At 60.6% G+C, this 115,343-nt stretch carries 88 protein-coding genes, 2 tRNA genes, 1 pseudogene and 1 riboswitch (2 of these 92 cut by a window edge); of the genes and pseudogenes, 66 read left to right on the top strand and 25 right to left on the bottom strand.

Translation table 11 applies throughout. The annotated features are described in order from the left end of the window. On the top strand, positions 1–17 hold the 3' end of the coding sequence (locus tag CAG25_RS03970; RefSeq protein ID WP_064592982.1) for a 23S rRNA (adenine(2030)-N(6))-methyltransferase RlmJ. Its footprint begins 823 nt before the window's first position; 17 of the gene's 840 nt are visible here — the last part of the coding sequence; the start codon falls outside the window, past its left edge; it ends in the stop codon at positions 15–17. A gap of 49 nt (positions 18–66) precedes the next feature. Here CAG25_RS03970 and msrA read toward each other — a convergent pair whose 3' ends face one another. The 5 genes from msrA to aceE form a co-directional block, all read right to left on the bottom strand. Further along, entirely contained in the window at positions 67–732 is a 666-nt protein-coding gene (msrA, locus tag CAG25_RS03965; protein WP_074689601.1) for a peptide-methionine (S)-S-oxide reductase MsrA, read from the bottom strand. Between the two features lie 105 nt (positions 733–837). Next, on the bottom strand, positions 838–3,534 hold the full coding sequence (locus CAG25_RS03960) for a bifunctional diguanylate cyclase/phosphodiesterase (RefSeq protein WP_085611103.1): 2,697 nt from the start codon (positions 3,532–3,534) through the stop codon (positions 838–840). A 238-nt stretch (positions 3,535–3,772) separates the two neighbouring features. Continuing rightward, positions 3,773–5,170: an alkaline phosphatase D family protein gene (locus CAG25_RS03955; RefSeq protein WP_085611102.1), complete on the bottom strand. Its 1,398-nt coding sequence runs from the start codon at positions 5,168–5,170 to the stop codon at positions 3,773–3,775. Positions 5,171–5,448: 278 nt separating this feature from the next. Then, positions 5,449–7,413: a dihydrolipoyllysine-residue acetyltransferase gene (gene aceF / locus CAG25_RS03950; RefSeq protein ID WP_085611101.1), complete on the bottom strand. Its 1,965-nt coding sequence runs from the start codon at positions 7,411–7,413 to the stop codon at positions 5,449–5,451. An 11-nt stretch (positions 7,414–7,424) separates the two neighbouring features. After that, positions 7,425–10,070 (bottom strand): pyruvate dehydrogenase (acetyl-transferring), homodimeric type, encoded by a 2,646-nt coding sequence (gene aceE / locus CAG25_RS03945; RefSeq protein ID WP_064592997.1) that lies wholly within the window; start codon positions 10,068–10,070, stop codon positions 7,425–7,427. A 262-nt stretch (positions 10,071–10,332) separates the two neighbouring features. On the opposite strand from aceE, the gene CAG25_RS28760 reads away from it, so the two are divergent. The 16 genes from CAG25_RS28760 to CAG25_RS03870 all read left to right on the top strand — a co-directional run bounded on the left by CAG25_RS28760 (position 10,333) and on the right by CAG25_RS03870 (position 28,461). Continuing rightward, positions 10,333–10,458, top strand: a complete 126-nt coding sequence (locus CAG25_RS28760; protein WP_256574488.1) for a hypothetical protein — start codon at positions 10,333–10,335, stop codon at positions 10,456–10,458. Continuing rightward, positions 10,455–13,394 carry a bifunctional [glutamate--ammonia ligase]-adenylyl-L-tyrosine phosphorylase/[glutamate--ammonia-ligase] adenylyltransferase gene (glnE, locus tag CAG25_RS03940; RefSeq protein WP_085611100.1) on the top strand — a complete coding sequence of 980 codons (2,940 nt, stop codon included), beginning with the start codon at positions 10,455–10,457 and terminating at the stop codon, positions 13,392–13,394. Before CAG25_RS28760 ends, glnE begins: the two co-directional genes overlap by 4 nt. 51 nt (positions 13,395–13,445) lie before the next feature. Beyond that, positions 13,446–14,480 (top strand): lipopolysaccharide heptosyltransferase II, encoded by a 1,035-nt coding sequence (waaF, locus tag CAG25_RS03935; RefSeq protein WP_085611099.1) that lies wholly within the window; start codon positions 13,446–13,448, stop codon positions 14,478–14,480. Between the two features lies 1 nt (position 14,481). Continuing rightward, the gene (waaC, locus tag CAG25_RS03930) at positions 14,482–15,543 is read left to right on the top strand and encodes a lipopolysaccharide heptosyltransferase I (RefSeq protein WP_074689605.1); all 1,062 of its coding nucleotides are present in this window, start codon (positions 14,482–14,484) and stop codon (positions 15,541–15,543) included. After that, positions 15,543–16,664 carry a glycosyltransferase family 4 protein gene (locus tag CAG25_RS03925; RefSeq protein WP_064593003.1) on the top strand — a complete coding sequence of 374 codons (1,122 nt, stop codon included), beginning with the start codon at positions 15,543–15,545 and terminating at the stop codon, positions 16,662–16,664. The genes waaC and CAG25_RS03925 overlap by 1 nt, the downstream gene beginning before the upstream one ends. Then, a complete protein-coding gene (gene rfaP / locus CAG25_RS03920) occupies positions 16,665–17,471 on the top strand; it encodes a lipopolysaccharide core heptose(I) kinase RfaP (RefSeq protein WP_064593004.1) in 807 nt (268 codons plus the stop codon). Beyond that, positions 17,471–18,205, top strand: a complete 735-nt coding sequence (locus CAG25_RS03915; RefSeq protein ID WP_039766546.1) for a lipopolysaccharide kinase InaA family protein — start codon at positions 17,471–17,473, stop codon at positions 18,203–18,205. The genes rfaP and CAG25_RS03915 overlap by 1 nt, the downstream gene beginning before the upstream one ends. Next, entirely contained in the window at positions 18,202–18,954 is a 753-nt protein-coding gene (locus tag CAG25_RS03910; protein WP_064593014.1) for a lipopolysaccharide kinase InaA family protein, read from the top strand. The genes CAG25_RS03915 and CAG25_RS03910 overlap by 4 nt, the downstream gene beginning before the upstream one ends. Next, a complete protein-coding gene (locus CAG25_RS03905) occupies positions 18,954–20,405 on the top strand; it encodes a lipopolysaccharide kinase InaA family protein (protein ID WP_085611098.1) in 1,452 nt (483 codons plus the stop codon). The genes CAG25_RS03910 and CAG25_RS03905 overlap by 1 nt, the downstream gene beginning before the upstream one ends. 159 nt (positions 20,406–20,564) lie before the next feature. Beyond that, on the top strand, positions 20,565–20,900 hold the full coding sequence (locus CAG25_RS03900; RefSeq protein ID WP_085611097.1) for a YceK/YidQ family lipoprotein: 336 nt from the start codon (positions 20,565–20,567) through the stop codon (positions 20,898–20,900). Positions 20,901–21,171: 271 nt separating this feature from the next. Then, on the top strand, positions 21,172–22,929 hold the full coding sequence (locus CAG25_RS03895; RefSeq protein WP_085611096.1) for a carbamoyltransferase: 1,758 nt from the start codon (positions 21,172–21,174) through the stop codon (positions 22,927–22,929). Then, complete coding sequence (locus CAG25_RS03890) at positions 22,913–24,043, top strand: glycosyltransferase (RefSeq protein WP_064593022.1); 1,131 nt, start codon at positions 22,913–22,915, stop codon at positions 24,041–24,043. The genes CAG25_RS03895 and CAG25_RS03890 overlap by 17 nt, the downstream gene beginning before the upstream one ends. Beyond that, the gene (locus CAG25_RS03885; protein ID WP_085611095.1) at positions 24,043–24,939 is read left to right on the top strand and encodes an antimicrobial resistance protein Mig-14; all 897 of its coding nucleotides are present in this window, start codon (positions 24,043–24,045) and stop codon (positions 24,937–24,939) included. Before CAG25_RS03890 ends, CAG25_RS03885 begins: the two co-directional genes overlap by 1 nt. Positions 24,940–24,947: 8 nt before the next feature. Further along, complete coding sequence (locus tag CAG25_RS03880) at positions 24,948–26,393, top strand: PIG-L family deacetylase (protein WP_085611094.1); 1,446 nt, start codon at positions 24,948–24,950, stop codon at positions 26,391–26,393. Then, positions 26,390–27,544 carry a glycosyltransferase family 4 protein gene (locus CAG25_RS03875; RefSeq protein WP_085611093.1) on the top strand — a complete coding sequence of 385 codons (1,155 nt, stop codon included), beginning with the start codon at positions 26,390–26,392 and terminating at the stop codon, positions 27,542–27,544. Before CAG25_RS03880 ends, CAG25_RS03875 begins: the two co-directional genes overlap by 4 nt. A gap of 32 nt (positions 27,545–27,576) precedes the next feature. Continuing rightward, entirely contained in the window at positions 27,577–28,461 is an 885-nt protein-coding gene (locus CAG25_RS03870) for a glycosyltransferase (protein WP_085611240.1), read from the top strand. Between the two features lie 49 nt (positions 28,462–28,510). Here the strand turns inward: CAG25_RS03870 and CAG25_RS28755 are convergent. Both CAG25_RS28755 and CAG25_RS03860 read right to left on the bottom strand, forming a co-directional pair. Beyond that, positions 28,511–28,639 (bottom strand): annotated as a pseudogene (locus tag CAG25_RS28755) (acyltransferase); the annotation flags it as partial. Positions 28,640–28,697: 58 nt separating this feature from the next. Then, on the bottom strand, positions 28,698–30,560 hold the full coding sequence (locus CAG25_RS03860) for a bifunctional O-antigen ligase/aminoglycoside phosphotransferase family protein (protein ID WP_085611091.1): 1,863 nt from the start codon (positions 30,558–30,560) through the stop codon (positions 28,698–28,700). 154 nt (positions 30,561–30,714) lie between these two features. On the opposite strand from CAG25_RS03860, the gene msbA reads away from it, so the two are divergent. The 5 genes from msbA to CAG25_RS03835 all read left to right on the top strand — a co-directional run bounded on the left by msbA (position 30,715) and on the right by CAG25_RS03835 (position 36,744). Next, positions 30,715–32,517 (top strand): lipid A export permease/ATP-binding protein MsbA, encoded by a 1,803-nt coding sequence (msbA, locus tag CAG25_RS03855; protein ID WP_064593039.1) that lies wholly within the window; start codon positions 30,715–30,717, stop codon positions 32,515–32,517. Between the two features lie 200 nt (positions 32,518–32,717). Then, positions 32,718–34,139, top strand: a complete 1,422-nt coding sequence (gene hldE / locus CAG25_RS03850; RefSeq protein ID WP_064593041.1) for a bifunctional D-glycero-beta-D-manno-heptose-7-phosphate kinase/D-glycero-beta-D-manno-heptose 1-phosphate adenylyltransferase HldE — start codon at positions 32,718–32,720, stop codon at positions 34,137–34,139. A 129-nt stretch (positions 34,140–34,268) separates the two neighbouring features. After that, a complete protein-coding gene (locus tag CAG25_RS03845; protein ID WP_085611090.1) occupies positions 34,269–35,243 on the top strand; it encodes a glycosyltransferase in 975 nt (324 codons plus the stop codon). 15 nt (positions 35,244–35,258) lie between these two features. Then, positions 35,259–35,930: a hypothetical protein gene (locus CAG25_RS03840; RefSeq protein WP_256575317.1), complete on the top strand. Its 672-nt coding sequence runs from the start codon at positions 35,259–35,261 to the stop codon at positions 35,928–35,930. 13 nt (positions 35,931–35,943) lie between these two features. Further along, positions 35,944–36,744: a hypothetical protein gene (locus CAG25_RS03835; protein ID WP_085611088.1), complete on the top strand. Its 801-nt coding sequence runs from the start codon at positions 35,944–35,946 to the stop codon at positions 36,742–36,744. A 4-nt stretch (positions 36,745–36,748) separates the two neighbouring features. Here CAG25_RS03835 and CAG25_RS03830 read toward each other — a convergent pair whose 3' ends face one another. The 4 genes from CAG25_RS03830 to CAG25_RS03815 form a co-directional block, all read right to left on the bottom strand. Then, positions 36,749–37,714, bottom strand: a complete 966-nt coding sequence (locus CAG25_RS03830; protein WP_085611087.1) for a metal ABC transporter ATPase — start codon at positions 37,712–37,714, stop codon at positions 36,749–36,751. A 31-nt stretch (positions 37,715–37,745) separates the two neighbouring features. Further along, on the bottom strand, positions 37,746–38,558 hold the full coding sequence (locus CAG25_RS03825; RefSeq protein WP_085611086.1) for an aldo/keto reductase: 813 nt from the start codon (positions 38,556–38,558) through the stop codon (positions 37,746–37,748). Next, positions 38,555–39,730: an FAD-binding oxidoreductase gene (locus tag CAG25_RS03820; RefSeq protein ID WP_085611085.1), complete on the bottom strand. Its 1,176-nt coding sequence runs from the start codon at positions 39,728–39,730 to the stop codon at positions 38,555–38,557. Before CAG25_RS03820 ends, CAG25_RS03825 begins: the two co-directional genes overlap by 4 nt. Positions 39,731–39,934: 204 nt before the next feature. Beyond that, entirely contained in the window at positions 39,935–40,267 is a 333-nt protein-coding gene (locus CAG25_RS03815) for a multidrug efflux SMR transporter (protein ID WP_085611084.1), read from the bottom strand. A gap of 103 nt (positions 40,268–40,370) precedes the next feature. Between CAG25_RS03815 and CAG25_RS03810 the strand changes: the two genes are divergently transcribed. Next, positions 40,371–41,273, top strand: a complete 903-nt coding sequence (locus CAG25_RS03810; RefSeq protein ID WP_085611083.1) for a LysR family transcriptional regulator — start codon at positions 40,371–40,373, stop codon at positions 41,271–41,273. An 11-nt stretch (positions 41,274–41,284) separates the two neighbouring features. After that, the gene (gene waaA / locus CAG25_RS03805) at positions 41,285–42,565 is read left to right on the top strand and encodes a lipid IV(A) 3-deoxy-D-manno-octulosonic acid transferase (RefSeq protein WP_085611082.1); all 1,281 of its coding nucleotides are present in this window, start codon (positions 41,285–41,287) and stop codon (positions 42,563–42,565) included. A 30-nt stretch (positions 42,566–42,595) separates the two neighbouring features. Here waaA and CAG25_RS03800 read toward each other — a convergent pair whose 3' ends face one another. Beyond that, the gene (locus CAG25_RS03800; RefSeq protein ID WP_039766588.1) at positions 42,596–44,029 is read right to left on the bottom strand and encodes a TolC family outer membrane protein; all 1,434 of its coding nucleotides are present in this window, start codon (positions 44,027–44,029) and stop codon (positions 42,596–42,598) included. A gap of 196 nt (positions 44,030–44,225) precedes the next feature. Next, positions 44,226–44,331: riboswitch (TPP riboswitch) on the top strand. Positions 44,332–44,477: 146 nt separating this feature from the next. Between CAG25_RS03800 and thiC the strand changes: the two genes are divergently transcribed. Both thiC and cytX read left to right on the top strand, forming a co-directional pair. Then, the gene (thiC, locus tag CAG25_RS03795; protein WP_085611081.1) at positions 44,478–46,367 is read left to right on the top strand and encodes a phosphomethylpyrimidine synthase ThiC; all 1,890 of its coding nucleotides are present in this window, start codon (positions 44,478–44,480) and stop codon (positions 46,365–46,367) included. 170 nt (positions 46,368–46,537) lie between these two features. Continuing rightward, complete coding sequence (gene cytX / locus CAG25_RS03790; RefSeq protein WP_085611080.1) at positions 46,538–47,830, top strand: putative hydroxymethylpyrimidine transporter CytX; 1,293 nt, start codon at positions 46,538–46,540, stop codon at positions 47,828–47,830. Here the strand turns inward: cytX and CAG25_RS03785 are convergent. Continuing rightward, positions 47,799–48,545 carry an RsiV family protein gene (locus CAG25_RS03785; RefSeq protein WP_085611079.1) on the bottom strand — a complete coding sequence of 249 codons (747 nt, stop codon included), beginning with the start codon at positions 48,543–48,545 and terminating at the stop codon, positions 47,799–47,801. The genes cytX and CAG25_RS03785 overlap by 32 nt on opposite strands. Before the next feature lie 220 nt (positions 48,546–48,765). Here CAG25_RS03785 and CAG25_RS03780 point away from each other — a divergent pair, with 220 nt between their 5' ends. The 9 genes from CAG25_RS03780 (at position 48,766) to CAG25_RS03740 (ending at position 58,124) form a co-directional block, all read left to right on the top strand. Further along, positions 48,766–49,383, top strand: a complete 618-nt coding sequence (locus tag CAG25_RS03780) for an NUDIX domain-containing protein (protein ID WP_064593070.1) — start codon at positions 48,766–48,768, stop codon at positions 49,381–49,383. Further along, positions 49,374–49,826: a DUF1249 domain-containing protein gene (locus tag CAG25_RS03775; RefSeq protein WP_085611078.1), complete on the top strand. Its 453-nt coding sequence runs from the start codon at positions 49,374–49,376 to the stop codon at positions 49,824–49,826. The genes CAG25_RS03780 and CAG25_RS03775 overlap by 10 nt, the downstream gene beginning before the upstream one ends. Before the next feature lie 104 nt (positions 49,827–49,930). Then, entirely contained in the window at positions 49,931–50,746 is an 816-nt protein-coding gene (cpdA, locus tag CAG25_RS03770) for a 3',5'-cyclic-AMP phosphodiesterase (protein ID WP_085611077.1), read from the top strand. A 95-nt stretch (positions 50,747–50,841) separates the two neighbouring features. Then, the gene (locus CAG25_RS03765; RefSeq protein ID WP_064382909.1) at positions 50,842–51,450 is read left to right on the top strand and encodes a YqiA/YcfP family alpha/beta fold hydrolase; all 609 of its coding nucleotides are present in this window, start codon (positions 50,842–50,844) and stop codon (positions 51,448–51,450) included. Between the two features lie 42 nt (positions 51,451–51,492). Further along, positions 51,493–53,400, top strand: coding sequence for a DNA topoisomerase IV subunit B (parE, locus tag CAG25_RS03760; RefSeq protein WP_039766602.1), 1,908 nt, complete (start codon positions 51,493–51,495; stop codon positions 53,398–53,400). Then, complete coding sequence (locus tag CAG25_RS03755) at positions 53,400–54,389, top strand: esterase-like activity of phytase family protein (RefSeq protein WP_085611076.1); 990 nt, start codon at positions 53,400–53,402, stop codon at positions 54,387–54,389. The genes parE and CAG25_RS03755 overlap by 1 nt, the downstream gene beginning before the upstream one ends. Continuing rightward, entirely contained in the window at positions 54,386–54,910 is a 525-nt protein-coding gene (locus CAG25_RS03750) for a TIGR02281 family clan AA aspartic protease (RefSeq protein ID WP_085611075.1), read from the top strand. The genes CAG25_RS03755 and CAG25_RS03750 overlap by 4 nt, the downstream gene beginning before the upstream one ends. Positions 54,911–54,917: 7 nt before the next feature. Beyond that, positions 54,918–57,182 carry a DNA topoisomerase IV subunit A gene (parC, locus tag CAG25_RS03745; RefSeq protein WP_085611074.1) on the top strand — a complete coding sequence of 755 codons (2,265 nt, stop codon included), beginning with the start codon at positions 54,918–54,920 and terminating at the stop codon, positions 57,180–57,182. 231 nt (positions 57,183–57,413) lie between these two features. Further along, positions 57,414–58,124: a membrane integrity-associated transporter subunit PqiC gene (locus CAG25_RS03740; RefSeq protein WP_039766610.1), complete on the top strand. Its 711-nt coding sequence runs from the start codon at positions 57,414–57,416 to the stop codon at positions 58,122–58,124. Positions 58,125–58,355: 231 nt separating this feature from the next. On the opposite strand, the gene CAG25_RS03735 is transcribed toward CAG25_RS03740, so the two are convergent. Next, the gene (locus CAG25_RS03735; protein ID WP_074689624.1) at positions 58,356–59,864 is read right to left on the bottom strand and encodes an AhpA/YtjB family protein; all 1,509 of its coding nucleotides are present in this window, start codon (positions 59,862–59,864) and stop codon (positions 58,356–58,358) included. 134 nt (positions 59,865–59,998) lie between these two features. Between CAG25_RS03735 and serB the strand changes: the two genes are divergently transcribed. Next, on the top strand, positions 59,999–61,213 hold the full coding sequence (gene serB / locus CAG25_RS03730; RefSeq protein WP_039766615.1) for a phosphoserine phosphatase SerB: 1,215 nt from the start codon (positions 59,999–60,001) through the stop codon (positions 61,211–61,213). 107 nt (positions 61,214–61,320) lie between these two features. Here the strand turns inward: serB and CAG25_RS03725 are convergent, their stop codons facing one another. After that, positions 61,321–63,075 (bottom strand): molecular chaperone, encoded by a 1,755-nt coding sequence (locus CAG25_RS03725; protein ID WP_085611073.1) that lies wholly within the window; start codon positions 63,073–63,075, stop codon positions 61,321–61,323. Positions 63,076–63,297: 222 nt separating this feature from the next. On the opposite strand from CAG25_RS03725, the gene CAG25_RS03720 reads away from it, so the two are divergent. After that, complete coding sequence (locus tag CAG25_RS03720; RefSeq protein WP_039766619.1) at positions 63,298–63,699, top strand: hypothetical protein; 402 nt, start codon at positions 63,298–63,300, stop codon at positions 63,697–63,699. A 60-nt stretch (positions 63,700–63,759) separates the two neighbouring features. Here CAG25_RS03720 and asd read toward each other — a convergent pair whose 3' ends face one another. Genes asd through CAG25_RS03705 form a run of 3 tightly spaced genes read right to left on the bottom strand, consistent with a single transcriptional unit; the run spans position 63,760 to position 67,032 of the window. Next, positions 63,760–64,620: an archaetidylserine decarboxylase gene (asd, locus tag CAG25_RS03715; RefSeq protein WP_085611072.1), complete on the bottom strand. Its 861-nt coding sequence runs from the start codon at positions 64,618–64,620 to the stop codon at positions 63,760–63,762. An 18-nt stretch (positions 64,621–64,638) separates the two neighbouring features. Next, positions 64,639–65,454 carry a rhodanese-like domain-containing protein gene (locus CAG25_RS03710; protein ID WP_039766622.1) on the bottom strand — a complete coding sequence of 272 codons (816 nt, stop codon included), beginning with the start codon at positions 65,452–65,454 and terminating at the stop codon, positions 64,639–64,641. Between the two features lie 39 nt (positions 65,455–65,493). Beyond that, positions 65,494–67,032 (bottom strand): HDOD domain-containing protein, encoded by a 1,539-nt coding sequence (locus CAG25_RS03705; RefSeq protein ID WP_085611071.1) that lies wholly within the window; start codon positions 67,030–67,032, stop codon positions 65,494–65,496. A 167-nt stretch (positions 67,033–67,199) separates the two neighbouring features. On the opposite strand from CAG25_RS03705, the gene motA reads away from it, so the two are divergent. Together motA and motB are read left to right on the top strand one after the other, a co-directional pair. Then, positions 67,200–68,051, top strand: a complete 852-nt coding sequence (gene motA, locus CAG25_RS03700; protein WP_007952169.1) for a flagellar motor stator protein MotA — start codon at positions 67,200–67,202, stop codon at positions 68,049–68,051. A gap of 3 nt (positions 68,052–68,054) precedes the next feature. Continuing rightward, positions 68,055–69,122, top strand: a complete 1,068-nt coding sequence (gene motB / locus CAG25_RS03695) for a flagellar motor protein MotB (RefSeq protein WP_085611070.1) — start codon at positions 68,055–68,057, stop codon at positions 69,120–69,122. Positions 69,123–69,178: 56 nt separating this feature from the next. Here motB and rsgA read toward each other — a convergent pair whose 3' ends face one another. Next, positions 69,179–70,210 (bottom strand): small ribosomal subunit biogenesis GTPase RsgA, encoded by a 1,032-nt coding sequence (gene rsgA / locus CAG25_RS03690; protein WP_085611069.1) that lies wholly within the window; start codon positions 70,208–70,210, stop codon positions 69,179–69,181. Positions 70,211–70,317: 107 nt separating this feature from the next. Between rsgA and orn the strand changes: the two genes are divergently transcribed. The 6 genes from orn to CAG25_RS03660 all read left to right on the top strand — a co-directional run bounded on the left by orn (position 70,318) and on the right by CAG25_RS03660 (position 81,637). Beyond that, positions 70,318–70,860 carry an oligoribonuclease gene (gene orn, locus CAG25_RS03685; protein ID WP_085611068.1) on the top strand — a complete coding sequence of 181 codons (543 nt, stop codon included), beginning with the start codon at positions 70,318–70,320 and terminating at the stop codon, positions 70,858–70,860. Positions 70,861–70,943: 83 nt separating this feature from the next. Next, complete coding sequence (locus tag CAG25_RS03680; protein ID WP_085611067.1) at positions 70,944–71,555, top strand: trimeric intracellular cation channel family protein; 612 nt, start codon at positions 70,944–70,946, stop codon at positions 71,553–71,555. 169 nt (positions 71,556–71,724) lie between these two features. Continuing rightward, positions 71,725–72,759, top strand: a complete 1,035-nt coding sequence (locus tag CAG25_RS03675) for a hypothetical protein (protein WP_085611066.1) — start codon at positions 71,725–71,727, stop codon at positions 72,757–72,759. Positions 72,760–73,148: 389 nt separating this feature from the next. Next, positions 73,149–75,464: a leucine-rich repeat domain-containing protein gene (locus CAG25_RS03670; RefSeq protein WP_143492879.1), complete on the top strand. Its 2,316-nt coding sequence runs from the start codon at positions 73,149–73,151 to the stop codon at positions 75,462–75,464. A 342-nt stretch (positions 75,465–75,806) separates the two neighbouring features. Continuing rightward, on the top strand, positions 75,807–76,793 hold the full coding sequence (locus CAG25_RS03665; RefSeq protein ID WP_085611064.1) for a hypothetical protein: 987 nt from the start codon (positions 75,807–75,809) through the stop codon (positions 76,791–76,793). A gap of 80 nt (positions 76,794–76,873) precedes the next feature. Further along, entirely contained in the window at positions 76,874–81,637 is a 4,764-nt protein-coding gene (locus CAG25_RS03660; protein WP_085611063.1) for an RHS repeat domain-containing protein, read from the top strand. Between the two features lie 14 nt (positions 81,638–81,651). Here the strand turns inward: CAG25_RS03660 and queG are convergent, their stop codons facing one another. Continuing rightward, a complete protein-coding gene (gene queG / locus CAG25_RS03655; protein WP_085611062.1) occupies positions 81,652–82,725 on the bottom strand; it encodes a tRNA epoxyqueuosine(34) reductase QueG in 1,074 nt (357 codons plus the stop codon). A gap of 63 nt (positions 82,726–82,788) precedes the next feature. On the opposite strand from queG, the gene CAG25_RS03650 reads away from it, so the two are divergent. The 12 genes from CAG25_RS03650 to CAG25_RS03595 all read left to right on the top strand — a co-directional run bounded on the left by CAG25_RS03650 (position 82,789) and on the right by CAG25_RS03595 (position 97,775). After that, a complete protein-coding gene (locus CAG25_RS03650; RefSeq protein WP_085611061.1) occupies positions 82,789–84,288 on the top strand; it encodes an NAD(P)H-hydrate dehydratase in 1,500 nt (499 codons plus the stop codon). Beyond that, positions 84,276–84,746 (top strand): tRNA (adenosine(37)-N6)-threonylcarbamoyltransferase complex ATPase subunit type 1 TsaE, encoded by a 471-nt coding sequence (gene tsaE / locus CAG25_RS03645; RefSeq protein WP_007950729.1) that lies wholly within the window; start codon positions 84,276–84,278, stop codon positions 84,744–84,746. Before CAG25_RS03650 ends, tsaE begins: the two co-directional genes overlap by 13 nt. A gap of 51 nt (positions 84,747–84,797) precedes the next feature. Continuing rightward, positions 84,798–86,177, top strand: a complete 1,380-nt coding sequence (locus CAG25_RS03640) for an N-acetylmuramoyl-L-alanine amidase (protein ID WP_371857703.1) — start codon at positions 84,798–84,800, stop codon at positions 86,175–86,177. Next, positions 86,174–88,081, top strand: a complete 1,908-nt coding sequence (gene mutL, locus CAG25_RS03635; RefSeq protein WP_085611060.1) for a DNA mismatch repair endonuclease MutL — start codon at positions 86,174–86,176, stop codon at positions 88,079–88,081. The genes CAG25_RS03640 and mutL overlap by 4 nt, the downstream gene beginning before the upstream one ends. Beyond that, positions 88,081–89,052, top strand: coding sequence for a tRNA (adenosine(37)-N6)-dimethylallyltransferase MiaA (miaA, locus tag CAG25_RS03630; RefSeq protein ID WP_085611059.1), 972 nt, complete (start codon positions 88,081–88,083; stop codon positions 89,050–89,052). Before mutL ends, miaA begins: the two co-directional genes overlap by 1 nt. A gap of 93 nt (positions 89,053–89,145) precedes the next feature. After that, the gene (hfq, locus tag CAG25_RS03625) at positions 89,146–89,406 is read left to right on the top strand and encodes an RNA chaperone Hfq (RefSeq protein ID WP_007902656.1); all 261 of its coding nucleotides are present in this window, start codon (positions 89,146–89,148) and stop codon (positions 89,404–89,406) included. Positions 89,407–89,418: 12 nt separating this feature from the next. Further along, positions 89,419–90,720, top strand: coding sequence for a ribosome rescue GTPase HflX (hflX, locus tag CAG25_RS03620; protein ID WP_064593103.1), 1,302 nt, complete (start codon positions 89,419–89,421; stop codon positions 90,718–90,720). Between the two features lie 96 nt (positions 90,721–90,816). Further along, positions 90,817–91,986 carry an FtsH protease activity modulator HflK gene (hflK, locus tag CAG25_RS03615; protein WP_039766653.1) on the top strand — a complete coding sequence of 390 codons (1,170 nt, stop codon included), beginning with the start codon at positions 90,817–90,819 and terminating at the stop codon, positions 91,984–91,986. Then, positions 91,986–92,855 carry a protease modulator HflC gene (gene hflC / locus CAG25_RS03610; protein WP_007950723.1) on the top strand — a complete coding sequence of 290 codons (870 nt, stop codon included), beginning with the start codon at positions 91,986–91,988 and terminating at the stop codon, positions 92,853–92,855. Before hflK ends, hflC begins: the two co-directional genes overlap by 1 nt. Before the next feature lie 313 nt (positions 92,856–93,168). Next, positions 93,169–94,356 (top strand): ATP phosphoribosyltransferase regulatory subunit, encoded by a 1,188-nt coding sequence (locus tag CAG25_RS03605; protein ID WP_011332186.1) that lies wholly within the window; start codon positions 93,169–93,171, stop codon positions 94,354–94,356. Between the two features lie 54 nt (positions 94,357–94,410). Next, positions 94,411–95,700 (top strand): adenylosuccinate synthase, encoded by a 1,290-nt coding sequence (locus CAG25_RS03600; protein WP_064379102.1) that lies wholly within the window; start codon positions 94,411–94,413, stop codon positions 95,698–95,700. A gap of 140 nt (positions 95,701–95,840) precedes the next feature. Next, positions 95,841–97,775, top strand: a complete 1,935-nt coding sequence (locus tag CAG25_RS03595) for a methyl-accepting chemotaxis protein (RefSeq protein ID WP_085611239.1) — start codon at positions 95,841–95,843, stop codon at positions 97,773–97,775. A gap of 41 nt (positions 97,776–97,816) precedes the next feature. Here CAG25_RS03595 and CAG25_RS03590 read toward each other — a convergent pair whose 3' ends face one another. The 4 genes from CAG25_RS03590 to CAG25_RS03575 all read right to left on the bottom strand — a co-directional run bounded on the left by CAG25_RS03590 (position 97,817) and on the right by CAG25_RS03575 (position 100,937). Beyond that, positions 97,817–99,382 (bottom strand): iron ABC transporter permease, encoded by a 1,566-nt coding sequence (locus CAG25_RS03590; protein ID WP_064593105.1) that lies wholly within the window; start codon positions 99,380–99,382, stop codon positions 97,817–97,819. Then, entirely contained in the window at positions 99,382–100,392 is a 1,011-nt protein-coding gene (locus CAG25_RS03585; protein WP_085611058.1) for an extracellular solute-binding protein, read from the bottom strand. The genes CAG25_RS03590 and CAG25_RS03585 overlap by 1 nt, the downstream gene beginning before the upstream one ends. Before the next feature lie 191 nt (positions 100,393–100,583). Then, positions 100,584–100,670 (bottom strand) — tRNA-Leu (locus tag CAG25_RS03580). 180 nt (positions 100,671–100,850) lie between these two features. Then, positions 100,851–100,937 (bottom strand) — tRNA-Leu (locus CAG25_RS03575). Between the two features lie 224 nt (positions 100,938–101,161). Here CAG25_RS03575 and rnr point away from each other — a divergent pair. The 7 genes from rnr (at position 101,162) to dnaB (ending at position 108,474) form a co-directional block, all read left to right on the top strand. Then, on the top strand, positions 101,162–103,792 hold the full coding sequence (rnr, locus tag CAG25_RS03570) for a ribonuclease R (protein WP_064593109.1): 2,631 nt from the start codon (positions 101,162–101,164) through the stop codon (positions 103,790–103,792). Further along, positions 103,789–104,556, top strand: coding sequence for a 23S rRNA (guanosine(2251)-2'-O)-methyltransferase RlmB (rlmB, locus tag CAG25_RS03565; protein ID WP_085611057.1), 768 nt, complete (start codon positions 103,789–103,791; stop codon positions 104,554–104,556). Before rnr ends, rlmB begins: the two co-directional genes overlap by 4 nt. Before the next feature lie 319 nt (positions 104,557–104,875). Continuing rightward, positions 104,876–105,304: a 30S ribosomal protein S6 gene (rpsF, locus tag CAG25_RS03560; RefSeq protein ID WP_007950702.1), complete on the top strand. Its 429-nt coding sequence runs from the start codon at positions 104,876–104,878 to the stop codon at positions 105,302–105,304. Positions 105,305–105,332: 28 nt separating this feature from the next. Continuing rightward, a complete protein-coding gene (gene rpsR, locus CAG25_RS03555; RefSeq protein WP_002551829.1) occupies positions 105,333–105,563 on the top strand; it encodes a 30S ribosomal protein S18 in 231 nt (76 codons plus the stop codon). A gap of 36 nt (positions 105,564–105,599) precedes the next feature. Then, a complete protein-coding gene (locus tag CAG25_RS03550; RefSeq protein WP_085611056.1) occupies positions 105,600–106,490 on the top strand; it encodes a hypothetical protein in 891 nt (296 codons plus the stop codon). Positions 106,491–106,509: 19 nt separating this feature from the next. Further along, on the top strand, positions 106,510–106,956 hold the full coding sequence (rplI, locus tag CAG25_RS03545; protein ID WP_003186385.1) for a 50S ribosomal protein L9: 447 nt from the start codon (positions 106,510–106,512) through the stop codon (positions 106,954–106,956). A gap of 120 nt (positions 106,957–107,076) precedes the next feature. Then, positions 107,077–108,474 (top strand): replicative DNA helicase, encoded by a 1,398-nt coding sequence (gene dnaB / locus CAG25_RS03540; RefSeq protein ID WP_011332193.1) that lies wholly within the window; start codon positions 107,077–107,079, stop codon positions 108,472–108,474. Positions 108,475–108,483: 9 nt separating this feature from the next. On the opposite strand, the gene CAG25_RS03535 is transcribed toward dnaB, so the two are convergent. Then, positions 108,484–111,063 carry a hypothetical protein gene (locus CAG25_RS03535; protein ID WP_143492877.1) on the bottom strand — a complete coding sequence of 860 codons (2,580 nt, stop codon included), beginning with the start codon at positions 111,061–111,063 and terminating at the stop codon, positions 108,484–108,486. Positions 111,064–111,222: 159 nt separating this feature from the next. Here CAG25_RS03535 and CAG25_RS03530 point away from each other — a divergent pair, with 159 nt between their 5' ends. Next, positions 111,223–113,526, top strand: a complete 2,304-nt coding sequence (locus CAG25_RS03530; protein WP_007950699.1) for a YgiQ family radical SAM protein — start codon at positions 111,223–111,225, stop codon at positions 113,524–113,526. A gap of 211 nt (positions 113,527–113,737) precedes the next feature. Next, a protein-coding gene (locus tag CAG25_RS03525) for a DUF2126 domain-containing protein (protein WP_085611054.1) crosses the window boundary here: on the top strand, positions 113,738–115,343 show its 5' portion. 1,670 nt of this gene lie beyond the right edge of the window; only the first 1,606 of its 3,276 coding nucleotides appear in the window; it begins with the start codon at positions 113,738–113,740; its stop codon lies off the right edge, out of view.

Raw genomic sequence — 115,343 nt, 5'->3', positions numbered from 1 at the left:
TGATCGCCGAGAGCTGATCAACCGTCAATCGCTCCCGCACATAGCGCGGGAGCGATCAGGGCGGGCTTAGTTCCCCGCCAGACTCGGTGGCATGCAAACACCCGTGCCGCCAATCCCGCAGTAGCCTTCCGGATTTTTCGCCAGATACTGCTGGTGATAGGCCTCGGCGAAGTAAACGGTCGGCGCCTGTTCAATCTCGGTGCTGATTTCACCCAGACCCGCCTTCGACAGCTCAGCTTGATAAACGGCCTTGCTCTTCAGCGCCGCCTCCAGTTGCTCCGGATGGGTCGCGTAGATCACCGAACGGTACTGGGTGCCGATGTCATTGCCCTGGCGCATGCCCTGCGTCGGGTTGTGCAATTCCCAGAACATCGCCAGCAGCTCTTCGTAGCTGACCTTGGCCTTGTCGAACACCACCAGCACCACTTCAGCGTGGCCGGTCAGGCCCGAGCAGACTTCTTCGTAGGTCGGGTTCGGCGTGTAACCGCCGGCGTAACCGACCACGGTGCTGACCACGCCTTCGCGCTGCCAGAAGCGGCGCTCGGCACCCCAGAAGCAGCCCAGCCCGAAGATTGCGAAGTCGACGTCCTGAAAGAACGGGCCCAGCAACGGCGTCTCGGTGAAAACAAAGTGTTTTTCAGGCAGGGCCATCGGGGTTTCGCGGCCAGGCAGAGCTTGTTCTTTAGTCGGTAGCACGTTTTTGTTCACCAGAATTTCCGAGCGCAGAACCATGATCGTTCCTCTCAGTCAGGATGGGATGTCTATAAGCTGACCCACAGTGTGCCCAATGATGCCCGGTTAATCACCAGGCAAAATGTGCGGATAGTGTCCTGTGGGTTACAGAGAGAGCGGACCGCGCGGGTAGCGCTTGAGCGCCTGGATCAGCTCGCCGCCCGGAATCGGCCGGTCGAACAGGTAGCCCTGGCCGACGTCGCAGCGGTGCCGACGCAGAAACGCCAGCTGCTCGGCGGTCTCGATGCCTTCGGCCACGACCTTGAGTTTCAGGTTGTGGGCCATGGCGATCACGGCGGAGGTGATCTCCATGTCGTCCTGATTGTCCGGGATTTCATGGATGAAGCTGCGATCGATCTTGATGATGTCGATCGGGAATTTCTTCAGGTAGCTGAGCGACGAGTAACCGGTGCCGAAGTCGTCCATGGCCAGGGTCAGGCCCAGACGCTTGAGCTGGTCGAGCTGCAAGTGGGTATCTTCAGTGGCTTCCAGCAGCAGGCCTTCGGTCAGTTCCAGCTCCAGGAGATTGGCCGGCAGCGCTTCTTCCTTGAGGATGTTGGCGATGGAGGCCACCAGATCCGGGTCGGAGAACTGCTTGGGCGACAGGTTGATCGCCACCTGCAGATTGCCCATGCCCGCAGCGGTCAGCGCTTTGCTCATGCGGCAGGCCTGGCGGGCGATCCACTTGCCGATCGGAATGATCAGACCGGTTTCTTCGGCGACGCTGATGAACTGGTCCGGGCGGATCATGCCGCGCTCCGGGTGATTCCAGCGCAGCAGCGCTTCCATGCCCAGCAGACGACCGCTGCGCAGGCACAGCTTGGGCTGGTAGAACACGTCCAATTCATTCTGGGTCAGAGCGCGGCGCAGGTTGTTCTCAACGAACAGTTTGTAACTGGCCTCGGCGTTCAGCGCTTCGGTGAACACCTGCACCTGATGTTTGCCGTTGGCCTTGGCCTTGTGCAGAGCGAGGCCGGCGTTGCGCATCAGGGTCTGCGGGTCGCGGCCGTGCAGCGGCGCGCAGGCCAGGCCCACGGAGCCGGTGACGCTGATGAGCTGGTTGTCGACGAACATCGGTTTATCCAGCGTCGCCAGCAATTGGTTGGCGATCTGCTGCCCGGTGGCAAGGTCAGTGTCGTCGAGCAACACCGCGAATTCGTTACTGGCGAACCGCGCCAGACTGCCGCTCGGGCTCAGGCTGTTACGCAGGCGCCGGGCCAGGCTGATCAACAGCTTGTCGCCGGTCTGGTGGCCGAGGCTGTCGTTGATCCGCTTGAAGTTGTCGATGTCCACCAGCAGCAGGCTGATCGGGGTATCGCTATCCCGGGCGAAGCGTTCATCCAGATTGCGGATAAATGCAGGCCGGTTGCCGAGGTTGGTCAGGTTGTCGGTGTACGCCAGGCGCTCGATGCGCTGCTGCGCCAGCTTGGTCTGGGTGATGTCTTCGTAGATGCCGATGTAATGCGTCAGCTCACGGTTGTCGCCGTAGACCTTGGAGATCGACAGTTGGCCCCAGTAGGGTTCGAGGTTCTTGCGGCGGCTTTTGAATTCGCCCTGCCAGCTGTTGCTCTTGGCCAGAGCCGACGGCGCGTCGAACAGCAGCTCGCTTAAGTTTTCCAGGGCTGGCAACTCCGACAGGCGCTGGCCGTGGACTTCCTCGGTGGTGTACTGGGTGATCGCGGTGAAGCTCGGGTTGACGTACTCGACCACGCCGTCGCAGTTGACCAGCAAGAAGGCGTTGGCGCTTTGTTCGACCGCACGCTGGAACAGGTGCAGGGCGCTGGTGGCGGTGCGGCGGTTGTGATTATTGATGACCTGCGCGAACTGGTCGGCCAGTTCACCGGCAAAGGCGATTTCGTCGGATTGCCAGGCGCGGGTGACGCCGGTCTGCTCCAGGCACAACACGCCGACCACCTGGCCGTCGACGCGGATGCTGGCGTCGAGCATGGCGTTGACGTCGCGCGGGCGCAGGGCTTCGGCCATTTCCCGGGTACGCGGGTCGCGAATCGCGTTGTGCGCGTCGATGGCGCGGCTGCCGTGCAGGGCTTCCATGTAATCGGGGAAGCCGCTGACGTCGATCACCTCCGGCAGGATGTATTCCTGGGTGGCGCGGTGGTACGCCGAAATCGGCACCAGCTTCTGACCTTCGAGGTTCCACAGGCTGGCACAGTCGATTTCGTAGATATCGCAGGCGCAGCGGGTGATCAGCTCGGCAGCTTCCTGGAGGGAGTTCTGGCTGCTGTAGCGCTGGCGGGCCAGCAGCAGGATCAGGTCCTGCTGGGCGCGCACCCGCTCCAGATGCTGCAGTTGTTCCTGCTGGGCACGCTGGTTGAGCTCCAGGGCGATTTGCAGGCGTGAATTCTGGGTTTCAAGGTCGACGGACGGCAGCGAAGGTGCCTCGTCAAACACGTTGTCGACCGCCAGCAGGTAACCGCGCAGCAAGTGGCGGTTGTGCTGTCTGTAGGCTTCACCGAGTTCGAGAATGCTCAGCGCACCGGCGGCGGTGTGCAGGGTGTAGCGCACCAGATAATGCGGGCTGTGGCCGAGTTGTTGCTGGATCGCGTCGTGCAGTTGATAACGCGCTTCGGGCTCCATCAGGCTGGCATAGGGCGAGCCGACCAGAGCGCAGAGTTCGACGGCGGGCTGGCCGAACTGGCGTTCACAGTTGGGATCTAGAAACAACATGGCCCAACTGGCTTCATTCAAGCGCTCGAAACGCAGCATGCCGAGCCGCGAGGGCACAGGCAACTGCGTCACTACCTCGGCCACCATACGGCTGGCGGCATCGGGTTGGCTCTTCATGAAGGGAACTCGCTTGGAAATTTGCTGAACGCGCCGGGCTCGCGCCCTCTTTACTGTTGCCTGCGGCAAGGTTGCATCATTGCGGCACTGACTGACAAGAGACATGAAGGCCAAGTGCTATAAGAATATGTCGGCTGCAGTGAACATTTCTCCAGCACCCGCCGGAAACTAATGCTACCAAGCGTGAAAATGGCCGTTCCAGAGCCCTCCGGCATCCGGAACGGTCGTACCGCTGGATTCATCGCAACGGAATATCGATGGATTGCAGGTGCCTGCCATCCCGATCGTGATAGTTGACCTGCATTCGCCCGGCTTCAACCACCATGTGCGCAAAGTTGTCCTGGCTGACGACCTCGCTGGTCAGTTCGTGCCGGTATTCGCCTGCCTCGGTCTGCGCCAGCGGCTGGTCGAGCGTGAAGGTCGCGGCGGTGGCGTAGGGCAGCAGTTTGCTGTTGCTCAGCGGTGAGGAAACGACGGTGTGCACTTCAAAGTCCGGGTCTTCGCTGTGGGTCAGGCGACTGGTCAGCGAGCCATGCACATCACCGGAAATGAACACGACGTTCCTGATCCGATGCTGGCGGATGATTTCCAGCAGGCGCAGACGCTGTTCGGGGAAGCCCATCCAGGCATCATCGCCGTTCATTTTGCGGTCGGGATAGAACATGACGCTGGTGACTACAAACTTGACCCGCGCCGGGCTATTGATCAACCACTTGCACAGCGCCTGTTCCTGTTCTTCATCGAGGATGCGCCGGTTGTCATTCGACAAGTTGCGGCAAGTTCGACTGTCCGTCACAAACCATTCGATATCGCCATCGCTGAATTGATACCAATAGTGCTTCAGTGTCGTGCGATCAATTGTTCCGCTAGTTGTTGTTGAACAGATCGGGCTATGACTCGCTTGATAAATATCGTAAGTCGCCATTGCGTTGCGATAGAGCGTTTTATCGGACTCATGGGCGTTCATTGGCCAGTTATCTTCTATTTCGTGATCGTCCAGGATCATGTAGGTCGAAGTGCCGGACATCAATCGTCGAATATTAGGCAGGGAAAACGCCGCGCGATACTTTGCAATGAACTCGTCATAGTCGCGATCCGGGGCGAACAGGTTCAAGTCGTCGGCGTAGATCTGATCGCCACACATCATGATTGCGCTGATTGCCGGTTGTGCACCCTCGATCAACTGGCTGATGGACGCGAAGATCCGGTCGCCCAGATGCGGGAGCACCGGGACGCCGGCGGTCATGCGCAGGTAACGGCAGGAGCCGAGGATGTAAGCGCGCGGCTGCAAAGGCTGGCTGCTGCGGGTGCGCAGGCGGTAAATCTCCCGTGGCCATTGCAGCGGCAACTCCGCCACGCTGTGGATGGTGTGGACGGGACTCATCGGGCTGAACCAGCCGGTCTGGTATTCGTATTCGGTGTCTGCCTTCAGATGATCGATTACGAATACTTCCGTCATGTCGCGGGTTGAATCAAGTTTGACAAACTGGGCGGGTTGCCATTGTTTCGAATCCAGTAGCCGGTAACGAATGCCGGCAAATACGGACGCATTATGTTGCAGTCCGCCACGAATGAAAATTCGCGCCTGGTTAGTTGTGGTGTGGCCAATGATCGGGCCGACAGTAGGTTTAAGCATGTTCGAATCCATTCGAATAAGTGTTGGTGATTAATGAAGTTTCCCGGTTTAGTGGTGTAACTTCAGTGCGCCAAGGTTAGTTGCCTGGTGCTGAAAAATATCGATAGGAAGTGGACTTGAGTCGTGGCCTATATCAGCGCAAGTTGTGGGAAAAGTTCGGGCGGCCGTTATTTCAGGCAAAAAAAAGCCCCGCCAAAGTGACGGGGTTGAGGTACGAGCGTGTGGCGCTCGAAAACGTGGAACACGGTCGGCCCTCCGTCGCCGGAGGGCCGAGCGCTTTACAGCAGGATGGTGCGGATGTCCGCCAGCAGATCGCTCAGGCGCTTGGTGAAACGTGCAGCAGCGGCGCCGTTGATCACACGGTGATCGTAGGACAGCGACAGTGGCAGCATCAGTTTCGGCTGGAAGGCTTTGCCGTCCCAGACTGGCTGGATGGTTGCCTTGGAAACACCGAGGATCGCCACTTCCGGCGCGTTGACGATCGGCGTGAAGCCGGTGCCGCCAATGTGGCCGAGGCTGGAAATGGTGAAGCAGGCGCCTTGCATCTCGTCCGACGAAAGCTTCTTGGTCCGGGCTTTTTCAGCCAGGGAAGCGGCCTCGGCGGCCAGTTGCAGCAGGCTCTTCTGGTCGACGTTCTTGATGACCGGTACCAGCAGGCCATCCGGGGTGTCGACGGCGAAGCCGATGTTCACGTATTTCTTGCGGATGATTGCCTTGCCGCTTGGTGCCAGCGAGCTGTTGAAGTCCGGCAGTTCCTTGAGCAGGTGTGCGCAGGACTTGAGCAGCAGCGGCAGGATGGTCAGCTTGACGCCGGCCTTCTCTGCGACAGCTTTCTGTGCGGTGCGGAACGCTTCCAGCTCGGTGATATCCGCCGAGTCGAATTGCGTTACGTGCGGTACGTTCAGCCAGCTGCGGTGCAGGTTGGCAGCACCTACCTGCATCAGGCGGGTCATCGGCACTTCTTCGATTTCGCCGAAACGGCTGAAGTCGACGACCGGAATCGGCGGGATGCCCGCGCCACCGGTTGCGCCAGCAGCAGCGGCCGGTGCTTCCTTGGCCTTCTGCATCATGGCTTTGACGTAAACCTGCACGTCTTCTTTCAGGATGCGACCGTGCGGACCGCTGGCGCCGACAGCGCTCAGCTCGACGCCGAACTCGCGAGCCAGTTGACGCACGGCAGGGCCGGCGTGAACTTTCGCACCAGGCTTGGCTGGAGCAGCGGCCGGAGCGGCAGCAGCAGGTGCAGCGGCAGCCGGAGCAGCAGCGGCTGGCGCCGGAGCGCTCGGAGCAGCAGCGGCAGCTGGAGCCGCGGCAGCAGCCGGAGCGGCGCCTTTGACTTTCAGCTTGAGGATCAGGTCGCCGGTGCCGACTTCGTCGTCCAGCTTGATGGAAACGCTTTCCACCACGCCAGCGGCAGGCGACGGGATTTCCATGCTCGCCTTGTCGGATTCCAGAGTGATCAGCGACTGATCGGCTTCAACGCTGTCGCCAGCCTTGACCAGCACTTCGATGATCTTGGCTTTGCCGGCCGAGCCGATGTCCGGAACGTGGATGTCCTGAACGCTGTCGGCAATCGGTGCGGCTGGCGCGGCGGCCGGAGCCGGCGCAGCGGCAGCGGCTGGAGCAGCAGCCTGGGCCGGAGCGGCAGCAGCAGGGGCCGCAGCACCCGCCACTTCCAGATCCAGGATCAGGTCGCCGGTGCCGACTTCGTCGTTCAACTTGACGCTGATGGCCTTGACCACGCCAGCGGCAGGCGACGGGATTTCCATGCTCGCCTTGTCGGATTCCAGGGTGATCAGCGACTGATCAGCCTCGACAGTGTCGCCGACCTTGACCTGGATCTCGATGATCTGGGCCTTGCCCGACGAACCGATGTCCGGCACGTGCACTTGCTGAACCGAAGCGGCAGCCGGAGCGGCGGCAGGCGCAGCCGGTGCAGGAGCGGCAGCCGGTGCAGCTTCGGCCTTGGCGGCAGGCGCAGCAGCCGCAGCAGGGGCCGCTTGCGCGGCGCCCTCGACTTCCAGCTCCAGCAGTTCGTCGCCTTCTTTCAGGCGGTCGCCCAGCTTCACTTTCAGGCTCTTGATGACGCCGGCTTTCGGGGCCGGCACTTCCATGCTGGCCTTGTCCGATTCCAGAGTCAGGATGCTCTGGTCGGCTTCGATACGGTCGCCGACCTTCACAAACAGTTCGATTACTTCACCTTCACCGCTGCCGATGTCAGGTACGCGAATGAGTTCGCTCACAGAGTTTCTCCTCAGCAGTCCAGTGGGTTGCGTTTTTCCGGGTCGATGCCGAACTTGGTAATGGCCTCGGCCACGACTTTAGGTTCGATATCACCACGGTCAGCCAGTGCTTCCAGGGCTGCCAACACCACGAAATGACGGTCGACTTCGAAGAAATGACGCAGTTTCTTGCGGCTGTCGCTGCGGCCGAAACCGTCGGTGCCCAGGACTTTGAATTCCTTGGACGGTACCCACTGACGGATCTGTTCGGCGAACAGCTTCATGTAGTCGGTCGATGCGATGACCGGACCCTTACGGCCGCTCAGGCATTCTTCGACGTAGCTCTGTTTAGGCTTCTGGCCAGGTTTCAGACGGTTGCTGCGCTCTACGGCCAGGCCGTCGCGACGCAGTTCGTTGAAGCTGGTGACGCTCCACACATCGGCGCCGATGTTGAACTCTTCACGCAGGATCTTCGCCGCTTCACGGACTTCACGCAGGATGGTGCCGGAGCCCATCAGCTGTACGTGGTGCGCCGCATCGCGGGTGTCTTCTTCCAGCAGGTACATGCCTTTCTTGATGCCTTCTTCGGCACCGGCCGGCATGGCTGGCTGCTGGTAGGACTCGTTCATCACGGTGATGTAATAGAAGATGTCCTGTTGCTCTTCGGTCATCTTCTTCATGCCGTCCTGAATGATCACCGCCAGCTCGTAGCCGTAGGTCGGATCGTAGGTGCGGCAGTTCGGGATGGTGGCAGCCAGCAGGTGGCTGTGACCGTCTTCGTGCTGCAGGCCTTCACCGTTCAGGGTGGTACGGCCGGCGGTGCCGCCGATCAGGAAGCCACGGGTACGGCTGTCGCCAGCGGCCCATGCCAGATCGCCGATACGCTGGAAGCCGAACATCGAGTAGAAGATGTAGAACGGCAGCATTGGCTGGTTGTGGCTGGAGTACGAAGTACCGGCGGCGATGAAGGAGCTCATGGCGCCTGCTTCGTTGATGCCTTCTTCAAGGATCTGACCTTTCTGGTCTTCCTTGTAGAACATCACCTGGTCTTTATCGACTGGCTCGTAGAGCTGGCCGACGGACGAGTAGATGCCCAGCTGACGGAACATGCCTTCCATACCGAAGGTACGGGCTTCGTCCGGGATGATCGGAACGATGCGCGGGCCGATTTCCTTGTCCTTGACCAGTTGCGCGAGGATCCGCACGAAGGCCATGGTGGTGGAAATTTCACGGTCGCCGGAACCGTCGAGGATCGCCTTGAGGGTGTCCAGATCCGGAGTCGGCACGCTGAAGCTCTGGGCGCGACGCTGAGGCACGAAACCGCCCAGTGCGGCGCGACGCTCGGCCAGGTAACGGGCTTCGGCGCTGTTTGGCTCCGGCTTGAAGAACGGCAGGTTTTCCAGCTCTTCGTCTTTCACCGGGATGTCGAAGCGGTCGCGGAACAGCTTCAGGCTGTCGACGTCGACTTTCTTGGTGTTGTGCGCGGTGTTCTTCGCTTCGCCCGCACCGGTGCCGTAACCCTTGATGGTCTTGGCCAGGATGACGGTCGGTTGTTCTTTGTGGTTGACCGCTTCGTGGTACGCCGCGTAGACCTTGTACGGGTCGTGGCCGCCACGGTTGAGTTTCCAGATCTCGTCGTCGGACAGGTCTGCAACCATCGCCTTGAGTTCAGGCGTGTTGAAGAAGTGTTCGCGAACGAACGCGCCGTCTTTGGCTTTGTAGTTCTGGTACTCGCCGTCGATGACTTCGTCCATGCGACGTTGCAGGATGCCGTCGACGTCTTTGGCCAGCAGCGGGTCCCAGAAACGGCCCCAGATGACTTTGGTCACGTTCCACTGAGCACCGCGGAACACGCCTTCGAGTTCCTGGATGATCTTGCCGTTGCCGCGAACTGGGCCGTCGAGGCGCTGCAGGTTGCAGTTGATGACGAAGATCAGGTTGTCCAGCTTCTCGCGGCCGGCCAGGGAGATCGCGCCCAGGGATTCCGGCTCGTCGCACTCGCCGTCGCCCAGGAAGCACCAGACTTTCTGTTTGCCCGGCTGGATGAAACCTCGGTGTTCCAGGTACTTCATGAAGCGTGCCTGGTAGATCGCCTGGATCGGGCCCAGACCCATGGATACGGTCGGGAACTGCCAGAAGTCAGGCATCAGCCAAGGGTGCGGGTAGGACGACAGGCCCTGACCGTCGACTTCCTGGCGGAAGTTGTTCATCTGGTCTTCGGTAATGCGGCCTTCCATGAATGCGCGGGCGTAGACGCCTGGCGAGGTGTGGCCCTGGAAGTAGATCAGGTCGCCGCCGTGTTCGTCGGTCGGGGCCTGGAAGAAGTAGTTGAAGCCGATGTCGTACAGGGTCGCACTGGAAGCGAAGCTGGAGATGTGACCACCCAGGTCAGAATCTTTCAGGTTCGTACGCATTACCATGGCCATCGCGTTCCAGCGTACCAGCGAGCGAATGCGGCGTTCCATGAACAGGTCGCCAGGCATGCGTGCTTCGTGGGTAACGGGGATCGTGTTGCGGTAAGGCGTGGTGATGGCGTAAGGGAGCTGCGAACCGCTGCGGGTCGCCAGTTCACCCATACGGGTCATCAGATAGTGAGCACGGTCTTCGCCTTCTTTGTCGAGAACCGATTCCAGGGCGTCCAGCCATTCCTGGGTTTCGACGGGATCGAGGTCTTGCATGGCTTGCTCCAGGGCGGAAAGGCTTCCAGAATCGGTTGCCTGAGTTTGCGACTGGCCTTGTGGGCAGACGATTTAAAATTCTTGGATTGCCGACAGGTTGTTCCGGCGGCGTGTAGTTTTACTACAAATCATCCGGCATTTCAGCCTCTCGAATGTATAGACGAGTAGTAAAACTACAGATGAAAGGCTTGTGGCCTCCAGCTGCGTTGTGAGAATAATCGTTAAGGTTGGTCTTTAGCCATCCGAAAAAGGTGAAAGTTTGATGCTGGCTGCCAAAGAAAAAGAAATTTCAGCTATTTCTCACTTTTGTTCGACAGTCCTTCGCGTAGCGGTTTTTCATTCATCACTACAAGCGGCCATTTACACGCCGATCAAGGATAGACCATGACCCTGCCCGCGCTTGCCGAACTGCCCGCCATTCTCCTGCCGTTGGTCAGCCGATCGGAGCAGTCGTTCCGTGCGGCCGTCGCGCAACTGGAAGACGATCACGGCTTCTCGTCCTGGACGCCGGAACGCTGGGCGCAGTTCGCCCGCGTCAGCGCCGCCAGCGATTTCGTCATTGAACAGAGCGTTCGTGACCCTTTGATGTTGTTGTCGCTGGTGCAGTCCGGCGAACTCGACCGGGCATTCGCTCCCGGCGAGTTGTGCGGGCAATTGGCGGCTGCGGTCGGCACCGCGCAGACCGAAGACGAATTGGGCCGCGTCCTGCGCCGTCAGCGCACCCGGCATCAGGTGCGGATCATCTGGCGCGACCTCAACCGTCAGGCCGATCTGGTGCAGACCTGCCGCGATCTTTCGGACATGGCCGACGCCAGCATCGATCAGGCCTATCAATGGTTGTACCGCCGCCATTGCGACCAGTTCGGCACGCCGACCGGCCGACGCAGCGGCGAACCGCAGCAAATGGTCATCCTCGGCATGGGCAAGCTCGGCGCGGTCGAGCTGAACCTGTCTTCGGACATCGACCTGATCTTCGCCTACCCCGAGGGCGGCGAAACCGTCGGCGTGAAACGCCCGCTGGACAACCAGGAATTCTTCATTCGTCTCGGCCAGCGCCTGATCAAGGCCCTCGACCCGATTACCGTTGACGGTTTCGTGTTTCGCGTTGACATGCGCCTGCGCCCGTACGGCTCGTCCGGTGCGCTGGTGCTGAGCTTCAATGCGCTGGAGCAGTATTACCAGGATCAGGGCCGCGACTGGGAACGCTACGCGATGATCAAGTCGCGGGTGGTGGCCGGCGATCAGGTGGCGGGCGAGCAGTTGCAGGAAATGCTGCGGCCGTTCGTTTACCGGCGTTATCTGGACTTCTCGGCGATCGAAGCGCTGCGCACCATGAAGCAGCTGATTCAGCAGGAAGTGCGGCGCAAGGGCATGGCCGACAACATCAAGCTGGGCTCCGGCGGTATCCGTGAAGTCGAGTTCATCGCCCAGGCCTTTCAACTGATTCACGGTGGTCGCGACCTGAGTCTGCAACAGCGCCCTCTATTAAAGGTGTTGAGTACGCTCGAAGGGCAGGGCTATCTGCCGCCGGCGGTGATCAGCGAGCTGCGCGAAGGTTACGAATTCCTGCGTTACACCGAACACGCGATCCAGGCGATTGCCGACCGCCAGACCCAGATGCTCCCGGACAGCGCTCAGGATCAGGCGCGAATCGCGTTCATGCTCGGTTTTGCCGACTGGGAGGCGTTCCACGAGAAGCTGATGTTCTGGCGCGGCCGCGTGGCCTGGCACTTCGCGCAAGTGATCGCCGATCCGGATGAGGACGAAGGCGTCGAGAGTAAAGTGGTGGTCGGCGGTGAATGGCTGCCGCTGTGGGAAGAGGCTCAGGACGAAGAGGCGGCCTGTCGTCAGCTGGAAGAGGGCGGTTTCGCCGACGCGACCAAGGCCTTGAAGGCATTGGCGAGTTTGCGCGCCAGCCCGCAGTTGCGAGCGATGCAGCGTCTGGGGCGCGAACGTCTCGATGCCTTTATTCCGCGCCTGCTGGCTCAGGCGGTGGAGCACGAAAATCCCGATCTGGTGCTGGAGCGGGTTCTGCCGTTGGTCGAAGCGGTGGCCCGGCGTTCGGCTTATCTGGTGCTGCTGACCGAAAACCCCGGCGCGCTGCGGCGTTTGCTGACGTTGTGCGCCGCCAGCCCGTGGATCGCCGAGCAGATCACCCGTTTCCCGCTGCTGCTTGATGAATTGCTCAACGAAGGCCGGCTGTTCAAGCCGCCGCTGGCGCCGGAGCTGGCCGCCGAGTTGCGCGAGCGCCTGACCCGGATCCCGGAAGACGACCTCGAACAACAGATGGAAGCCCTGCGCCATTTCAAACTGGCGCACCGCTTGCGCGTCGCTGCCTCGGAAATCGCCGGCAGCCTGCCGTTGATGAAAGTCAGCGATTACCTGACCTGGCTGGCCGAAGCGATTCTGGAACAAGTGCTGGCCCTGGCCTGGCGTCAGACCGTGGCCAAGTACGGCACGCCGCTGCGCACCGATGGCACGCTGTGCGATCCCGGCTTCATCATTGTCGGTTATGGAAAAGTCGGCGGGATCGAGTTGGGGCATGGTTCGGATCTGGATCTGGTGTTCATCCACGATGGCGATCAGCAGGCCGAAACCGATGGCCCGAAACCGATCGATGGCACGCAGTTTTTCACCCGGCTCGGCCAGCGGATCATTCACTTGCTGACGGCGCAGACCAACTCCGGCCAGTTGTACGAAGTGGACATGCGCCTGCGTCCGTCCGGGGCGTCCGGGCTGCTGGTCAGTTCGCTCGGCGCGTTTGCGCGCTATCAGGAAAATGAAGCCTGGACCTGGGAACATCAGGCCCTGGTGCGGGCGCGGGTGCTGGTGGGCAGCCAGGATGTCGGCCAGGCTTTCGAGAGCGTGCGGGCCCAGGTGCTGGGCAAGGCTCGGGATCTGGCGAAACTGCAACAGGAAGTGAGCGAGATGCGCGCCAAGATGCGCGACAACCTCGGCAGCAAGAGCACCGCCGCCGGCACCGGGGCGAATGCCTTCGAGGCCACGGCGCCGTTCGACCTCAAGCAGGACGCCGGAGGTATCGTCGATATTGAATTTATGGTGCAATACGCGGCCCTGGCGTGGTCGCAGACCCACCCGCCGTTGCTGCGCTGGACGGACAATATCCGCATTCTGGAAGAGCTGGAGCACGAAGGGCTGATGCCGGCCGAAGACGCCAGCCTGTTGCGCGAGGCCTACAAGGCCTATCGTTCCGCCGCCCACCGGCAGGCCTTGCAGAAGGACGCCGGGGTGATACCGGGCGATCAGTTCGCGGACGAACGGCGGCAGGTGATGCGGATCTGGCGTGAGCTGGGGCTAAGCTGATTCTCGAGACGGGGAGGCGTGAAGCCTCCCCGGTTCGTTTATGGAAACCACATGAATATTCTGATCGTTGGGCCCAGTTGGGTCGGTGACATGGTGATGGCGCAGACACTGTTTCAGTGTCTCAAGCAGCGCCACCCGCAGTGCGAAATCGACGTGCTGGCCCCGGAGTGGAGCCGGCCGATCCTCGAACGCATGCCCGAAGTGCGCAAGGCCTTGAGCTTCCCGCTCGGCCACGGCGCGCTGGAGCTGGCGACCCGTCGGCGGATCGGCAAATCCCTGGCCGGCCAGTACGACCAGGCGATCCTGCTGCCGAACTCGTTGAAGTCGGCGCTGGTGCCGTTCTTCGCCGGCATCCCGAAACGCACCGGCTGGCGCGGCGAATTCCGCTACGGCCTGCTCAATGACGTGCGCACGCTGGATAAAGAGCGTTATCCGCTGATGATCGAGCGTTTCATGGCGCTGGCTTACGAGCCGAACGCCGAGCTGCCAAAACCTTATCCGCGCCCGAGCCTGCAGATCGATCCGGTGACCCGCGAGGCTGCATTGGCGAAGTTCGGCTTGACCCTCGATCGTCCGGTATTGGTGCTGTGCCCCGGCGCCGAATTCGGTGAAGCCAAACGCTGGCCGTCCGAGCATTACGCCAAGGTCGCCGAGGCGCGCATCCGTGAAGGCTGGCAGGTCTGGCTGTTCGGTTCGAAGAACGATCACGCGGTGGGCGAAGACATTCGCGCGCGGCTGATTCCGGGCCTGCGCGAAGAGTCCGTGAACCTCAGTGGCGGCACTTCGCTGGCCGAGGCCATCGACCTGATGTCCTGCGCCGACTCGGTGGTCTCCAACGATTCCGGTCTGATGCACGTGGCCGCCGCGCTCAATCGCCCGTTGGTGGCGGTCTACGGTTCGACCTCGCCGGGTTTCACCCCGCCGCTGGCCGAGCATGTGGAAATCGTCCGCCTGGGTATCGATTGCAGCCCTTGCTTCGATCGCACCTGCCGTTTCGGCCATTACAACTGCCTGCGCCAGCTGATGCCGGACGCGGTCAACGATGCCTTGCAGCGTTTGCAGGGCTCAGTGGTCGAGGTCCATTAACTTGCGGGTATTGCTGATCAAGACTTCATCGCTGGGCGACGTGATTCACGCGTTGCCGGCGCTGACCGACGCCGCCCGGGCGATTCCCGGGATCAAGTTCGACTGGGTGGTGGAAGAAGGCTTCGCCGAGATTCCGACCTGGCACCCGGCTGTAGGCAAAGTGATTCCGGTGGCGATCCGCCGCTGGCGCAAAAACATCTGGAAAACCATCACCAGCGGCGAATGGAAGCGCTTCAAGCAGTCCGTTCGGGCGAACAAATATGACCTGGTGATCGACGCTCAGGGCCTGCTGAAAAGCGCCTGGCTGACCCGCTATGTCAAAGCCCCGGTGGCCGGTCTCGACAAGGGCTCGGCCCGCGAGCCGATCGCCGCGCGCTTTTATGACCGCAAACTGGCAGTGGCCCGTGGGCAGCACGCCGTCGAACGTGTGCGCCAGTTGTTCGCCATTGCTTTGGGTTACGACTTGCCCAAAGGTCTGGGCGATTACGGCCTCAACGTCGAGCGTCTGGTCGAGCTGCCGCGCAAGAATGCCTACGTGGTGTTCCTGCATGGCACCACCTGGGACACCAAACACTGGCCGGAAGCCTACTGGCGCGAGCTCACCGAAAGGGTCGGCTACCTCGGCGTCGGGATCAAGTTGCCGTGGGGCAACCCGCTGGAGAAGGCCCGGGCCGAGCGCATCGCCGCCGGCTTCAAACACGCCGAAGTGTTGCCGAAGCTGAACCTGGCCGGGGTCGGCAAGGTATTGGCCGGCGCCCAGGCCTGCGTCGCGGTGGACACCGGCCTCGGTCACCTTGCCGCCGCTTTGGATGTGCCGACGATTTCCCTGTTCGGCCCGACCAATCCGGGCCTTACCGGCGCCTACGGCAAGCTGCAGATTCACCTCGGCAGCGATTTCCCGTGCGCGCCGTGCCTGCAAAAGAAATGTACGTATCAACCGACCGCGCAGGATGCCCGTCAGTTTGACCTGAAACGCGAGTGGCCCCTGTGCTTCACGCGTCTGAATCCCGAGCGTGTTGCCAGCCGACTGAGCACGTTGTTGATGGCTGAGGAGCTGCGCTGATGCAATTGGCTTTTGTCCTGTACAAATATTTCCCGTTCGGCGGTTTGCAGCGCGATTTCATGCGCATCGCCCTCGAATGCCAGAAGCGCGGGCACCAGATCCGCGTCTACACCCTGATCTGGGAAGGCGACGTGCCGCCCGGTTTCGAAGTGCTGGTGGCGCCGGTCAAGGCGTTCTTCAATCATCGGCGCAACGAAAAGCTCAGCGCGTGGATGGAGGCGGACCTGGCCAAGCGTCCGGTGGATCGCCTGATCGGCTTCAACAAGATGCCGGGGCTGGATGTCTACTACGCCGCCGACGGCTGCTTCGAAGACAAGGCGCAGAACCTGCGCCATTCGCTGTATCGCCGCTGGGGCCGCTACCGCCACTTCGCCGAATACGAGCGCGCGGTGTTCGCCAAGGATGCGAAGACCGAAGTGCTGATGATTTCCGAAGTGCAGCAGCCGCTGTTCATCAAGTATTACGACACACCGCTGGAGCGCTTCCACCTGCTGCCGCCGGGCATCGCCCAGGATCGTCGCCGTCCGGCGGATGCCGACCGGATTCGCGCCGGTTTCCGCGCCGAATTCAATCTGAAGGACGACGAACTGCTGCTGGTGCAGATCGGCTCCGGATTCAAGACCAAGGGCGTCGATCGCAGCCTCAAAGCACTGGCCGCATTGCCCGCCGAGCTGAAGAAACGCACCCGGCTGTTTGTAATCGGCCAGGATGACCCCAAATTGTTCCAGATGCAGAGTGCGACGCTGGGCCTGGGCGACAACGTGACTTTCCTCAAGGGGCGCAGCGATATCCCGCGTTTCCTGCTCGGTGCCGATCTGTTAATCCACCCGGCGTACAACGAAAACACCGGTACGGTGCTGCTTGAAGCGCTGGTCGCCGGGTTGCCGGTACTGGTCAGCGCGGTCTGCGGTTATGCCCATTACATCGCCGAGGCCGACGCCGGGCGCGTGCTGGACGAACCGTTCGATCAGGCGCAACTGACGCAATACCTGACCGACATGTTGAACGACGACGCTGCGCGGGCGGCCTGGAGCCGCAACGGTCTGGCCTTCGCCGAGACGGCCGACCTCTACAGCATGCCGCAGCACGCGGCCGATGTGATTCTGGCGGAGCACGCTTAAATGAAGTTGATGCTGGCTGAACCGTTCAAGAGCCTGTGGGCCGGACGCGACCCGTTCGCCGAGGTCGAGGGCTTGCAGGGCGAGGTGTACCGCGAGCTGGAAGCCCGCCGGACGTTGCGCACGGAAGTCGACGGCAATGGCTTTTTCGTCAAGATTCACCGCGGTATCGGTTGGGGCGAGATCTTCAAGAACCTGCTGACTGCCAAGCTGCCGGTGCTCGGCGCGGGCCAGGAATGGAAAGCCATCCAGCGCTTGCAGGAAGTCGGCGTGCCGACCATGACCGCCGTCGCGTACGGCGAGAAGGGCAGCAACCCGGCGGATCAGCATTCGTTCATCGTCACCGAAGAGCTGGCGCCGACCATCAGCCTCGAAGACTTCAGCATCGACTGGGTCAAGCAACCGCCGCAGCCAAGACTCAAGCGAGCGCTGATCGCCGAGGTCGCGCGCATGACCGGCATGATGCACCGCGCCGGGGTCAACCACCGCGACTGCTACATCTGCCACTTTCTGCTGCACACCGACAAACCGGTCACCCCGGAAGATTTCAAACTCTCGGTGATCGACCTGCACCGTGCCCAGACCCGTGCGGCGATCACCCAGCGCTGGCGTAACAAGGATCTGGCGGCGCTGTACTTCTCAGCGCTGGACATCGGCCTGACCCGCCGCGACAAATTGCGCTTCCTCAAAGGCTACTTCCAGCAACCGCTGCGCCAGATCCTGGCTGAAGAAGCGCCGTTGCTGAGCTGGCTCGAAGGCAAGGCCAACAAGCTCTACGCGCGCAAGCAACGTTACGGGGATGCGCTCTGATGGCGGGTTGGAATCTGGAGCCTGAGTACAGTGAACTTGCGCAGTATTTCGGTAGCCTCGAAGCGGTATTCGCCCTGCAGGGCGAGCGCCTGACCCGCGATCCCTTGTCCGAAGTCATTCGCGTGCAGCTCAACGGCGTCAACTATTACGTCAAGCGCTACAGCGGTGCCGGCAAGGGCCTGCGGCGTTATCTGGGCAAGCCCCGGGTGAAGATGGAATGGCAGAACCTCAAGCGCTTCGCCAAGTGGGGCATTCCCACCGCCGAAGTGGTGGCGTGGGGTCTGGAGCGCAACGGCATGGCCTACGATCGCGGGGCGATGATCACTCGTGAACTGCCGCGCACCGAAGACCTGTCGGCACTGGCCGAACGCAACGATCCCAAGCTCAGGGATCGCGCCTGGGTCGATGGGGTCAGCCGGCAACTGGCCGGTTATACGCGTGTGATGCACGACCACCGCTTTACCCATAACGATCTGAAGTGGCGCAACCTGCTGATCGACGATCAGGCGCAGTTGTATCTGATCGACTGCCCGAACGGCGATTTCTGGCGCGGTTTCTGGCTCAAGTACCGGATCACCAAGGATCTGGCCTGCCTCGACAAGGTGGCCAAGTATCACCTGTCGAACACCCAGCGCCTGCGCTTCTACCTGCAATACCGCCAGCGTGACCGGCTGAATGCCGCCGACAAGCAACGGATTCGCCACGTGGTGAGATTTTTCGAGGGACGTGAATGACTGATTTTCTCGCCGAAGAAGACCGTGCACTGCTTGAGCGCCACGGTCTAGGTACTTTTGACGCCCTGTGGGCCAAGCAGCTTGAGGCTGTAGATGAACCCAACACCGCCCGTGGCGGCTGGAGCAGCGTGTTTCGTCTGGAGCTGGAAGGCCAGGGTTACTACCTCAAGCGCCAGAGCAATTACCTGACCCGCACCTTGCATGCGCCGTTCGGCGAACCCAGTTTCGCCCGCGAATTTCGCAATATCAGCCGATATCGCAAACTCGGCATTCCTGCGCTGCAAGCGGCTTTTTTCGGTGAGCGCAAAGTCGACGGCGAAATCCGCGCGATCCTGCTGACGCGCGCGCTGGATGGCTGGAGCGACCTTGAGTCGCTGCTGGCGCGCTGGTCGCAACTCGGTGCAACGCAACAAACGGCGATCCTCAAGGCCTGCGGGCTGCTGGCTCGGCATCTGCACGGCGTACGCCAGGTGCACGGCTGTTTCTATCCCAAGCACATTTTTCTGCGGGCCAACGGTGACGAGTACCAGGCGCAACTGATCGACCTGGAAAAAACCCGACCGTTATTGTTCGGCATGCGTGACCGGATCAAGGACCTGGAGCCGCTGCAACGCCGCGCACCGGAGTGGAGCGACGCGCAATTGCGTGAGTTGCTGGCGGCTTACCTCGATCAGCCCGCCGACAGCTCGCTGCTCGACAGCTGGCTCGCCCGGCTGACCGCACGACGTAGTCACAAGGAGACCCGCTGATGCAGCTGTCCGAGCTGACCGGTGTCGGGCGAACCCCGCCACTGCCACTGTCGGTAGCTCTCGCCGATGCGGCCGGTCCTGCGGACTTGCAATTGTTGAGTCTGTTGCGCGTGTTGCCGGGGCAGCGTTATGTCGGTGCCGGTGTGTGGCGCGGGCGTCCGGTGCTGGCCAAGTTACTGGTCGGCAACAAGGCAGCGCGACATTTTCAGCGTGAACTGGAGGGCGTGAAACTGCTCGCCGCCCAGGGCATGACCACGCCGTTGCTGCTGGCTGATGGTCTGAAGGATGGCGAAGGCGGCTGGTTGCTGTTCGAGTTCCTTGAAGGCGCCGAGAGTCTGGGCGATGCCTGGAGCAAGGTCGAATCCCTGCCGGTGCTGGCCGACGAACAATCGGCGGTGCTGGCCGAAGCGCTCGGCGCCATCGGTCAATTGCACGGCAAAGGCCTGTGGCAGGAAGACCTGCACCTGGACAACCTGCTGCGCCACGGCGGCCAACTTTATCTGATCGACGGCGCCGGTATCCGTGTGGAAACTGCCGGCCAGCCATTGTCCCGGCAAAAAGTGCTGGAAAACCTCGGGGTGTTCTTCGCCCAGTTGCCCAAATCGCTCGAGCCGTTCACCGAAGAATTGCTGGTGTATTACCTGCTGAGCAACAGCGAACACGCGCTGCCGCTGGAAGCCCTGCAAAAACAGATCGACAAGGTGCGCGCCTGGCGCTTGAAGGATTACCTGATCAAGGTCGGTCGTGAATGCACGCTGTTCAGCGTCAAGCGTGGTGCATTTGCTCTGCGGTCGATTCGCCGCGAGGAAGAGTCCGCGATGCTGCCGGTGCTGGAGCAGGCGGATGCCCTGCTCGATCAAGGACATCTGTACAAGACCGGCGGCGCGGCCAGTGTCGGCAAGGTCGAGGTCGCCGGGCGTGCGCTGGTGATCAAACGCTACAACATCAAGAATTTTGCCCATTGGCTCAAGCGCTTCTGGCGTCCGAGCCGTGCCTGGCACTCCTGGCGCGAAGGCAATCGTCTGGCGTTCCTCGGCATCGCCACGCCAAAACCGCTGGCGGTGCTGGAAACCCGGTTTTTCTGGTTGCGCAGCAAGGCTTATCTGATCACCGAGTACCTGGCCGGGCCGGACATCATCGAGCGCTTTGCGCCTTATGTCGAAAGCGGCGCGGCGCCGGAAAACGAGTTGCAGGCACTGGACCGGCTGTTTGCACGGCTGATCGCCGAACGCATCAGCCATGGCGACTTCAAGGGGCACAACCTGTTCTGGCAGGAAGACCGCTGGGCGCTGATCGATCTGGACTCGATGTGTCAGCACGGCTCGGTGGGCAGCTTCGCCCCGGCTTATGCCCGGGACCGTGCGCGGTTCATGCGCAACTGGCCTGAAAGCAGTGCGCTGTATCAGGTGATTGATCAGCGTTTACCCAGGGATGTAGCGGGCACTGCGTGATTGTTTTCGTCAGCGTGTAAGACATTTCTGCTGTTGAAATCGGGTGAGGTTTGTAGCGACAAATCCTTGTGATTTGTCCTACGGCCTTTCCGGAAGCCATGAACTGCCCCTCGCAAAACCCCGATGTTAGTTTGCCCCGACGTTCCCGGAGGGCAAATCTTGACCATCAAAAACGCTATCACGATCGGCGCATTTTCCCTGGCACTGTCCGGCTGCGGCACCGCCGTCACGGTGTTGCAGGACGACGACGGCGCTACGCGCGGCCTGCGCAAACAGAAGACCTACTGCCAGTCGATTCCGCGCATCTACAGCGGACTCGCCCATGATTTCTGCCTGCTGCACGCGCCGCCCGACCCTACTGGCATTCTGGTGCCGGTCGTCCTGCTCGACCTGACCCTGTCCGGCGTCTTCGACACGGCTTTCCTGCCGTACACGATCTATCGCCAGGCGGTGGACGGGAATATCAGTGTTTATTGGCGATCAAGTCGTGGTTGAGGCTTTTAAATTTTTGCGGCTTCCAGAAAGCGAAAAGCCCCGGTGATCTCACCGAGGCATTAACGACGACCGGGATCTCCCAGTCCATTTGCAGGAGAGTCTAAGTTGAAGCTTCTGTTGCGTCAACGCACCGGCCGGCCAGTTCCGCTAGAGGTTTGTCGGCGCTTTTAAGCTATAATCCCGCCCTTTAGCTGTCTCTCGCCCGGTGCGAGGGCACATCATTTTTCAAGGCGCATCGCGCCTGAATGCAGACTAAAGAGGCTAGACCCCTGTGGCATTGACGATTCTTGGCCTGTCCGGCGCCCTTAGCCATGATCCTTCAGCAGCCTTGTACATCGACGGCAAGCTGGTCGCGGCGGCCGAGGAAGAGCGCTTCGTGCGCGATAAACATGCAAAGAACCGCATGCCCTACGAATCGGCGAAGTTCTGCCTGGAGCAGGCAGGCATCAAGCCGTCCGACGTTGACGTGGTCGCGATTCCGTTCGCTCCGATCAGCATTCTCGGCAAGGCCCGCTGGCAGTACGCCAAGCGTTACTGGTACGCCCCGGACCGTGCACTCGACGCGATCCTGATGGGCAACCGTCGCTACAAGCGCTATCGCAACAAGATCGTCTGGTGCCTGGAGCAACTTGGCTTCGATCCGAAGAAAATCAAGATCGAGCCGGTGGAACACCACCTGGCCCACGCTTCCAGCGCCTATCACTGCTCGGGTTTCAAAGAGAAAACCGCGATCCTCGGCATCGACGGCAAGGGCGAGTACGCCACGACCTTCTTCGGTTATGGCGAGAATGGCAAGATCCACAAGATCAAGGAATTCTTCGATCCGGACTCCCTCGGCGGCCTGTACGGCGCGATCACCGAGTTCCTCGGTTTCGACATGCTCGACGGCGAGTTCAAGGTCATGGGCATGGCGCCGTACGGCGACGCCAGCAAATACGATTTCTCGCGCCTGGCTTCATTCGAAAACGGCGAACTGGTGATCAACACCGACTACGCCAACGTGATCGGCCTGCGTCGCTATAAAGAGAAGGGCAAGGGTTACTACTTCTCGCCGAAGCTGATCGAGTGGCTGGGTCCGAAGCGCGAAGGCGACATCGCCGACGAGCCGTACATCCACTACGCCGCCAGCATTCAGGCGCTGTTCGAAAAAATCGCGCTGCAGATGATCGACTACTATCTGGGCGACGTGCTTAAGGAAACCGGCAAACTGGCCTATGCCGGTGGCTGTGCGTTGAACGTCAAGCTCAACCAGAAAATCATCGCCCGCGACGACGTCAAGGAACTGTTCGTGCAGCCTGCCTCCGGCGATGCCGGCACCGCAGTCGGCGCAGCGGCCTATGTGTCCAACGCCCGTGGCGTGCCGGTCGAGAAGATGGAACACGTCTACCTCGGCCCGTCGTACAGCAACGAAGACGTGATCGCCGCGTGCGCCCGTCACGAGAACAAGCCGACCTGGCGCAAACTCGACAACATGCCGGAGCAGATCGCCAAAATCATGGTCGATGGCAACCCGGTGGCCTGGTTCCAGGGCCGCATGGAGTTCGGTCCGCGTGCACTGGGTGGTCGTTCGATCATCGGCTGCCCGAGCGTGGCTGGCGTGGCTGACCGCATCAACCACCAGATCAAGTTCCGCGAGCGCTGGAGGCCTTTCTGCCCGTCGATGCTCGACACCGTTGCGCCACAGATGATCAAGATCGATCACCCAGCGCCGTTCATGACCTTCACCTTCGAAGTGGCGGAAGAGTGGAAAACCCGCGTGCCGGAAGTCGTCCACGAAGACGGCACGTCCCGGGCCCAGGTGCTCAAGCGCGAATACAACCCGCGCTACTACGACATGATGAAGGCGCTGGAAGTGCTGACCGGCAACGGCGTGTCCCTGAACACCTCGCTCAACCGCCGTGGTGAACCGATGATCTGCTCGCCGACCGACGCCTTGAACATGTTCTTCGGCTCGGATCTGCAGTACCTGATCATGGAAGACATCCTGGTGGTCAAAGAAGGCGCAAACGCTTATGACACGCTCGGCTGAACGCCATGTGCTGCAGTTCTCCCACGGCTATGATGGCCCGTTCCTGGACTGCGCGCGGCAGTACGCCAGCCTGTTCGCAGGCACCGGTTATCGGGTCACCACGGTCTTTCTGACCGGGGCGGCCGATAGCGAGGTGGCCGCAGCCTGCGCCTCCGATGAAGTGTTGTTCATGGAATACAGCTCCAAGGCCATTCGTGGCCTGAAGCTGGGCGCCATCGGCGATCTGCGCAAGATCGCCGCTTCCCGCAATTTCAGTTTCTGCATCGCCCATCGCTTCAAGCCGATCTACATCGCCTTGCTCGGTACTTCGCTGCCGGTGATTGGCGTGCATCACGCGTTTGGCGATTACCAACGCGGCACGCGCAAACTCTTTGCGCACATTTTCCGCAAGCGTCTGAGCCTGCTCGGCGTGTCCGATGCGGTGCGCGACGACATGCGCCGTTGCCTGCCGAAATGGCCGGCAGCGCGCATCCAGACCCTCTACAACCGCATCGATATCTCCGCGTTGCAGATGAGTCAGGTGTCCGCCCGTGAAGCCCGCGAAACCCTTGGTCTGTCGGCGGATGCCTTCATTGTCGGCAATGTCGGTCGTCTGCACCCGGACAAGGATCAGGCCACGCTGCTGCACGGTTTTGCCGCGGCGCTGCCCGGTCTGCCGGCCAACAGCCAACTGGTGATTCTCGGCGAGGGGCGGCTTGAGGATGAACTCAAGACACTTGCCCGTGAGCTGGGCGTCGGGGATCGGGTGCTGTTTCTCGGCCAGGTGCCGGACGCGCGCAATTACTTCCGGGCGTTCGATGTGTTTGCCCTGAGTTCCGACAATGAGCCGTTCGGCATGGTGCTGCTGGAGGCCATGGCCGCCGGCGTGCCGTTGCTGGCCACGGCGTGCGGCGGGGCGAAGGAAGTGGTCGAAGGCGTCGGGATCCTGTTTCCGCTGGGTGACGCCGAGCATCTGGCCCAAGGCCTGAAACATCTGGCCGGCATGGACGAGCAGCAGCGTCGTCAGTGCGCCGAGATGATGTTCGACCGCCTGCGCGAGCGCTTCTCCGACCGCGCCGTACGCGACACCTTCTGGCATTTGCCGCAAGTTATCGATCTGGCACCGAGGGGCTGATGCTCAACCGATTTCAAGGCTGGCGCGAACGTGGCTGGTCGCCCGTTGACGCCTCAACTTATGCACAGGCCTGGCAACGTTTCGGCGGCAGCGTCGCGACTCATCCCATGGTGGTCGAGCGTCTGGCGAATCTGGCGGGCATCCCCGTGCGTTATCTGGCCTGGGAGCAACAGGGCGAAGTCAAAGCCGCGATCCCGACCTGGGGCCGCGACCTGGCCTTGTCCAAGGACGTGCTCAAGCGCAACGGCAAGAAAGGCCTCTTCGACCTGGGCAACGCCGAGCTGATCCTGCCGGCCGCCGCCGATGCCCAGGCCCCGCTGCGCCATCGTGGGCGCTACCTGTCGGCGCTCAACGAAAACCGCTTCAGCGGCCTCAAGTTGCAGACCGAGCAACTGGCCATGGCCCGTACGCCCGAAGAACTGTCGAAGAAGTTTCGCTACAACCAGCGCCGTGAACTGCGCCTGCTGGAAGAGGCGGGCGGCGTGGTGCGGCCGGTCAGCGACTTCTCCAGTGCCGAACTGGCGGCGATCTACTGCGACCTGTTCCAGCGCCGCTGGGGTTTCCCGGCCACAGGTGCGGCGTGCATGGCCGAAGTCATCGAACTGCTGCGCGAGTTGTTGATCGGCTCGGTGATCTTCCTCAACGACGCGCCGATCGCCATCCAACTGGTGTACCGCGTCGAAGCCCCGGAGTGGATCAGCGTCGAGTACATCAACGGCGGCGTCGACCCTGAAACCCGCGAGTTCAGCCCTGGCAGCGTTCTGAGTTTCCTCAATACGCAATCTGCCTGGGAACATGCCCGGGCCCTGAACAAGCCGCTGCGCTTTTCCTTCGGTCGCGCCGACCGTGAATACAAGGATCGCTGGTGCAATCCTGTGCCGGTCTTCACTGTATGAGTCAACCCATGAGCCGCAAACAGCAACTGCTCAAGCGTCACCGGCGCAATAAACGAATCGGCCTGCTGATCGCACTGGTCGTGTTGATCGCCCTTGGCTTGCTGGTGGCCTGGTGGCTGCCGCTGGTGCTGGCGGTCATTGGCTGGATTGCCCATGAGGCGTGGTTCGCCGATCACCTGTTCTATTCGCCGAAAGACGATTACCAATACAGTTTTCCGCCGTTCACCCCGCAGCCAAAAGTGCATTTGAGCGGTGAGCAATTGCGCCTTGACGAGGGCGTGATGCTGGTGGACGACGCCACGCTGATCCTCGCCGTGAAGGTTAAAAGCAGCTTCCTGGGACGCTTCTTTGATCCTCGGGTCGAGTTGGCCGGTGGCCCCCATCCCGACGTGCAGACGTTCGAGCGCGGCGTCAACGGTCTGCGTTATCTGAACCTCAGTGGACAGGCGCAGGCGCTGTCGCAAGGCCAGTTGCGTCTGCGCGGGCGCTTTTGCCGGGTGTCCGGCGAGCCGCTGCTGTGGGCGCTGGAGCAACCGGACTACCGCCAGCAGCGGGTGATGGTGATCGCCCCGCACGCCGACGATGCCGAGCTGGCCGCCTACGGTCTCTACCGCCAGGCCAAAGAAGCCTGGATCGTGACCCTGACCGCTGGCGAGATCGAAGCCGAACACTATCAACAGATGGGCCTGAACAAGGTCGAGGCGGCGCGGCTCAAGGGCCGCTTGCGTGCCTGGGACAGCCTGGCCGTACCGCGCTGGGCCGGTGTGCCGCAGGAACATTGCGTGCAGCTCGGGTATTTCTGCCTGCAACTGGCGGCGATGCAGGCTGCGCCGAATCAGCCCATTGGTTCGCGGGAAGCGGATCTGAGCGACACGCGAATGTTCCGTCAGTTGAATCCGTTTGCCTTGCCCGGCGATGCCGACGGCGCACCGACCTGGAACAATCTGCTGGCCGACCTGCGTGACGTGCTGTCGCGCGCGCGCCCGGATGTGATTGTGCTGCCGCACCCGACACTGGATCCGCATCCCGATCACATCTGCGCCCAAGAGGCGGTGCTGGAAGCCTTGCGCGGTCTCGATTACCAACCGACGCTGCTCGGTTACGCCAACCACTTGCATGACAACGACCGATGGCCGATGGGCGACAGTGGGCAGGGCATCGCCCTGCCGCCGACGTTCGATGCGACCCTCGCGATGCAGCCGCTGTGCCTGCCGCTGTCGCTCGAACTGCAACGGGACAAGGCCATGGCGCTGGGCATGATGCATGACCTGCAGCCACCGGCCCCGTTCAAGCGTCGCCTGCGCCGGTTGTTTCAGCGACTGCTGGCCGGTCGGCGTCCGTCGGTTTATGGCGAGAACGAATTTTTCCGCAAAGCAATCAGACGCCAGGAGTTGTTCTGGGTACTGAAGCAGAGCGAAACAGGGGCGACGGCATCGCACCGGGGAGAGGTATGAGTCAACGCGCAAAGGTGCTGCAGCTGCAGCCCGATTACAACGTCAAATCCCATGATTTCGCCGACCTCGCCGAACAGATCGTCAAGGCGCTGCCGACCGACCGTTACGAAGTGACCGCCGCCTTCCTGCGCGGCAAACCCGGAGCGGGCGAGGCGGTCAGCCGTGCCGACCGTTCGGTGTATTTCGAGTTTTCCGACAAGTCCCTCAAGGGCATGCGCCTGCGGGCGATGTGGCAGCTGTACAAGTTCTGCCGCCTGGAAAAATTCGACGTGGTGATCTGCAACCGCTTCAAACCGGTGAACATGATGCTGACGCTCAACCGCTGGTTGAAGGTGCCGTTGTGCATCGGTATTTCCCACGGCTTCGGCGAGTACGACCGCTTCTACCGTCGTCGCCAGACTCAGCGCCTGATTGATCGGCACTGGCGTTTCGTCGGCGTGTCGCCGGCGGTCAAACAGTACCTGCTGGACTGCGATTGCGGTTTCACTGACCAGAACACGTACGCGATCACCAACGCCATCGACATCGAGCAGGCCGAGGGTTTGCAGCACAGCCGCGAACGCGCGCGCGAAATGCTGGGGATCGACCCGGCGGTGCGCCTGATCGGGGCACTGGGGCGGCTGGTGTCGGTCAAGGGCCACACTTACCTGTTGCAGGCTTTCGCCCAACTCAAAGACAAATACCCGAATACCCAACTGGCAATCATCGGTGCCGGACGCCTGCAGGCGCCGCTGGCGGCCGAGATCGAACAGTTGGGCCTGACTGGCCGGGCGCATCTGCTGGGCTTCAAGGAAAACGCCCTGCAATACGTGCGCGCGTTCGATATCTGGACCATGCCGTCGCTGGCCGAAGGCCTCGGTCTGGCCTTGCTGGAAGGCATGAGCGGGCACCTGCCGGTGATCGCCTCGAACGTGCCGGCCATGCTGCCGCTGATCGAAGGTGCCGGTGGCCTGTCGATCACGCCCAAGGACGTGCCGAGCCTGGTGGCGGCACTGGACACCTACCTCGCGCTGTCGGATGTCGAGCTCAAGGCCAAGGGCGAGCAGGCTTACCGCTACTTGCAGGAACAGCACGACATCGAGGTCTTCCGCCAGGAATACCTGAACCTGATCGACTCCGGCCTGGAGCAGGCCCGCAAGGAGCAGCCATGAGCGAAGAAAGAGCCATGAGCGAGTCAGCAGCGATGAGCGATGCGCAACCCCTCGTCACCGTTATCATCGCGTCCTATAACCATGGGCCGTACATCGAGGAAAGCATCCTCAGCGTCATCAACCAGAGCTACCGGAACATCGAGCTGCTGGTGATCGACGACGGTTCGAGGGACGACAGCGTCGAGCGCATCAAGGCCTTGCAGGAAAAGCACGGCTTCGATTTCCGGGTGCAGCAGAACCAGGGCCTGACCAATACGCTCAATGGCGCGATCGCGCGGGCCAAGGGCAGCCTGATCGTGCCGTTCGGTTCCGACGACATCATGTACCCGGACCGGATCGCGACACAGGTCGCCTACATGGACGGCAAGCCGGAAGTGGGCATCTGCGCCGGCAACATCGAGTTGATGGATGCCGACGGCAATCTCTATCCGGAGAAGCGTCAGCGCCGGGACGTGCCGTTCCGGCGCCTGGATTTCGATGACATGTTTCTGGAGCGCAAGCCGTACCCGCCGGCGCCGACCCTGATGATCCGCCGCGAAGCACTGGACAAGGTGGGCGGGTTCGATCCGACGATTCGTCTGGAGGATCTGTACATCGAACTGAAAGTGACCCGCGCCGGGTACTTCATCGATGGGTTGAACGTGGTGATGGCGCGCTATCGCAAGCACGCCACCAACTCCTACAAGAACCACCGTTTCATGATCGAAAACATCCTGCGCACCTACGCGCGGTTCAGCGATCATCCGCTGTACGACGAAGTGCGCTACAAGTCGCTCAATTCGATGTTTCTGAAGACCGCCAACCGCGACCGCAAACTGGCGCGGGAGCTGCTGGCGCAGATTCCTTTCAAGGCCTGGAACAAGAAGACCTGGCGCGGGCTGGGCCGGTTACTGTTTTTGCCGCTGGAAAAAGACTGAGGTCGTTGTCGCTCGCACTCGGCGAGCGACTTTTTCCGCCAGTTGCTTGCACGCAGCCATGGAGCAGATAGGTGCTGTAGCTGATTTCCCTCAGCCAGCGGATGCTGCGTGGTTTCAAGGCACCGAACAAAGTGTTGTCAGAAGCCACGATCACGAAAAACAGCGACAGCAGAAACAGCGGCGGTGACGATGGCCGGCAGAGGCGGCCAGCGTAATGAACGGACTGGTCTGAATCATCAATGAACCCGAGCCGGCGCGTTGCCGGCCAGCACTTGCCTGTGCAGATTCTCTACGGCGGATTTCGACGCTGTTACGGCGTACCCCTGGAGCAGCGCCTCGAGGTGATCCTCGAACAGCCAGCGCTTGTCGACGGTGTAGCGTTGCATGTGGCGCAGATTACGCTGACGCAGTGACAGGCTGAGGGGCGAAGGGTAGATCCGCAGGTCGGCCAGATCGATCAGCCCGAACTCGCCATCCTCCAGCACCAGCACATTGCCCAGGTGCAGTGAGCGGAAATACACGCCTTGCTCATGCAGGCCGGCCATGAATTTGCCGAAACGTTCCACCAGCGCCTGTCGCACGGCTGGCGCGGTGATTCCCTGCAAGACCTGGCGCAGGGTGTGGCCCGGCAGCGGCGTGTAATGCACGGCGCTGCTGCCGTCGTCGAGGCGATACAGGTTCAGCACCTGGGGCGTGGGAATGCCCATTCGGCGCAATTGCTCGCTGTTGACGGCAAACCGCTCGGAATACGGATTGAAACTGCCCGAGGTGTACCAGCGGCGGCGGCGAAACAGCTTGAGAAAGCTGCCATCGGCCAGGCGCAGGACCTTCGGCCCGAGTCCGTCTTCCTCGATGACCTGGGCGCCGTTGCCGAGCTGTTGCAGAGCGGATGCCGAAAGCTTCTGTACCGGCATTGTCAAAAGGCGTCGGGCCCGTTGATTGATGCTCAGGGCTGCAATCAGCGCCAAAGGAATCCACAGCAGGAACCAGTGCTCCTTGGGGCGCGAAATGATCCCGCCACCCTCGGTCAGCCCGGCACCGATGCCGAACACCAGCCAGGTCGAGGCGATGATCAGCAGCGGCTGCACGCGCTGGCGCCAACTGCTCAGCAAGCCCCAGGCCTGAAAAAACAGCCACGGCAGCATGCCGAGGATGCCGACGTAATAAAGCACGCCCAGCGCAAAGCTGTGGGGTTCCTGGAAGTTGTAACCGACACCCGGGTCAATCGCCAGTGTGGCGTTGTAGCCGTGGCCGATCCATGGGTGTTCGGCGATTTTTTCCAGGGCTTGCTGCCAGATTTCGAAACGGTAGGAGTCACCACGTTCGATGATCATCTTCGAGAACAGCACCGACATGGTTGCGCCGCCGACCGCCAATGTCCCCAGCAGCACCAGCGAGCGACGGTTCCAGCAAATCAGGCTCAGCCACAATGCCGCCATGGTCAGCGCCACCAGCGGGGTGCGCGAGCCGGTTCCGATCACGGCCATGAACATGATCAGCATCGCGGGAATGCTGAGCCAGTACAGCCGGCGATTCTTGCAGGTCATGCTCAGACTGAGCCAATAGGCGCAGAAAAATCCGAACAGATGGGAGCTGAGCAAAGGGTTGTCGAACGCGCCACCACCGATCAGGCGCTCGCCGGGTTCAGAGTGGAGCACGAATGGAATCAGGAAACTGATCGTTGCGACCAGGGCCACCAGCGCGGCGCCGAACAGCAATGGCGAAAGAATGTCGCTGCGGTAACGCACCAGCAGGAAACACCCGGCGAACAGCATCAGGGTATGCAGCGGAGGTTTGAACATGCCGCCTATCGGCTCGCCCTGCGGCCCCCAGCAAAGGCTCAGCAGTGCCCAGGCGGCAAACAGCAGCAACGCAATGAACACCGGCTCACGCAGCATTTCCTTGAGTTCCCGCGGGCGCAGGCACAGTGCAATCAGCGTCGGAATGCTGAACAAGCCGTAAAACAGCTTGTGATGAACACTGCGACCCGGCAGGAAAAACAGCGCGCACAAGAGCAGGAAGTAGCCGACGGGAAGTATCCACAGGCTGATGAAGTCGAAAATTCGATTGGACGTACTGCTGAAGCCGCGAAGTTGCATGCTGAGAGATTCAATCCTGAAGTTGATCGGCCATTTCGATGATGGCTATTTGACGCAGAAAAAGACGCCTAACAATAACAGCCTTTGGCCGATTGCCAGAACCCTGAAGAAGCTGTGCTAAAGTCAGCGTCCTTTTTATCGACTTTCGCGTGATATGACCGACTCCAGTCCCGCCGCAAGCCCTTCGAGCTTGAAAATCTACTTCCGCCTGCTCGGCTACGTCCGGCCGTACATCAGTCTGTTCCTGATCAGCATCGTCGGTTTTCTGATTTTCGCCTCGACCCAGCCGATGCTCGGCTACATCCTCAAGTACTTTGTCGACGGTCTGTCCAATCCCGAGGCGGTGCTGTTCCCCACCGTGCCTTACCTGCGGGATCTGCAACTGTTGCAGGCCGTACCGCTGCTGATCATCCTGATCGCCGCGTGGCAGGGGCTGGGATCCTATCTGGGCAACTATTTCCTGGCCAAGGTTTCGCTGGGCCTGGTGCACGATCTGCGGGTGCAGTTGTTCAACAACTTGCTGGTGCTGCCGAACCGGTATTTCGACAAGCATAACTCCGGTCATCTGATTTCGCGTATCACCTTCAACGTGACGATGGTCACGGGGGCGGCAACAGATGCGATCAAGGTCGTAATCCGTGAAGGCATGACGGTGATCTTCCTGTTCGCCTCCCTGCTGTTCATGAACTGGAAGCTGACGCTGGTGATGGTTGCGATCCTGCCGCTGATCGCCGTGATGGTGCGCACCGCCAGCAAGAAATTCCGCAAGCAGAGCAAGAAAATCCAGCTGGCCATGGGCGACGTGACGCACGTGGCGTCGGAAACCATCCAGGGCTATCGCGTGGTACGCAGCTTTGGCGGCGAAGCCTACGAGGAAAAGCGCTTCCTTGATGCCAGCCAGGGCAATACCGACAAGCAGCTGCGCATGACCCGCACCGGGGCCATCTACACGCCGCTGCTGCAACTGGTGATCTACAGCGCCATGGCGATCCTGATGTTCCTCGTGCTGTACCTTCGCGGCGATGCATCGGCCGGTGACATGGTCGCCTACATCACGCTTGCGGGCCTGCTGCCCAAACCGATCCGTCAGTTGTCCGAAGTCAGTTCGACCATCCAGAAAGGCGTGGCCGGGGCCGAAAGCATTTTCGAGCAACTGGACGTCGAGCCGGAAGTCGATACCGGCACTGTGGAGCGCGACTCGGTCAGCGGTCGCCTCGATGTACGCAACCTGAGCTTCACCTACCCGGGCACCGAGCGGCAGGTGCTCGATGACATCAGTTTCTCGGTCGAGCCGGGGCAAATGGTGGCGCTGGTGGGGCGTTCGGGCAGCGGCAAGTCGACCCTGGCCAACCTGATTCCGCGCTTCTATCACCACGACAAGGGCGAAATCCTGATCGACGGCGTGGAAGTCGAACAGTACAAGCTGCTGAACCTGCGCCGCCATATTGCCCAGGTCACCCAGCATGTCACGCTGTTCAGCGACACCGTAGCCAACAACATCGCCTATGGCGATCTGGCCGGGGCGCCGCGCGAAGACATCGAGAAAGCCGCGCGTGATGCCTACGCGATGGACTTCATTTCTCAGCTGCCTGAAGGCCTGGATACTCAGGTCGGCGAAAACGGCGTGCTGCTTTCCGGCGGCCAGCGCCAGCGTCTGGCGATTGCCCGTGCCTTGCTCAAGAACGCGCCGTTGCTGATTCTCGACGAGGCCACCTCGGCCCTCGACACCGAGTCCGAGCGACACATTCAAGCCGCCCTGGATCAAGTGATGAAGGGCCGTACCACGCTGGTGATCGCTCATCGCCTGTCGACCATCGAGAAGGCCGACCTGATTCTGGTCATGGACCAGGGCCGGATCGTCGAGCGCGGCACCCACGACAACCTGCTGGCACAGAACGGCTACTACGCGCGTCTCAACGCCATGGGTCTCGACGCTCCGGCCGAAGACATCGCCTGATCCGGCCTCGATAACGCCGGGCGCGCAATATGCGTCCGGCATTTTTTCTCGCTGCACCGGTCTGTCGTCGGTTGAGAGCCTCCTTGCTTGAAAAATGCACAAAAAGGCCAGTGGTTTAATCCTGTTGCAGCCGCCGCACAAGCCTTCGCCAACCCTGTGTTAATATCGCGCCCCTGTTCATTTTGTATGTGGGTTGCTCCATGAAGTTGTCCATGCCGCGATTCGATCAAGCCCCTGTCTTGGTGGTCGGCGATGTCATGCTCGACCGTTACTGGCATGGTGGTACCTCACGGATTTCCCCTGAGGCGCCGGTTCCTGTCGTTAAAGTCGAGCAAATCGAAGACCGCCCGGGCGGTGCCGCCAACGTTGCCTTGAACATTGCCGCGCTGGGTGCGCCGGCGTCGCTGGTCGGTGTGACCGGTGACGACGAAGCCGCCGACAGCCTGAGCAACAGCCTCAAGGGTGCGGGCGTGCGAGCCTTGTTCCAGCGCATCGCGCACCAGCCGACCATCGTCAAGCTGCGGGTCATGAGCCGGCACCAGCAATTGCTGCGTATCGACTTCGAAGAACCGTTCGCCACCGACGCCCTGGCCCTTGGCGCGCAGGTCGACGACCTGCTCGAAGGCATCAAGGTGCTGGTGCTGTCCGACTACGGCAAAGGTGCCCTGAAAAACCATCAGGCGCTGATCCAGGCTGCGCGTGCCAAAGGCATTCCGGTGCTGGCCGACCCGAAGGGCAAGGATTTCTCGATCTACCGTGGCGCGAGCCTGATCACCCCGAACCTCAGCGAATTCGAAGCCATCGTCGGCGGTTGCGCCGATGAGCACGAGCTGGTGGCCAAGGGCGCGACGCTGATGCATGACCTGGATCTCGGCGCGCTGCTGGTCACCCGTGGCGAACACGGCATGACCCTGTTGCGTCCGGATCATCCGGCGCTGCATTTGCCTGCGCGGGCCCGTGAAGTGTTCGACGTGACCGGTGCCGGCGACACGGTGATTTCCACCCTGGCGGCCGCGATTGCCGCTGGCGAAGAACTGCCGCACGCGGTAGCGCTGGCCAACCTGGCGGCGGGCATCGTGGTCGGCAAGTTGGGTACGGCGGCGATCAGCGCCCCGGAACTGCGTCGCGCCATTCAGCGTGAAGAAGGTTCCGAGCGCGGTGTGTTGGGCCTGGAGCAGTTGCTGCTCGCGGTGGCCGATGCCCGTGCACACAACGAAAAAATCGTTTTCACCAATGGCTGCTTCGACATCCTGCATGCCGGTCATGTGACCTACCTGGAGCAGGCGCGGGCTCAAGGGGATCGTTTGATTGTCGCGGTCAACGACGATGCTTCGGTCAGCCGTCTCAAGGGGCCTGGCCGTCCGATCAACAGCGTCGACCGGCGCATGGCTGTGCTGGCGGGGCTTGGGGCGGTGGACTGGGTCATCAGTTTCCCTGAAGGCACGCCAGAAAACCTGCTGCGCGAGGTCAAGCCGGACGTGCTGGTCAAGGGCGGGGATTATGGGATTGACCAGGTGGTCGGCGCCGACATCGTGACGGCTTATGGCGGCACCGTGAAAGTGCTGGGACTGGTGGAAAACAGTTCGACGACCGCGATTGTCGAAAAAATCCGCAGTCGTTGATAGATGGATCTTTATCGTTTTCTACTGCGTGTGAACGGATTTTGCCTTGGGGATCTAACCGTTTCCGTTGATGTTGGCAGGTTTGAATCCGCTGCGCTTGCCTGCTTACGTCGTGTGGTCATTTAACCTATGAAAGTCATGCTCCTGGTGATGAACGAACAGCGGGTCATTCTCGACCGGCTCTACGACATCGTGCAGCAGAACTGTGATGAATGCGTCATCTATCGACTCAGCAAACAGCAACAGATGAACCTGGGGCCTTTTTTGGCCTCGGTTGATTACCAGACCTTTGATCGTGTCGTGATCTTCTCCAGAGTCAAGCGCCTGGTCCCGCAGTTGCGGGTGCTCAAGTGCATTCCCGGGCTGGTCTTTCTCGAACACGACGCCTACCAGAACTACATGCCCGCCAGTAAATATCGTGGCGTTTATTCGCGTCTCTACAGGCGCCTGCCGAGTTGCCGGGCGCTGGTATCCGGGGCGGTGGTCGCACGCAAGATGCTTGCTGAAGGCATCGACACGGTGTTCGTCTCCAAGGGTTATGACGAGCAGATGCTGCGCAACACCGGGTCCGAGCGCGACATTCCCATCGGTTTTCTCGGCAGCCTGAAGAGCACCGAGTACGCCCAGCGCAAGGCTCTGCTCGAATCGCTGGCGCAGCGTACCGGTATGCTGGTGACCCGCACCCGCTCCGGCACCGAATACCTGGAAACGCTCAATCGCATCAAGATTTTCGTCAGCGCCGACATCGGCATGAACGAGTTCATGATCAAGAACTACGAGGCCATGGCCTGCGGTTGTGTGCTGCTGGCCTGGAGTCAGGGCGAAGAAGACAAGTTGCTCGGTTTCGAAGACATGCACAACACCGTGTTCTATCGCAGCGAAGACGAGGCGGTGGAAAAGATCAAACTGTTGCAGGGCGATCCGGAGCTGTCGCAGCGTATCGCCAGCAATGGTCAGGCCTTTGCAGAAAGTCGCTATTCCTTCGCCCGTGTCGGCCAGGCCCTCGCCACTGAAATACAGCGCGAGATGCGCCCATGGCAGCCGCCGTCAGCATTCACGCGGTTCTGGGTGAAACTGCGTTTCGGCATGAAGGTGCCGGTCTGAATGAAGGATGAACACATGGCGCTGGATGCGCTCCCCGGCGGTAACCAGTCGGTGCTGGGCGCGTTGCCCGAGCCATTGCGCGAATGCCTGAGCCGCGCGCACCGGGTCGTCCTGATCGCGAATAACCCGGCCATCACGGCGGCGGATTTTCAGGCACTGAATATCAGCGCCAATGACGTCGTCGTCAGTTTCAACACCTGCATCAAGGCGCCGCTGCTCAACGAGCAAAGCTTGAACGTCTTCGTGCATGGCTATAACGCGCCGGACGCCTATTTTTTTGGTCTGCCTTACGGCCCGGACGTGCAACGGTTGTTCGAGCATGCGGGCGAACGTTGTTTCACCATGCTGGTCGGCTGCGCCGCACCGATGTGTCCGTTGCCACGGGTGACCATGTATTGGGATCGCATCCCGCTGCCGCCCCTGTGGAACTATCCGGTCGACCGTCCGGGCGGCAAGCGCTACGTTGGGCCTTCGACCGGTTTCAATACGCTGGTGGTATTAGACTGGTTGCGCGGTCACGCCGGTTATTCCTATCAGCTCATGACCCTGGGGTTTTCCAACGAATCGGGGAAACTGTGGGGTGGGCATGCCTGGGATTACGAGCGCGACTGGCTGCAGCAGTCGGACGTCATTGTGGTGCCTTTGCAACCCCGTCGCTGGTGGCAAAAGCTCTTTCGCCAAAAATAAAAGGTGCTGTTGAGTGTTGAAAATTGCCGTCGCTTTTTTCGGGATCCCGAGAAATTCGCAGATTTGCTTCCCTTCCATTGAACAGAACGTTCTGGCGCAGTTTCCGGCGGGCAGCGACGTACAGTGCTTCTATCATTTGTACAAAATCGATGAAGTACAGAACTTGCGCTCAGGCGAAAAAGGCGAGTTGGCGGCTGACAACTATCAGCCGTTCGAATCGATGATCGGGGCCCTGACTTCGACTGACGGGGTGCTGGAGCGTTGGGATTTCGAGCAGGTCAAAGCGCAGGGCGATACCTGGGCCGATGACTATGCGTCGCTGCGCAACCTGATCTATCAGCTCAATTCACTGCACACCGTGACCAGCATGATCGAAACCTTCAATCCGGATTTCGTCGTGTTCGTGCGCCCGGACATTTTCTTCCACAACCCGCTGCCCGCCTATGTCTTCAATCATCCAGAGGCTCGGAGGTACTCTGCCTACATTCCGGACTGGCAGTGGTGGGGCGGGTTGAACGACCGCTTTGCCATTTGCGGGCGCGATACCTATGTCGCCTATGGCAAGCGGATCGAGCGCATTTTCCAATTCTGCAAAGCGACGGGAAGAAAGCTGCACTCCGAGCGCTTGCTCAAGTACGCGCTACAGCAGACCGGTGCCAAAGTCTGCACGCTACCGACCCAAGCCTCTCGGGTGCGAATCACCGGCGCTTTTGCCGAAGAGTCGTTTTCGCCCAAACGCGGCATGGGCAAGCGTGAAAACCGTTATTTCCATTTCTTCGCGACCTTGCGCACCTGGATCGATCGTCGGCGCTAATCGGCTATTTGCTCGCGCGTTTCTTGCCAATACCAACCAGACGCAGCGCCTTCAGACTCAATTGCTTGAGTCCCGCGCGAGGAGGCTTCGCCGGTTGCAGGCCCTGTTGCACGACCCAATCTTTCCAGCGAATCCGCTCTTCACGCACGACCCAGCCCGTCTGGGTCGCAAAGCTTTCGGCCAGATATAGTCCGCGGGTGCTGGCCGGCAGGAGCTTGTCGCGCTTGAGGGTATACAGCTCGGCCAAGGGCGCGCCGTCCTTGAGCGGCATCAGGTAGAGATCGGGGCGCTTGCGGTCCAGCCGAGCCACCAGTTGATCTCCCTCCAGACGCTCGTCGACGTGGAACAGGCTCAGGGATTTTGCCTCCTTGGGCACGTCCAGCCGCAGGTCGTAGATCAACTGCAGTGACGCGGTCGGCAAGTGCACGTAGGCCCGTGGCCGTTCGAGCAATTGCAGATTGGCGCAGCGCACCGGCCGCGCCGAGCCGGACAACGGCGTCAGGCGAAAGGGCAGGGCCTCGCGATAATGCAGCGCCGATGCGTACGGCGCCGGCAGCCAGGTGTCGTTGAAACGCCCGCCGAGCCAGCCTTCCGGGGTTTCCAGCAGGCACTCCTCGGCGATTTCCTGAATCGCCGTGTGCAGCGGGATATTCAGCTCATGGGCTGGCACGTAGCCGGAAATCAGTTTGAGCACCACGTCGCCGCGATCCTGCCGGCGCTGGCGTACCAGCACCCAGTAATCACGATTCTGCCAGTGCAGGGTCAGGCGCACCGAGACGCCGAGGTTGGCCAGCTCCAGCGCAAAGCGCTCGGCATCGGCCACGCTGACCGGCTTGCGCCGCTGCAGGGTCTGGGTGAAATTCAACGGCATGCCCACGCTCTGGTAGGTCAGGCCTTCCGGCGTGGCTTCGACGAACAGCGGCAGCGTCTTGAAGTTGCTCGGGTTCTTTCTGATGAGCGTACGCGGCATGTCGGCTCCTGCTTAAGGCCGCGAGGCGGCGTCATTGTCCACGTAGGACCTGGGCAACGGTCGCAACGTTATGGGCGAGGTGCAGCGGATTGATGGTCCCGACAATGGCACTGGCCACGCCGGGCTGGGCGAACAGCAATTCGAAGCTGGCGCGCACCGGATCCACGCCGGGACTCAGGCACACATGACCGCTGGCCAGGGCCTTCTTCACCAGAATGGCTTTGCCGTGGGCAGCAGCATAGTCAATGACCGCCTTCTCGTTTTGTTCGTTCAGATTGTAGGTGACCATCGCGCAGTCGCCTTGCTCCAGTGCTTTGAGGCCACCGTCGACGGTTTTGCCGGAAAAGCCGAAGCCGCGAATCTTGCCCTCGGCCTTCAGCGCCGCGAGGGTTGCGTAGACTTCGCTGTCGTTGAGGATCGCCAGATCGTTGCCATCGGAGTGCACCAGCACCAGGTCGATAAAATCGGTTTCAAGACGTTGCAGACTGCGCTCCACCGACATCCGGGTGTGAGCGGCGCTGAAGTCGTGGCTCGATTGGCCGTCGACAAATTCTTCGCCGACCTTGCTGACGATCACCCAGTCCTGACGCTCGCCGCGCAGCAGCGGGCCGAGGCGTTCTTCGCTGCGGCCATAGGCCGGGGCAGTATCGATCAGGTTGATACCCAGCTGGCGCGCCTGCTTGAGCAACATGCGCGCGGCGTCGTCGTCGGGGATCTGGAAGCCGTTGGGATATTTCACACCCTGGTCGCGGCCAAGTTTGACGGTGCCCAGGCCCAGCGGCGAGACCAGCAGCCCGGTGCTGCCCAGCGGGCGATGCAAATCGTGCAGGGTCGGCAGGCTCATGGCAGCAGTTGCTCCCAGGCGGGAACGCCCATCGGTGGTTTTGGCAGCTCGGGCAACGGAGCTGCGTGGCTTGGCTGGATGCCGTCGCGTTCCAGGGAGGCAATCACCCGGTCAGCGAAGTCCGGGGCCAATGCGAGCTTGGTTGGCCAGCCGACCAGCAGGCGACCTTCTTCGGCGAGGAACGCGTTGTCCGGACGGGTCAGGCCGGTTTGCAACGGTTCGGCACGATCGACGCGCAGGGTCGCCCATTGCACGGTGCTCAGGTCGATCCAGGGCAGCAGCTGTGCGATTTCCTTTTGTGCAGTGGCGATCTGCTCGGCGGGCTCACGGGCCACGCCTTCGGATTCGGCAATGTCGCCGCCCAGATACCAGACCCACTGACCGTCAGCGGCAGGGTGGGTGGTCACGGTGATGCGCGGTTTGGTGCCGCCACCGAGGCAGTGCGCGTACAGCGGCTTCAGGCCCGGGCCCTTGGCGATGATCATATGCAGCGGCCGACGTTGCATCGCCGGATGAGTCAGGCCCAAGGCAGTCAGCAGGTCGGCAGTACCGGCGCCGGCGCTGAGGACGATGCGCTGGGCGCGGATCTCGCGGCCATCGACTTTCAGACCGACCAGCACACCGCTTTCCAGTAACGGCTCGATGCCGTGGCCGGCGAGCAGACCGTCACCCGACAAATCCGCCAGACGCTGGATCAGGCTTGGCACGTCGATCACCAGCTCGGCGAGACGGTAGACCTTGCCCTTGAAACGCTTGTCCTGCAGGGCCGGTGGCAGTTGATCGCCCTTGACCTGATCGACCCGGCCACGCACCGCTTTGCTGGCGAAGAAACTGGTGAGGTTGCCGGCCAGGGTGCCCGGCGACCACAGGTAGTGGGCCTCGGACAGCAGGCGCACGCCGGTCAGGTCCAGTTCGCCGTTGCCGGCCAGGGCTTCACGCCAGCGGCGCGGCATATCGGCGATGGCTTCCGAGGCGCCGGTCAGCGCACCGTGCAGCGCGTACTTGGCGCCGCCGTGGATGATGCCCTGGGACTTCACACTCTGCCCGCCGCCGAGGCTGGCACTTTCCACCAACACGGTCGAGAAACCCTGGCGACGCAGGCGCGCGTTCAGCCAGAGACCGGCGACACCCGCGCCGACAATCAGCACGTCGGTGGAAATTGGAGATGGCATGCAACGACCTCAGTGTTCAAGACAAGGGCGCAGTATACAGACTCGGGGATAAGGGGATTTGTCGATGATCAACAGAGGGGAAGGTGTCGGGCAATGTGGGAGCGGGCTTGCTCGCGAAATCGGTCTATCAGTTAACAACAATGTTGCCTGACACACCGTCTTCGCGAGCAAGCCCGCTCCCACAGGGGGTTATGCATTAATCAGTTAATGGCCGGCGGTTTTCGAAAACAGCTGAATCACCACCACGCCGAGCACGATCAGCGCCATCCCAAGCATTGCCGGGACATCCAGCTTCTGCCCATAGATGAACAGCGCCGCGACACTGACCATCACGATGCCCATGCCGGCCCACACCGCGTAGGCCACGCCCACCGGTACGCTGCGCACCACCAGGGTCAGCATCCAGAACGCAATGGCGTAGCCGACGATGACCAGCAGCAGTGGCAATGGTGTGCTGAAGCCTTTGACGGCTTTCATCGAAACGGTCGCGATCACTTCGGCGCAGATGGCGATGGCCAGGTAGACGTAAGCGTTCATGTTCAAGTCCTCGTGTGTAGCGTTGCTTTCTGAGGCGACATTCTAGTGACTCCCCAGATGGGGTAAAGTCATCACCTATCTGTTTACAAGATGGGTTGGCCTGATGAGCATGCAATGGAATCTGGAGCAGTTGCGGGTGTTTGTCGGCGTTGCCGAGCAGCGCTCGTTTTCCGCCGTGGCACGTCAGCAGCGCAAGGCGCAGTCGGCGATCAGCAGCGCGATTGCCATGCTCGAGGACGACCTCGGTGTCAGCCTGTTCGAGCGTAGCAGCGGCCGCCAGCCGAGTCTTACCGAAGCAGGGGAGGCGTTGCTGGAGGAGGCGCGTGAAGTGTTGCGCCAGTGCGAGCGCCTGAATGGCCGGGCCGTGGCCATGATGCGCGGGCAGGAAGCGCAGCTGCGGGTGGCCCAGGACGAAGCGATGCCCTATCAGGCGCTGGTGGAAAGCTTCGCCGCGCTGGCCGAGCAATTCCCGAGCCTGGAAGTCCAACTGACCAGCGCCGCCCAAGGTGAGGTTTCACGCAAACTGGTGGAGCGCCGGGCCGATCTCGGGCTGTTGTTCTATCACGATGAAATCCCTGAAGCGCTGGAGCGTCGGGTGCTGGGCAGCGTGGAAATGGTCACCGTCTGCGGCGTCAAGCATCCCTTGGCAGCGCAGGCTTACGTCACCTGCCAGCAACTGGCGCAACATCGGCAGTTGTTGATGTCGACCCAGACCAGCATTTATCCCGGCAACGAACCGGCCAGTCCGCAGGTGTGGCGCGCTGACAGTTTCTACGTGATGGCCGAATGGCTGGTGCGCGATCTCGGCTGGGCCTGGCTGCCGCGCCACGTGGTGCAATACTCGGCGTATCAGGGATTGATGGTGGAACTGGACAGCGAATGGACGCCGCCGGCATTGGTAGTGGAACTGGTCTGGCGCCGTGATGAACCGCTCGGGCCGGCGGCGCGCTGGCTGGCGGAGCGATTTGCCATACACCTGCGGGCGATCGGCGGCAAAAGCCGATAAACTCCGCCGCCATGAATAGAACTCTCTACACCGCGCTGTTTTACTTGGGGCTGCCATTGGTGGCGATTCGGCTGTGGCTGCGTTCGCGCAAGGCGCCGGCGTATGCCAAGCGGATTGGCGAACGTTTCTCCTATGGCCTGCCGACCTTGCAGCCCGGAGGTATCTGGGTTCACGCCGTCTCGGTGGGCGAGAGCATCGCGGCTGCGCCGATGATCCGCGCGCTGCTGCAACGTTATCCACAGCTGCCGATCACCGTGACCTGCATGACGCCGACCGGGTCGGAACGCATTCACGCAATGTTCGCCAACGAGCCACGCATCCAGCACTGCTACTTGCCCTACGACTTGCCCTGCGCGGCGGCGCGTTTTCTGGATCGCGTACAGCCGAAACTGGCAGTGATCATGGAAACCGAACTGTGGCCCAACCACATTCACCAATGCGCCAAACGCGGGATTCCGGTGGCATTGGCCAACGGACGCCTGTCCGAGCGTTCGGCCAAAGGCTATGGCCGGTTCAGCAAGCTGACCGCGCCGATGCTCGCCGAAATGAGTCTGTTCGCCGTGCAGACCGAAGCCGAAGCCCAGCGCTTCCGCGATCTCGGTGCGCGCCCGGAGACAGTCGAAGTCACCGGCTCGATCAAGTTCGACCTGACCATCGACCCGCAACTGCTGAAGCGTGCCCATGAATTGCGCGGTCAGTGGCAGGCGCTGGAGCGTCCGGTGTGGATCGCTGCCAGCACCCATGAAGGCGAAGACGAGGTGGTGCTGAATGCTCACCGTCGTTTGCTGGCCAACCATCCCGATGCGCTGCTGATTCTGGTACCGCGTCATCCGGAGCGCTTCAACTCGGTGTTCGAATTGTGCCAGCGTGAAGGTTTTGCCACGGTGCGCCGTTCCACTGGCGCGAGTGTCGATGCGCAGACTTCGGTGCTGCTCGGCGACACCATGGGCGAGCTGCTGTTTCTCTATGCCCTGGCCGACAGCGCGTTCGTCGGCGGAAGCCTGGTGCCCAACGGCGGGCACAATCTGCTGGAGCCGGCAGCGTTGGCGAAACCGGTGATCAGCGGCCCGCACCTGTTCAACTTCCTCGATATCGCCGCGCAACTGCGCAGCGCCGGGGCCTTGGCCGAGGTCGATGACGCCGAAGGTCTGGCGACAGAGGTGCAGCGTCTGTTCGAACTGCCGCGCGACGCACAGCGCATGGCCGACGCCGGGCTGAGCGTGATGCGCCGCAATCAGGGTGCGTTGCAGCGCTTGCTCGATGGACTGGGAAGGTTGATCGACCGCGCATAAAAAACGCAGCCTCAGGGCTGCGTTTCTTGTTTAAGGTCGGGCCTTGAGCTGCGCTTCCGCTGCCTTGGCCAGATCCGGCGGCAGGAAATCCTTGTCCGGGTTGTAGTCGGCTTTCAGATAACGCGTCAGATCCTGCAAATCACCCGGGTTCAATGTCCCCGCCGCCTGCTTCAAACGCAGGTTGTCGAGGATGTAGTCGTAGCGGGTGTTGTTGTAGTTGCGCACCGAGGTGTAGAGCTGACGCTGGGCGTCGAGTACGTCGACGATGTTGCGCGTCCCCACCTGATAACCGATTTCCGTGGCTTCCACCGCGCTCTGGTTGGAGATGATCGACTGGCGGCGCGCCTGCACCTGCTCGACGTCGGTGTTCACCGCGCGGTGCAGGTTGCGGGTGTTCTCCACCACTTGCCGGCGCAGGCCTTCACGCTGTTGTTCGGTCTGGTCCAGCCGCGAGTACGACTCGCGCACTTGCGAGCTGGTCAGCCCGCCGCTGTAGATCGGGATGTTCAGTTGCAGGCCCACAGTGCTCTGCTCGACGTTGCCACTGTACGGCGTACCGAACGCGTTCGGGTTGGAGAAGCCGAGGGCGTCGTTGTCGCCTTTTTCGTATTTGGCCACGGCGTCGAGGGTCGGCAGGTGCCCGGCCTTGCGCTGTTTCAGGGTCTGTTCGGCGGAGCTGACCGCGTAGTTGCTGGCCAGCAGATTGAGGTTCTGTTTCGCGGCGGTATCGACCCAGGCCTTGGCGTCGTTCGGCGCCGGCGGCAGGATCGGCAACGTGTGGACGATGCCCTGGATCGAGTTGTACTGGCGGTTGGTCAGGGTGATCAGCGCTTGGAACGCATCATCAACCTGACGCTGGGCGACGATCCGGTTGGCCCGTGCGGTGTCGTAACTGGCTTGCGATTGCAGCACGTCGGTCTTGTCCGACAGGCCCACGTCGAAGCGCTCGTTGGACTGGTCGAGCTGGCGCTTGAACGCGGCTTCCTCGGCCTTGGTCGAGGCCAGGTTGTCCTGGCTGCGCAGCACGTTGAAGTAGCTTTCGGCGGTTTGCAGGATCAGGTTCTGCTCGGTGGCCGAAAGTTGCAGCGCGGCCTGCTCGTTGACGTCCTTGGCGGCCTGGTACTGGAACCAGCGATCGGCGCGGAACAGCGGTTGCGCCAGCGTCGCCTGATAGGAGTGCGCGCTGCGATTGGCGATGGCCGAGGGCTGGTCGATCGAAGTGCGCACGTTGGCGACTTCAGCGCCGCCGGACAGGTTCGGCAGCAGCCCGGCCCGGGCCTGGGGCACCACTTCTTTCTGCGCACCGTACTGGGCGCGGGCGGCGGCCAGGTCGGCGTTGTTGTCGACCGCTTCCTGGTAGACGCTGACCAGATCGGTCCTGGTCGATAAAGGCGCTTCTGCTGCCCAGGCCGTTGCGGTGGACGCACAAGACACGGCGACAGCCAGTGAGAGTTTGCGCAGCATGAGGCGATCCCTAGCATGAATATTATGGAAATAATCCGGGCGCCAAAGGTAAGGCGCGGCCCATGCAGCGTCAAGGCGCGGCATGGCGTAGCGAGTGTAGTAGCGCCGACGGCAGGCAACAATCTGCCAATTGCGCCATTCATCATGGTGTTTGCCACGGTGTTGGCGTTCTTTGCCGGTTGTGTCTAGACTGGCCGGGTTCTTGTCGGGGTGCCTTGCTATGAGGCTGAGATCGAATAATTTCGGATCCCGTTGAACCTGATCAGGTTAGCGCCTGCGTAGGGAACAAGATTTCTCGTCACCCGGCGAGTCCTCTTGTGCTTCGTCCGGGAAATTGTTCGACAATCGAACGCACGACGACGATGCACAGCACCAGTCCTGGTGCGTCCGTGCCTTTCAGGTTCTGCTCCGACAATCCACTGCCTGGATGCTGTCTGGAGAGCCCGTGATGACTACAAAATCTAAAAACGCGATCAACCTGAGTGACTCGGCCAAGGTCGACGAGCAGTCGGTTCAACCGTTCACCCGTTCGCAAAAAGTCTACGTTCAGGGCTCCCGCCCGGACATCCGCGTGCCGATGCGCGAAATTACCCTTGATGTGACCCCGACCGACTTCGGCGGCGAAATCAACGCGCCGGTCACCGTCTACGACACCTCGGGCCCGTACACCGATCCGAACGTGGTGATCGACGTGCGCAAAGGTCTGGGCGACGTGCGTTCGGCATGGATCGACGACCGTGGCGACACCGAGCGTCTGCCAGGCCTGAGTTCGAATTTCGGTCAGGAACGCCTGGCCGATCCAGAGCTGACCAAGCTGCGTTTCGCCCACGTCAACAACCCGCGCCGCGCCAAGGCCGGGGCCAACGTCAGCCAGATGCACTACGCGCGCAAAGGCATCATCACCGCCGAGATGGAATACGTCGCCATCCGCGAAAACATGAAGCTGCAAGAGGCCCTCGCTGCCGGTCTGTTGAAGCAGCAGCACGCCGGCCACAGCTTCGGCGCGAGCATTCCGAAAGAAATCACCCCTGAGTTCGTCCGCGAAGAAATCGCCCGTGGTCGCGCAATCATTCCGGCCAACATCAACCACGTCGAACTCGAGCCGATGATCATCGGCCGCAACTTCCTGGTGAAGATCAACGGCAACATTGGCAACAGCGCGTTGGGTTCGTCCATCGAAGAAGAAGTGGCGAAACTGACCTGGGGCATTCGCTGGGGTTCGGACACGGTGATGGACTTGTCCACCGGCAAACACATCCACGAAACCCGCGAGTGGATCATCCGTAACTCGCCAGTGCCGATCGGCACCGTGCCGATCTATCAGGCACTGGAAAAAGTGAATGGCGTCGCCGAAGACCTGACCTGGGAGCTGTTCCGCGACACGCTGATCGAGCAGGCCGAGCAGGGCGTCGACTACTTCACCATCCACGCCGGCGTGCTGCTGCGCTACGTGCCGCTGACCGCCAAGCGTGTGACCGGCATCGTGTCCCGTGGCGGTTCGATCATGGCCAAGTGGTGTCTGGCGCACCACAAAGAGAACTTCCTCTACACCCACTTCGACGAAATCTGCGAAATCATGAAGGCCTACGACGTCAGCTTCTCGCTGGGCGACGGTCTGCGTCCGGGCTCGATTGCCGACGCCAACGACGAAGCGCAATTCGGCGAACTGGAGACCCTCGGCGAGCTGACCAAGATCGCCTGGAAGCACGACGTGCAATGCATGATCGAAGGCCCCGGCCATGTGCCGATGCAGTTGATCAAGGAGAACATGGACAAGCAGCTGGAGTGCTGCGACGAGGCGCCGTTCTACACCCTCGGCCCGCTGACCACCGACATCGCACCGGGTTACGACCACATCACCTCGGGTATCGGTGCGGCGATGATCGGCTGGTTCGGTTGCGCGATGCTCTGCTACGTGACGCCGAAGGAACACCTGGGTCTGCCGAACAAGGATGACGTGAAGACCGGGATCATCACCTACAAAATCGCGGCCCATGCGGCGGATTTGGCCAAGGGGCACCCGGGCGCGCAGATCCGCGACAACGCCTTGAGCAAGGCGCGTTTCGAATTCCGCTGGGAAGACCAGTTCAACCTCGGTCTGGACCCGGACACCGCCCGTTCGTATCACGATGAAACCCTGCCGAAGGATTCGGCGAAGGTCGCGCATTTCTGTTCGATGTGCGGGCCGAAATTCTGCTCGATGAAGATCACTCAGGAAGTCCGCGAATACGCGGCCAACCAGCGGATCGATGCGGTCGACGTGGACGTCGCCCAGGGCCTGGCGGAACAGGCCGAGCGGTTCAGGAAGGAAGGCAGTCAGCTGTACAAAAAAGTTTGATCCCGCACTGATCGTTCCCACGCTCTGCGTGGGAATGCCTCTAGGGACGCTCCGCGTCCAGTGACGCGGAGCGTCACGGGCTGCATTCCCACGCGGACGGTTCGACGCCTCGACGTGGGAACGATCACACGGGTCAGCACAACAACAAATGTCCCTCTGAGATAACACCCTTGAGCATTCAACCCGGTACTTATTCCCCCGACCTCGCCGTGCCCGCCGACAAGCGTGTATTCGGCGGTCGGGATCTGTTCTCCCTTTGGTTTTCCCTCGGCATCGGCCTGATGGTATTGCAGACCGGCGCGTTGCTGGCGCCGGGGCTGGGCCTTTCGGGATCGCTGCTGGCGATTTTTCTCGGCACCCTGGTTGGCGTCCTGTTGCTGGCCGCCGTTGGCGTGATCGGCAGTGACACCGGCCTGTCGTCGATGGCCGCGCTGAAACTCAGCCTCGGCAGCAAAGGTGCGAGCCTGCCGGCGCTGCTTAATCTGCTGCAACTGATCGGTTGGGGTTCGTTCGAAATCATCGTCATGCGCGATGCGGCCAGCCTGCTTGGCACCCGTGCGTTCAGCGAAGGTTCGCTGTGGGCCAGTCCGATGCTGTGGACGCTGTGTTTCGGTGCGCTGGCGACCTTGCTCGCGGTCAGCGGGCCGTTGACGTTCGTGCGCAAGATCCTGCGCAAGTGGGGCATCTGGCTGATTCTGGCCGCGTGCATCTGGCTGACGTGGAACCTGTTCGCCAAGGCCGATCTCGCCGCCTTGTGGGCTCAGGCCGGGGATGGCTCGATGCCGCTCGCCGTGGGTTTCGACATCGCCATCGCGATGCCGCTGTCGTGGCTGCCGCTGATTGCCGACTACTCGCGTTTCGGCAAACGGGCGAAGAATGTGTTCGGTGGCACCGCCATCGGTTTCTTCATCGGCAATTTCTGGCTGATGAGCCTCGGCGTCGCCTACACCCTGGCCTTTGCGCCAAGCGGTGAAGTCAACGCGCTGCTGCTGGCACTGGCCGGCGCCGGTCTGGGGATTCCGCTGTTGCTGATTCTGCTGGACGAGTCGGAAAACGCTTTCGCCGACATTCACTCGGCAGCGGTTTCCAGCGGGATTCTGTTGCGTCTGAAAGTCGAGCATCTGGCGCTGGCCATCGGTGTGATCTGCACTCTGATCGCCTTGCTCGCGCCGTTGGCGCAGTACCAGAACTTCCTGCTGCTGATCGGCTCGGTGTTCGCGCCGCTGTTCGGCGTGGTGCTGGTGGATCACTTCATCCTGCGCAAGCGCAGTGCTCAGGTGGCGTCGGCCGCCTTGCGCTGGCCGGCACTATTGGCCTGGCTGGGTGGCATCAGCACCTATCACCTGCTGGCCAATCTGTATCCGGATGTCGGCGCGACCCTGCCGGCGCTGGTGCTGGCAGGGCTGCTGCAACTGGTGCTCGGCCGGGCTTTCAGTTACGGCCGGGAAACAGCTCGGGCTTGAGAATGCCGTTCAGGCGCGGGTAAGGGATCTTCAGTTCGACGTGGCCCAGCGCATAAGGCGCGATGGTGGTCACGTCGTACTTGAGGATCACACCGCCGTAGGTCAGCGCCACATTCGGGGTTTTGACGAACGGCCAGCTCTTCACGAATTCCGGTTCCTGATCGAGCTTGGTGCTGATCAGCCAGGTGTTGTGCGCCACTTGCGCCGCTTTCCAGAACGCCTCTTCCTGACCCGGCAGCAGCATGTCCACCAGGGTCAGCACCTTGTGCTGCTGACGCGAATAGTTGATGAAACCGCGTCCCGGCGTACCGTGGGCACCGCCGGTGTCCAGGTAGCTCGAGGTTTCGATGATCACCAGACCGTCATGCTGCTCGCGTACTTTCGCCTGCAAATAGCTGCTGTTGCGCGGGCCGGCGTTGGCCAGGAACTGCTCGCGATACGCTGCCAGCGTCGGCGCCACCCGGGCGTTCGGTGCGGTGCGGGTCATTTGCAGCAGGCGTTTTTCGATGATGCCGTCCAGCGCCGGTTCTGCCGGGAAGCGCAACGTATCGATGTTCACCAGCGGACAGTCCTGGTTGGAACAACCCGGTTTCAGCGTTTCCGAGGCGTCGCGGGTGGTTTCCAGCGGCGTGCGATAGTTGGGCTGGAACAGGCTGGCGCAGGCGCCCAGGGTCAGGGCGATGGCGGCCACGGAGGCAATTTTGAAAAGCGACATGGGCGTCCTTTCTGAAGCAGGGGAAGGCAAAAAGTTACCGCTTCGACTCTCAACGAAGCGGTCAGTTCGCCACTAAGCTAATTAGAGTGGGTTTCGCCTCCACCGTCCATCCCGCTGACAGTAAAGGGGCTGCATCAAACGTCACGGGCGCGTTAGGATGGCGCGAAGTCGAGGTCGCAAGAAGGCGCCTCGTGTTGGATTTGCAGTAAAGAGGATGCTCATGACCGATTTTGCCAAAGCCATTCCGAGCGCCGTCGATATCGTGCGACGCGAGCAGTGCTACAAGGGCTTCTACAAGCTCGACCGTCTGCACTTGCGCCACGAACTGTTCGCCGGTGGCATGAGCCGCGAAATCAATCGTGAAGTGTTCGTGCGCCACGATGCCGTGTGCATGCTGCCTTACGATCCGCAGCGCGATGAAGTGGTGCTGATCGAGCAGTTTCGCGTCGGGGCTCTGGGCAAGGCGGACAACCCGTGGCTGGTGGAACTGGTCGCCGGTCTGATCGACAAGGACGAACAGCCGGAAGAAGTTGCTCACCGCGAGGCACAGGAGGAAGCTGGGCTGGACATCAAGGCCCTGTGGCCGATGACCAAATACTTTCCGTCACCGGGCGGCAGCAACGAATTCGTGCATCTGTACCTGGGGCGTTGCAGCACCGAAGGCGCGGGCGGCCTGCATGGGCTGGAGGAAGAAGCCGAAGATATTCGCGTCACGGTCTGGGCTTTTGAAGATGCCCTGCAGGCCGTACGTGACGGACGGATTGCCAATGCGGCGAGCATCATCGCCTTGCAGTGGCTGGCGCTCAATCGCGCCGAAGTGAGGGGGCTATGGTCGTAAACAAGTTGCGCGATCGCTACCGCGTCGACCTTGCGGGGCTGCAAGCCGCCTGCGAGGCGAACTATGCGCGCCTGATGCGACTGTTGCCGGACATGCGCAGCGACCCCGAAGCGCGGCGCATCGCGGTGACCCAGGGCGACCAGATGCTTGGCGTGCTGGCGCTGGAAGTGCTGCAGACCTGTCCCTACACCACGACCTTGCAGGTGCGCCAGGAACACAGCCTGCCGTGGCTGCCGGTGCCGCAACTGGAAGTGCAGGTCTATCACGACGCACGCATGGCCGAGGTGATCAGCGCCGAGCATGCGCGACGTTTTCGCGGCGTCTATCCTTACCCGAATGCGGCCATGCACCAGCCGGACGAAAAAGCCCAGCTCAATCTGTTCCTGGGTGAATGGCTGAGTCATTGTCTGGCGTGCGGACACGAATACGCGGCAGTCCGATAACCAGCGCAAGTTGTGAACTGCGTCCGGTTCGCCGGTTTCTCTTTGTGGTGTCCCCCCGCATAATTGCCGCTCCTATCCAGCCCGTGATCCCCGGGGAGAACGCCTTGCCGAGCGTATCGACTTTGACCACCGCCGACACGGCGTTGCTGGTGCAACTCTCTGACAGCCATCTGTTCGCCGAGGCGGACGGAGCGCTGCTGGGCATGAACACCCGCGAGAGTCTGCAAAAAGTCATCGAGCTGGTGCTCGAACAGCAACCGCGGATCGACCTGATCGTTGCCAGCGGCGACCTGTCCCAGGACGGTACGCTGGAGTCCTACCAGCAATTTCGGCAGATGACGGCGCAGATCAACGCACCGGCCCGCTGGATCCCCGGCAATCACGACGAACCGCAGATCATGGCTCAAGCGACTGTGAAGAGCGCGTTGCTGGAGTCCGTGGTGGATGTCGGCAACTGGCGAGTGACCCTGCTCGATTCGGCGGTGCCCGGATCGGTGCCGGGGTATTTGCAGGATGACCAACTGCAATTGCTCGCCCGCTCCCTGAGTGAAGCGCCGGATCGCCATCATCTGGTGTGCTTTCACCATCATCCGGTGTCGATCGGTTGCGCCTGGATGGAGCCGATCGGCTTGCGCAATCCGGAAGCATTTTTTGAGGTGCTCGACCGTTTCCCGCAGGCCCGCGCAGTTTTGTGGGGGCATGTGCATCAGGAAATCGACCGCGAACGTAACGGCGTAAGGCTGATTGCCTCGCCGTCGACCTGCATTCAGTTCGAGCCAGGCAGTGAAGATTTCAAGGTCGGCGAGCAGGCACCGGGGTATCGCTGGTTGCGCTTGTTGCCGGATGGGCGGCTGGAGACCGGCGTGGAGCGTGTCACCGGTTTTGATTTTCAGGTGGATTACGGCTCCAACGGTTACTGATGACGGGTGCAGCGCTGATTTCCTCGGGTGCTGGCCCAACACCCCCTGACTCCCTGTAAACTCCGCTTTCTTAAGCCGACGCCCAGGGAGCTCAAATGTCCGGTTCGATTCTCTATATCCATGGTTTCAACAGCGCGCCGGCCTCGAAGAAGGCCTGTCAGCTGGTCGAGGTGATGGAACGGCTGGGTCTGAGCGATCAACTGCGTGTGCCGGCGCTGCATCACCACCCGCGTGAAGCCATCGGTCAGCTGGAACAGGCAATCGCCGAACTCGGCCGGCCATTGCTGGTGGGAAGCTCGCTCGGCGGCTACTATGCGACTCACCTGGCCGAGCGCCATGGCCTGAAAGCCTTGCTGGTCAACCCGGCCGTCAGTCCGCACCGGATGTTCGACGGATACCTGGGCACCCAGAAAAACCTGTACACCGACGAAACCTGGGAGCTGACCCACGACCACGTGACGGCCCTGGCCGAGCTGGAAGTGCCGGCGCCGCAGGATCCGCAGCGTTATCAGGTATGGTTGCAGACCGGGGATGAAACGCTGGATTATCGCCTTGCCCAGCAGTATTACCGGGCCTGTGCCTTGCGCATTCAGGCCGGCGGCGACCACAGCTTCCAAGGATTTGTTACACAATTGCCGGCATTGCTCAGCTTTGCCGGGATTGGCGCCGATACCTATCAGGCAATCGATTTCACCGCACTGTGAAGTCTTGCCCCATTTTCATTGAATCACTGACGACGAGACCCTATGGCCACTCCCAGCGCTAGCTCCTATAACGCCGACGCCATCGAAGTCCTCTCGGGCCTCGACCCGGTGCGCAAGCGCCCCGGCATGTACACCGACACCAGTCGGCCGAACCACCTCGCCCAGGAAGTCATCGATAACAGTGTCGACGAAGCCCTGGCCGGCCACGCCAAATCGATCCAGGTCATCCTCCACGCCGACCATTCGCTGGAAGTCTGCGACGACGGCCGTGGCATGCCGGTTGACATCCACCCGGAAGAGGGGGTGTCGGGCGTTGAACTGATCCTCACCAAGCTCCATGCGGGCGGCAAGTTTTCCAACAAGAACTACCAGTTCTCCGGCGGTCTGCACGGGGTGGGTATTTCCGTGGTCAACGCCTTGTCGACCCAGGTACGGGTGCGGGTCAAGCGTGACGGCAACGAATACGAAATGACCTTCGCCGACGGCTTCAAGGCCACCGATCTGCAAGTGATCGGCACCGTCGGCAAGCGCAATACCGGGACCAGCGTGTACTTCGCGCCGGACCCGAAATACTTCGACTCACCAAAATTCTCCATCAGCCGCCTCAAGCACGTGCTCAAGGCCAAGGCCGTTCTGTGCCCGGGGCTGTTGATCAGTTTCGAAGACAAAGGCACCGGCGAAAAGGTCGAGTGGCATTACGAAGACGGCCTGCGCTCCTATCTGGTGGATGCGGTCAGCGAATTCGAGCGCCTGCCGGATGCGCCGTTCTGCGGCAACCTGGCCGGCACCAAGGAAGCGGTCGAGTGGGCGCTGCTGTGGCTGCCGGAAGGCGGCACCTCGGTCACTGAAAGCTACGTCAACCTGATCCCGACGGAGCAGGGCGGCACCCACGTCAACGGCCTGCGTCAGGGCTTGCTCGACGCGATGCGCGAGTTCTGCGAATTCCGCAGCCTGCTGCCGCGCGGCGTGAAGCTGGCACCGGAAGACGTCTGGGAACGCATTGCTTTCGTCCTGTCGATGAAGATGCAGGAACCGCAATTCTCCGGTCAGACCAAGGAACGTCTGTCTTCCCGTGAAGCGGCGGCGTTTGTCTCCGGTGTGGTCAAGGACGCGTTCAGCCTGTGGCTCAACGCCAACCCGGAAACCGGTCTGGCCCTGGCAGAGCTGGCAATCAGCAACGCCGGCCGTCGCCTGAAAGCCAGCAAGAAAGTCGAGCGCAAACGCATCACCCAGGGCCCGGCATTGCCGGGCAAACTGGCCGATTGCGCCGGGCAGGACCCGATGCGTTCCGAGCTGTTCCTGGTGGAAGGTGATTCCGCCGGCGGTTCGGCCAAGCAGGCGCGAGACAAGGAATTCCAGGCGATCCTGCCGTTGCGCGGCAAGATCCTCAACACCTGGGAAGTCGACGGCAGCGAAGTGTTGGCCAGCCAGGAAGTGCACAACATCGCCGTGGCCATCGGTGTCGATCCGGGCGCCGAGGACATGAGCCAGCTGCGCTACGGCAAGATCTGCATCCTCGCCGACGCCGACTCCGACGGTCTGCACATCGCGACCTTGCTCTGCGCCTTGTTCGTCCAGCATTTCCGCCCGCTGGTGGATGCCGGTCATGTCTATGTGGCAATGCCGCCGCTGTACCGCATCGATCTGGGCAAAGAAATCTACTACGCCCTCGACGAAGCCGAGCGCGACGGGATCCTCGACCGTCTGGTGGCCGAGAAGAAGCGCGGCAAGCCGCAGGTCACCCGATTCAAAGGTCTGGGTGAAATGAACCCGCCGCAACTGCGCGAAACCACCATGGACCCGAACACCCGGCGCCTGGTGCAGTTGACCCTCGGGGACGACTTCGCACAGACCTCGGAAATGATGGACATGTTGCTGGCGAAAAAGCGCGCCGGCGACCGCAAGACCTGGCTCGAATCCAAGGGTAACCTCGCCGAGGTTCTGGCCTGATGCGGTTTGGCTGGGCCTTGGCGGGTGCATTGCTGCTGGGTTCGATGACGGTGACGGCAGAGCCTGTGCAAGAGCTGCGCGTGCTCGCCGAACACCCGGTCGAAGGCATGCGCGGCGGCAACCTGTCGGGGCTGGCCTTGTGCGGCAATGACCTGTGGACCGTTTCGGACCGCGACGATGATCAGATCTACCGTCTCGATATCCGCGACCGGGTCTGGCAGGCTACGGCCGTACGCATCGATCCGCCGAAAGTGCCGGACAGCGGCTTGCCGTGGGGCATCAGTTCGCGCACCTGGGCGGCGTCGTTCATTCGGGGCGGGGATCTGGATTTCGAAGGCATCAGCTGTGACAGCGCAGGCAACCGCTACATCGTCAGCGAGGCCCACGCGGCCGTGCTGCAAGTACCGCCGCAGGGGCCGTCGTCGTGGCTGAAAATCTCGCCGATGATGGTGCGCGAGGCGCGGGCCAGCGGCATGTTGCTGCAGTTCAACGCGATATTTGAAGGTCTGGCGATCAGTCCGGCGGGCGATCAGATGTGGCTGGCTGCCGAGCGGCAAAGTCGCGGTTTGTTGCTGATCAAACGCCAGCAGACGGTATGGGATTGTGACGGTCGCTGCGTGCTGCTCAGTGAAGGCGGCATGGAAATGCAACCGCCGCAGTTCCCGAAAGCCCGTCCGGTCAATCGGGATTTTTCCGATATCTCCCTGTTCAACGGCAAGCTGTTTACCCTTGAGCGCAACGCGTACCAGATCTGTCGTCGCGATGCGCAGACGGCCAGGGTCGAGCTCTGCTGGTCGTATGCGGCCGAGCTGTTGCAGGCCAATCGGCGTTATTCGCAGAACTTCGGCCTGGAAGAGGCGCTGGTGGTCGATGCTCAGGGGGCCTGGATCGGCGTCGACAACAATTTCGGCCCGCGCGCCGATGGCGAGGTTCGCCCGATCATCTGGCGTTTCGCCGCGCCGGACGGTGGCTGGAGCGCCAAGCCGTGAGCCAGCAACCGCCGGGCAAGCGTGCCGGTCGGGTGCTGATGATTCTGGCCTGGTGCGCGGCGCTGTTTCTGGCCACGCGGTTTTTCGGCCAGTGGGAAGAACGCCAGCGTAATCCCAATGTGGAAGTGGCTTCGCAGCAGGGCAATGGCTTTATAGAAGTGAAACTGATCGGCAACGCCCAGGGACATTTTGTCGCCAGCGGCCTGATCAACGGTCGGCCGGTGGAGTTCATGCTCGACACCGGCGCGACCGATGTGGCAATCCCGGCCGAGGTGGCGAAAGACCTCAGGCTGGAAGAAGGTTTCGGTGTGACCTTGAGCACGGCCAATGGCCTGAGCCAGGGCTATCGCACCCGTATCGACCGCCTGCAACTGGGCGACATCGTGTTGCGGGATGTCCGCGCACTGGTGGTGCCCGGCCTGCATGGCGATCAGGTGCTGCTCGGCATGAGCGCCCTGAACAAACTTGAATTTACCCAGCGCGGTGGCACCATGCTGCTGCGCCAGACAACGAACCGATGAGGCCCGCATGAGCGACTCCCTTGATCTCAGCCTGGACGGTGTAGAACGCCGCTCGCTGGCTGACTTCACCGAAAATGCCTACCTCAACTACTCCATGTACGTGATCATGGACCGTGCCCTGCCGCATATCGGCGACGGCCTGAAACCGGTACAGCGGCGTATCGTCTACGCCATGAGCGAGCTGGGGCTGGATGCCGATTCAAAGCACAAGAAGTCGGCGCGTACCGTCGGCGACGTGCTCGGCAAGTTCCACCCCCACGGTGACTCGGCGTGCTACGAAGCGATGGTGCTGATGGCCCAGCCGTTCAGCTATCGCTACACGCTGGTGGACGGCCAGGGCAACTGGGGTGCGCCGGACGATCCGAAATCCTTCGCCGCCATGCGTTACACCGAAGCGCGGCTGTCGCGTTATTCCGAAGTACTGCTCAGCGAACTGGGCCAGGGCACCGCAGACTGGGGCCCGAACTTCGACGGCACCCTGCAGGAACCTCTGGTGTTGCCGGCACGTTTGCCGAACATCCTGCTCAACGGCACCACCGGCATCGCCGTGGGTATGGCCACCGACGTACCGCCGCACAACCTGCGCGAAGTCGCCACCGCGTGCGTGCGCCTGCTTGACGAGCCGAAAGCCACGGTCGAACAGCTCTGCGAGCACATTCAGGGCCCGGACTATCCGACCGAAGCAGAAATCATCACCCCGCGCGCCGACCTGTTGAAAATGTACGAAACCGGCAAGGGCTCGGTGCGCATGCGCGCCGTGTACCACGTCGAGGACGGCGACATCATCGTCACCGCGCTGCCGCACCAGGTCTCCGGGGCCAAGGTGCTGGAACAGATCGCTGCGCTGATGCAGGCCAAACCGTCGAAAGCGCCGCAGATCGCCGATCTTCGCGACGAATCCGACCACGAAAACCCGTGCCGCATCGTGATCATCCCGGTCAACAGCCGTGTCGATCACGAAGCACTGATGCAGCACCTGTTCGCCAGCACCGAGCTGGAGTCGACCTACCGGGTCAACGTCAACATCATCGGTCTGGACGGCAAGCCGCAGCTGAAAAACCTCCGTACGCTGCTGGTGGAGTGGCTGGAATTCCGCGTGCTGACCGTGCGTCGCCGCTTGCAATTTCGCCTCGACAAGGTCGAGCGCCGCCTGCACCTGTTGGACGGTTTGCTGATTGCCTACCTCAACCTGGATGAAGTGATCCATATCATTCGCACCGAGGAGCATCCGAAAGCCAAGCTGATCGAGCGTTTTGCCCTCAGCGAAATCCAGGCCGACTACATCCTCGACACCCGTCTGCGTCAGTTGGCGCGACTGGAAGAGATGAAGCTGCGTGACGAGCAGGACGAACTGCTCAAGGAACAGGCCAAGCTGCAAGCCCTGCTGGGCAGCGAAGCCAAGTTGAAGAAACTTGTGCGCAGCGAACTGTTGAAAGATGCCGAAACTTACGGCGATGACCGTCGGTCGCCAATCGTTGAACGTGCGGAAGCCAAGGCGCTGACCGAGCACGATCTGCTGCCGAACGAGAAAGTCACCGTCGTGCTGTCGGAAAAAGGCTGGATCCGTTCGGCCAAGGGCCACGATATCGATGCGACCGGCCTGTCGTACAAGGCCGGCGACGGCTTCAAGACCTCGGCGGCGGGGCGTTCGAACCAGTCGGCCGTGGTCATCGACTCCACGGGCCGCAGTTACTCGCTGGCCACCCACACCCTGCCATCGGCGCGGGGCCAGGGCGAGCCGTTGACCGGCCGTCTGACGCCGCCGCCGGGTGCAACGTTCGAATGCGTGCTGATGCCTGAAGAGGACTCGCTGTACGTGATCGCCTCCGACGCCGGCTACGGTTTTGTGGTGAAAGGCGAAGACCTGCAAGCCAAGAACAAGGCCGGCAAGGCGCTGTTGAGCCTGCCGAACAACGCCAAGGTGATTGCGCCGCGTCCGGTCGCTGACCGCGAGCACAACTGGCTGGCCTCGGTGACGACCGAGGGTCGCCTGCTGATCTTCAAGATCAGCGATCTGCCACAATTAGGGAAGGGCAAGGGCAACAAGATCATCGGTATTTCCGGTGAGCGTGTGGCCAGTCGCGAAGAATATGTCACGGACATCGCCGTTCTTCCGGAAGGCGCCACCTTGGTGCTGCAGGCCGGAAAACGCACCTTGTCGCTGAAGGCCGATGACCTCGAACACTACAAAGGTGAGCGTGGTCGCCGTGGTAACAAACTGCCACGTGGCTTCCAGCGGGTGGATGCGCTGCTCGTCGAAAACCTCAATTAAGCGGCCAGGAAGCGGTCGCACTCATTTCTCCTTCGGAGAAAATGACTGAGAACGCCTCTCTAGAGCGTCCGATCTACGATTTAACCCGTAGATCGGCGCTTTGGCGCTGGAGTCGGAACGCATATTCACGGATGATATGGCCTTTCCAAGCGCCGGCGTGGCCGAGCGTTATTCATATTTATTGAGTATTTTCACTGTGGTCAGCCTTGTGGCGGCCACCTGGACGGGATGATGACTTCTCTGCGCCCCCTTATTTTCCTGCTCGCCGGCGTTCTTGGCCTGGCGGGTTGCAGCGTTCACCAGCCGGTGTCGCTGTATCAGCTGGACAGCGGAAGTCCGGCCCAGCCTGCGCAAAGCGCGGGCATGGCAGTTTTGCTGGGCCCTGTGATCGTTGCCGATTACCTGCAACGGGAAACCCTGTTGCAGCGTCAGCCGGACGGCAGCCTTCAGGCCTCGACCGATGGTCGCTGGGCCGGTAGCCTTTCATCGGACATCGATCAGTTGCTGTTGCGTCAGGTTGCCGGGCATCTGGACAGTCAGCGCGTGGTGCTGGCGCCAGCGACCCTGGGCTTCACCCCGGATGTGCAGGTGCTGTTGACCATCACTCGTCTGGATTCCGGTGCCAAGCAACCGGCGATTCTGGACGCGCAATGGCGCCTGATCGACCGCCGTGGCCAGGTGCGCGACAACCGCATCGTCCATCTGCAGGAGCAACATGCCGGTACCACCGCCGCACAGGTGCAGGCGCAGGGCGTGTTGTTGCAGCGTCTGGCCGAGCAACTGTCGGTAGCGCTCAAACCGTTGGCCAATCAGCCACCGGTCGCCGAGGCGCCACGCAAGTCGGCACCGAAACCGGCAGCGCCGGCGGCGGAAGCCGAAAAGCAGCCGAAGATACCGATGGCTTCGCCGATTCGTACCGATATGGAAGTGTTCCGCTTCTAAGGCTGGAATGAGTCAGGACAGAGCCCGCCTTGTGCGGGCTTTGTTGTGTCTGTTGGCGGGATATCTACGGTATGGCAGCCGGCCTCTTCGCGAGCAGGCTCGCTCCCACAGGAAGTGTGGGCGCCGCTGATCAAGTGTGTGCGAGCCTGCTCGCGAAGGGGCTGGCACAGGCAACAAAAAAGCCCGCAGACAATCGCGTGTCTGCGGGCTTCATCGTTTCTGGGCTAAGGCTTAGGCCCGGCGCTCATGCATCCGCGCCAGTTGCCGCTCAAGCATTGACGGATAAGGCTCCATCAACCGCTCCACACAGCAAGCCCCCTCAGGGCTGGCAATCGGCCGGATTCGTGCGCGCTGGCGAATCAGCGCGTCGTCACCGATCTTGCGCTCCACCAGCAGCAGGTTGCGGCTGTGTTGCGACAGGGCCAGGGCGTCCTGGGCGGAATCGGTCAGCAACAGGTCGATCTGGCTCAGGCCGAACAGTTCGTCGCCGAGTGTCAGGCCCAGCTGCAATTGCAAGGTGATGCCGCTGTCGGCGACTTCGATCTGCAACTGGTGGCCCAGCGCCCGCAGCAGCTCGCCGCAGCAGATGGCGTTGGTCAGGTAATCGTCGCCGCTGTCTTCAGTGTGGAACAGCATCAGGGTGCTGCCGTCGTTCAGGGTTTCGATTTCGCCCTGATACAGCGAAGCGGCCTGCTCCAGACAGTCGCGGTAGCGATCCTGCAACTCTTCCAGACGTGCACGCGGCAAACGGCGCAGTTGTTCCTGCGAGCCCAATTGCACCGCCAGCACCGCCGTGTGTTGCGGCACGCTCGGGGTCGGTCGGCGCACGGCCGGTTGCGCGGTATCGCTCAGCGATTCGTCACGCAGATCGGCGAACGGGTCTTCGTCATCGTCGTCTTCAACGGTGCTGACCACATGGCGAGGCGCAGGCTTCTGCGCAGCCATCGGGCGGCTTTCGTCGAAACTCGGATCACGCAGGTTGCGCACTTCGAATTCCGGCTCGTCGTCCTCGAACTCGGGCTCCGGCTCGGGCTCCGGTTCGGCCGGCTCCGGGGCGTAGTTGGCGTGCAACTGGCGGGCAAGATCGCCGATCTCGTCCTGACGCTCGATACCCGGCGTGTATTCGTCGATACGGCGCAGCCACACGCGCAATTGCAGCAGCGGTGTAGAGATGTGCCGGCCCAGACGCAGGCTCAGGGCCAGGGACAGTGCCAGCAGGATCGCACTCAGGATGCCCATGCTTTGCAGGCTGATGGTCATCGGCTGCTGGAACTGATCCATGTCCAGGCTGATGCGCAGTTGTCCGGCGGTCACGTCCTGAAAGGTGATCTTGCTCTCGTACATGCCCTCGGCTTCGCCGAGCAGGCCGTGCTTGGGCCGCTGACCGGACTCGGCGAGGATGCGGTTGTCCACACTGTAGATGGCGGCGTGGGCCACCAGTTTGTTCTTGGTCAGGTTGTTGAGCAGCACGTTGAGGCTGAGGATGTCGTTGGACACCAGCAGTTCGGTGGCGGAGGTGGCGGTCTGCGTGGTCAGGCTTTCGCCCAGCGCATCGGCCTGCTCGTGCATGGCCTGCTTGAACTGCAGGCCCATCACGCAGGCATAGATCACCAGGGCCAGGGCGACCAGGATCACGTTATGGCTGGCGATGCGCAATGCAATCGGTACACGGCGGTGGCGCAGTGCACGGAAGATCAGCAGAAAGAAGTTATCGGTTTTAACTGGCGTGGGCCGGTTCACTGAGCTCGGCTCTTTTGTCCGTGAAGTTGACGCGCAGTATAGCGACAGGCCCTAGACCGGCAAAGCGCTGGCGGTGCCCGATGGTCACTGAAAGTGGGTAGAATGCGGTTTTTTTCCAGTTGCGGGGGTGCGCGTTGCGCGAAATCGTCCTGATTAACATCACGGGAGTCGACCGTCCGGGTCTGACAGCGGCCATTACCGGTGTTCTGGCCCAGGGTGGTGTGAATATCCTCGACATCGGTCAGGCGGTGATCCACGACATGCTGTCGTTCGGCATCCTTGTGGAAATCCCCGACTCCGAGCAGGGCAAGTCGGTGCTCAAGGACATCCTGTTCAAGGGCTATGAGCTCGACCAGCAGGTGCGCTTCACCCCGGTGTCCGAAGAGGATTACCAGCAATGGGTGGGCAATCAGGGCAAGAAACGCCACATCGTTACCCTGCTGACTCGCAAGGTCACCGCCGGCCAGTTGCAGGCCGTGAGCTCGATCACCGCCAAATACGGCCTGAACATCGACCATATCGACCGTCTGTCGGGTCGCATGCCGCTGGACACTCCGGCGGACAAGGGCAAGGGCTGCATCGAGTTCTCCGTGCGTGGCGAAGCCGCCGATCCGCAGGCCCTGCGCGCCGAGTTCCTCAGCGTGGCTCAGGAGCTGAACGTCGACATCGCCTTCCAGGAAGATTCGCTGTTCCGTCGCAACCGTCGTCTGGCGGTGTTCGACATGGACTCGACCCTGATCGAAGCCGAGGTCATCGACGAACTGGCCAAGGCCGCCGGCGTTGGCGACCAGGTTTCGCAAATCACCGAGCGGGCGATGGCCGGCGAGCTGGACTTTCGCGCCAGCTTCAAGGAGCGTCTGGCGCTGCTCAAGGGCCTGGATGTCAGCGTGCTCGATTCGATCGGCGCCTCGCTGCGCCTGACCGAGGGCGCCGAAACCCTGTTCGCCGAACTCAAGCGCCTGGGCTACAAGACCGCGATCCTGTCGGGCGGCTTCACCTATTTCGCCAAGCAATTGCAGGCCAAACTCGGCATCGATTACGTGTTCGCCAACGAACTGGAAGTGGTCGACGGCAAGTGCACCGGCGTGGCGATCGAGCCGATCGTCGATGCCCAGCGCAAGGCCGATCTGCTGAAGCAGCTGGCTGAAAAAGAAGGCTTGCGCCTGGAACAGACCATCGCCGTGGGCGACGGCGCCAACGACCTGCCGATGCTGGCGATTGCCGGTCTGGGCGTGGCGTTCCGCGCCAAACCGCTGGTCAAACAGTCGGCGAAGCAGGCGATTTCGACCCTGGGGCTGGATGGCGTGTTGTACCTGCTGGGCTTCCGCGATCGCGACGGACAGCTCTGAAAGCTCTTGGCCCCTTCACGAGCAAGCCCGCTCCCACATTGGAATGCCTTTCAAATGTGGGAGCGGGCTTGCTCGCGAAAGGGGCGCCCAGGATTATCCGACTCCACTCAAAGGGATTTCCACAACGAGTCGAAATCCTCTTCGCTGCCGCCATTCTGCGCGGCCTCCAGCGAGCGATAGGCAAACTGATTGAAGCTGTGGGTGCTGGCCACCCGCCGATCCAGCCCGGCGCGGTGCTCTTCGCCCAGGGTGTTGATCAGCACTTTGTTGCCTTCCTGAAACGGCAGCCGTGGCGCCAGTAACGTCGCCGGCAAGTCGATCGCACTGATTTCCGGCAATAACAACCCTCGCAGGTAATGACTGTGATCATCCCGGGTGCGCACCAACTGCAAGCCGCAGGGCTGAGCGTGGGGCGCCACCAGTTCGATGCCCATTTGCGTACCGGCGCCGCGCACCTGGCGGATCCAGCGCACCACGGCAATGCTCCAGCCCTGATTGAGGCTGTCCTGAATCCCGACCATTTCCCCGGCCTGCAATTCGGCAGGTACTTCTTTTGGCCAGGCCAGGCAATAACCGCCGGGGCTGTGGTTGATGACGGGCAAGGCATAGGTCGGGTAGTGCGGCGGGCTGTCGGTGTCGCTTTCGTCGTCGGCCAGCGGTTCGTAACGGATTTCCTCGTAGGGCAACAATTCGTCGGACGTACCCTGTGGCGCGGCATCGAACGCCTGGCTCCAGCTGTCCTTTTCGCCCTGAACCACCGCGCGGCTGAAATTCGCCGCACGGGCGCCGGGGTGCTTGAGCAATTCGCTGAAAGTGCGTTCGCCGCCGAGGTAGAAGTGCAGGGCGCTCATGCCGACGCACACGGTCAGGTTGCCCTGGCCGACGGTGCGCTGAAAGCTGCGCTCGGCGGCTTCGCCCCAGGTCGCGTGCAGGTGTTGCAGGGTATCGAGGGTCAGACCCGACGGCACGGGCAGCGGCGTCGTTGTGTCCTGATGCTGAAGGTGGGCCTCGATGGCATTCACCAACGGTTGCGGATCGAAACCGAGCAACCCTGCCTGTTGCTCGCTGCGAAACTGCGAGCGGTAACGCGGGCCGGCGTCGATGTCTGCCGAGACCGCGAACAAGCCCGCGCCCGGATTGGCGGGCTGCAGCTTCAGCCACGCGCTCCAGGGCTCGACCACTTGGGCCAGGCGCGCGATCTGATTCTGGCGCAACTGATTGCAGCGAGCGCTGCCCAGCAACAGGGCCGCGAGGTAGGTCTGTTCGACACTCAACTCGCCGGTCAGACTGGCGAGGTCGTCGCGTACCCGGCGATGCTGCAGTTGCAGCTCGCAGGCGCAGCGAAACAATTGATGCAGTTCGAACCACAGCTGTTCCGGCGCCGGGCTGTACAGCTGCGTGGCGCGAACCAGTTGCCCTTTCAGCGCGTGGGCCGCCCGCTGCAGCGCTTCGCTCACCAGGGCTGCGCGATCCCGGGAGTACTTGGGCGCGATCCGCAGAATGATGTGTTTGTAACCGATGGCCAGCTGACTTTGCAGGGCCTGGCACAGATTGCTGATCTTGCGTGAGCGCTCATCGAGCATGATCGCCTGATGCAGAAAATGCCGTTCCAGATGCTGGCAGACGAAATACACCTCGGGCCGCAACAGCTCAAGTAAATGCAGACGGTTGTCGCTGGGGGTCAGCAGTTGATTGAGTTCGTTGAGGCCTTGGTACAGCAGGCGCGCGGTTTCGCCGATGTTGGCCTTGGGCAGGTCGGCGATCCAGCGCTTGAGGTCGCGCGGGGTGGCTTCACAGAAGGACAGGCGCAACTGCGTGGGCGTCGGGGCGCTCAGTGGTGGTCGGGATCGTGGCTCACTCATGCCGTGACAAGCTCCGGCGGCGAATAGGGCAATGCCAAAAACTCTAGCAGTTGTGGTCTGTTTCGCAGGTGTTTGTCAGGGTTTTTTACCGTTGGTCTGCTGGCCTGGTGCCATTCCCGCAGGCGCTACTAGTCTCTCAGGCGTGCGATCGGAAACGCACGGTTGCACGGCCTGCCGTCAACGTCGGGGCAGGTCTCCCGAAACTTCAAGGAGATGAGGTTCATGTCTAAATACGCAGTGGCAAATCAATGGGGCGGTAGTTCGGCACCTTGGCATCCGGGTGGAACCTGGGTGCTGGGCGCGCGGGACAACCAGAACGTCGTCGCGATCGAGATCAAGTCCGGCGACGGTGGCAAAACCTTTACCGGCACCATGACGTACGCTGGTGAAGGCCCTATTGGCTTCAAGGCTCAGCGCACTGGCCAGAACCAGTACAACGTCGAAAACCAGTGGGGTGGCAACGATGCCCCCTGGCATCCAGGTGGCAAGTGGGTGATCGGCGGGCGGGATAACCAGAACGTTATCGCGTTGAGCGTCACGTCGAGTGACGGCGGGAAAAACCTCAGCGGCACCAATACCTACGCCAACGAAGGGCCGATCGGCTTCCGTGGGCAGATAGAGTAACGGCGCCACCCAGGTCGTGTCCGCCCCTTCGCAGACGTGCGAAAGGGCGGATCAACCGGTTCAGGCGTTCGACATTGCCAAGGCCTGACCCATCTGTACCGGCGAGCCGGCTTTCAATTCTTCAACCCATCTAACCTGATCCGGCCCGAACAGCACGATTGCGGTCGAACCTAGCTTGAAGCGCCCCAGTTCCGCACCTTTTTCCAGATGAATCGGCGCACGGGCGGCTTCGTCGTAACGGAAGGTTTTCAGTTCGCGCTTCGGTGGCGTGACCAGACCGGCCCACACGGTTTCAATCGACGCCACGATCATCGCGCCCACCAGCACCACGGCCATCGGCCCGCGCTCGGTGTCGAAGATGCACGCTACGCGCTCGTTGCGGGCGAACAGTTCCGGAACGTTTTCAGCGGTGGTCTGGTTGACCGAGAAGATCCGGCCCGGAATGTAGACCATTTCGCGCAGGGTGCCGGCCAGCGGCATGTGCACGCGGTGGTAGTCCTTCGGCGACAGGTAAACAGTCGCGAATTCACCGCCCATGAACGGCGCTGCATTGGCCGCATCGCCGCCCAGCAGTTCCAGCACGCTGAAGCTGTGGCCCTTGGCCTGGAAGATGCGGCCGTGTTCGATCGGGCCGAGCTGGCTGATCGCGCCGTCGGCCGGGCTGAGGATCGCGCCCGGGGTCTGGTCCAGTGGACGTGCGCCGTCTTTCAGCGCGCGGGTGAAGAAGGCGTTGAAATGCTCGTAAGCGGTCACGTCTTCAACCAGTGCCTGCGACATGTCCACTTGATAACGCTTGGCGAACCAGGTGGTGAAGGCATTCTTGAACCAGCGCACGCGGCACTCGGCGACGCAGCCGGCCAGGCGCGACAGCAAGTGATGGGGCAGCAGGTACTGGCTGATGATAAACAAACGCTCTTTCATGACTGTCCTTAAAAATCCTTAAAGCTCGACGGGGGTGTCGGGGTGGTTGCCCCATTCGCCCCAGGAACCGGCGTAGCCCTTGACCCGCGGATAACCGAGGGCCTTGGCCACCAGATAAGTGAAACCGGACCGGTGATGGGTCTGGCAGTGGGTAATGATTTCTTTGTCTTTGGTGATCCCGAGGCTTTCCAGGATCTGCGGCATGTCGGTACGGATGCGCAGCTGGCGCGCCTGATCCATGCCCGCCGTCCATTCGAAATTGACCGCGCCGGGGATGTGTCCACCCTTGGCCGCCAGGACCTTTTCGCCGGAATACTCCAGCGGCCCGCGAGCGTCCCAGATTGCCAGGTCAGCGGCGCCGAGACGACTTTGCAGGTATTCGCGGGTGGCGGTCGGTTCCTCGTGCAGGGTCAGGGCAACCGGGCCGCCCGCCGCCGGAGGAATCTGGATCGACATCGGCGAACCTTCCGCCAGCCACGCCGGCAGACCGCCGTCGAGGTAGTGGTACTTGTCGTGACCGATCACGTCGAGCAGCCAGATGAAGCGCCCGGCCCAGCCGCCGCCTTCGTCGTCATAGACCACGTAGACCGCGTCCTTGCGATGACCCAGCTCACCGAACAGTTCTTCGAGTTTTTCTTTGCTCGGCAACAGGCCCGGAGCCGGCGCCTGACCCAGCTGGGTGCGTTTCGGATCGACGAAGCGTGCGCCGGGAATGTGTCCCTCGGCGTAGCGGGCGGCACTGGTCAGATCCACCAGAATCAGATCGCGGGATTCGAGGCGCGGCAGCAGGTCGCTCGGCTCGATCACCAGGGCCAGGCCAGAGAAATCAGACATGTGAGGTCTCCAGAGCACAAAGGGGAAGGATTGTAGCTGTCATTGGCCGCGCTGGCTAAAACTGTGCAGGGCTTTCTCGATGCACTGCGCGGTTTTGCCGAAGGCTTGCACAGTGATGTCGGCGAACGGCCCTCCACCCTGGTCGGCGACCACGATCATGATCACCCGGCCGTTGTTTACCAGCGAGCGCAGGAACAGGTGTTCGCCGCGAAACAGCGTGCGCAGCGAGGGCGGCAACAGGGCGGAAAACTGGGCGTTGTTGTCCGGGGTGATCCGCACTTGCGCCTGCTGCGCGAGCAAGCGTTGCAGCACCGAACTCTGGCTGACGACGAAATTCAGCGCAGCGGCTTCCTTCGGCAACCCCGAGGTTTGATGGACGCGCAGATTGGCGTGGCTGCGGTCAGCCATCAGGATCATTACCCGACGCATGCCGCTGGCGACCAGCGCATCGCGGGCGGCGACGGTCAGGCTCATGGCGTTGGTGAAGCGGCTTGGCACGGCCAGCAGCTCGGCGCATTGCCGGCGCCACTGGCTCAGGTCGTCAGCGGACGGCGCCGCAGCCGGCAGCATTCCGGCGGGCAGGCGACGGGTGCCCCACGGCCACAGCAGCGAAACCGCCGGGTGCCAGAGGTCGGGCATGAAATGATGACGAGCGCTGACGGCGGCCTGCTGGTGCAACTGTTGTTGTACCTCGTCCATCGAGATTTGCAGGTAGAGGCTGGTCAGGTACTGCCAGCGCTCACTGTGCGGACTGTCCCAGGCCTGTTGCGCCGAGAGTGCCAGGCCGTTGGCCAGCAACACGGTGTTGGCCGGCTGATTGAGCCAGCGGCGCAGGGTCGGGTCGTCGTCGAGGCGATTTTGCTGACGCAGCGGATGATCGACGTCGCGGGCGATACGCAGGACCTTGACCAGTTCGCGCTGTTCGGTCAGCAGCAGCCGATAGCCTTGCTGGACCCAGATCGGCAAACGCCAGGCTTCCACCAGCGCTTCGCCGATTTTCAGCAAGCGCACGCCGAACAATTGTTTCTCGACATCGCAGGCTGATTCGCCCTTGTGGATAACCCGTACTTCCCACTCTTCAAGCAGTTTGGGAAAGGTCAGCGCCAATGGCCACAGCGGCGACAGAAACAACAGGCTGCCCCAATGAATGTCCTGCCAGAGTCGCGCCAAGCGACCGGCGAAAAAACCGTTGGCCTGTTGCGTGGCGTGCTGGCTGATCATCTGCAACTGGCGCAGGGCCTGGGGGATCTGTGCGGCAGGTTCGGCGGGCAGGCGAGCCAGCAGTTCTTCGGTGCGGGCAAGGCCGAGACGATTGATCGCTACTTCGAGGTTTTCCGCCGGCGCGCTCATGTTGCCGTGGGTGTGGCGGTTGGCTTCGCGGATGATGCTCAGGGCCAGCGCCGGGCTGTCCTGCATCAGGTCGGCGATGTCGCGCAGCGAGCTGCGGTCATCGCGAATCGCCCGGCAGACCCGGTCATGGGCGTCTTGCGGCACCGGCAGGCGAACGCTGTCGAGCAGCTTCACCCAGCCATCGAGTGTGGTCGGTTTTACGTGTGGGACGTTCGTTTCATTAGCCATGTCTGGACGAGATCTTCACTGACTGTAGACGCGCCCGGCATGGGCTAAATTGGCTTTTCGCCTGAACTGGCTATAGTCTGGCGCAGTTTTGCCGATAAGTAGAAGAAGAGATTTTTTAACTTCCGAATATGACCTTGAACCCGACTTAAACAAGTACCTTTCTACCTATGGCTAAAATTATCGGCATCATCGTCGTATTCGCGAGCGTGCTCGGCGGATACGTGCTCTCCCACGGCAAGATTGCCGCCCTGATCCAGCCTTTCGAGGTAATGATCATCGGCGGTGCAGCACTCGGAGCATTCCTCCAGGCCAACCCCGGCTACATGACGATGCACGTGCTCAAGAAATCCCTGAGCATGTTCAGTTCGCGTTTCAGCCACACGTTCTATCTGGAAGTGCTGGGCCTGATCTACGAGATCCTCAACAAGAGCCGCCGCGAAGGCATGATGGCCATCGAAGGCGACATCGAAGACGCCGCCGCGAGCCCGATCTTCGCCAAGTACCCGGCGGTACTGAAAGACGAACGCATGACCGCGTTCATCTGCGATTACCTGCGCATCATGTCGTCCGGCAACATGGCTCCCCACGAGCTGGAAGGCCTGTTCGACATGGAACTGTACAGCCTGAAGGAAGACCTCGAGCATCCGTCCCACGCGGTGAACGGCATCGCCGACGCCATGCCGGGTTTCGGTATCGTCGCGGCGGTACTGGGTATCGTGGTGACCATGGCCTCCCTGGGTGAAGGCGATCAGAAATCCATCGGTCTGCACGTAGGTGCGGCACTGGTAGGTACCTTCTTCGGTATTCTCGCGGCGTACGGTTTCTTCGGTCCTTTGGCGCACTCTCTGGCGCACGATGCCAAGGAAGAACTGAACGTCTACGAAGCCATCAAGGCCTCGCTGGTGGCTTCGGCTTCCGGCATGCCGCCGTCGCTGGCTGTCGAGTTCGGTCGCAAGGTGCTGTACCCGGCTCACCGTCCAAGCTTTGCCGAGCTGGAACAAGCCGTTCGCGGTCGCTAAGTCATGGAAAATAACCAGCCGATAATCATCAAGCGCGTCAAGCGCATCGCCGGCGGGCATCACGGCGGGGCGTGGAAGATCGCCTTCGCCGACTTCGCGACGGCGATGATGGCGTTCTTCCTGGTGTTGTGGCTGCTGTCCACCGCGACCCCGGAACAGAAGATCGCCATCGCCGGTTACTTCAAGGACCCGGTCGGTTTCTCCGAGAGCGGCACGCCGTACATCATCGACCTGGGCGGCACGCCCACCCTGGCGCCGGAAAACACTCTCAACCCTGAAGTGAAGTCGCAGCCGCAACCGGACAAGGTCACGGTCGACACCGAACAGGTTGAAGGCATGGCCGAGCAGGTCGAGAAGGAACGTCTGGAACTGTTGCTGCAAGAACTGCAAAACAAGGTCGACGAGAACCCGCAACTGCAGAAGTTCAAGGACCAGATCCTCTTCGAAATCACGCCGAACGGCTTGCGCATCCAGATCATGGACGCCGAGAACCGGCCGATGTTCGACTCCGGTTCTGCACGCCTGAAGCCGTACTTCGAAGACATCCTGCTGGCCATGGCCGACACCATCAAGGCGGTGCCGAACAAGATCAGCATCAGCGGTCACACCGACGCCAAGCCTTACGTGGGCAACGGCGATTTCGGCAACTGGGAGCTTTCGGCCAACCGTGCCAACGCCGCCCGGCGTGCGCTGGTGGCGGGCAGTTATCCGGACTCGCAAGTGGCGCGTGTGGTGGGTTACGCCTCGTCGGCGCTGTTCGACAAGGAGAACCCGTTCAACCCGGTCAACCGCCGCATCGACATCGTGGTGCTGACGAAGAAAGCCCAGGCGGCCATCGAAGGTGCGCAAGGCGCCGACCCGTCGAAACCGGCGGATCAAGGTCAGAACGGCGCGGCCCCGGCCACCCCGGTCGACCCGAACGCCTTGCCGGCGGATCAGCAACCGGTACCAGCACACGAGTTGCGCGAACGGCTGAACCTGTTCGACGACCCGCTGCCGAAACCGACCGAGCCGGGCGCAGCGGCACCAGCCCCAGCGCCTGCTGCTCCGGCGCCCGCGCCGAAACAGTGACCCACAAAAAAGCCGCGAGATGATCGCGGCTTTTTTGTGTCTGGTTACTTGAAAGTCTAGTAACCGTTTTCCGGCAAACTGGCGATGATCGAGCGGTAGCTGTTCATTCGCTGCTGCTGCACGCGGCCGTCTTCCAAGGCCTTGAGCAGTGCGCAACCGGGTTCGCGATCGTGCTTGCAGTCGCGGAAGCGGCAGGTGCCGAGCAGGTCGTTGAACTCGATGAAACCGGCTTCGACGTCGGCGCGGCTTACGTGGCCGAGGCCGAATTCACGGATGCCCGGGGAGTCGATCAGTTCGCCGCCGCCGGGGAAGTGGAACAGACGTGCGGTGGTCGTGGTATGCGTACCTTGACCGGACAGCTCGGACAGCGGGCCGACGCGGGTCTCGACTTCCGGCAGCAGGCTGTTGACCAGCGACGACTTGCCGACACCGGACTGGCCGACGAACACGCTGATGCGTCCGTCGAGCTGCTTTTGCAATTGCTCCATGCCGTTGCCGTGGTGCGCCGAGACTTCCAGCACCGGATAACCCAGCGTGCGGTAGACCGCCAGCAGCGCATTCAGCGCCGGGGCGTTCTGCTCGTCGATCAGGTCAAATTTGTTCAGCAGCAGCAACGGACGGATGCCGGCGTGTTCGGCGGCGACCAGATAACGGTCGATCAGGTTGGCATGGGGTTCGGGCAGCGGGGCGAAGACGATGACGATCATGTCGACGTTGGCGGCCACCGGCTTGAGCTGGCCACGACTGTCCGGACGGCACAGCTCGGTGGTGCGCGGCAGTTGCGCGACGATCACGCCGATGCCCTGGTTGCCGGCGCGCCATACTACCCGGTCGCCGGTGACCAGCGCCGGCAGGTTGGCCCGCAGGTGGCAGCGGAAGACCTGGCCGGCCAGCTCACCCTCAACGGCCTCGACCTCGACCTGCACACCGAAGTGGGCGATCACCAGGCCGTGCTGTTCCGGGCCGAGGTCGCCGCCTTCGAGCGCCTCGACGGCCGAGGACTCGCGTTTGGCGGCGCGGGCGGCGCGCTCGCCCTGAATCTTTTCGATGCGCCAGTTTTGACGACGATTGAGTTGGCGTTTGGCCATGGGTGTTCCGTCTGAAGAATACAGCGATTAGGTAAAACGGCCGCGAGTTTAGCACGCCCGGCAGGCTGCCTAGGCTAAACTGCGCAGCATTGCTCAGGAGCCGAAAAATGCAAAACCCGCAGAATCTGATCTGGATCGACCTCGAAATGACCGGTCTGGATCCGGAAAACGACGTCATCATCGAAATGGCCACCATCGTCACCGACAGTGACCTGAACACCCTGGCCGAGGGCCCGGTGATCGCCATCCACCACAGCGACGAAGTCCTCGCCCGCATGGATGAGTGGAATACCCGCACCCACGGCAACTCCGGCCTGACCCAGCGCGTACGCGACAGCCACATCAGCATGGCCGAGGCCGAGGCTGAAACCATCGCCTTCCTCGAAAAGTGGGTGCCGAAGGGCAAGTCGCCGATCTGTGGCAACAGCATCTGCCAGGATCGCCGCTTCCTTTATACCCACATGAAGTCGCTGGAAAGCTACTTCCACTACCGCAACCTGGACGTGTCCACGCTCAAGGAACTGGCCGCGCGCTGGGCGCCGGACGTGCGTGACAGCTTCAAGAAGGGCAGCACTCACCTGGCGCTGGACGACATCCGCGAATCCATCGCCGAGCTGCAGCACTACCGCAAGCATTTCATCAAGTTCTGAGATAGGCACCCACGCCGGGGCGCCCTCTTTTGGTGCCTCGGCGAAGTGAGTAGACTGCGCGCCTTCCTGCCAGGATCGCCACCATGTTGCTGATGCTCTATCTCGTCGCCATTACTGCCGAAGCCATGACCGGCGCCCTGTCTGCGGGCCGTCGCGGCATGGACTGGTTCGGCGTGGTGCTGATTGCCTGCGTCACGGCGTTGGGCGGCGGTTCGGTGCGCGATGTGCTGCTCGGGCACTACCCGCTGACTTGGGTCAAACACCCGGAGTACCTGGTGCTGACCACGATCGCGGCGATGATCACCGTGTTCACCGCACGGTGGATGCGTCACCTGCGTTCGCTGTTTCTGGTGCTCGACGCGGTGGGTCTTGTGGCGTTCACCCTGATCGGCTGCATGACCGCCCTGGAAATGGGCCACGGCATGTTGGTGGCCTCGGTCAGCGGCGTTATCACCGGGGTATTCGGCGGTATCCTGCGCGACATTTTCTGCAACGATATTCCGCTGATTTTTCGGCGCGAACTTTATGCGAGTGTCTCGTTCGCTGCAGCGTGGTGCTACATGCTGTGTCTTTATTTAAGTGTGCCAGGCGAACAAGCCATTCTGATCACTCTGTTTGGTGGTTTTTTGTTACGCCTCCTTGCGATCCGTTTTCATTGGGAAATGCCGAAGTTCGTTTATAACGATGAGCATTGATACTTGATGCTGAAAGTCAGTGCATTGCCGGATAAGTCTGTCAGCGGCTTAAGGCGTTGCAAGTGTATATTTCTTACATCTTTCGCTTTGCTGTTTGTTTGAAAGGTCTGTAATTTTTTCTTGGCATATTCGATGCCAATATTAAATTAACTCTTCAACGGAATAGACTATGAGCGAAAGCATGGACGCTACACCCGATCAGCAAACCAATCTGCCCAATCTTGCAGGCCTTGCACTTGTGAATGTCAAGTTCGATGCCAGCGACAGTACTCGAAGCAAGTCGTTGTTCGCTAACGGCCGAATGCAGCTGAAAGTGCAAGTGCTGGTGTCCGGGGTAGACGCGGACGGAAACGCCATGCACGTGCCTGCAGACGTCATGGAAAGCATAGAACTGATCCATTACAGCACTGGCAAGACGTTGTCTGATGGCTGGGTCGCGAGCACTGTGCAAGGGCAATTTACCCTTGAGCAGCGACCTTCATACATGGCAGAAGAGGTTCGCGACGAGGTTCTTGAGTATGACAGCGTCCATCCTCAGGTACGCACCTTCTGGGTATCCTCATCGAGCGCCGGAACCACCCGGATCGGTGCACGTCTGTCGCTGAACGGTGTGAGGATTCTCACTAACGGATCCACCCTTTTCAGCGTTCATGACAGCAGCGTAACTATCGAAGCACAAACGCCTGTGGGGTACTCCATAGACGAGTTTCGTTGGTATCAAACCCGGCAGGGCGACGAGATGCCCGGCAATCGCATCTGGAATTATCGTTTGGGGCTGTATCCGCGGGGGCAGCAGGTCAAATTGGTGGATTGGGTTGTGGACGGAGTAGAAAAGGGCGTTAACCATAACTTTGCGGGCGGCAACAGACTTAATGAATCACAAACCAATTATATGGAAGCCATTCTTGTTCGCCCTGAAGAAAAAAGTGTGAGCGTGACCTTGCCGGATAGAGGAGATCCTTTTGTATTCACTGTTTTTCCGGACGCCCATACATGGAATCATGCACATTACAAGGTAGATACTCGGAGCGACGGAGAACTGACCGTCGTGCAAGGCCTGTCCGAATACTCGGATGCGCAGAGAGGTAAACTAAAGTACGGAAATAAACTTTACTTACTCGCCATTGATGAATACGGCACAGAGCACAGGCTGGCGCTGCGCATGAACTTTCATGAGCGCAACATCTATCTGGAACGAGGCTGATGACTGGCTTCTTTTCTGCAGGTTTGCCGGGTGTAGTAGATATCTATGCTGTTTTGCCTGCACTTGCCAATAAGCTGTGATTTTCAATCTCGGGTAATAGCACGTACTGTGCTTTTACCTCTTTCTGGCGTTGCTCCTTCAGTGATGGGGGGCAACGCGACGACAACTGAGGATGAGCATTCATGGCTGGCAAACCGCCAAAGGTCAAACCTGTACCCACTCCAAACAGAACACCCGAATCCAGTGGAGATGGTACTTATCGGCCACCGTCCCCCCCTCCATCAATACCGCATTTGACCCAGTCGTATCTTCTGGATCCGTCGCAATCTTCCAGCCGTGTGACTGAACAGGTCGCAATGTCGCAGACGGTCGGTGTGAAGGTGAGCTCGATGTTATCCGCGATCGACGAGTTTGCGGCGCTTGCTGCTACGCCTTCGCTGGCAGATTACTGGATACCCACACCCCGAAGCCTCGGCGAGCCCGATGCGCAGGGCATCCGCCTGTTCAAGCAACGCCAGTACGTCGCTGTAGACGATGTCCATTTCGTGCAAGTGGCACGGGATGCCGAGAGTGGGCTTTTTCGCGCCACACTAGCCCGTGAACTCAACCCCTCCGGCCCGTTACTGAAACCTGACGGCGAAGGACGGTTATGGCTGGCGCGGGACAACAGCGACTCGCCTGATCACGTGGCAAGGCTCAATTCGTTGCGGGAGCGAACGGCTGAACTGCTGCGCTCCATGGGGCATCCAGTCGACGATTTTTTCGATGTCACGATTGCACGCATCGTTGCAGCAAGTGGTATGGGTGAAGCGCTGGTGCGCGATCCCCGTTTTTACCCCTGGTCACTGGACTTGTTGCATGACACCGTCAGGCGCTTCCGCCTCGATCAGAAAATCCGGGAACTCTTCACCTACATGCACCAACCCGATCCGTTGTTGCGGGCCCGGATCGATCCGCATCTTCTGGCTCTTGTGCGGTTGCGCGAGGGCGATCTTGTCGGGCGAAGCGCGCGACGGGATCGTAACGCCCTCTTTCAGGATAGTGAGCACGCGTTCGAACTCGACTGTGATGAAAATACGTTGCAGATGCGGCGGATTTTTCCTGACATGCCCAAGGCATTGGCCCAGGCATTGTGGCGCGATGCAAGTGCTGCCGATCGGCTGCACATGCATGACAAACCGGGAATGACGCGGTCAATGGCAGAAGAAGCGCTGGTAGCGCTGCGCGATTTTCGTCTGGCCAGAGCCTGTGAAGGTTTATATCTGGATTCGGTATCCAGCCTGGACAGTGACCGACTGGCGATGCATATGATCGAGCATCTTGCCGGTTGGCCGCAAAACGTTCGTATCGAGATCCGCCAGGGTTTGGTGGAGGACGGTATCGGCGGTGTCCGTACGCCATTCCATCACGTTCTGATTCGGCAGGACGCAGGCTATGTTATCCACAGCACCGAGGGCCTGTCGTCAACGGTTGAAGGCGATCTTTATTCGACAGTCTGGGGACTGTTGCACCCCGAGCAACGCCAGGCGTTCGGTGTGACGGAGGGAGGAGGGCAAGCGCTGCAGCATCTGATTCGTGCACAACCGCTGCCGCCGCGCCAGGTTGTGAGCGAAGCTCTGGGGCTTGCGCCGCTTCCGGGGGCTGTCGCTCCCGCCGCCGTGCAATACAGACAAACGGGAGGGTTGCGAGGCGGAGCCGATAACAACCCGCTTCCGGCAAAATCTGTTACAGACCGCGTACGTGATCTTTATCCGCAGCTAAAGGATGAGGAAGTGACGACGTTTATCAACGAGCGTTTGAAAAGTGATCCATCAGGCGTTTTGTTTCGCCTGGAGACAGAGCTTGCGACGTTGCGTGACGAATTGGCGACTTGGACTGCTGACGGGGTTCCACCCCATGGGCAGACGTCGGAAACACAAGTCGCGCCGACACCCGCCGACAGACGCCAGGCTCGTGAGCAGTTCAGCGCAAAATTGCAAGATATCTGGCAACGCAAGTCGGTCTCGACATGGGAGGAGGGAGCGCATCATTTTTCTCACTATGTCGATTTTTCGGGTGAGTTGCCAGGATTGTCCACCCGTTTTGAGCATATAACTGAGTTGATATTGACCGCAAATGAACCAGGCGCACGGATAGGTGCATTTCTTGACAGCTTTCCCAATCTTGAGTGTTTGGGAGTCGTTCGCATAAAAATGGAGGAATTCCCGTCAGGAATATTTCAACTGCGCCAGTTAAGGGAGCTTACGCTGGACGGATGCTCGCTAAAATTATCCGAGGTCACAGTTGAAGGGCTGTCCAGAATCGAAACGCTGACCCGATTGAATCTGGCAAACAACCCTCTGACAATTGCTCCGCATGTAGGCTTCATGTCGGGTTTAACCGGATTGATGCTGAGCAATGCAAATCTTTCCAACATTCCTTCAGGTATGGGTTCGCTCAGGAAACTTGGGGTCGTGGCATTGCATGATAATAATATTTCCGACGTGGGATATGAATTGTTCGAGATCCCAGATACACAGGATCTGTTCGTTGGTTTATCGAATAATCCGCTGAGTGACGCAACGAGACAACGGATCAATGAGTATCTTGAAAACTCCAGTATGGATCGAAAGGTGGAAATTCAGATGGATGAGTTGGCCTCAGACTCTGACTCCGATAGTGAATCTATAGAAAGCGGGTTCTCGACAGGTTCAGACAGTGATTGAATGTTGGTGGAAGTAACGGTTTCTTCGTTTACCTAACATAATCTGAAAAGAATCAACGGCTTTGTGGCTCCCCTTCTGACTCTGTGCGGTTGAGGTCAGGAGGGGGCAGGACTCGTTGAGTGCTGGAATCAAAGGAGCAGGAGCAGTGTCATAAAATTCGCTTCATGTGAGTTGCGTGTTTTTTTTGAGTGTATTAGCACCTGTGTGAATTGTTAGTGGTGATGTTGAAATATTGCTTGCTAATAATTTGTCGAATGTCGTGGCTGTTTTTATTTAAATAGCACCTCAATACTTTGCTAAGTCCTTTAAGGGCGAAACTATTAATCAGCAAGGTATTGTTAAATGTTTGATGAGCAAATTGGTATTTCCCGTATTGAGGTAAAACTCGACGCCACACGGTCTGGCCAGCATAAAGTGCTTTACGCCAACGGTCGCATGCAGGTGCGAGTGTTGGTGCTACTGCACGGGATCGATAACAATGGCGATGGCGCATCCCTGTATGGGCATCCCGCGTTACAGTCATTGAGGTTGATCGCCTATAACGGTGCGCGGCCTCTTGAGGGGGGCTGGAGTGTATCGCTGCAGGAAAATCGTTACGCCCATGAAATGTCAGGCGGTGCACCGCGGATTGCCGAAGTTCCACGTGCCACGCACAACCGGATAAGTGACGACTCTGATCCGGTGCAGATTTTCCAGTTTTGGGTTTCGGCAAGCAAGCCCGGAATCATGGAAGTGGCCGCCGAAATTGTCATGGATGGGGTGTTATTGCGAAGTAACGGAGTTGGCTTTGACAGCAGTGTTACGCTGGAGGCAGTTCCGCCTAAGAACTATTCGTTGAAGAGCTTTACGTTCAGCGAATATGGTGCAAAACAGCAGAAGGTGCGTTATGACTGGCTTCAAAGTTTTCATATAGGACTGAATGCGGAGGGCAGGCAAATTCACCTGCTTGACTGGTACAGCAGCGAGGTGAAACTTGATCCTTATGATTCCGAAGATGCGGTACAGGTCTATGCGTCCGGAAATATTCCCGGAACTCGGGATGGACGCAGAAATTTTTACGGCTATATGGCACCCATCTACGGGTTGAAAGCAACGTTTCGCAGTCCCGTTGGCACTATGCACGCGCCGATTAACAACGTGCCCGGACAGTTGACGTTGATTCAATATACTTCCGCGGACCTGCAAGTAGGACGAGAAAGCGAAGATGCATTTGAGTTTGCCGTGATTAATGAATTTGGTACGGAACACAGACTGTGTATCGACGGTGATAAAGAGCAGCGCGCTTTTATTCTGAGTGCTTCCAGGCGGCCAATGAAAAACGTCAACTGATTTTGCGATGCGGCCAGCGATTTTTAGCTGGTCAACCTGGCTTGTCCCTATCTTCATCTGGAATAAAGGAGATTTTTTCTATGGAAAGTAATTTATCTTCCGCTGTTCATTCAAACGCTTTTAACTTCGGTGAATTTGTTTCCGGGGGCGTTGATCCGCGCACGGGCATGTACACGTGTTCCTTTTCGTTGGGAAAGTTGCACTCGGCGGACCTCAATGGCCCTGAGCTTGCACTTTCAATGGGCTTCAATCCGCTCAATCAGGCGGACTCCGGTTTTGGCATTGGCTGGTCGTTGACCGTGACAAATTATGACGTGCGCAGCAAAATCATGACATTGTCCAACGGCGAGCGTTACAAGGCTGTCGAGACGTCTACCGGTCTGAAGTTCAAGGAAATGAAACTGCAAACGGCAAAGGTGTCAGTCACTGGAGCAGGGCGCTATGAAGTTCGATACAAGGATGGTCGGCGTGAGCTGCTAAAAGTCCTGGCTGGCACTCAAGTCGCTGTAGCGGAAAAAATAATCGCCGCGAACGGTGTAAGCATTTCGTTGAAGCACGAGTTGTTCAACCAGTACCCCAGGTTGAGCGAGGTCCGTGACGACAAACGATGCCTGTTGAGAATCACACGCAATGCTGGACAAGTCACATTGACCCGGCATCCTGATACCTCATCCAGTTCCGCCTACAAGTTGATTTTGAAGAACGCTCGGGTAACGGCGATTGAGCTTCCGGTCGGTAAAGGTTGGGAGCTGGAATATGAAGTTATCGATAAGGCCTGCTATTTGCACCGCGTCGTCAATCCATTGCGCGGCATCGAAATCATTCGCTACAAGCGCCACGGTCATAGCTTCGTGAATGGCGTGGAACAGACACTGCCGTTTGTTATCGCTCACGACACCTACCCTGGGCGCGATCAACCCAGACTCTGCAAAAGCTACACGTACTCCGATCACAACTTCCTTGGGCAGGGCCTCCTCCCGGCCAAGGATAATGATCTGGATCCGCTCTATCTGGCGCCCGGCAATTATGTCTACACCTCGGACGAGCAGTTGTTGGTAAACGGCAAAGTACATACTCGGATTAAACGCACTTACAACAAGTTTCATCTGTTGGTGGCTGAGGTTACAACCTGTGGCGACGCCCAGGTCACTATCGCCACGGAGTATCACTGTTCCGTCACCAGACCTTTCAATGAGCAGTTGGCTCAGTTCCGCATGCCGAAAATCCAAACGGTGACTCACCTCGATCGGCGCACCCAGCGGCAACGCGTTGAAACCACCGTCACCGAGTTCGATCACGAAGGCAACTTGCTCAAGTATGTTGAGCCAAGTGGCGTGATGACTTCGACGGAATTTTATCCGGTAAGCGGTGGAGATAATTGCCCGGAGGATCCGCTGGGTTTCTCCAGGTTCCCGAAAAAGAGGACGGTCAGCGCTGCCGCGGAGGGTGGCGCCTCGACAGTCACGTACTACGACCATGCCTTGCATCCCGCATTGGAAGGCGCGGAGTTGGCCTTCGTATTACCGGTTGGGGAGCGTTTTTTTGAAGTTGTGGATGGTGTTGAAGTCTTGCGTTCGAAAACTGAACGCAGTTATCTGAACTCGCCAAAGGACCCACTTAGGCACGGGGCCACAAAAGAGCAAAGTATCACCCTGAATGATAAAAAAACCTCGACCGAATTTTCCTATGAACTTGAAGGTGACAGGTTGCGGGTCAAGTCCAGCACACGCGGATTTGACGGCGCGGTGCAGACCCGTGAGAAAGTGCTCTCGACGTTGACCGGATTACAGACGTCTGAAGTCGGTGTCGATGGCGAGCACATCGAACATGAATACGACGCAATCGGCCGAGTCGTGTGCAAAACGGTTGCTTCCGGCACCCCTTATATGGCTGCTACCCGGTGGGTTTATCTTGCTGCCAGCAAGCAGCAGCCGGCCACCATGGTGACCACGGATCCTGTCGGAGGCGAGCAAAAAGTCTCCTGTGACGGTATGCAGCGGGTGATCACCGTTCAGGAAAAGGACTGTGACCATCCCGACAAGGACGGGCTTATCCCGACTCGCACGCTTTATTCTGCCCTGCACGATTCGGTCGGTCACAAGGTGCAAGTGACGCTGACCGACTGGCGTGATGGCAAGCCTTATCCGGTCAGCACCTGCTACGAATTCGATTCCTGGGGCCAGGTCAACAAGACGCTGCATGCTGATGGGCGTGTCGAACACAGCGAGATCGATCCGGTCCTTCGCCAGCAAACCAATTGGCTCCAGGGGATGGGCAAAACAATCACCCACGTCAATGACTTCGGTAAACCGCTCACCATCGAGAGCTTCAATCTGAAGAACAGGAGTCTTGGCAAAACCGTTTACACCTATGACGGGTTCGGGCGCACAACCAGCGAGACAGATCCTGTCGGCAATACCACTCGATATGAGTACGACGTTTTTGACCGGATAATTCGCACTGTCCTGCCAGACGCCAGTGTGGTGGTGGCCGATTACGCCGAACATAGCGATGAAGGGCTACCGATCAGCATCAAGGTCGGTGACAAAGTGCTGGGACAGAAAACTTATGATGGCCTGGATCGTTTGATACAAAGTACCGTCGGCGGACGAAAGTCCGAGGCGGGTTATGAAGCGGGCTTTACTCAGCCACAGTGGCACAAGAGTGCTGATGGCAAAAAAACCGAATTCACATATTTGCGCGATTTGGGTGGTCTGCTGACTGAGCGCAAGGCAGGGGAACTGGTCACGACCATGACTTATGACCCCAGTGGCAATCCCTTGACCTGTAATGAAAATGGCAAGGAGCGCAGTTTTAACTATTACCCCTCCGGACGCCTCAAGTCAGAAACAACGACCTTCGGCGCGATCACGAAAGCAACTTCCAGTACCTGGTCCCTGCAGGGGCGACCCATCGCCCATGTCGATGTACTCGGAGCCGAAAGCACATCCGAATACGATCAGTATGGCCGCCTGCTATCGGACTCGCAGGGCACGCTGAAAACCGAATTCCATTACGACACCCAGACGGGAATGCTGGACTGGACGAAAGCCGAAGAAACGTCGATCAAGCGGCAGTTGATCACCCGGTTTGCCTATGACGATATCGGTCGTGAAATCCGCCGTACATTCGAGATCAAGGGGCAGCCCGACCAGACGCTGGAATCGACTTATACGCTTGCCGGCAAACTGGCGCAGAAAGTGTCCAGGCGTGGCACGCAAATTTTGCGTGATGAACAATTTACCTACGATGTGCGCGGGCGTCTGATCCAGTACGACTGTGCCGGCACCCAAAAGCCTCGCGATCCGTATGGCAAGGAAATTCTCCAGCAGACGTTCACCTTCGATGCGCTGGATAACATTCTTACCGTACAGACCAAGTTCCCACTGGGCGTGAATCTGACCACCTTCAGTTATGACAATCCCGATCCTGTACAACTCAGCGCAGTCAAGCATTCTCATGCCGACTATCCGCCCGCAGTGACGCTGGAATACGACGCCAATGGCAGGATGATCAAGGACGACCAGGCGCGAACTCTGGCCTACGACGCATTCGGACGTCTTGAGCAGTTGTCCAGCGCAGGGGGATCAGTCATTCGCGGCTATCATTACGACGGTTTCGACGATCTGGTTGAACTGTCGCAACCCGATAAGGCAACTGCGCAGCGTTACTACCGCGCAGGCCGGGTCGCCAATGAGGTGAGTGGTGAAAACTCATCCAGTATCGTGCGTCACGGTGGAGCGCTTGTGGGGCAACTGCAGCTCGGTTTGAACGCCGGTACGCAGCTGTTCGGCACCGATCAGCAGCAAAGTGTGCTGGCAACGCTGGGCAAGGAACAGCTCACCGATTGCGCCTACAGCCCTTACGGGCGTCGTCCAGCCGAAGGTGGTTTGTTCAGTCTGGCGGGGTTCAACGGCGAGCAGCTGGATCCCGTTACCGGGCTGTATCTTCTGGGTAACGGTTACAGAGCCTATAGTCCGACACTGATGCGTTTTCTTGCCCCGGACAGCATGAGTCCGTTCGGCGCGGGCGGATTGAATGCCTACAGTTATTGCCTGGGCGATCCTGTCAATCGTGTCGACCCTACCGGGCATATATCCTGGCAATCGATCCTGGGCATCGGGCTCGGCGTTCTCGGAGTTGTTGCCAGCGTGCTGACGATGGGCGCGGCAACGCCATTGGCAGCGGCGGCATTGGGGCTGGCCGTTGCCTCAGGCTTGGCGGGTATTGCCAGTGAGGTGACCAATGAGGTGGCACCGGGTTCTCAAGCAGGTGAGATACTGGGCTGGATCAGTTTCGGTCTTGGGCTGGCTTCGCTCGGTGCAGGTCTGGCGGCTGGTGCAAGAGCTGCTTTGAATGCTGGCAATAAGTTGGTTTCAGCCTATAGCCAAGGACTCAGTAGCAAGGGGGCAGGCAACGCCGCGCAATATTTGAAGGCGGGTGGAAAAGGCGCCAAGGCAGCAGCCAAAAAAGCCAAGGCGCCCTCGGAGGAAGTGGCGGTTCAACCCTGGCAATTGCAGAAAGCCAAGAAAAGCTATATCTCCACTGATGCCAGGGAGGAAATGGCTGAAAGATTCTACCAAAACGTGGAAAGCAATATGTCCGCCAGCCAGGCAGCCGCGGAGTCCGGGATGCTGTACGAGGAATTCGGACCCATCGGCAGTGGAAGAAAAGTGTCGCATGTTTTTTTTGCGAGTACGAAAGGACGTGGGGAGCGTATTTACTTTATAGAGGACAGTAAGCAGAGAGTTTGCAAAGTCTTGCAGGCGGGCGGCCATTTGTCCGACGGGCAGACCAACACGATGATGAAAACCGCTAAAACCATTGATACAACGCGCAGGTAAAACTTGGCTCATCCTTATGGGTCTGAAGGTCGGGAGTGCCGTTCCAGCGCCCACTCCACATGCTCCCTGACCAACGCTGACGGATAATCCCGTCGTGCCTTCAATGCTTCCAGCACGGGAATCGTTGAAGGCGCATTGCCCAGCCCCACCGCCAGATTCCTTAACCAGCGCTCATACCCGGCACGCCGCAAGGGCGATCCTTCAGTGCTGCTCAAAAACTTCTCTTCATCCCACAAAAACAGTTCTGCCAGTTCGGCATTGTCGAGGTTGTGCCGTGGCTTGAAATCGCTTTCGCCAGAGGGTTTGGCGAAGCGGTTCCACGGGCAGCAGATCTGGCAGTCGTCGCAGCCGAACACGCGGTTGCCGATCAGCGGGCGCAGGTCTTCGGGAATGGCATTTTTCAGCTCAATGGTCAGGTAGGAAATGCAACGTCGCGCGTCCAGCACGTAGGGGCCTACGAAAGCGTTGGTCGGGCAGATGTCGAGGCATGCGGTGCAGCGGCCGCAATGTTCGGTGCTGTGCGGTTCATCCACCGGCAACGGCAGATCGACGAACAGTTCGCTGAGAAAGAAATAACTGCCGGCCTTGCGATTGAGCACCAGAGTGTTCTTGCCGATCCAGCCCAGCCCCGCCTGCTCGGCGATGGCTTTTTCCAGCACCGGGGCGCTGTCGACGAAGGCTCGGAAACCGAACGGACCGATTTCGGATTGAATCCTGTCCGCCAGTTGTTGAACGCGCTTACGGATCAATTTGTGATAATCGCGGCCCAAGGCATAACGCGAAATGTAGGCTTTTTCCGGTTTGCCCAGCAATTGCGCCATTTGTGTGTCGCCCGGCAGGTAGTCCATGCGCAGCGACACCACGCGCAAGGTGCCCGGCACCAGCTCCTCAGGGTGCGAGCGTTTGCTGCCATGGGCGCCCATGTAATCCATTTCGCCGTGATAGCCGGCCTCGAGCCAGCGCTGCAGGTGCTGCTCATGCTCGGCCAGATCCAGACCGCTGATGCCCACTTGCTGGAAGCCCAGCTCGCGGCCCCAGTCCTTGATGGATCGGGCGAGGGCGGGAAGATCTGTGGTGATGGCGGACATGAGGCGAGAGAAACCGGAGCTGAGGTGCGTATAATTCTGCCAGACATCGGAGCCCGAAGACGCATGCCGCACACGAAAGATGAAATACCCGACGCGCTGTACCGCGCCACGCAGGTGCGGGCACTCGATGCGCGGCTGATCGCTGCCGGCACTCCGGGCTTCGAATTGATGCAGCGCGCGGCCCATGCCACATGGCGCGCGCTGGTTCGACATTGGCCATCTGCTAACGAATTGACGGTGCTGGCAGGGCACGGCAACAACGCGGGTGACGGCTACCTGGTGGCAGCGCTGGCGCGTCGGGCCGGTTGGCAGGTTCGGGTAGTGGCCGTGGGTGATCCGCAGCGATTGCAGGGTGATGCGGCCGTAGCGCATGCCGACGCCGTGGCCGAAGGCGTGGTGATAGCCCCCTGGTATCCTTCCTGCGAGTTGCGCGGAATCGTCGTTGACGGGTTGCTCGGCACCGGTCTGAGCGGTGAGGTGCGTGAGCCTTATGCCTCTGCGATTGCGGCGATCAATGCCAGCGGACTGCCAGTGGTCGCGGTCGATATCCCTTCCGGGTTGTGCGCCGACACCGGTCATGCGTTAGGTCATGCGGTGCGCGCTGACCTCACCGTGACCTTCATCGGCCTGAAGCTCGGGCTGTTCACGGGCGCAGCGGCGGATCACGTCGGGGAACTGCTGTTTAACGATCTGCAGGCCTCTGCCGAAACCTTCAGTGACATTCCTGTCGCCGCTCGCCGACTGAACGTGACTAACCTTCCGCGTCTGGCTGCACGCGCGCCAGCTGCGCACAAGGGGCGTTTCGGTCATGTGTTGCTGATCGGCGGCGATCACGGTTTTGGCGGGGCGATCCTGTTGAGCACCGAAAGCGCGCTGCGCAGTGGCGCCGGGATGGTATCGCTGGCGACTCGCCCGGAACATGTACCAGCGGCATTGAGCCGGGTGCCGGAAGCCATGGCGTTGGGCGCCTCTTCGGCCAATCAATTGATGGGGCTGCTGGAAAAGGTGTCGGTGCTGGTCGTCGGGCCGGGGCTGGGGCAGGCCGCTTGGGGGCGGGCACTGTTGTCGGCCGCCGCCAATGCAGCGCTGCCGCAGGTGTGGGACGCGGATGCGCTGAACCTGCTGGCCTCAGGTTTTGTCCGTTTGCCCAAGGATTGCGTGATCACGCCGCATCCGGGGGAAGCAGCGCGTTTATTGGGGATCAGTACCGCCGAAGTGCAGGCTGATCGTCCGGCGGCAGCGCTGGCATTGAGCAAAAAATACACAGCGGTGGTGGTGCTCAAGGGGGCGGGCACTTTGATTGCTCATCCCGATGGTCGTCTGGCGCTGTGTCATCAAGGCCATCCGGCGATGGCCACTGCCGGGCTCGGCGATGTGCTGGCGGGCCTGATCGGCGCGCTGCTGGCCCAGGGCATGGACGGTTTTGACGCCGCGAGTCTGGCAGTCTGGCTGCACGCCAACGCCGGTCTGCACCAAGGTAAATTCGGCCGTGGGCTGGCGGCCAGTGATCTGATTCCAGCCATTCGTCAGTTGTTGGAGGAGCATGCACCGTGTCTGAAGTAACCCTGTACCTGGCCGATGAACAGGCCATGAGCGACTTTGGCGCACGCATCGCCCGTATCACCCAGGGCCATGGCCTGATCTTTCTCGAAGGCAACCTCGGGATGGGCAAAACCACGCTGTCGCGGGGCATCATTCGCGGTCTGGGGCATGTGGGAGCGGTGAAAAGTCCAACCTTCACGCTGGTCGAGCCCTACGAGATCGGTGACGTTCGCGCTTTTCACTTCGACCTGTATCGCCTGGTCGATCCGGAGGAACTGGAGTTTCTCGGCATCCGGGACTATTTCGAAGACGACGCCCTGTGCCTGATCGAATGGCCCGATAAAGGTGCAGGCTTTTTGCCAAAGCCTGACCTGACCATTACCATTAGCCCGCAAGACAGCGGACGTTCGCTGACCATTTTATCCCAGGGCTCGCGCGGCGAGGCCTGGTGTGCCGCTTTGGCATTGGAAACCAATTGAATGATGGGGTTAGGTATGCGCTTTCGCGCGTTGGTGGCTGCCGTTGGACTGATGTTGATGGCAGTAACCGTCAACGCTGTGGCCGAGACGAAGGTCAACAGCGTGCGCCTGTGGCGGGCGCCGGACAACACGCGACTGGTGTTCGACCTGACAGGCCCGGTGCAACACAGCGTCTTCACGCTGACTGCGCCGGATCGCCTGGTGATCGATATCAACGGCGCCACCCTCGGCGCGCCGCTCAATGTGCAGACCGCCAATACGCCGATCACTGCGATGCGTTCGGCCCAGCGCACGCCGACCGACCTGCGGGTGGTCATCGACCTGAAAAAAGCGGTCACTCCGAAAAGCTTCTCGCTGGCGCCGAACGCCCAGTATGGCAACCGTCTGGTGGTCGATCTGTTCGACAACCCGGCAGACGCGGCACCACCGCCTGCGCCGACGCCGTCGGTCGCTACCGTACCGGCGGTGCCTGTCACGCCGGCTGAACCTGCGATCAAACTGCCACCGGCCCCGGCCGGCAAGCGCGACATCATCGTGGTCATCGATGCCGGTCACGGCGGTGAAGACCCGGGCGCATCGGGATCTCGCGGCCAGCGCGAAAAAGACGTGGTACTGCAGATCGCCCGCGAGTTGCAGCGTCAGGTCAACGGCATGAAAGGCTTCCGCGCCGAACTGACCCGTACCGGCGACTACTTCATCCCGCTGCGCGGCCGTACCGAGATTGCCCGCAAGAAGGGCGCCGATCTGTTTGTCTCGATCCACGCCGACGCCGCGCCTTCTGCGGCCGCGTTTGGTGCGTCGGTGTTCGCCCTGTCCGATCGTGGCGCCACCTCGGAAACCGCCCGTTGGCTGGCCGACAGCGAAAACCGTTCCGACCTGATCGGCGGTGCCGGCAACGTCAGCCTCGACGACAAGGACCGCATGCTGGCCGGCGTTCTGCTCGACCTGTCGATGACCGCCTCGCTGACCTCCAGCCTCAACGTCGGCCAGAAGGTTCTGACCAATATTGGCCGGGTCACCCCGCTGCACAAGCAGCGCGTGGAACAGGCCGGGTTCATGGTGCTGAAATCGCCGGACATCCCGTCGATCCTGGTGGAAACCGGCTTCATCTCCAACGCCAACGAAGCGAACAAACTCTCGGCAGCGAGCCACCAGCAGGCGCTGGCGCGTTCGATCAGCAGCGGCGTGCGTCAGTTCTTCCAGCAGAATCCGCCACCGGGCACTTACATCGCCTGGTTGCGTGATTCGGGCAAGATCGCTCAGGGCCCGCGTGATCACCGGGTGGGCCCGGGTGAGACCGTGGCGATGATTGCCGTGCGGTATCAGATTTCGCCGGCCACGTTGCGCAGCGCCAACAATCTGAAAAGCGATGATCTGAAAGTCGGTCAGCACCTGACCATTCCCGGCACCGAACTGGCGTCCAAAGAATGAATCAGGTCCTGAACGCTGCCCGCATTGAACTGCTCAGCCCGCGGCTGGCGAACCAGATCGCCGCCGGTGAGGTGGTCGAACGCCCGGCCTCGGTGATCAAGGAGCTGCTGGAAAACAGCCTCGACTCCGGCGCCAAGCGTATCGACGTCGATGTCGAGCAGGGCGGTGTCAAACTGCTGCGAGTGCGCGACGACGGCAGCGGTATTTCCGCCGATGACCTGCCGCTGGCCCTGGCCCGTCACGCCACCAGCAAGATCCGTAACCTGGAAGACCTTGAACAGGTGATGAGCCTGGGTTTCCGGGGCGAGGCTTTGGCTTCGATCAGCTCCGTGGCGCGTCTGACCCTGACCTCGCGCACCCGCGACGCCGATCAGGCCTGGCAGGTCGAGACCGAAGGCCGCGACATGGCGCCCCGCGTGCAGCCAGCGGCGCACCCGGTCGGCACTTCGGTGGAAGTCCGTGACCTGTTCTTCAATACACCGGCACGGCGCAAATTCCTCAAGACCGAAAAAACCGAATTCGATCACCTGCAAGAAGTGATCAAGCGTCTGGCGCTGGCGCGTTTCGACGTGGCTTTCCATTTGCGCCACAACGGCAAGACCATCCTCAGCCTGCACGAAGCCCACGATGATGCGGCGCGCGCCCGGCGTGTGGCGGCGATCTGCGGTTCAGGCTTCCTCGAGCAGGCGTTGCCGATCGAGATCGAACGCAATGGCCTGCATTTGTGGGGCTGGGTCGGTCTGCCGACCTTCAACCGCAGTCAGGCGGACTTGCAGTATTTCTTCGTCAACGGCCGTGCGGTGCGCGACAAACTGGTGGCCCACGCGGTGCGTCAGGCTTATCGCGATGTGCTGTTCAATGGCCGGCATCCGACGTTCGCACTGTTTTTCGAGGTCGATCCGGCAGCGGTCGACGTCAACGTGCACCCGACCAAGCACGAAGTGCGCTTCCGTGACGGGCGCATGGTGCATGACTTCCTGTATGGCACCTTGCACCGTGCCCTCGGCGATGTGCGGCCGGAAGATCAGCTTGCCGGTTCGGTCACCACCGCGATCGTCCGGCCGACCGGCCTTGAAGCTGGTGAATTCGGGCCGCAGGGCGAAATGCGTCTGGCGGCCAATGCGTTGCTGGAGCAACCGAAGGCGCAACCGGCGTTCAATACCTCGTCGGGCGCCAGCGCTGGCGGCGCTTATCAGTATCAATACACGCCGCGTCCGCAATCGACCGTGCCGGTAGCCGAGGCCCAGGCCGCGTACCGCGAGTTTTTTGCGCCGCTGCCCGAGGCCAATGCCAATGCATTGCCGGCCGGTCAGGAAGACATTCCGCCGCTTGGCTACGCGCTGGCTCAGCTCAAGGGCATTTATATTCTGTCCGAGAACGCCCAAGGCCTGGTTTTGGTGGACATGCACGCCGCTCACGAGCGGATCATGTACGAGCGCCTGAAGATCGCCATGGCCAGCGAAGGCCTGAGCGGCCAGCCGCTGCTGGTGCCGGAATCGCTGGCGGTCAGTCAGCGCGAGGCCGATTGCGCCGAAGAGCATGCGGCGTGGTTCCAGCGCCTTGGCTTTGAATTACAGCGCCTTGGCCCGGAAACCCTTGCGATCCGGCAAATCCCCGCCCTGCTCAAACAGGCCGAAGCCAACCGGCTGGTCGGTGATGTCCTGTCGGACTTGATGGAATACGGTACCAGCGACCGGATCCAGGCACATTTGAACGAACTGCTCGGCACCATGGCCTGCCACGGCGCGATCCGCGCCAACCGCCGCCTGGCCTTGCCGGAAATGAACGGCCTGCTGCGTGACATGGAAAACACCGAGCGCAGCGGTCAATGCAACCATGGCCGACCGACCTGGACCCAACTGGGCCTGGACGATCTGGACAAACTGTTCCTGCGCGGTCGTTAATGAGTCAGCTTCCTCCAGCGATTTTCCTGATGGGCCCGACCGCTGCGGGCAAGACCGATCTGGCCATCGAGCTGACCAAGGTGCTGCCGTGCGAGCTGATCAGTGTCGATTCGGCGCTGGTCTATCGTGGCATGGACATCGGCACCGCCAAGCCTTCCAAAGAGCTGCTGGCGGAGTTTCCGCACCGACTGATCGACATTCTCGACCCGGCCGAAGCCTATTCGGCAGCGGATTTCCGTCGTGATGCGCTGGAGGCCATGGCCGAGATCACCGCACGCGGAAAAATTCCGCTGCTGGTGGGCGGCACGATGCTCTATTACAAGGCTTTGATCGACGGTTTGGCGGACATGCCGGCGGCCGATCCCGAGGTTCGCGCGCAGATCGAAGAAGAGGCTGCACGCCTTGGCTGGCAGGCCCTGCATGATCAGTTGGCGGTCATCGATCCGGAGTCTGCAGCACGCATCCATCCGAACGATCCACAACGACTGAGTCGTGCGCTGGAAGTCTACCGGGTCAGCGGTCAGAGCATGACTGAGCTGCGGCTGAAACAATCTGTACAAAGTACCGAAGCGTCCGCATCGGGACTGCAACAATTGCCCTATACTGTCGCGAACCTGGCGATTGCTCCAACTAATCGGCAGGTATTGCACGAGCGCATTAAACAAAGATTCACAAATATGCTGGAACAGGGATTCATCGACGAGGTCGTAGCCCTGCGTAATAGAAGTGACCTGCATGCCGGGTTGCCGTCTATACGTGCGGTAGGCTACCGCCAGGTCTGGGACTACCTGGATGGCAAGCTGACGTCGGCCGAGATGCAGGAACGGGGCATCATCGCCACGCGCCAATTGGCCAAACGCCAGTTCACCTGGCTGCGCAGCTGGAAAGATTTACACTGGCTCGACAGTCTGGATTGCGACAATCTGCCACGCGCCTTGAAATACCTTGGGACGATCTCCATATTGAGCTGAGTCCTTGCAATTGCCGTCTATCCTTGGGGGTGTGGCGGCAAAAGCCATCTGTTTACCTATTTTTTATATTGAATCCTTAAAGGAGTGCGGCACATGTCAAAAGGGCATTCGCTACAAGACCCTTACTTGAATACTTTACGTAAAGAGAAAGTGGGGGTTTCCATCTACCTGGTGAACGGGATCAAACTGCAAGGCACGATCGAGTCGTTCGACCAGTTCGTTATCCTGCTGAAGAACACCGTCAGCCAGATGGTTTACAAACACGCTATCTCTACAGTCGTGCCGGTTCGTCCAATTCGTCTGCCAAGCGCAACCGAATCCGAAGCAGGTGACGCTGAGCCAGGTAACGCCTGATAGGAGTCTCCTTTGTTCTTTGAGCGCCACGGTGGTGGTGAACGAGTCATCCTCGTTCACTTGGATGGACAGGACCCTGAGGCGCGCGAAGATCCGCAGGAGTTTCAGGAACTGGCAAATTCGGCTGGCGCCGAGACCGTTGCGTTTTTTAACGTGCCGCGTCATCGGCCAACCGCCAAATACCTGATTGGCAGCGGCAAGGTCGAGGAACTGCGCGACCTGGTCCACGCCGAAGAAGCCGATCTGGTCATCTTCAATCACACCCTTACGCCCAGTCAGGAACGTAACCTCGAACGTGTTTTCGAGTGTCGCGTGATCGACCGTACCGGTCTGATTCTCGATATTTTCGCCCAACGCGCCCGTACCCATGAGGGCAAGCTCCAGGTCGAACTGGCCCAGCTTGACCACATGAGCACCCGGCTGGTTCGCGGCTGGACTCACCTTGAGCGTCAGGGTGGCGGTATCGGCATGCGCGGCCCGGGTGAAACCCAGCTCGAAACCGACCGGCGACTGCTGCGGGTTCGCCTGCGTCAGATCAAGGGCCGGCTGGAGAAAGTGCGCAGCCAGCGCGAACAGTCGCGTCGCGGCCGCTCGCGTGCGGATATCCCTACCGTATCTCTGGTGGGATACACCAACGCCGGTAAATCCACGCTGTTCAATAACGTGACCAAGTCCGACGTGTACGCTGCTGACCAGCTGTTCGCCACGCTCGATCCGACCCTGCGCCGTCTGGATCTGGACGACCTGGGGCCGATTGTCCTGGCCGACACCGTGGGCTTCATCCGCCACTTGCCGCACAAACTGGTCGAGGCATTTCGGTCTACGCTCGAAGAGTCGAGCAACTCCGACCTGCTGTTGCACGTGATCGATGCGGCCGAACCGGATCGCATGTTGCAGATCGAGCAGGTGATGGTGGTGCTGGGCGAGATCGGTGCCCAGGACTTGCCGATCCTCGAGGTCTATAACAAACTCGATTTGCTTGAAGGCGTTGAGCCACAAATCCAGCGCGATGAAAACGGCAAGCCCCAGCGGGTCTGGCTGTCGGCGCGTGATGGCACCGGTCTGGAATTGCTCGAGCAGGCGATTGCCGAGTTGTTGGGCAGTGACCTGTTCGTGGGAACCCTGCGCCTGCCTCAGCGGTTCGCGCGTCTGCGTGCACAGTTCTTCGAGTTGGGCGCGGTACAGAAAGAAGAACACGACGAAGAAGGGGTCAGCTTGCTGGCCGTTCGATTGCCACGCTCGGAGCTCAATCGACTGGTCAGTCGTGAAGGCGTTGTGCCGACGGAGTTCATCGAGCAACACACTTTGCAATAAAAGCCTGGCAAAGCGGTTGTGCCGCAACGGCAGGCATTCTGTAGCATTGGTCGGCGCGCCGTGGGTGCGTCTTTGCTTTATCAGATGGAGAGCGCTATGGCTTGGAATGAGCCGGGTGGCAACTCGAACAATCAGGATCCTTGGGGTGGCAAGCGTCGCAACAACGGCGACCGCAAGGGGCCGCCGGATCTCGACGAGGCCTTCCGAAAGCTGCAGGAAAGCCTGAACGGGTTGTTCGGTGGTGGAAAAAAACGCGGTGATGACGGTGGTGGCTCGGGCAAGAGCGGCGGCTTCGGCGGCCTGCTCGGCATCGGCCTTGTCGTGCTGGCGGCCGTCTGGCTGTACAGCGCGGTGTACGTCGTGGACGAGCAGGAGCAGGCCGTGGTGCTGCGCTTCGGCAAGTACTACGAGACTGTCGGTCCCGGCCTGAACATCTACTTCCCGCCGATCGACAAGAAGTACATGGAGAACGTCACGCGTGAGCGTGCCTACACCAAGCAGGGCCAGATGCTGACCGAAGACGAGAACATCGTCGAAGTGCCGCTGACCGTGCAGTACAAGATCAGCAACCTGCAGGACTTCGTGCTGAACGTCGACCAGCCGGAAATCAGCCTGCAACATGCGACCGACAGTGCGCTGCGCCATGTGGTGGGTTCCACCGCGATGGACCAGGTGCTGACCGAAGGTCGTGAGCTGATGGCCAGCGAGATCAAGGAGCGTCTGCAACGTTTCCTCGATACCTATCGCACCGGTATCACCGTCACCCAGGTCAACGTACAGAGCGCAGCGGCACCGCGTGAAGTGCAGGAAGCCTTCGATGACGTGATCCGCGCCCGTGAAGACGAGCAGCGTTCGCGCAACCAGGCTGAAACCTACGCCAACGGCGTGGTGCCGGAAGCCCGTGGTCAGGCCCAGCGCATCCTTGAAGATGCCAACGGTTACCGTGACGAAACGGTCTCGCGCGCCAAGGGTGAGGCGGATCGCTTCACCAAGCTGGTCGCCGAGTATCGCAAGGCGCCCGAGGTCACTCGCCAGCGTCTGTACCTGGACACCATGCAGGAAGTCTTCAGCAGCACCAGCAAGGTTCTCGTGACCGGCAACAAGAACGGCCAGAGCAACCTGCTTTACCTGCCGCTGGACAAAATGATTCAGAACAGTTCGGGCAGCAATGCACCGGTCACCGGTTCGGCTGCCGCCAGCAACAACACGGACGTCACGCCGCATGTCACTGACGTGCCGCAGTCGCGTACAAGGGAGACCCGCTGATGAGCAATAAATCGCTGATCGCCCTGATCGTTGGCGTTGTCGTGGTACTGGTTGGCTGGAACTGTTTCTACATCGTGGCTCAGACCGAGCGTGCGGTGTTGCTGCAGTTCGGTCGCGTGGTTCAGGCTGATGTTCAGCCAGGTCTGCATGTGAAAGTGCCTTACGTTAACCAGGTGCGTAAATTCGACGCACGTCTGATGACGCTGGATGCACCGACACAGCGCTTCCTGACGCTGGAAAAGAAAGCCGTGATGGTCGATGCCTATGCCAAGTGGCGCGTGAAAGATGCCGAGCGCTTCTACACCGCAACGTCCGGCCTCAAGCAGATCGCTGACGAGCGTCTGTCCCGTCGACTGGAATCGGGTCTGCGTGACCAGTTCGGTAAGCGCACCCTGCACGAAGTCGTGTCCGGTGAGCGTGATGCACTGATGGCTGACATCACCGCATCGCTGAACAAGATGGCGGAAAAGGAGCTGGGTATCGAAGTGGTCGATGTCCGGGTCAAGGCCATCGATCTGCCGAAAGAAGTGAACCGCAGCGTGTTCGAACGTATGAGCACCGAGCGTGAGCGTGAAGCTCGCGAGCACCGCGCCAAGGGTAACGAGCTGGCCGAAGGCATCCGTGCCGACGCCGATCGTCAACGCCGTGTGCTGCTGGCTGAAGCCTATCGTGAATCCGAAGAGATTCGCGGTGACGGTGATGCCCAGGCCGCTGCGATCTACTCCAAGGCCTACGGCCAGGATCAGGAATTCTACGGTTTCTACCGTAGCCTGCGTGCCTACCGTGAAAGCTTCGCGAACAAATCCGACGTCCTGGTCCTCGACCCAAGCAGCGACTTCTTCCGTTACCTGGAAAAGTCCAAGCCTTGATACGACGTTGACCTGAATCATTCCGCCCGGCGGCTAATACCTCGGGCGGGGTGATCCTTTGGGAAAACGTGTGTATGATGCGGCAGCCGGGAAATTCCCGGCTTTTTTGCGTCTGCACGTTTGATTGCTGTTTTTGTTGCAGAAGATCGGGTTGAATGGCCCGACAGTTTTTCGAGGAAAGTGATGGGCGAAGCCGGTAACAGGCCTTTCGCCGCGTCGTTCATGCGCGTGCGTTTTGAACGGGCCGGTCATTTTCTGCTTCACTCAAGGCTCGCCCTCGGGCTGGCCGCCCGGATCTAAGGGGAATGGCGTAATGGCAACGGTAGACCGCTGGCTGCTGCCAGATGGCATCGAAGAAGTACTGCCACCGGAAGCGGCGCGCATTGAAGTCGCGCGTCGTCAGGTGTTGGATCTGTTCCAGAGCTGGGGTTACGAGTTTGTCGTGACTCCCCATATCGAGTACCTGGAATCCCTGCTGACCGGCGCGGGCCAGGACCTGGATCTGCGTACCTTCAAGGTCATCGACCCGCAATCGGGCCGGCAGATGGGTTTCCGTGCCGACATCACGCCGCAAGTGGCGCGCATCGATGCGCACACCCTGCGTCGCGAAGGCCCGAGCCGCCTGTGCTACGCCGGCAGCGTGCTGCATGCCCAGCCGCGTGCCTTGTCGTCCTCGCGCAGCCCGATCCAACTGGGCGCCGAGTTGTACGGCGATGCCAGCCCGAGCAGCGACGTTGAAGTCATCAGCCTGATGCTGGCCATGCTGCAACTGGCCGATGTGCCGGACGTGCACATGGACCTCGGGCATGTCGGCATCTACCGCGGTCTGGCCCAGGCGGCCGGTCTGTCGGGTGAAGTCGAGCAGCAGTTGTTCGATGCATTGCAACGCAAGGCCATCGACGAGGTCATTACCCTGACCGAAGGCCTGCCGGCCGATCTGTCCGGCATGTTGCGCGCGCTGGTCGACCTGTGCGGCGGCCGTGAAGTGCTGAGCGCTGCCCGCGAGCGTCTGGCCAATGCGCCGGCGCCGGTACTGGCGGCGCTGGAAGATTTGCTGGCGATCGCCGAGCGTCTGTCGGTGCGCTTCCCGGAGCTGCCGCTGTACTTCGATCTGGGCGAACTGCGCGGTTATCACTACCACACCGGTGTGGTGTTTGCGGTATTCGTGCCGGGTGTTGGCCAGTCCATCGCCCAGGGCGGTCGTTACGACGACATCGGCGCCGACTTCGGTCGCGCCCGTCCGGCCACCGGCTTCTCCACCGATTTGAAAACCCTGGTGACCCTGGGGCGTGCTGAGATCGAGCTACCGTCTGGCGGTATCTGGATGCCTGACAGTACGGATGCGGCACTCTGGCAGCAGGTTTGCCAGTTGCGCAGTGAGGGTCAGCGTGTCGTTCAGGCATTGCCTGGACAACCTTTGGCCGCCGCCCGTGATGCGGACTGCGACCGGCAATTGATCCAGCAGAACGGGCTTTGGCAAGTATCGCCACTGGCTTCTTGAGTTTTCCTGCCGGCTGACGCCGGCACCAAGTTTGCGCGAATGAGGACAAGTGTTATGGGTAAGAATGTCGTAGTCCTGGGCACCCAATGGGGTGATGAGGGCAAAGGCAAGATCGTTGATCTGCTGACCGAACATGCTGCCGCCGTAGTGCGCTACCAGGGTGGCCACAACGCCGGTCACACTCTGGTGATCGACGGTGAAAAAACCGTCTTGCACCTGATCCCTTCGGGCGTGCTGCGCGAAGGCGTGCAGTGCCTGATCGGCAACGGCGTGGTGGTTGCACCTGACGCCCTGCTGCGCGAGATCACCAAGCTGGAAGAGAAAGGCGTACCGGTGCGCGAGCGCCTGCGCATCAGCCCTTCCTGCCCGCTGATCCTGTCCTTCCACGTGGCGCTGGACCAGGCCCGTGAAAAGGCCCGCGGCGAGCTGAAGATCGGTACGACCGGTCGCGGCATCGGCCCGGCTTACGAAGACAAGGTTGCACGTCGCGGTTTGCGTGTTGGCGATCTGCTCAACATGCCGCGCTTTGAAGACAAGCTGCGTGAGCTGGTGGACTACCACAACTTCATGCTGGTCGGTTACTACAAAGAGCCTGCCATCGAGTACGAAAAGACTCTGGCCGAGTGCAAGGAATACGCCGAGCTGCTCAAGCCGCTGATGCTGGACGTGACTGCCGAGCTGCACGACCTGCGTCGCGCCGGCAAAGACATCATGTTCGAAGGCGCCCAGGGTTCGTTGCTCGACATCGACCACGGCACCTACCCGTACGTGACCAGCTCCAACACCACCGCGGGTGGCGTGGCGACCGGTTCGGGCGTTGGCCCGATGTTCCTGGACTACATCCTGGGCATCACCAAGGCTTACACCACTCGCGTAGGTTCGGGCCCATTCCCGACTGAGCTGTTCGACGAAGTCGGTGCGCACCTGGCCAAGCAAGGTCACGAGTTCGGCGCTACCACCGGCCGTGCCCGTCGTTGCGGCTGGTTCGACGCCGTTATCCTGCGTCGTGCTATTGATGTGAACAGCATCTCGGGCATCTGCCTGACCAAGCTGGACGTACTCGACGGCCTGGAAACCATCAACATCTGCACCGGTTACAAAGACGCGCAAGGCAATGCCGTTGCTCCGACTGACGCTGACAGCTACGTGGGCCTGCAGCCTGTGTACGAAGAAGTGCCAGGCTGGAGCGAATCGACCGTGGGCGCCAAGACCCTGGAAGAGCTGCCGGCTAACGCTCGTGCCTACATCAAACGCGTTGAAGAGTTGATCGGCGCGCCGATCGACATTATTTCGACGGGTCCGGACCGCAACGAAACCATCGTTCTGCGTCATCCGTTCGCTTGATAAGTCGTTGATGTAAAAACACAAAGGCCCCTTCATCGGGGCCTTTGTCGTTTATGCCTGTTGGACGGCATGACCTTTGCTGTGATTCTGTCTACAAGAGTGCCATCAAATTAATGGCGTCAGACGTAGAGGGATTCAAAGTGTCAGCCGTTCTCTCACTGTTACAAAGCCGTCTGTTGCGGCCCGTGTTCGTTACCCTTGGTATCGCTCTTTTGGTGCAAGTGCTGGTGGCCGTCGCCCTGACGCGGAGCACCGTCACCGCGCTGGAAGCCGATCTCGGCACTCGCCTGGGCGCCGACAGCCAGAAGTTGTCCGGTGAGCTGGAGCAGGCCGGGCGCGAAGTCACGTCGAGTCTCGACAACCTCTCCTCAAGTACCCGTCAGCGTCTCACCGCCGGTCTTTCCTCGCGTCTGAAGGAAGAGCAGGCGCAGCTGCGTGCGACGTTGGAAAAAGACCTGAAGGATTCGGCCAATGACATGGCCCAACTGCTGGCCTCCGTGGCGCCCCGTGCCATGTGGGACAGCGACGTGCCGACCCTGTCCGAATTCGCCCGCCGGGCCCAGCGTAATCCCAACGTGCTGTTCGTGGTGTATGACGACGCCACCGGCCAGCATCTGACCCGCTACCTTAATCGCGAAAACCCGATCAACAAGGCCCTTTTGGAGAAGGGCCAGGGCGAGCGGGCGCTGGACAAGGTGTTGGATGCGGCGAAGAACGATCCGTCGGTCTACTACCTCGAAGCCTCGATCAACCCCAATGGCGTGGAAATCGGCAAGGTGCTGATGGGTGTCTCGACCGCCTCGGTTGAAACCGATCTGGCGGCGCTCGATCAACGCTTCACGGCGTTGATTGCCAGCAGCGATCAACTGGTCGGTGACAGCCTCAAGGGCGCCGCTGCCGACAGCGCCACCGCCATGCAGGCTCGCCTGCAATCGGCGCAGTCCACAGCTGCCGAGATGAAAGCCAACACCACCAGTACCGTGCAGGATGCTGCTGCAACGCTGCGCTGGCGTATCGGCATGGGCCTGGCGCTGGTGGGGGCCGGGGTGCTGTTGCTGCTGGCGGTGGTGCTCGGTCATCGGGTCGTCAATCGCCTGAAAATGCTCAACGCCGCCATGGATGACCTGGCCGCAGGCGAGGGTGATCTGACCAAACGTGTGCAGATCAACAGCAAGGACGAAATCGGCGACATGGCCTCGGCGGTCAACCGCTTTGTGGACAAGTTGCAGCCGATCGTGCGCGAGGCCGGGGATGTGGCTCAGCGCACCGGTGTGGAAATCGGCGCCATGACCCTGCGCAACGCCGGGGCCGACGCAGCGGCCGGGATGCAGCGTGATGAAGTGGCCGAAAGCCTGCGAGCGCTGTCGCAAATGGCCGATGAGGCTCAGTCGGAAAGCCATGCGATGCAGGCGGCGTTGAAGCAGGTGGTGGATATTCGTCAGGCCACCGACGAGAACACTCGCACCTCGGCCAGGGTCGGCAGCTTGATCGAGGCGCTGGCGGGGCAGGTCGATACCGGGGCGAAAGTCATTGAGCGGCTGGCACAGCAGAGCGAGCAGATTGAAGTGGTGCTGACCGTGATTCACGGCATCGCCGAGCAAACCAACCTGCTGGCGCTCAACGCGGCCATCGAAGCGGCCCGTGCTGGCGAGACCGGTCGCGGGTTTGCAGTGGTGGCGGATGAAGTCCGGGCGCTGGCGAGCAAGACCCAAAGCTCCACCGGCGACATTCAGGCGCACATCGTGGCCCTGCAGCAGGGCGCCCGTGAGGCGGTCGAGGCGATTGGTCAGGCTGGGCGTCAAGCGAGCGAAGGTTTGCTGGTGCTGCGTGACAGCGCGCGACTGCAGCAGTCGGTGCAGGCGTCGGTCGAGCAGGTGCATGCGGCGATTGGCCTGGCGACTCAGGCAGCGGCGCATCAGGCGCAGGGCGCGCAGGCTGTGCGTGGGCGGGTCGAAACGATTCATGCCCAGGCCGAAAAAGCTGCACAGGCGGTGGTCGAGACCACGGCCAGCGGCAAGGTGCTGGATGGTCTGGCGGCGCAGCTCAAGGCCAGTCTGGGGCAGTTCCGGGCCTGATAGTGCGAGCAAAAAAAATCGCAGCTTCGGCTGCGATTTTTTTATCGGCTCAAATACATCCGGGTTGTCAGCAGGTAGACGGGCAATCCCGACACCACAATCAACAACGCCGCATAAGGCGCTGCGGCTGCGAACTCGACATTTGCGGTATGCGCCCAGACTTCAGTCGCCAATGTGTTGAGCCCGGTCGGACTCAGCAGCAATGTAGCCGTCAGTTCTTTCATGGCATCCAGAAACACCAGCGCAAAGGCTGCGCCCAGTGCCGGGAAGATGATCGGTAAAGTCACCCGACAGAACGCCGTGAACGAGGAGGCGCCGAGGGTGCGGGCGGCTTCTTCGAGTTGCGGCGCGGCCTTGTTCAACGCCGTGCGGATCGGCGCCTGAGCCAGCGGCAGAAACAGCAGTGCATACGCAATCAGCAATAACGCGGAGGTCTGGTACAGCGCCGGCACGTAATGCAGGGCGAAATACACCAGCGTCAACGCGATTACCAATCCCGGCAGGGCGTGCAGCAGATAGGGCAGGCGTTCGGCCCAGATCGCCAGTTGGCCTTTGTAGCGCACCACCAGCAATCCGACCGGCACTGCCAGCACCAGACACAATCCAGCGCCACCCAGCGATAGCGCCAATGAAGACAGCAAGGCTTCAGTGATCGCCGCAACCGGGAATGCCGCTGACGATCCCACGGCGAGCCAGTAGGCCAGCATGCCCAGCGGAATCCCGCTGCCGACAATCGCCAGCATCAGGCAATACAGCTGACCGGCGATCGCCCAAGGTCCCAGTCGCACTTGTTCAGCCCGACGCGCCGCACCTTGGCCGGTACGTACATGTCGTCCCTTGCCGCGCACCCGCAACTCCAGCCACAACAGCATCAGGCACAGCGCCAGCAATACCGCCGACAGCATCGCCGCGTTGGCATTGCTGAATTCCAGTTCGAATTGCTGATAGATCGCGGTGGTGAAAGTTTGCAGGCCGATGATCGACAGTGCGCCGAATTCCACCAGCATGTGCAGCGCAATCAGCAGCGAACCGGCCAGCAAGGAAGGCCAGAGCAGGGGCAGGGTGACGCGGAAAAACACGCCCCAGCGATTCTGTCCCAAGGTGCGAGCCGACTCTTCAAGGGATGGATCAAGATTGCGCAGCGTGGCGGCCACCGGCAGAAAGATCAGCGGATATTTCGACAGGCTCATCACCAAGATCGCCCCGCCGAGTCCTTCGAACTGCGCGCTGAGCGAAACCCAGGTAAAGCTGCTGACGAATGCCGGCACTGCGAACGGCAGGCAAAGAATCACGCCCCACAGCCGTCGGCCCGGCAGATTGCTGCGCTCCAGTAGCCACGCCAGCGACAGGCCGATCACGCCACAGGTCACGGTCACGCCAACCATCAGCGCCAGCGTGTTGCGCAGCAGGCCGAACACATAGGGGCGCCACAGTAAATGCAGCGCTTCGGTCCAGCCCGCCTGCCAGGCTTTGAGCCCGACGTAGGCCAGCGGCAACAGGCTCATGACCACCAGCAGCAAAACCGGCAACACCAGCCAGATCGACGGCCGTTTGCGCCGTGGAACGTAACCCCCGCGTGTAGCGGGGGCGGATAACGATGCGGTCATCAGTTCAGGCCAACTTCGCGTTCCAGCTCCAGCGCCTCTTCGGCATTACCCAGATCGGCCGGCGTGACATCCGGCGCTTCCAGTTCGCTGAATGGCTTGAGGCCGCGATCCGATTCCATGCCTTTGTGCAGCGGGTATTCGGCGGTGGTCTGGGTGATCACGCGCTGGCCTTCTTCGCTGGCCATGTAGGCGAGAAATTGCTGGGCTTCTTTTGGATGTTTGCTGGATTTCAGCACGGCTGCGCTGGACACGGTGATCAGGCCACCCACATCGCCGCCGGTGAAGTAATGCAGTTTGGAATCAAGCTGGCCTTTCTCCCGCTGCAGGGCGAACCAGTAGTAGTTGTTCACCAGCACGGTGGCGACTTCGCCGTTTTCCACCGCCTTGAGGGCGACCATGTTGTTGCTGTAGGTCTTGCCGAAGGCGCGCAGGCCGGTCAGCCATTCTTCGGCGGCTTCGCGACCGTGCTTTTTGATGATGGCCACGGCCTGTTCCTGGAACGCGCCGCTGGTCGGGACGAAGCCGACCTTGCCTTGCCACTGCGGATCGGCGAAATCCAGCACCGATTTGGGCAGATCTTTTTCGTCGATCAGTTTCGGGTTGAAGGCCACCACGCGAACCCGGGCGGTGACGCCGATCCAGGTGCCGTTGCCGGCGACGTATTTTTTCGGCAGAACGGCCAGGGTCGCATCGTCAGCCTTGGCCAGCAGGCCTTGCTCGCCGAGGTTGTTCAGCGGCGGGGATTCTTCGGTGTAGATGACGTCGGCAGGTGAGCGGTCGCCTTCTTCGATGATCTGGCTGGCGAGCTGGTTGCTGCTACCCTTGCGCACATTGACGTGAATGCCGGTCTTGGCTTCGAAGGCTTCGGCGATGGCGTCGCCGACTTCCTTGTGTTGACCGTTGTAGAGCGTCAGGGAAACCGTGTCGGCAGCCTGGGCGAGGGGAGTGGCGAGTGCCAGGCCGAGCAGGGTGAAGGTCAAGCCGCGGCGCAGGGTATTTCGAAACATCATTCGCAGGGTTCCTCACTGTCGCATTGCAAAAACTTGCAACAATGATAAACGATATTGTTTCTCAAGTGCGCCTTGCAGGGGAGGGGTGGGTCTGATAGGCGTTGGGATTCAGGTTTTCCAAACCCCGGAAACGCAAAAACCCGCTTTCGCGGGTTTTTGTGAGATTCAAGATCGTAACCTTGAATTTGAATTGGTGCCCAGAAGAAGACTCGAACTTCCACGACCGTAAGGTCACCAGCACCTGAAGCTGGCGTGTCTACCAATTTCACCATCTGGGCTTCATCTTCAGCGTCGCCGCTGTTGATGTGGCGCACTATACGGAGCGCCTTTTGATCTGTAAACCCCTGATTTGATTTTAATAAATCAATTTCAGAAAAAGCGGGGGGCAGAATGCAAAAAACCCGCTTTCGCGGGTTTTTGTGTGAGTCTTGAAACTGATCTAGTCTCAAACTCGAAATTGGTGCCCAGGAGAAGACTCGAACTTCCACGACCGTAAGGTCACCAGCACCTGAAGCTGGCGTGTCTACCAATTTCACCACCTGGGCATCTCGTCAACGTGTGTACGTCGTCGATGGCGCGCACTATACGGAGCGACTTTTTAACTGTAAACCCCTGCCGGCAAAAAAAATGATTTTTTTTACCAGCGGTGTTCAAAACGGCTTTCGAACGTCGATAGAGGGCTTTAGAAAGGCCTTTATAGTCTGAAATTTCCCGTTTGATGGCGCCTATGCCAAACTAACCCGCATATAGACAAGGTGAAAACTCTCTAATGGCCGATTGGCAGTCCCTCGATCCCGAGGCCGCTCGTGAAGCGGAAAAATATGAAAACCCTATTCCCAGCCGCGAACTGATCCTTCAGCACCTTGCTGATCGAGGTTCGCCTGCTGCCCGCGAGCAACTGGTCGAAGAGTTTGGTCTGACCACAGAAGACCAGATCGAAGCCCTGCGCCGCCGCCTGCGCGCCATGGAGCGCGACGCTCAACTGATCTATACCCGCCGTGGTACGTATGCGCCGGTGGACAAGCTCGACTTGATCCTCGGTCGCATCAGCGGTCATCGCGACGGCTTCGGCTTCCTGGTGCCGGATGACGGCTCCGACGACCTGTTCATGAGCCCGGCGCAAATGCGTCTGGTGTTCGACGGCGACCGTGCCCTGGCCCGTGTCTCCGGCCTGGACCGCCGCGGTCGTCGCGAAGGCGTGATCGTCGAAGTGGTGTCCCGTGCCCACGAAAGCATCGTCGGCCGCTACTTCGAAGAAGGCGGTATCGGCTTCGTCGTCGCGGACAACCCGAAGATCCAGCAGGAAGTGCTGGTGACGCCGGGCCGTAACGCCAACGCCCAGATCGGTCAGTTCGTCGAGGTGAAAATCACTCACTGGCCGACGCCGCGCTTCCAGCCGCAAGGTGATGTGATCGAAGTGGTCGGCAACTACATGGCGCCGGGCATGGAAATCGATGTCGCCCTGCGCACCTACGACATTCCGCACGTCTGGCCTGAAGCCGTTCTGAAGGAAGCCGGCAAGCTCAAGCCGGAAGTCGAAGAAAAAGACAAAGAGAAGCGCGTCGACCTGCGCCATCTGCCGTTCGTCACCATCGACGGCGAAGATGCCCGCGACTTCGACGACGCGGTCTACTGCGAAGCCAAGCCAGGCAAACTGCGGCTGTTCTCCGGCGGCTGGAAGTTGTACGTGGCGATTGCCGACGTTTCCAGCTACGTGAAGATCGGTTCGGCTCTGGACAACGAAGCTCAGGTTCGCGGCAACTCGGTGTACTTCCCCGAGCGCGTGGTGCCGATGCTGCCGGAACAGCTCTCTAACGGCCTGTGCTCGCTGAACCCGCATGTCGACCGTCTGGCCATGGTTTGCGAGATGACCATCTCCAAGTCCGGCGAAATGACCGACTACTGCTTCTATGAAGCGGTGATCCATTCCCACGCCCGTCTGACCTATAACAAGGTCAGCGCGATGCTGGAAACGCCGAAAGCGACAGAAGGGCGCAAGCTGCGCGGTGAATACACCGACGTCCTGCCGCACCTCAAGCAACTCTACGCGCTGTACAAGGTATTGCTGGCTGCCCGTCATGTACGTGGCGCGATCGATTTCGAAACGCAGGAAACCCGGATCATCTTCGGTTCCGAGCGCAAGATTGCCGAAATCCGTCCGACCACCCGTAACGATGCGCACAAGCTGATCGAGGAATGCATGCTGGCGGCCAACGTGGCCACTGCCGAATTCCTGAAAAAGCACGAAATCCCTGCGTTGTACCGCGTCCACGACGGCCCGCCACCGGAGCGTCTGGAAAAACTGCGCGCGTTCTTGGGTGAGCTCGGTCTGTCCCTGCACAAAGGCAAGGATGGCCCGTCGCCGAAGGACTATCAGGCACTGTTGGCCAGCATCAAGGATCGTCCGGATTTCCACCTGATCCAGACCGTGATGCTGCGCTCCCTGAGCCAGGCGGTGTACAGCGCCCAGAACGAAGGCCACTTCGGTCTGAATTACGAAGCCTATACCCACTTCACCTCGCCGATCCGTCGTTACCCGGACCTGCTCACGCACCGGGCGATCCGCAGCGTGATCCATTCGAAACAGGACACCCCGCACGTTCGTCGTGCCGGTGCGATGACCATTCCGAAGGCGCGCATCTATCCGTACGACGAAGCAGCGCTGGAGCAACTCGGCGAGCAGTGCTCGATGAGCGAGCGCCGTGCCGACGAAGCGACCCGCGACGTAGTGAACTGGCTCAAGTGCGAGTTCATGAAAGACCGCGTGGGCGAATCGTTCCCGGGCGTGATCACTGCCGTGACCGGTTTCGGGCTGTTCGTCGAACTGACCGATATTTACGTCGAAGGTCTGGTGCACGTTACGGCGTTGCCGGGTGACTACTACCACTTCGACCCTGTGCACCACCGCCTGGCGGGCGAGCGCACCGGTCGCAGCTTCCGTCTTGGCGATACCGTTGAAGTGCGCGTCATGCGCGTCGATCTCGACGAGCGCAAGATCGACTTCGAGATGGCTGAAAAAACCATCAGCGCGCCGATCGGCCGCAAGAAGCGTGGCGCCGAGACGACCACTCCTGCAGCCAAGGTTGTGGAAGAAAAGGCTCCGGCAAAAACCGCCAGCCGTCGTCCGGCCAAGGAGAAGGCTGTCGAGGCCTATCGTCCGAGCGATGCCGTGGCGAAAAACGCCGAGCTGCGCAAAAGCCGTGAATTGAAGAAGGCCTTGCTGGCCGATGCCAAAAACGGTGGTAAAGCGGCGTCCGGGGGAAAGGCCGGACGGTCGGCGCCTGACAAGGCTTCCGGCGGCAAGCCAGCCAAACCGAGCAAACACCGTAAAGGCCCGCCGAAAGCGGGTTCCGCTCCAGCCAAAAGTGGCGGGGCGCGTAAACCGAAGGCGAAGTCATGAGTCAGTTGGAAAAAATCTACGGCGTTCACGCGGTAGAAGCGTTGCTGCGTCACCACCCTAAACGCGTCAAGCAGATCTGGCTGGCCGAGAGTCGCAACGATCCGCGCGTGCAAACGCTGATCGAGTTGGCCAACGAAAACCGGGTCCAGATCGGTCAGGCCGAGCGCCGCGAAATGGACGCCTGGGTTGAAGGCGTGCACCAGGGCGTGGTGGCGGACGTCAGTCCGAGCCAGGTCTGGGGCGAGGCGATGCTCGACGAGCTGCTCGATCGCACCGAAGGCGCGCCGCTGTTGCTGGTGCTCGACGGCGTGACCGACCCGCACAACCTCGGCGCCTGCCTGCGTTCGGCGGACGCTGCCGGTGCGCTGGCGGTCATCGTGCCGAAAGACAAGTCGGCCACCCTGACGCCTGTCGTACGTAAAGTGGCTTGCGGCGCGGCGGAAGTGATTCCGCTGGTGGCCGTCACCAACCTTGCGCGCACCCTGGAAAAGCTTCAGCAGCGTGGTCTGTGGGTTGTCGGCACGGCGGGTGAGGCCGAAGTCAGCATCTATGACCAGGATCTGACTGGTCCGACCATCCTGATCATGGGTGCCGAAGGCAAAGGCATGCGCCGCCTGACCCGCGAGCATTGCGATTACCTGGTGCACTTGCCGATGGCCGGTAGCGTCAGCAGTCTCAATGTCTCGGTTGCGACCGGCGTGTGCCTGTTCGAAGCCCAGCGTCAGCGCGGTGCCAAGGCCAAGGCGGCTGCCAAAAAGGCTTAAGCCTTACGCCGATTCAAATGTGGGAGCGGGCTTGCTCGCGAAAGCGGTGTGTCATTCAGCAAAAATGTTGGATGTGATGCCGCATTCGCGAGCAAGCCCGCTCCCACATTGGTTCTGCGCAAAGGTGCAGATTGGTAAAGTGAATGAACTGTTCAAATAATCACCAATTGCCTTGCACCTCTTCAGTCCCTTCTCTACAATTGCGCCCCTTGCTGTGGCGGCAGGCATGCATGTGCCCCGCGCCAGCAAGTCCATAAGTGTCATTCACTCCTTGTCTGACCGTTTTTGAGCGGCAGGCTACAACCCGTAAGGAGCATTCATGCGTCATTACGAAATCATCTTTCTGGTCCACCCTGACCAGAGCGAGCAAGTCGGCGGCATGGTTGAGCGTTACACCAAGCTGATCGAAGAAGACGGCGGCAAAATCCACCGTCTGGAAGACTGGGGCCGTCGTCAACTGGCCTACGCAATCAACAATGTTCACAAGGCTCACTACGTGATGCTGAACGTTGAGTGCACCGGCAAGGCCCTGGCCGAGCTGGAAGACAACTTCCGCTACAACGATGCAGTGATCCGTAACCTGGTCATCCGTCGCGACGAAGCCGTTACCGGCCAGTCCGAGATGCTCAAGGCTGAAGAAAACCGCAGTGAGCGCCGTGAGCGTCGCGAACGTCCTGAGCACGATGGCAGCGCCGATGGCGATGACAGCGATAGCGACAGCGACAACAGCGATAACGCTGACGAGTAATCCACGGACCTTTTAAGGAGCCTATCAAATGGCACGTTTCTTCCGTCGTCGTAAATTCTGCCGCTTCACCGCTGAAGACGTGAAGGAGATCGACTACAAAGATCTCAACACTCTGAAAGCCTACGTATCCGAGACCGGCAAAATCGTTCCAAGCCGCATCACCGGTACCAAAGCTCGTTATCAGCGTCAGCTGGCCACCGCTATCAAGCGCGCCCGCTTCCTGGCCCTGCTGGCCTACACCGACAGCCACGGCCGCTGAGACCGGGCAGTCGACAAGTAGCAAAGGATTGAATGCATGCGTGCCTTAGCTGAGTTCATCATGCGCGGCCGTATGCAGGCCACTCTCGTAGTGGCCGGGTGTGCAACATTGCCGTTGTTGTATTGGTTGGGTGCCGCCGCCGGGAGCCTGGTGCTTCTGCGGCGCGGATTGGCCGACGCCCTGGGCGTCGTGTCGCTGGGACTGCTGCCGGCATTGATCTGGTGGTTGTATGCCGATGACCCACGGGCGCTTCTGGTGCTGCTGGGGTCTTCGGGGCTTGCGCTGGTGTTGCGCGCAAGCGAGTCCTGGGTCCGTACGCTGCTGGTCAGCGTAGCCATGGGGCTGGTGTTTTCAGTGGTGCTCGGGGCGGCGTTCGCGCCCCAGATCGAGATGCTGGCGCAGGCCTTGGTAAAGGTCATGCCCGCGCTTCTCGGTGATGCCTACCAACAATTGTCGGTAGACGAGCAGGCGCGTTTCGCGTCGCTGATCGCACCGGTCCTGACCGGCCTGATTGCGGCCTTGTTGCAGATCGTCAGCGTGCTGAGCCTGATTGTCGGGCGTTATTGGCAGGCGTTGTTGTACAACCCGGGTGGTTTTGGTCGCGAGTTTCGCGCCATCCGGATCCCGCTGGGACCGGCGATGTTGCTGCTGGCGTTGATGCTTCTGGGCCCGAATCTCGGTGCACAGATGGCCATGTTGACGCCGTTGTGCAGTGTGCCGCTGGTGTTTGCCGGGCTGGCCCTGATTCACGGGCTGGTGGCGCAAAGGCGACTGGCCGGTTTCTGGCTGGTGGGGTTGTACGTGACGCTGTTGCTGTTCATGCAGCTGATCTATCCGTTGCTCGTGGTTCTGGCCATTGTCGACAGCCTGATTGATTTTCGCGGTCGGGTGTCGAAAGACACCGATAACGCGAACGGTGAAGGTTAAAAGTTAAGAGGATTTCCACATGCAACTGATCCTTCTGGAAAAAATCGCCAACCTGGGCAACCTGGGCGACAAAGTAAACGTTAAGGCCGGTTACGGCCGTAACTACCTGCTGCCTTTCGGCAAAGCCACCGCTGCGACCGCTGCCAACCTGGCTGCGTTCGAAGAGCGTCGCGCTGAGCTGGAAAAAGCCGCCGCAGACCGTAAGGCATCGGCTGAAAGCCGTGCTGCCCAACTGGCCGAGCTGGAAGTGACCATCACTGCCACCGCTGGCGACGAAGGCAAGCTGTTCGGTTCGATCGGTACTCACGACATCGCTGACGCACTGACCGCCTCCGGCGTTGAAGTGGCGAAAAGCGAAGTTCGTCTGCCGAACGGCACCATCCGCAACGTGGGTGAATTCGACGTGGCTGTGCACCTGCACGCCGAAGTTGAAGCCACCGTGCGCGTTGTCGTGGTAGCAGCTTAAGCAACACCCTGATCGACTGGCGGCCTGTCCGTCAGACGGTTAACATCGGGCACGATCCTGTTTACAGGTCGTGCCCTTTGTCTTTCTGCACTCCCTGCTTTTCCTGATTAAAAAGTGGCCATGAACGAAATCTCCGCTCCCGAGCAATACGATCTGCAAACTGCCGCGCTGAAGGTGCCGCCGCATTCCATCGAGGCCGAACAGGCCGTGCTCGGTGGTCTGATGCTGGACAACAACGCCTGGGAACGCGTGCTCGATCAAGTCTCCGACGGCGATTTCTACCGGCATGACCACCGTCTGATTTTCCGTGCGATCGCCAAACTGGCCGATCAGAACCTGCCGATCGACGTCGTGACCCTTGCCGAGCAACTGGACAAGGAAGGACAGACCTCGCAAGTCGGCGGCCTCGGTTACCTGGGCGAACTGGCGAAAAACACGCCGTCCGTCGCCAACATCAAGGCCTATGCGCAGATCGTCCGCCAGCGTGCGACGTTGCGTCAGTTGATCGGTATCAGCACGGAAATTGCCGACAGCGCCTTCAACCCTGAAGGTCGCACCGCCGAGGAAATCCTCGACGAAGCCGAGCGGCAGATCTTCGCGATTGCCGAAGCCCGGCCGAAAACCGGCGGCCCGGTGGGGGTGAATGACCTGTTGACCAAGGCCATCGACCGCATCGATACCCTGTTCAACACCGCCGACTCGATCACCGGCCTGTCCACCGGCTACACCGACCTCGACGAGAAAACCAGCGGACTGCAACCGGCCGACTTGATCATCGTCGCCGGCCGTCCTTCGATGGGTAAGACGACTTTCGCGATGAACCTGGTGGAAAACGCCGTGTTGCGCAGCGACAAGGTCGTGCTGGTGTACTCCCTCGAGATGCCAGGCGAATCGCTGATCATGCGTATGCTGTCGTCCCTCGGTCGTATCGACCAGACCAAGGTGCGTTCCGGCCAGCTGGAAGACGACGACTGGCCGCGCCTGACCTCGGCGGTCAACCTGCTCAACGACCGCAAGCTGTTCATCGATGACACCGCCGGCATCAGCCCGTCGGAGATGCGTGCCCGAACCCGGCGTCTGGTGCGCGAGCACGGCGACATCGGCCTGATCATGATCGACTACCTGCAGCTGATGCAGATCCCGGGTTCCAGCGGCGACAACCGGACCAACGAGATTTCCGAGATCTCCCGATCCTTGAAAGCCCTGGCCAAGGAATTCAACTGCCCGGTAGTTGCTCTGTCGCAGCTCAACCGCTCCCTGGAACAACGTCCCAACAAGCGCCCGGTGAACTCCGACTTGCGGGAATCCGGAGCGATCGAGCAAGACGCCGACGTGATCATGTTCGTGTACCGGGACGAGGTGTATCACCCGGAAACCGAACACAAGGGCATTGCCGAAATCATCATCGGCAAGCAGCGGAACGGCCCGATCGGCTTCATCCGCCTGGCCTTCATCGGCAAGTACACCCGCTTCGAAAACCTCGCGCCGGGCAGTTACAACTTCGACGACGACGAGTAACGCAATTGATCACGCCAGATGATCAAACAGTTTCTGGGCAACCCTTGGGCTGATGAGTTCTCGCCAGATCCGTTGGTGGGGCCGCCCAGCCTGTTCTTCGCGCTGTTGAAACGAGCTGCCGAGCAGGCGCTGCTCCAGCGTTTTCAGATGTGCACCCTTGACGGTGTAATCCAGCGCAGCGCGGTCTTGCCTGTCGTAATGAAAGTGGGCCTCCCACAATGGTGTGTTGTCCGAGCGGTCCATGATCGAATAGACGTCGAGAAATGACCTGTCTTTGCCCTTGCCCAGTTGCTTGCGCGCCACCGTTTTGACCACCTTGAGCTGGGCGTGATCGAGCAGGAAGCTCAGGCGCGGGACGTCCAGCACATCCTTGTTTTTATACATCCGTATCAGAATGTCCTGGCCTTCGGCGTCCATTGAGTCGCCGGCAGCTTTCAGACGCCCGATCAAACCTGTGGTTTCAGCGTCTACTGCCATTTGATCGAGGGTCTCGAGGCGTTTCGCCAGATCTGTGAGTCGATCCACCTCGGCCCCCAGGTATTCGACAATGGTGGTCGGGTTGTCCCTTCGGTTTTCCATCATCCTTGCCTGGGCAAGATGCGCCTCCACGTTGCCAAGGCGTGCTGTGGCTTCGTTCATCAGCTGAGGTTTGGGAACCGGTGCCGGGGCGGGGCGCACTGGCCGCCATTCACCCTCTCTCTTCTCGTACCGTTGAGGTGGATCGTTCGGTTTGAAGATGTCGGGAACATTGAGCGTGACACTGCCGTCCGCAGCGGTGTCCTGAACGCCCACCAGTACCCGGTAGGTGCCATGTTGACGGGTTCGGAACAACTTTCGCGGCGCTGCGATTTCGGCGGCTCCTGAAGGTTGCGCCGGGAGGAAGTCGAAGTCGATATCATGATCGTCGCCAGGCAGTTCGTTGTTGCTGCCAACCCGATCATAGATTTCATTCAGCCGGGTTTCGATTTTCGATTCGAAGGTATCCATCAGTGACAGTGCCTGATTGACGTACTCTGCCCTTGTAGCGGGTGTCGAAGTGATCAATGCCACCAATCCGGCCCTGTCGCTTTTGATGCTCTCGATCGCCAGTTGCAGCGCGAGAGGTTCGGGATATCCGGAAACTTCGTTCAGGTCATGTTTGAGCAAATGCATCGACATGGCAGTGCGCATGCCATGATTTGACGGGTTTTGTGGATCGTCAGAAATCAGGCGCAGGAAAATGTTGTATTTACTGGTGTTGATCTGGTCAACAGTGGGGATTCCGCGATTCATGTCATCCAGCTCCCCTTGGGCGCTACGATCAGCTTTTAGAATCTGATCCATCACAGCCTGGCGATCGTCCATGATCTTCAGCTTTTTGTTGAGATGGACAAGGTTGCGCTTCAGCGACTCGACGGTAATCACATCCAGGGTTGGCAGAACCCTGCGATCCATGACCGCAATCAATTTGTTGAGGTAGTCGATTCTGTTGATCTGCTGAGCATGAAGCTCGGTTTTGTAGAGCCCGCCAGCCTTGAGCAGTAGCAACCAGTCCTTGTTATCGATCAGTGATTTGACGTAATCGGCCTGCATTCTTGTGTGTTTGATCACATGCACTTCGAGTTCGATCAGCGCGGCTTTCTCGGCGTCACCTCCCTCAGGCAGGTGTTCGGCGCTGGCCCAGAGTTCGCCATAGCGCCTGTTGGATGCGGCCAGGGCATCGAAGGCGTTCCTGATGGGTTCATGCCGTTGAAGCAGATAGGCTTTGCTGTCCTGAGCTTGCGCGTTGCGACGCATGCCACCCTTTAGTCCGTCGAGACTGAAACCCCAAAAACCGTCGGCGGTGCGGGCAATGGCCAGCGTTTCACCGCCCCGACTGGCGCGGTAGATGTTTTCGCTGTCAGTGGCGACAGGATCTTTCGGCTTGACCACCCGCCAGACCTTGTGTGCGGGAGAGGATGCATCGACGTCCTGCATTACTTGATAGGCCTGGCTGTCGATGATCACGTAGCGCTTACCTTCGAAGCTGTGCAGACCGTCACTGTCCGGCGCGACACCGACGAAATTCAGAGGCGTCCTGAACGCTTCCAGTCGACTGGAAGTCAACGCAATGGGTTCAGCCTCGAAATCATCCACCGGATGCCATCGCTTGTTTTGGGGATCCTGAACGAGAACAGGGCCCGAGGGATTCAATTCATTGCTCAGCCTTGCCCGGTAAAGTCGGCTGTCAGGGTCCAGGCCAACCTGCAGGACGCTGCCATCGTACGCATCGACGAACAGTCGCCCCTTGAAGTTTCTGAAGCCTTGCGCATCGGCCTCTGGCAGTTGCGACCCGAAACGGATGCGATAGGTATCAAACGAAGGACGTACCGGTGTTGCCCTCGGGGAGGAATGGATTTCGTCGAAGGTCACGGCTGGTGCGGGAGAGATCGTGTCCGGGTCTGCAAATGCCGGAGTCCTGTCCGGTGCAGGTTGAGAAGGGGGGCGGCGTACGACCGGGGGAATCAGAGGCGAAGCGGGGGGCTGTGGTGAACGGTTGGTCGCTGAAGTCGAAGGTGGATTGTGAACTTCGACGGTGGTGACGCCTCTGGAGGGTGGTTTTACAGGCATGTGTATTCATCCTTGAATAAGTCGTGAACCCATTTGTTGAACAAAGTGCTTGGCCGTGGACGAGGCTGAGAGAAACCGACCACAGTCGTCGGAATTGGTCAAAATTTGTGCTATATTCCGCGCCCGCGAATTCAATGAAAGCCAACACCGGTTATCGACATGCAAGCAGCCAAGCCGTTATTTGACTATCCAAAATATTGGGCCGAATGTTTCGGGCCAGCGCCGTTCCTGCCGATGAGCAGGGAGGAGATGGATCAGCTTGGCTGGGATTCCTGCGACATCATCATTGTCACGGGTGATGCCTACGTCGATCACCCGTCCTTCGGCATGGCGATCATCGGCCGGCTGCTGGAGTCCCAAGGCTTCCGCGTCGGGATCATTGCGCAGCCTAACTGGCAGTCCAAAGACGACTTCATGAAGCTCGGCGAGCCGAACCTGTTCTTCGGCGTCGCGGCCGGCAACATGGACTCGATGATCAACCGCTACACTGCCGACAAGAAAATCCGTTCCGACGATGCCTACACCCCGGGCGGAATGGCCGGCAAGCGTCCCGATCGCGCGAGCCTGGTCTACAGCCAGCGCTGCAAGGAAGCCTACAAGCACGTGCCGATCGTGCTCGGCGGTATCGAAGCCTCCCTGCGCCGCATCGCCCACTACGACTACTGGCAGGATCGCGTGCGCAACTCGATCCTGATCGATGCCAGCGCCGACATCCTGCTGTACGGCAACGCCGAGCGGGCGATTGTCGAAGTCGCCCAGCGTCTGTCCTACGGTCACAAGATCGAAGACATCACCGATGTGCGCGGCACCGCGTTCATCCGTCGCGACACACCCGCGGGCTGGTACGAAGTCGACTCCACGCGCATCGACCGTCCGGGCAAGATCGACAAGATCATCAACCCGTATGTGAACACCCAGGACACTCAGGCTTGCGCGATCGAGCAAGAGAAGGGCCCGGTTGAAGACCCGGAAGAAGCCAAGGTCGTGCAGATCCTGGCCAGCCCGAAAATGACCCGCGACAAGACCGTGATCCGCCTGCCGTCGATGGAAAAGGTGCGTAACGACCCGGTTCTGTACGCCCACGCCAACCGCGTGCTGCACCTGGAAACCAACCCGGGCAACGCCCGTGCGCTGGTGCAGAAGCATGGCGAGATCGACGTCTGGTTCAACCCGCCGCCGATTCCGATGACCACTGAAGAAATGGACTACGTGTTCGGCATGCCTTACGCACGTGTTCCGCATCCTGCGTACGGCAAGGAAAAAATCCCGGCCTACGACATGATCCGCTTCTCGGTGAACATCATGCGTGGCTGCTTTGGCGGCTGCACCTTCTGCTCGATCACCGAGCACGAAGGCCGGATCATCCAGAACCGTTCCGAAGAGTCGATCATTCGCGAAATCGAAGAGATCCGCGACAAGGTGCCGGGCTTCACCGGCGTCATTTCCGACCTCGGCGGCCCGACCGCGAACATGTACCGCATTGCCTGCAAGAGCCCGGAAATCGAATCCGCGTGCCGCAAGCCGTCCTGCGTGTTCCCGGGCATCTGCCCGAACCTGAACACCGACCACTCGTCGCTGATTCAGCTGTACCGCAGCGCCCGTGCGTTGCCGGGTGTGAAGAAGATCCTGATCGCCTCCGGCCTGCGTTACGACCTCGCGGTCGAGTCGCCGGAGTACGTCAAGGAGCTGGTGACCCACCACGTCGGCGGTTACCTGAAGATCGCCCCGGAACACACCGAGGAAGGTCCGCTCAACCAGATGATGAAACCGGGGATCGGCACCTACGATCGCTTCAAGCGCATGTTCGAGAAGTACACCAAGGAGGCGGGGAAAGAGCAGTACCTGATCCCGTACTTCATCGCCGCGCACCCGGGCACCACCGACGAAGACATGATGAACCTGGCCCTGTGGCTCAAGGGCAACGGCTTCCGCGCCGACCAGGTGCAGGCGTTCTATCCGTCGCCGATGGCCACCGCCACCGCGATGTATCACTCGGGCAAGAACCCGCTGCGCAAGGTCACCTACAAGAGCGACGGCGTGACCATCGTCAAGAGCGAAGAGCAGCGTCGTCTGCACAAGGCTTTCCTGCGTTATCACGACCCGAAAGGCTGGCCGATGCTGCGTGAAGCGCTGACCCGCATGGGCCGTGCCGACCTGATCGGGCCGGGCAAGAACCAGTTGATCCCGCTGCACCAGCCGGCCACCGACAGCTATCAGAGTGCCCGTCGCAAAAACTCGACACCGGCCGGCAGCCACAAGGTCGCGAAAGAGAAGACCACCAAGATCCTCACGCAGCACACCGGTCTGCCTCCGCGCGCCAGTGACGGCGGCAATCCTTGGGACAAGCGTGAACAGGCCAAGGCCGCGGCATTCGCCCGCAACCAGCAGGCCGCCAAGGAGCGCAAGGAAGCGGCGAAAGGCAAAGGCCCGAAACCGGCACGCAAGCCGGTCGTACCGCGCTGAAACGCACTTGAGCTGAACAGAACGCCAACCTTCGGGTTGGCGTTTTGCGTTGTGCCTCGCAACATTTGCGTGCAACTGTGCCAAACCATTTCACCGCATCGCCCGATTTTGGTGCTGTACTGCCCTAAGCATTCCGGGAAAGCGCCCAAGCCTCTGCATGGCATAAGTCTTGCGCGCTTTCGAATACGCTTGGGCTCGCAGGAGGCACGCCGTGTCGATTCATGTCGCATTGCATCACGTCACGCATTACCGCTACGACCGCGCTGTCGAACTCGGCCCGCAGATCGTGCGTCTGCGCCCGGCTGCCCACAGCCGTACGCGGATTCTGTCCTATTCACTGAAAGTCTCGCCCGAGCAGCACTTCATCAACTGGCAGCAGGACCCTCAGGGCAACTACCTCGCCCGGCTGGTGTTCCCCGAGAAAACCGCCGAACTGCGGATCGAGGTCGATCTGCTGGCCGAGATGGCGGTGTTCAACCCGTTCGACTTTTTCCTCGAACCCTACGCCGAGAAAATCCCCTTCGCCTACGCCGCCGATGAGCGCAAGGAACTGGCGCCGTACCTCGAAACCCTGCCGCTGACGCCGACATTCAAGGCCTATCTGGACGCCATCGACCGCACGCCGTTGCCGGCCGTGGATTTCCTGGTGGCGCTCAACCAGCGTCTGAGCGAAGACATCAATTACCTGATTCGCATGGAACCGGGTGTGCAGACTCCGGAGCACACCCTCGAACATGCCTCCGGTTCCTGCCGTGATTCGGCGTGGTTGCTGGTGCAACTGCTGCGCAACCTCGGGTTGGCGGCGCGTTTCGTCTCCGGCTACCTGATTCAATTGACCGCCGACGTGAAAAGCCTCGACGGCCCGTCCGGCACCGAAGTGGACTTTACTGACCTGCACGCGTGGTGCGAGGTGTATCTCCCCGGCGCCGGCTGGATCGGCCTCGACGCCACCTCCGGACTGTTCGCCGGGGAAGGGCACATCCCGTTGGCCTGCAGTCCCGATCCGTCCTCGGCGGCGCCGATCAGTGGTCTGGTGGAGCCTTGCGAGTGCGAGTTCAGCCACGAAATGTCCGTAGAGCGGATCTGGGAAGCACCCCGGGTCACCAAGCCCTACACCGATGAGCAATGGCTGGCGATCCAGGCGCTGGGCCGGCAGATCGATGCCGATCTGCTGGAAGGCGATGTGCGCCTGACCATGGGCGGCGAACCCACCTTCGTGTCCATCGACGACCCCGACGGCGCCGAGTGGAACACCGCCGCGCTGGGTCCGGACAAGCGCCGGCTCTCCGCCGAACTGTTCCAGCGCATGCGCAAGCATTACGCGCCCAAGGGGCTGGTGCATTTTGGCCAGGGCAAATGGTATCCAGGCGAGCAACTGCCGCGCTGGTCACTGAATTGTTACTGGCGCCGCGACGGTGTGCCGATCTGGCACAACAACGCACTGATCGCCGATGAGCAGCAGGATTACGGCGCTACGGGTGAGCTGGCCGGGCGCTTTCTGGCGAGTGTCGCCGAGCGCCTGAAACTGCCGACACGCTTCGTGTTCCCGGCCTACGAAGACAACTTCTATTACCTCTGGCGCGAGGGCGCCTTGCCGAGCAACGTCAGCGCCGAAGACTCGCGTCTGGAGGAGCCGCTGGAACGTGCGCGACTGCGCAAGGTGTTCAGTCAGGGGCTGGACAAGATCATCGGCCAAGTGTTGCCGCTGGCGCGCACCGCCAAGGGCGATCAGTGGCAGAGCGGGCGCTGGTATCTGCGCGATGAGCATTGCCGGCTTGTGCCGGGGGATTCACCGCTCGGCTATCGCCTGCCGCTGG

The organism is Pseudomonas sp. B16(2017), assembly GCF_002113205.1.
Lineage (GTDB): Bacteria > Pseudomonadota > Gammaproteobacteria > Pseudomonadales > Pseudomonadaceae > Aquipseudomonas > Aquipseudomonas pharyngis.
Note: the sequence above shows the minus strand (reverse complement) of the source record. Positions and strands in the feature narration are given on the sequence as shown.

What these genes read in the sequence shown, in the direction of transcription:
- CAG25_RS03810 (WP_085611083.1), top strand. Translation starts at nt 40,371, where the DNA reads ATGAGCATGCAATGGAATCTGGAGCAGTTGCGGGTGTTTGTCGGCGTT.
- CAG25_RS03870 (WP_085611240.1), top strand. Translation starts at nt 27,577, where the DNA reads ATGAGCGATGCGCAACCCCTCGTCACCGTTATCATCGCGTCCTATAAC.
- CAG25_RS03550 (WP_085611056.1), top strand. Translation starts at nt 105,600, where the DNA reads ATGCGTGCCTTAGCTGAGTTCATCATGCGCGGCCGTATGCAGGCCACT.
- rlmB (WP_085611057.1), top strand. Translation starts at nt 103,789, where the DNA reads ATGAGTCAGTTGGAAAAAATCTACGGCGTTCACGCGGTAGAAGCGTTG.
- glnE (WP_085611100.1), top strand. Translation starts at nt 10,455, where the DNA reads ATGACCCTGCCCGCGCTTGCCGAACTGCCCGCCATTCTCCTGCCGTTG.
- msrA (WP_074689601.1), bottom strand. Translation starts at nt 732, where the DNA reads ATGGTTCTGCGCTCGGAAATTCTGGTGAACAAAAACGTGCTACCGACT.
- aceE (WP_064592997.1), bottom strand. Translation starts at nt 10,070, where the DNA reads ATGCAAGACCTCGATCCCGTCGAAACCCAGGAATGGCTGGACGCCCTG.
- parE (WP_039766602.1), top strand. Translation starts at nt 51,493, where the DNA reads ATGGCCACTCCCAGCGCTAGCTCCTATAACGCCGACGCCATCGAAGTC.
- waaA (WP_085611082.1), top strand. Translation starts at nt 41,285, where the DNA reads ATGAATAGAACTCTCTACACCGCGCTGTTTTACTTGGGGCTGCCATTG.
- rnr (WP_064593109.1), top strand. Translation starts at nt 101,162, where the DNA reads ATGGCCGATTGGCAGTCCCTCGATCCCGAGGCCGCTCGTGAAGCGGAA.
- CAG25_RS03785 (WP_085611079.1), bottom strand. Translation starts at nt 48,545, where the DNA reads ATGTCGCTTTTCAAAATTGCCTCCGTGGCCGCCATCGCCCTGACCCTG.
- CAG25_RS03845 (WP_085611090.1), top strand. Translation starts at nt 34,269, where the DNA reads ATGAAAGTCATGCTCCTGGTGATGAACGAACAGCGGGTCATTCTCGAC.
- CAG25_RS03585 (WP_085611058.1), bottom strand. Translation starts at nt 100,392, where the DNA reads ATGATGTTTCGAAATACCCTGCGCCGCGGCTTGACCTTCACCCTGCTC.
- CAG25_RS03960 (WP_085611103.1), bottom strand. Translation starts at nt 3,534, where the DNA reads ATGAAGAGCCAACCCGATGCCGCCAGCCGTATGGTGGCCGAGGTAGTG.
- CAG25_RS03590 (WP_064593105.1), bottom strand. Translation starts at nt 99,382, where the DNA reads ATGACCGCATCGTTATCCGCCCCCGCTACACGCGGGGGTTACGTTCCA.
- CAG25_RS03725 (WP_085611073.1), bottom strand. Translation starts at nt 63,075, where the DNA reads ATGAGTGAGCCACGATCCCGACCACCACTGAGCGCCCCGACGCCCACG.
- CAG25_RS03915 (WP_039766546.1), top strand. Translation starts at nt 17,471, where the DNA reads ATGGCGGGTTGGAATCTGGAGCCTGAGTACAGTGAACTTGCGCAGTAT.
- CAG25_RS03875 (WP_085611093.1), top strand. Translation starts at nt 26,390, where the DNA reads ATGAGTCAACGCGCAAAGGTGCTGCAGCTGCAGCCCGATTACAACGTC.
- thiC (WP_085611081.1), top strand. Translation starts at nt 44,478, where the DNA reads ATGACTACAAAATCTAAAAACGCGATCAACCTGAGTGACTCGGCCAAG.
- CAG25_RS03720 (WP_039766619.1), top strand. Translation starts at nt 63,298, where the DNA reads ATGTCTAAATACGCAGTGGCAAATCAATGGGGCGGTAGTTCGGCACCT.
- CAG25_RS03640 (WP_371857703.1), top strand. Translation starts at nt 84,798, where the DNA reads ATGTTGATGGCAGTAACCGTCAACGCTGTGGCCGAGACGAAGGTCAAC.
- CAG25_RS03650 (WP_085611061.1), top strand. Translation starts at nt 82,789, where the DNA reads ATGCCGCACACGAAAGATGAAATACCCGACGCGCTGTACCGCGCCACG.
- rplI (WP_003186385.1), top strand. Translation starts at nt 106,510, where the DNA reads ATGCAACTGATCCTTCTGGAAAAAATCGCCAACCTGGGCAACCTGGGC.
- CAG25_RS03755 (WP_085611076.1), top strand. Translation starts at nt 53,400, where the DNA reads ATGCGGTTTGGCTGGGCCTTGGCGGGTGCATTGCTGCTGGGTTCGATG.
- CAG25_RS03740 (WP_039766610.1), top strand. Translation starts at nt 57,414, where the DNA reads ATGACTTCTCTGCGCCCCCTTATTTTCCTGCTCGCCGGCGTTCTTGGC.
- dnaB (WP_011332193.1), top strand. Translation starts at nt 107,077, where the DNA reads ATGAACGAAATCTCCGCTCCCGAGCAATACGATCTGCAAACTGCCGCG.
- CAG25_RS03535 (WP_143492877.1), bottom strand. Translation starts at nt 111,063, where the DNA reads ATGCCTGTAAAACCACCCTCCAGAGGCGTCACCACCGTCGAAGTTCAC.
- CAG25_RS03905 (WP_085611098.1), top strand. Translation starts at nt 18,954, where the DNA reads ATGCAGCTGTCCGAGCTGACCGGTGTCGGGCGAACCCCGCCACTGCCA.
- asd (WP_085611072.1), bottom strand. Translation starts at nt 64,620, where the DNA reads ATGAAAGAGCGTTTGTTTATCATCAGCCAGTACCTGCTGCCCCATCAC.
- CAG25_RS03680 (WP_085611067.1), top strand. Translation starts at nt 70,944, where the DNA reads ATGTTGCTGATGCTCTATCTCGTCGCCATTACTGCCGAAGCCATGACC.
- CAG25_RS03830 (WP_085611087.1), bottom strand. Translation starts at nt 37,714, where the DNA reads ATGCCGCGTACGCTCATCAGAAAGAACCCGAGCAACTTCAAGACGCTG.
- CAG25_RS03605 (WP_011332186.1), top strand. Translation starts at nt 93,169, where the DNA reads ATGGCAACGGTAGACCGCTGGCTGCTGCCAGATGGCATCGAAGAAGTA.
- CAG25_RS03765 (WP_064382909.1), top strand. Translation starts at nt 50,842, where the DNA reads ATGTCCGGTTCGATTCTCTATATCCATGGTTTCAACAGCGCGCCGGCC.
- rsgA (WP_085611069.1), bottom strand. Translation starts at nt 70,210, where the DNA reads ATGGCCAAACGCCAACTCAATCGTCGTCAAAACTGGCGCATCGAAAAG.
- rfaP (WP_064593004.1), top strand. Translation starts at nt 16,665, where the DNA reads ATGAAGTTGATGCTGGCTGAACCGTTCAAGAGCCTGTGGGCCGGACGC.
- hflK (WP_039766653.1), top strand. Translation starts at nt 90,817, where the DNA reads ATGGCTTGGAATGAGCCGGGTGGCAACTCGAACAATCAGGATCCTTGG.
- rpsR (WP_002551829.1), top strand. Translation starts at nt 105,333, where the DNA reads ATGGCACGTTTCTTCCGTCGTCGTAAATTCTGCCGCTTCACCGCTGAA.
- CAG25_RS03775 (WP_085611078.1), top strand. Translation starts at nt 49,374, where the DNA reads ATGGTCGTAAACAAGTTGCGCGATCGCTACCGCGTCGACCTTGCGGGG.
- CAG25_RS03910 (WP_064593014.1), top strand. Translation starts at nt 18,202, where the DNA reads ATGACTGATTTTCTCGCCGAAGAAGACCGTGCACTGCTTGAGCGCCAC.
- CAG25_RS03815 (WP_085611084.1), bottom strand. Translation starts at nt 40,267, where the DNA reads ATGAACGCTTACGTCTACCTGGCCATCGCCATCTGCGCCGAAGTGATC.
- CAG25_RS03780 (WP_064593070.1), top strand. Translation starts at nt 48,766, where the DNA reads ATGACCGATTTTGCCAAAGCCATTCCGAGCGCCGTCGATATCGTGCGA.
- hfq (WP_007902656.1), top strand. Translation starts at nt 89,146, where the DNA reads ATGTCAAAAGGGCATTCGCTACAAGACCCTTACTTGAATACTTTACGT.
- hflC (WP_007950723.1), top strand. Translation starts at nt 91,986, where the DNA reads ATGAGCAATAAATCGCTGATCGCCCTGATCGTTGGCGTTGTCGTGGTA.
- CAG25_RS03885 (WP_085611095.1), top strand. Translation starts at nt 24,043, where the DNA reads ATGCTCAACCGATTTCAAGGCTGGCGCGAACGTGGCTGGTCGCCCGTT.
- CAG25_RS03530 (WP_007950699.1), top strand. Translation starts at nt 111,223, where the DNA reads ATGCAAGCAGCCAAGCCGTTATTTGACTATCCAAAATATTGGGCCGAA.
- CAG25_RS03820 (WP_085611085.1), bottom strand. Translation starts at nt 39,730, where the DNA reads ATGCCATCTCCAATTTCCACCGACGTGCTGATTGTCGGCGCGGGTGTC.
- CAG25_RS03925 (WP_064593003.1), top strand. Translation starts at nt 15,543, where the DNA reads ATGCAATTGGCTTTTGTCCTGTACAAATATTTCCCGTTCGGCGGTTTG.
- mutL (WP_085611060.1), top strand. Translation starts at nt 86,174, where the DNA reads ATGAATCAGGTCCTGAACGCTGCCCGCATTGAACTGCTCAGCCCGCGG.
- CAG25_RS03825 (WP_085611086.1), bottom strand. Translation starts at nt 38,558, where the DNA reads ATGAGCCTGCCGACCCTGCACGATTTGCATCGCCCGCTGGGCAGCACC.
- orn (WP_085611068.1), top strand. Translation starts at nt 70,318, where the DNA reads ATGCAAAACCCGCAGAATCTGATCTGGATCGACCTCGAAATGACCGGT.
- CAG25_RS28760 (WP_256574488.1), top strand. Translation starts at nt 10,333, where the DNA reads ATGCTGGCTGCCAAAGAAAAAGAAATTTCAGCTATTTCTCACTTTTGT.
- CAG25_RS03840 (WP_256575317.1), top strand. Translation starts at nt 35,259, where the DNA reads ATGGCGCTGGATGCGCTCCCCGGCGGTAACCAGTCGGTGCTGGGCGCG.
- waaF (WP_085611099.1), top strand. Translation starts at nt 13,446, where the DNA reads ATGAATATTCTGATCGTTGGGCCCAGTTGGGTCGGTGACATGGTGATG.
- CAG25_RS03675 (WP_085611066.1), top strand. Translation starts at nt 71,725, where the DNA reads ATGAGCGAAAGCATGGACGCTACACCCGATCAGCAAACCAATCTGCCC.
- CAG25_RS03665 (WP_085611064.1), top strand. Translation starts at nt 75,807, where the DNA reads ATGTTTGATGAGCAAATTGGTATTTCCCGTATTGAGGTAAAACTCGAC.
- CAG25_RS03710 (WP_039766622.1), bottom strand. Translation starts at nt 65,454, where the DNA reads ATGTCTGATTTCTCTGGCCTGGCCCTGGTGATCGAGCCGAGCGACCTG.
- hldE (WP_064593041.1), top strand. Translation starts at nt 32,718, where the DNA reads ATGAAGTTGTCCATGCCGCGATTCGATCAAGCCCCTGTCTTGGTGGTC.
- parC (WP_085611074.1), top strand. Translation starts at nt 54,918, where the DNA reads ATGAGCGACTCCCTTGATCTCAGCCTGGACGGTGTAGAACGCCGCTCG.
- msbA (WP_064593039.1), top strand. Translation starts at nt 30,715, where the DNA reads ATGACCGACTCCAGTCCCGCCGCAAGCCCTTCGAGCTTGAAAATCTAC.
- CAG25_RS03660 (WP_085611063.1), top strand. Translation starts at nt 76,874, where the DNA reads ATGGAAAGTAATTTATCTTCCGCTGTTCATTCAAACGCTTTTAACTTC.
- miaA (WP_085611059.1), top strand. Translation starts at nt 88,081, where the DNA reads ATGAGTCAGCTTCCTCCAGCGATTTTCCTGATGGGCCCGACCGCTGCG.
- motA (WP_007952169.1), top strand. Translation starts at nt 67,200, where the DNA reads ATGGCTAAAATTATCGGCATCATCGTCGTATTCGCGAGCGTGCTCGGC.
- CAG25_RS03890 (WP_064593022.1), top strand. Translation starts at nt 22,913, where the DNA reads ATGACACGCTCGGCTGAACGCCATGTGCTGCAGTTCTCCCACGGCTAT.
- CAG25_RS03705 (WP_085611071.1), bottom strand. Translation starts at nt 67,032, where the DNA reads ATGGCTAATGAAACGAACGTCCCACACGTAAAACCGACCACACTCGAT.
- CAG25_RS03860 (WP_085611091.1), bottom strand. Translation starts at nt 30,560, where the DNA reads ATGCAACTTCGCGGCTTCAGCAGTACGTCCAATCGAATTTTCGACTTC.
- rpsF (WP_007950702.1), top strand. Translation starts at nt 104,876, where the DNA reads ATGCGTCATTACGAAATCATCTTTCTGGTCCACCCTGACCAGAGCGAG.
- CAG25_RS03600 (WP_064379102.1), top strand. Translation starts at nt 94,411, where the DNA reads ATGGGTAAGAATGTCGTAGTCCTGGGCACCCAATGGGGTGATGAGGGC.
- CAG25_RS03880 (WP_085611094.1), top strand. Translation starts at nt 24,948, where the DNA reads ATGAGCCGCAAACAGCAACTGCTCAAGCGTCACCGGCGCAATAAACGA.
- motB (WP_085611070.1), top strand. Translation starts at nt 68,055, where the DNA reads ATGGAAAATAACCAGCCGATAATCATCAAGCGCGTCAAGCGCATCGCC.
- queG (WP_085611062.1), bottom strand. Translation starts at nt 82,725, where the DNA reads ATGTCCGCCATCACCACAGATCTTCCCGCCCTCGCCCGATCCATCAAG.
- CAG25_RS03955 (WP_085611102.1), bottom strand. Translation starts at nt 5,170, where the DNA reads ATGCTTAAACCTACTGTCGGCCCGATCATTGGCCACACCACAACTAAC.
- CAG25_RS03670 (WP_143492879.1), top strand. Translation starts at nt 73,149, where the DNA reads ATGTTATCCGCGATCGACGAGTTTGCGGCGCTTGCTGCTACGCCTTCG.
- CAG25_RS03800 (WP_039766588.1), bottom strand. Translation starts at nt 44,029, where the DNA reads ATGCTGCGCAAACTCTCACTGGCTGTCGCCGTGTCTTGTGCGTCCACC.